General features: G+C 59.0%; 111 protein-coding genes and 1 pseudogene (2 of these 112 only partly in view). 50 read left to right on the forward strand and 62 right to left on the reverse strand.

The window, feature by feature from the left end:
• Both SLH47_RS19670 and SLH47_RS19675 read left to right on the forward strand, forming a co-directional pair.
• Positions 1–2, forward strand: a 2-nt sliver of a protein-coding gene (locus SLH47_RS19670; RefSeq protein WP_320241936.1) for a 2-hydroxychromene-2-carboxylate isomerase. Its footprint begins 595 nt before the window's first position; only 2 of the gene's 597 nt are visible here; its start codon lies off the left edge, out of view; the stop codon is cut by the window's left edge — 2 of its three bases fall inside, at positions 1–2.
• The gene (locus SLH47_RS19675) at positions 2–787 is read left to right on the forward strand and encodes an alpha/beta hydrolase (protein WP_320241938.1); all 786 of its coding nucleotides are present in this window, start codon (positions 2–4) and stop codon (positions 785–787) included. Before SLH47_RS19670 ends, SLH47_RS19675 begins: the two co-directional genes overlap by 1 nt.
• On the opposite strand, the gene SLH47_RS19680 is transcribed toward SLH47_RS19675, so the two are convergent.
• The 6 genes from SLH47_RS19680 to SLH47_RS19705 form a co-directional block, all read right to left on the reverse strand.
• Complete coding sequence (locus SLH47_RS19680; RefSeq protein WP_320241939.1) at positions 756–1,802, reverse strand: threonine aldolase family protein; 1,047 nt, start codon at positions 1,800–1,802, stop codon at positions 756–758. The two genes, SLH47_RS19675 and SLH47_RS19680, sit on opposite strands and share 32 nt — an antisense overlap.
• The gene (locus SLH47_RS19685; RefSeq protein WP_320241941.1) at positions 1,803–2,267 is read right to left on the reverse strand and encodes a YcgN family cysteine cluster protein; all 465 of its coding nucleotides are present in this window, start codon (positions 2,265–2,267) and stop codon (positions 1,803–1,805) included.
• Positions 2,260–3,198, reverse strand: a complete 939-nt coding sequence (locus SLH47_RS19690) for a bifunctional riboflavin kinase/FAD synthetase (RefSeq protein ID WP_320241942.1) — start codon at positions 3,196–3,198, stop codon at positions 2,260–2,262. Before SLH47_RS19690 ends, SLH47_RS19685 begins: the two co-directional genes overlap by 8 nt.
• Positions 3,199–3,291: 93 nt before the next feature.
• Entirely contained in the window at positions 3,292–3,735 is a 444-nt protein-coding gene (locus SLH47_RS19695) for a MaoC family dehydratase (RefSeq protein WP_320241943.1), read from the reverse strand.
• 90 nt (positions 3,736–3,825) lie between these two features.
• The gene (locus tag SLH47_RS19700; protein ID WP_320241944.1) at positions 3,826–4,701 is read right to left on the reverse strand and encodes a TIGR01459 family HAD-type hydrolase; all 876 of its coding nucleotides are present in this window, start codon (positions 4,699–4,701) and stop codon (positions 3,826–3,828) included.
• Between the two features lie 51 nt (positions 4,702–4,752).
• Positions 4,753–5,670, reverse strand: a complete 918-nt coding sequence (locus SLH47_RS19705) for a manganese-dependent inorganic pyrophosphatase (RefSeq protein WP_320241945.1) — start codon at positions 5,668–5,670, stop codon at positions 4,753–4,755.
• 543 nt (positions 5,671–6,213) lie between these two features.
• Between SLH47_RS19705 and SLH47_RS19710 the strand changes: the two genes are divergently transcribed.
• A complete protein-coding gene (locus SLH47_RS19710; protein WP_320241946.1) occupies positions 6,214–6,867 on the forward strand; it encodes a DUF2161 domain-containing phosphodiesterase in 654 nt (217 codons plus the stop codon).
• A gap of 25 nt (positions 6,868–6,892) precedes the next feature.
• On the opposite strand, the gene SLH47_RS19715 is transcribed toward SLH47_RS19710, so the two are convergent.
• The 5 genes from SLH47_RS19715 to SLH47_RS19735 form a co-directional block, all read right to left on the reverse strand.
• On the reverse strand, positions 6,893–7,885 hold the full coding sequence (locus tag SLH47_RS19715) for a TraB/GumN family protein (protein WP_320241947.1): 993 nt from the start codon (positions 7,883–7,885) through the stop codon (positions 6,893–6,895).
• A gap of 333 nt (positions 7,886–8,218) precedes the next feature.
• A complete protein-coding gene (locus SLH47_RS19720) occupies positions 8,219–8,905 on the reverse strand; it encodes a Crp/Fnr family transcriptional regulator (RefSeq protein ID WP_320241948.1) in 687 nt (228 codons plus the stop codon).
• A 219-nt stretch (positions 8,906–9,124) separates the two neighbouring features.
• Entirely contained in the window at positions 9,125–10,105 is a 981-nt protein-coding gene (locus SLH47_RS19725; protein ID WP_320241949.1) for a hypothetical protein, read from the reverse strand.
• Between the two features lie 165 nt (positions 10,106–10,270).
• Positions 10,271–11,911, reverse strand: a complete 1,641-nt coding sequence (locus SLH47_RS19730) for an FAD-binding dehydrogenase (protein ID WP_320241951.1) — start codon at positions 11,909–11,911, stop codon at positions 10,271–10,273.
• A gap of 44 nt (positions 11,912–11,955) precedes the next feature.
• Positions 11,956–13,608: an AMP-binding protein gene (locus SLH47_RS19735; protein WP_413785659.1), complete on the reverse strand. Its 1,653-nt coding sequence runs from the start codon at positions 13,606–13,608 to the stop codon at positions 11,956–11,958.
• 373 nt (positions 13,609–13,981) lie between these two features.
• On the opposite strand from SLH47_RS19735, the gene SLH47_RS19740 reads away from it, so the two are divergent.
• The 5 genes from SLH47_RS19740 (at position 13,982) to SLH47_RS19760 (ending at position 17,991) form a co-directional block, all read left to right on the forward strand.
• Complete coding sequence (locus SLH47_RS19740; protein ID WP_320241954.1) at positions 13,982–14,227, forward strand: hypothetical protein; 246 nt, start codon at positions 13,982–13,984, stop codon at positions 14,225–14,227.
• A 54-nt stretch (positions 14,228–14,281) separates the two neighbouring features.
• Complete coding sequence (locus SLH47_RS19745) at positions 14,282–14,872, forward strand: hypothetical protein (RefSeq protein ID WP_320241955.1); 591 nt, start codon at positions 14,282–14,284, stop codon at positions 14,870–14,872.
• A gap of 63 nt (positions 14,873–14,935) precedes the next feature.
• Positions 14,936–15,598 carry a response regulator transcription factor gene (locus SLH47_RS19750; RefSeq protein ID WP_320241956.1) on the forward strand — a complete coding sequence of 221 codons (663 nt, stop codon included), beginning with the start codon at positions 14,936–14,938 and terminating at the stop codon, positions 15,596–15,598.
• Positions 15,595–16,944, forward strand: a complete 1,350-nt coding sequence (locus tag SLH47_RS19755) for a HAMP domain-containing sensor histidine kinase (protein WP_320241957.1) — start codon at positions 15,595–15,597, stop codon at positions 16,942–16,944. The genes SLH47_RS19750 and SLH47_RS19755 overlap by 4 nt, the downstream gene beginning before the upstream one ends.
• 54 nt (positions 16,945–16,998) lie before the next feature.
• Entirely contained in the window at positions 16,999–17,991 is a 993-nt protein-coding gene (locus tag SLH47_RS19760) for a DUF2125 domain-containing protein (protein ID WP_320241959.1), read from the forward strand.
• On the opposite strand, the gene SLH47_RS19765 is transcribed toward SLH47_RS19760, so the two are convergent.
• The 3 genes from SLH47_RS19765 to SLH47_RS19775 are packed head-to-tail and all read right to left on the reverse strand — an operon-like array spanning position 17,988 to position 20,820.
• Positions 17,988–18,977, reverse strand: a complete 990-nt coding sequence (locus SLH47_RS19765) for a TIGR01620 family protein (protein WP_320241961.1) — start codon at positions 18,975–18,977, stop codon at positions 17,988–17,990. The genes SLH47_RS19760 and SLH47_RS19765 overlap by 4 nt on opposite strands.
• On the reverse strand, positions 18,974–19,411 hold the full coding sequence (locus SLH47_RS19770; protein WP_320241963.1) for a GNAT family N-acetyltransferase: 438 nt from the start codon (positions 19,409–19,411) through the stop codon (positions 18,974–18,976). The genes SLH47_RS19765 and SLH47_RS19770 overlap by 4 nt, the downstream gene beginning before the upstream one ends.
• The gene (locus tag SLH47_RS19775) at positions 19,408–20,820 is read right to left on the reverse strand and encodes a YcjX family protein (protein ID WP_320241965.1); all 1,413 of its coding nucleotides are present in this window, start codon (positions 20,818–20,820) and stop codon (positions 19,408–19,410) included. The genes SLH47_RS19770 and SLH47_RS19775 overlap by 4 nt, the downstream gene beginning before the upstream one ends.
• Before the next feature lie 95 nt (positions 20,821–20,915).
• Here SLH47_RS19775 and truA point away from each other — a divergent pair, with 95 nt between their 5' ends.
• The 4 genes from truA to SLH47_RS19795 all read left to right on the forward strand — a co-directional run bounded on the left by truA (position 20,916) and on the right by SLH47_RS19795 (position 29,117).
• Entirely contained in the window at positions 20,916–21,692 is a 777-nt protein-coding gene (truA, locus tag SLH47_RS19780; RefSeq protein ID WP_320241967.1) for a tRNA pseudouridine(38-40) synthase TruA, read from the forward strand.
• Between the two features lie 131 nt (positions 21,693–21,823).
• A complete protein-coding gene (locus tag SLH47_RS19785) occupies positions 21,824–23,572 on the forward strand; it encodes an autotransporter assembly complex family protein (protein ID WP_320241969.1) in 1,749 nt (582 codons plus the stop codon).
• A gap of 44 nt (positions 23,573–23,616) precedes the next feature.
• A complete protein-coding gene (locus SLH47_RS19790; RefSeq protein ID WP_320241970.1) occupies positions 23,617–27,825 on the forward strand; it encodes a translocation/assembly module TamB domain-containing protein in 4,209 nt (1,402 codons plus the stop codon).
• Positions 27,826–27,992: 167 nt separating this feature from the next.
• Complete coding sequence (locus tag SLH47_RS19795) at positions 27,993–29,117, forward strand: Hint domain-containing protein (RefSeq protein WP_320241971.1); 1,125 nt, start codon at positions 27,993–27,995, stop codon at positions 29,115–29,117.
• Between the two features lie 27 nt (positions 29,118–29,144).
• Here SLH47_RS19795 and SLH47_RS19800 read toward each other — a convergent pair whose 3' ends face one another.
• The 3 genes from SLH47_RS19800 to SLH47_RS19810 all read right to left on the reverse strand — a co-directional run bounded on the left by SLH47_RS19800 (position 29,145) and on the right by SLH47_RS19810 (position 31,528).
• Positions 29,145–29,543: a hypothetical protein gene (locus SLH47_RS19800; protein ID WP_320241973.1), complete on the reverse strand. Its 399-nt coding sequence runs from the start codon at positions 29,541–29,543 to the stop codon at positions 29,145–29,147.
• Positions 29,544–29,699: 156 nt separating this feature from the next.
• Positions 29,700–30,749, reverse strand: a complete 1,050-nt coding sequence (locus tag SLH47_RS19805) for a Gfo/Idh/MocA family oxidoreductase (RefSeq protein WP_320241976.1) — start codon at positions 30,747–30,749, stop codon at positions 29,700–29,702.
• Positions 30,746–31,528: a ThuA domain-containing protein gene (locus SLH47_RS19810; protein ID WP_320241978.1), complete on the reverse strand. Its 783-nt coding sequence runs from the start codon at positions 31,526–31,528 to the stop codon at positions 30,746–30,748. Before SLH47_RS19810 ends, SLH47_RS19805 begins: the two co-directional genes overlap by 4 nt.
• Positions 31,529–31,781: 253 nt before the next feature.
• Between SLH47_RS19810 and chlG the strand changes: the two genes are divergently transcribed.
• The 7 genes from chlG (at position 31,782) to SLH47_RS19845 (ending at position 39,212) form a co-directional block, all read left to right on the forward strand.
• Positions 31,782–32,687 (forward strand): chlorophyll synthase ChlG, encoded by a 906-nt coding sequence (gene chlG / locus SLH47_RS19815; protein WP_320241980.1) that lies wholly within the window; start codon positions 31,782–31,784, stop codon positions 32,685–32,687.
• A gap of 2 nt (positions 32,688–32,689) precedes the next feature.
• Positions 32,690–33,970: a BCD family MFS transporter gene (locus SLH47_RS19820; protein WP_320241982.1), complete on the forward strand. Its 1,281-nt coding sequence runs from the start codon at positions 32,690–32,692 to the stop codon at positions 33,968–33,970.
• 3 nt (positions 33,971–33,973) lie between these two features.
• Positions 33,974–35,155, forward strand: a complete 1,182-nt coding sequence (locus SLH47_RS19825; RefSeq protein ID WP_320241984.1) for a geranylgeranyl diphosphate reductase — start codon at positions 33,974–33,976, stop codon at positions 35,153–35,155.
• Positions 35,152–35,685 carry an isopentenyl-diphosphate Delta-isomerase gene (gene idi / locus SLH47_RS19830; protein WP_320241985.1) on the forward strand — a complete coding sequence of 178 codons (534 nt, stop codon included), beginning with the start codon at positions 35,152–35,154 and terminating at the stop codon, positions 35,683–35,685. Before SLH47_RS19825 ends, idi begins: the two co-directional genes overlap by 4 nt.
• A 60-nt stretch (positions 35,686–35,745) precedes the next feature.
• Positions 35,746–36,276, forward strand: a complete 531-nt coding sequence (locus tag SLH47_RS19835) for a gamma-glutamylcyclotransferase (RefSeq protein ID WP_320241987.1) — start codon at positions 35,746–35,748, stop codon at positions 36,274–36,276.
• Positions 36,277–36,431: 155 nt separating this feature from the next.
• Positions 36,432–37,514 carry a biopolymer transporter ExbB gene (locus tag SLH47_RS19840; protein WP_320242122.1) on the forward strand — a complete coding sequence of 361 codons (1,083 nt, stop codon included), beginning with the start codon at positions 36,432–36,434 and terminating at the stop codon, positions 37,512–37,514.
• A gap of 3 nt (positions 37,515–37,517) precedes the next feature.
• Positions 37,518–39,212 (forward strand): peptidoglycan -binding protein, encoded by a 1,695-nt coding sequence (locus SLH47_RS19845; RefSeq protein WP_320241989.1) that lies wholly within the window; start codon positions 37,518–37,520, stop codon positions 39,210–39,212.
• A 185-nt stretch (positions 39,213–39,397) separates the two neighbouring features.
• Here the strand turns inward: SLH47_RS19845 and clpA are convergent, their stop codons facing one another.
• Together clpA and gloB are read right to left on the reverse strand one after the other, a co-directional pair.
• Positions 39,398–41,725, reverse strand: a complete 2,328-nt coding sequence (gene clpA / locus SLH47_RS19850) for an ATP-dependent Clp protease ATP-binding subunit ClpA (protein ID WP_320241991.1) — start codon at positions 41,723–41,725, stop codon at positions 39,398–39,400.
• Positions 41,726–41,905: 180 nt separating this feature from the next.
• Complete coding sequence (gene gloB, locus SLH47_RS19855) at positions 41,906–42,679, reverse strand: hydroxyacylglutathione hydrolase (protein WP_320241993.1); 774 nt, start codon at positions 42,677–42,679, stop codon at positions 41,906–41,908.
• 65 nt (positions 42,680–42,744) lie between these two features.
• On the opposite strand from gloB, the gene SLH47_RS19860 reads away from it, so the two are divergent.
• Entirely contained in the window at positions 42,745–43,521 is a 777-nt protein-coding gene (locus SLH47_RS19860; protein ID WP_320241994.1) for a class I SAM-dependent methyltransferase, read from the forward strand.
• 27 nt (positions 43,522–43,548) lie between these two features.
• On the opposite strand, the gene SLH47_RS19865 is transcribed toward SLH47_RS19860, so the two are convergent.
• Positions 43,549–44,058, reverse strand: coding sequence for a CAP domain-containing protein (locus SLH47_RS19865; protein WP_320241996.1), 510 nt, complete (start codon positions 44,056–44,058; stop codon positions 43,549–43,551).
• Here SLH47_RS19865 and SLH47_RS19870 point away from each other — a divergent pair.
• The gene (locus tag SLH47_RS19870) at positions 44,057–44,218 is read left to right on the forward strand and encodes a hypothetical protein (RefSeq protein ID WP_320241997.1); all 162 of its coding nucleotides are present in this window, start codon (positions 44,057–44,059) and stop codon (positions 44,216–44,218) included. The two genes, SLH47_RS19865 and SLH47_RS19870, sit on opposite strands and share 2 nt — an antisense overlap.
• Here the strand turns inward: SLH47_RS19870 and SLH47_RS19875 are convergent.
• Positions 44,215–44,736, reverse strand: a complete 522-nt coding sequence (locus SLH47_RS19875) for a hypothetical protein (RefSeq protein ID WP_320241999.1) — start codon at positions 44,734–44,736, stop codon at positions 44,215–44,217. The two genes, SLH47_RS19870 and SLH47_RS19875, sit on opposite strands and share 4 nt — an antisense overlap.
• A gap of 175 nt (positions 44,737–44,911) precedes the next feature.
• Between SLH47_RS19875 and SLH47_RS19880 the strand changes: the two genes are divergently transcribed.
• Positions 44,912–46,336: a hypothetical protein gene (locus SLH47_RS19880; protein WP_320242000.1), complete on the forward strand. Its 1,425-nt coding sequence runs from the start codon at positions 44,912–44,914 to the stop codon at positions 46,334–46,336.
• Positions 46,337–46,377: 41 nt separating this feature from the next.
• A complete protein-coding gene (locus SLH47_RS19885) occupies positions 46,378–47,466 on the forward strand; it encodes a class I SAM-dependent RNA methyltransferase (RefSeq protein WP_320242002.1) in 1,089 nt (362 codons plus the stop codon).
• A 17-nt stretch (positions 47,467–47,483) separates the two neighbouring features.
• On the opposite strand, the gene SLH47_RS19890 is transcribed toward SLH47_RS19885, so the two are convergent.
• The 15 genes from SLH47_RS19890 to SLH47_RS19960 all read right to left on the reverse strand — a co-directional run bounded on the left by SLH47_RS19890 (position 47,484) and on the right by SLH47_RS19960 (position 60,250).
• Positions 47,484–47,957: a GNAT family N-acetyltransferase gene (locus SLH47_RS19890; RefSeq protein WP_320242003.1), complete on the reverse strand. Its 474-nt coding sequence runs from the start codon at positions 47,955–47,957 to the stop codon at positions 47,484–47,486.
• A gap of 20 nt (positions 47,958–47,977) precedes the next feature.
• Positions 47,978–49,903 (reverse strand): 1-deoxy-D-xylulose-5-phosphate synthase, encoded by a 1,926-nt coding sequence (gene dxs / locus SLH47_RS19895; protein ID WP_320242005.1) that lies wholly within the window; start codon positions 49,901–49,903, stop codon positions 47,978–47,980.
• A 180-nt stretch (positions 49,904–50,083) separates the two neighbouring features.
• Entirely contained in the window at positions 50,084–50,320 is a 237-nt protein-coding gene (gene pufX / locus SLH47_RS19900) for an RC-LH1 core complex protein PufX (protein ID WP_320242006.1), read from the reverse strand.
• An 11-nt stretch (positions 50,321–50,331) separates the two neighbouring features.
• On the reverse strand, positions 50,332–51,258 hold the full coding sequence (gene pufM, locus SLH47_RS19905) for a photosynthetic reaction center subunit M (protein ID WP_320242007.1): 927 nt from the start codon (positions 51,256–51,258) through the stop codon (positions 50,332–50,334).
• Positions 51,259–51,272: 14 nt separating this feature from the next.
• Positions 51,273–52,103, reverse strand: a complete 831-nt coding sequence (gene pufL, locus SLH47_RS19910; protein ID WP_320242009.1) for a photosynthetic reaction center subunit L — start codon at positions 52,101–52,103, stop codon at positions 51,273–51,275.
• Positions 52,104–52,232: 129 nt separating this feature from the next.
• On the reverse strand, positions 52,233–52,385 hold the full coding sequence (gene pufA / locus SLH47_RS19915; protein WP_320242011.1) for a light-harvesting antenna LH1, alpha subunit: 153 nt from the start codon (positions 52,383–52,385) through the stop codon (positions 52,233–52,235).
• A gap of 12 nt (positions 52,386–52,397) precedes the next feature.
• Positions 52,398–52,553, reverse strand: coding sequence for a light-harvesting antenna LH1, beta subunit (pufB, locus tag SLH47_RS19920; RefSeq protein WP_320242013.1), 156 nt, complete (start codon positions 52,551–52,553; stop codon positions 52,398–52,400).
• Positions 52,554–52,700: 147 nt separating this feature from the next.
• Positions 52,701–52,925, reverse strand: a complete 225-nt coding sequence (gene pufQ, locus SLH47_RS19925) for a cytochrome PufQ (RefSeq protein ID WP_320242015.1) — start codon at positions 52,923–52,925, stop codon at positions 52,701–52,703.
• Positions 52,922–54,382, reverse strand: coding sequence for a chlorophyllide a reductase subunit Z (gene bchZ / locus SLH47_RS19930; protein WP_320242017.1), 1,461 nt, complete (start codon positions 54,380–54,382; stop codon positions 52,922–52,924). The genes pufQ and bchZ overlap by 4 nt, the downstream gene beginning before the upstream one ends.
• Positions 54,383–54,455: 73 nt before the next feature.
• Positions 54,456–56,060 carry a chlorophyllide a reductase subunit Y gene (gene bchY, locus SLH47_RS19935; RefSeq protein ID WP_320242018.1) on the reverse strand — a complete coding sequence of 535 codons (1,605 nt, stop codon included), beginning with the start codon at positions 56,058–56,060 and terminating at the stop codon, positions 54,456–54,458.
• On the reverse strand, positions 56,050–56,190 hold the full coding sequence (locus SLH47_RS19940; RefSeq protein WP_320242019.1) for a hypothetical protein: 141 nt from the start codon (positions 56,188–56,190) through the stop codon (positions 56,050–56,052). Before SLH47_RS19940 ends, bchY begins: the two co-directional genes overlap by 11 nt.
• Positions 56,177–57,181, reverse strand: a complete 1,005-nt coding sequence (locus SLH47_RS19945) for a chlorophyllide a reductase iron protein subunit X (protein ID WP_320242021.1) — start codon at positions 57,179–57,181, stop codon at positions 56,177–56,179. The genes SLH47_RS19940 and SLH47_RS19945 overlap by 14 nt, the downstream gene beginning before the upstream one ends.
• Positions 57,178–58,116: a chlorophyll synthesis pathway protein BchC gene (bchC, locus tag SLH47_RS19950; RefSeq protein ID WP_320242022.1), complete on the reverse strand. Its 939-nt coding sequence runs from the start codon at positions 58,114–58,116 to the stop codon at positions 57,178–57,180. The genes SLH47_RS19945 and bchC overlap by 4 nt, the downstream gene beginning before the upstream one ends.
• 110 nt (positions 58,117–58,226) lie before the next feature.
• Positions 58,227–59,216 (reverse strand): methyltransferase, encoded by a 990-nt coding sequence (locus SLH47_RS19955; RefSeq protein ID WP_413785660.1) that lies wholly within the window; start codon positions 59,214–59,216, stop codon positions 58,227–58,229.
• Positions 59,217–59,374: 158 nt separating this feature from the next.
• Positions 59,375–60,250: a polyprenyl synthetase family protein gene (locus tag SLH47_RS19960; RefSeq protein ID WP_320242025.1), complete on the reverse strand. Its 876-nt coding sequence runs from the start codon at positions 60,248–60,250 to the stop codon at positions 59,375–59,377.
• Between the two features lie 88 nt (positions 60,251–60,338).
• Between SLH47_RS19960 and crtD the strand changes: the two genes are divergently transcribed.
• The 3 genes from crtD to SLH47_RS19975 all read left to right on the forward strand — a co-directional run bounded on the left by crtD (position 60,339) and on the right by SLH47_RS19975 (position 63,795).
• The gene (crtD, locus tag SLH47_RS19965) at positions 60,339–61,901 is read left to right on the forward strand and encodes a 1-hydroxycarotenoid 3,4-desaturase CrtD (protein ID WP_320242026.1); all 1,563 of its coding nucleotides are present in this window, start codon (positions 60,339–60,341) and stop codon (positions 61,899–61,901) included.
• Entirely contained in the window at positions 61,856–62,725 is an 870-nt protein-coding gene (crtC, locus tag SLH47_RS19970) for a carotenoid 1,2-hydratase (protein WP_320242123.1), read from the forward strand. The genes crtD and crtC overlap by 46 nt, the downstream gene beginning before the upstream one ends.
• Before the next feature lie 89 nt (positions 62,726–62,814).
• Entirely contained in the window at positions 62,815–63,795 is a 981-nt protein-coding gene (locus tag SLH47_RS19975) for an OmpA family protein (RefSeq protein WP_320242028.1), read from the forward strand.
• Between the two features lie 12 nt (positions 63,796–63,807).
• On the opposite strand, the gene SLH47_RS19980 is transcribed toward SLH47_RS19975, so the two are convergent.
• Positions 63,808–64,542 carry a hypothetical protein gene (locus SLH47_RS19980; protein ID WP_320242030.1) on the reverse strand — a complete coding sequence of 245 codons (735 nt, stop codon included), beginning with the start codon at positions 64,540–64,542 and terminating at the stop codon, positions 63,808–63,810.
• Between the two features lie 85 nt (positions 64,543–64,627).
• Between SLH47_RS19980 and SLH47_RS19985 the strand changes: the two genes are divergently transcribed.
• Positions 64,628–64,960 (forward strand): helix-turn-helix domain-containing protein, encoded by a 333-nt coding sequence (locus SLH47_RS19985; protein WP_320242032.1) that lies wholly within the window; start codon positions 64,628–64,630, stop codon positions 64,958–64,960.
• A gap of 13 nt (positions 64,961–64,973) precedes the next feature.
• On the opposite strand, the gene SLH47_RS19990 is transcribed toward SLH47_RS19985, so the two are convergent.
• The 5 genes from SLH47_RS19990 to SLH47_RS20010 form a co-directional block, all read right to left on the reverse strand.
• Positions 64,974–65,621, reverse strand: a complete 648-nt coding sequence (locus tag SLH47_RS19990; RefSeq protein WP_320242034.1) for an ATP-binding cassette domain-containing protein — start codon at positions 65,619–65,621, stop codon at positions 64,974–64,976.
• Positions 65,614–67,338, reverse strand: coding sequence for an ABC transporter permease (locus SLH47_RS19995; RefSeq protein ID WP_320242124.1), 1,725 nt, complete (start codon positions 67,336–67,338; stop codon positions 65,614–65,616). The genes SLH47_RS19990 and SLH47_RS19995 overlap by 8 nt, the downstream gene beginning before the upstream one ends.
• Before the next feature lie 48 nt (positions 67,339–67,386).
• Entirely contained in the window at positions 67,387–68,586 is a 1,200-nt protein-coding gene (locus tag SLH47_RS20000; protein WP_320242035.1) for an ABC transporter substrate-binding protein, read from the reverse strand.
• 12 nt (positions 68,587–68,598) lie between these two features.
• Positions 68,599–69,207, reverse strand: a complete 609-nt coding sequence (locus SLH47_RS20005) for a CDP-alcohol phosphatidyltransferase family protein (protein ID WP_320242037.1) — start codon at positions 69,205–69,207, stop codon at positions 68,599–68,601.
• Between the two features lie 99 nt (positions 69,208–69,306).
• Positions 69,307–71,307 carry a hydantoinase/oxoprolinase family protein gene (locus SLH47_RS20010; protein WP_320242039.1) on the reverse strand — a complete coding sequence of 667 codons (2,001 nt, stop codon included), beginning with the start codon at positions 71,305–71,307 and terminating at the stop codon, positions 69,307–69,309.
• A gap of 157 nt (positions 71,308–71,464) precedes the next feature.
• Here SLH47_RS20010 and SLH47_RS20015 point away from each other — a divergent pair, with 157 nt between their 5' ends.
• Positions 71,465–72,091, forward strand: coding sequence for a class I SAM-dependent methyltransferase (locus tag SLH47_RS20015; RefSeq protein WP_320242041.1), 627 nt, complete (start codon positions 71,465–71,467; stop codon positions 72,089–72,091).
• Here the strand turns inward: SLH47_RS20015 and SLH47_RS20020 are convergent.
• Complete coding sequence (locus SLH47_RS20020) at positions 72,063–72,467, reverse strand: GtrA family protein (RefSeq protein ID WP_320242043.1); 405 nt, start codon at positions 72,465–72,467, stop codon at positions 72,063–72,065. The genes SLH47_RS20015 and SLH47_RS20020 overlap by 29 nt on opposite strands.
• Complete coding sequence (locus SLH47_RS20025) at positions 72,464–74,257, reverse strand: hypothetical protein (RefSeq protein WP_320242046.1); 1,794 nt, start codon at positions 74,255–74,257, stop codon at positions 72,464–72,466. Before SLH47_RS20025 ends, SLH47_RS20020 begins: the two co-directional genes overlap by 4 nt.
• Before the next feature lie 205 nt (positions 74,258–74,462).
• On the opposite strand from SLH47_RS20025, the gene SLH47_RS20030 reads away from it, so the two are divergent.
• Together SLH47_RS20030 and SLH47_RS20035 are read left to right on the forward strand one after the other, a co-directional pair.
• Positions 74,463–75,620: a glycosyltransferase family 2 protein gene (locus tag SLH47_RS20030; RefSeq protein WP_320242047.1), complete on the forward strand. Its 1,158-nt coding sequence runs from the start codon at positions 74,463–74,465 to the stop codon at positions 75,618–75,620.
• A 77-nt stretch (positions 75,621–75,697) separates the two neighbouring features.
• Positions 75,698–76,468: a Stf0 family sulfotransferase gene (locus SLH47_RS20035; protein ID WP_320242048.1), complete on the forward strand. Its 771-nt coding sequence runs from the start codon at positions 75,698–75,700 to the stop codon at positions 76,466–76,468.
• Between the two features lie 111 nt (positions 76,469–76,579).
• Here SLH47_RS20035 and SLH47_RS20040 read toward each other — a convergent pair whose 3' ends face one another.
• The 4 genes from SLH47_RS20040 to SLH47_RS20055 form a co-directional block, all read right to left on the reverse strand.
• The gene (locus tag SLH47_RS20040; RefSeq protein ID WP_320242050.1) at positions 76,580–78,160 is read right to left on the reverse strand and encodes an FkbM family methyltransferase; all 1,581 of its coding nucleotides are present in this window, start codon (positions 78,158–78,160) and stop codon (positions 76,580–76,582) included.
• A 100-nt stretch (positions 78,161–78,260) separates the two neighbouring features.
• Positions 78,261–79,103 (reverse strand): pantoate--beta-alanine ligase, encoded by an 843-nt coding sequence (gene panC / locus SLH47_RS20045; RefSeq protein WP_320242052.1) that lies wholly within the window; start codon positions 79,101–79,103, stop codon positions 78,261–78,263.
• The gene (gene panB, locus SLH47_RS20050) at positions 79,100–79,924 is read right to left on the reverse strand and encodes a 3-methyl-2-oxobutanoate hydroxymethyltransferase (protein ID WP_320242054.1); all 825 of its coding nucleotides are present in this window, start codon (positions 79,922–79,924) and stop codon (positions 79,100–79,102) included. Before panB ends, panC begins: the two co-directional genes overlap by 4 nt.
• Positions 79,925–80,044: 120 nt before the next feature.
• Positions 80,045–80,485 carry a hypothetical protein gene (locus SLH47_RS20055; RefSeq protein ID WP_320242056.1) on the reverse strand — a complete coding sequence of 147 codons (441 nt, stop codon included), beginning with the start codon at positions 80,483–80,485 and terminating at the stop codon, positions 80,045–80,047.
• 128 nt (positions 80,486–80,613) lie between these two features.
• Here SLH47_RS20055 and SLH47_RS20060 point away from each other — a divergent pair, with 128 nt between their 5' ends.
• From SLH47_RS20060 to SLH47_RS20115, 12 genes and pseudogenes are all read left to right on the forward strand, one after another.
• Complete coding sequence (locus tag SLH47_RS20060) at positions 80,614–82,083, forward strand: ABC transporter substrate-binding protein (protein ID WP_320242058.1); 1,470 nt, start codon at positions 80,614–80,616, stop codon at positions 82,081–82,083.
• Between the two features lie 49 nt (positions 82,084–82,132).
• A complete protein-coding gene (locus tag SLH47_RS20065; RefSeq protein WP_320242060.1) occupies positions 82,133–83,275 on the forward strand; it encodes an N-acetyltransferase in 1,143 nt (380 codons plus the stop codon).
• Entirely contained in the window at positions 83,272–84,216 is a 945-nt protein-coding gene (locus tag SLH47_RS20070; protein WP_320242061.1) for an ABC transporter permease, read from the forward strand. Before SLH47_RS20065 ends, SLH47_RS20070 begins: the two co-directional genes overlap by 4 nt.
• Positions 84,213–85,028: an ABC transporter permease gene (locus tag SLH47_RS20075; protein WP_320242063.1), complete on the forward strand. Its 816-nt coding sequence runs from the start codon at positions 84,213–84,215 to the stop codon at positions 85,026–85,028. Before SLH47_RS20070 ends, SLH47_RS20075 begins: the two co-directional genes overlap by 4 nt.
• Complete coding sequence (locus tag SLH47_RS20080) at positions 85,025–86,629, forward strand: dipeptide ABC transporter ATP-binding protein (protein ID WP_320242064.1); 1,605 nt, start codon at positions 85,025–85,027, stop codon at positions 86,627–86,629. Before SLH47_RS20075 ends, SLH47_RS20080 begins: the two co-directional genes overlap by 4 nt.
• Positions 86,610–88,052, forward strand: coding sequence for an aldehyde dehydrogenase family protein (locus SLH47_RS20085; RefSeq protein ID WP_320242066.1), 1,443 nt, complete (start codon positions 86,610–86,612; stop codon positions 88,050–88,052). The genes SLH47_RS20080 and SLH47_RS20085 overlap by 20 nt, the downstream gene beginning before the upstream one ends.
• A gap of 4 nt (positions 88,053–88,056) precedes the next feature.
• Positions 88,057–88,794 carry an SDR family oxidoreductase gene (locus tag SLH47_RS20090; protein ID WP_320242125.1) on the forward strand — a complete coding sequence of 246 codons (738 nt, stop codon included), beginning with the start codon at positions 88,057–88,059 and terminating at the stop codon, positions 88,792–88,794.
• Positions 88,775–89,794, forward strand: a complete 1,020-nt coding sequence (locus tag SLH47_RS20095; RefSeq protein ID WP_320242071.1) for a P1 family peptidase — start codon at positions 88,775–88,777, stop codon at positions 89,792–89,794. The genes SLH47_RS20090 and SLH47_RS20095 overlap by 20 nt, the downstream gene beginning before the upstream one ends.
• Positions 89,795–89,833: 39 nt before the next feature.
• Positions 89,834–89,980, forward strand: a pseudogene (locus SLH47_RS20100) (aminoacyl-tRNA hydrolase); the annotation flags it as partial.
• A gap of 55 nt (positions 89,981–90,035) precedes the next feature.
• Positions 90,036–90,284 (forward strand): type II toxin-antitoxin system ParD family antitoxin, encoded by a 249-nt coding sequence (locus tag SLH47_RS20105; RefSeq protein WP_320242073.1) that lies wholly within the window; start codon positions 90,036–90,038, stop codon positions 90,282–90,284.
• On the forward strand, positions 90,284–90,568 hold the full coding sequence (locus tag SLH47_RS20110) for a type II toxin-antitoxin system RelE/ParE family toxin (RefSeq protein ID WP_320242076.1): 285 nt from the start codon (positions 90,284–90,286) through the stop codon (positions 90,566–90,568). Before SLH47_RS20105 ends, SLH47_RS20110 begins: the two co-directional genes overlap by 1 nt.
• Before the next feature lie 230 nt (positions 90,569–90,798).
• Positions 90,799–91,077 carry a hypothetical protein gene (locus SLH47_RS20115; RefSeq protein ID WP_320242079.1) on the forward strand — a complete coding sequence of 93 codons (279 nt, stop codon included), beginning with the start codon at positions 90,799–90,801 and terminating at the stop codon, positions 91,075–91,077.
• A gap of 1,011 nt (positions 91,078–92,088) precedes the next feature.
• Here SLH47_RS20115 and pncB read toward each other — a convergent pair.
• The gene (gene pncB / locus SLH47_RS20120; protein ID WP_320242080.1) at positions 92,089–93,381 is read right to left on the reverse strand and encodes a nicotinate phosphoribosyltransferase; all 1,293 of its coding nucleotides are present in this window, start codon (positions 93,379–93,381) and stop codon (positions 92,089–92,091) included.
• Positions 93,382–93,451: 70 nt separating this feature from the next.
• Here pncB and SLH47_RS20125 point away from each other — a divergent pair, with 70 nt between their 5' ends.
• Both SLH47_RS20125 and SLH47_RS20130 read left to right on the forward strand, forming a co-directional pair.
• Entirely contained in the window at positions 93,452–93,973 is a 522-nt protein-coding gene (locus SLH47_RS20125; protein WP_320242082.1) for a hypothetical protein, read from the forward strand.
• A 44-nt stretch (positions 93,974–94,017) separates the two neighbouring features.
• Entirely contained in the window at positions 94,018–94,824 is an 807-nt protein-coding gene (locus tag SLH47_RS20130; protein ID WP_320242084.1) for a DMT family transporter, read from the forward strand.
• Here the strand turns inward: SLH47_RS20130 and pncA are convergent.
• Genes pncA through SLH47_RS20145 form a run of 3 tightly spaced genes read right to left on the reverse strand, consistent with a single transcriptional unit; the run spans position 94,821 to position 96,756 of the window.
• Positions 94,821–95,414: a bifunctional nicotinamidase/pyrazinamidase gene (pncA, locus tag SLH47_RS20135; protein WP_320242086.1), complete on the reverse strand. Its 594-nt coding sequence runs from the start codon at positions 95,412–95,414 to the stop codon at positions 94,821–94,823. The two genes, SLH47_RS20130 and pncA, sit on opposite strands and share 4 nt — an antisense overlap.
• On the reverse strand, positions 95,411–95,944 hold the full coding sequence (locus tag SLH47_RS20140; RefSeq protein WP_320242088.1) for an AAA family ATPase: 534 nt from the start codon (positions 95,942–95,944) through the stop codon (positions 95,411–95,413). Before SLH47_RS20140 ends, pncA begins: the two co-directional genes overlap by 4 nt.
• Before the next feature lie 38 nt (positions 95,945–95,982).
• Complete coding sequence (locus tag SLH47_RS20145; RefSeq protein ID WP_320242090.1) at positions 95,983–96,756, reverse strand: metallophosphoesterase; 774 nt, start codon at positions 96,754–96,756, stop codon at positions 95,983–95,985.
• An 84-nt stretch (positions 96,757–96,840) separates the two neighbouring features.
• Between SLH47_RS20145 and SLH47_RS20150 the strand changes: the two genes are divergently transcribed.
• The 6 genes from SLH47_RS20150 (at position 96,841) to SLH47_RS20175 (ending at position 103,663) form a co-directional block, all read left to right on the forward strand.
• Complete coding sequence (locus SLH47_RS20150) at positions 96,841–98,127, forward strand: Hsp70 family protein (RefSeq protein ID WP_320242091.1); 1,287 nt, start codon at positions 96,841–96,843, stop codon at positions 98,125–98,127.
• 213 nt (positions 98,128–98,340) lie between these two features.
• On the forward strand, positions 98,341–99,246 hold the full coding sequence (locus SLH47_RS20155) for a rhodanese-related sulfurtransferase (RefSeq protein WP_320242093.1): 906 nt from the start codon (positions 98,341–98,343) through the stop codon (positions 99,244–99,246).
• 348 nt (positions 99,247–99,594) lie between these two features.
• Entirely contained in the window at positions 99,595–99,861 is a 267-nt protein-coding gene (locus tag SLH47_RS20160; RefSeq protein ID WP_320242095.1) for a hypothetical protein, read from the forward strand.
• A gap of 37 nt (positions 99,862–99,898) precedes the next feature.
• A complete protein-coding gene (locus tag SLH47_RS20165) occupies positions 99,899–101,011 on the forward strand; it encodes an AbrB family transcriptional regulator (RefSeq protein ID WP_320242096.1) in 1,113 nt (370 codons plus the stop codon).
• A 156-nt stretch (positions 101,012–101,167) separates the two neighbouring features.
• Positions 101,168–101,668 (forward strand): molybdopterin-dependent oxidoreductase, encoded by a 501-nt coding sequence (locus tag SLH47_RS20170; RefSeq protein WP_320242098.1) that lies wholly within the window; start codon positions 101,168–101,170, stop codon positions 101,666–101,668.
• Positions 101,669–101,707: 39 nt separating this feature from the next.
• Positions 101,708–103,663 (forward strand): putative bifunctional diguanylate cyclase/phosphodiesterase, encoded by a 1,956-nt coding sequence (locus SLH47_RS20175; RefSeq protein WP_320242100.1) that lies wholly within the window; start codon positions 101,708–101,710, stop codon positions 103,661–103,663.
• A 70-nt stretch (positions 103,664–103,733) separates the two neighbouring features.
• On the opposite strand, the gene gyrB is transcribed toward SLH47_RS20175, so the two are convergent.
• From gyrB to SLH47_RS20225, 10 genes are all read right to left on the reverse strand, one after another.
• Positions 103,734–106,148 (reverse strand): DNA topoisomerase (ATP-hydrolyzing) subunit B, encoded by a 2,415-nt coding sequence (gyrB, locus tag SLH47_RS20180; protein WP_320242101.1) that lies wholly within the window; start codon positions 106,146–106,148, stop codon positions 103,734–103,736.
• Between the two features lie 107 nt (positions 106,149–106,255).
• The gene (locus tag SLH47_RS20185; RefSeq protein WP_320242103.1) at positions 106,256–106,876 is read right to left on the reverse strand and encodes a LysE family translocator; all 621 of its coding nucleotides are present in this window, start codon (positions 106,874–106,876) and stop codon (positions 106,256–106,258) included.
• Positions 106,873–107,304, reverse strand: coding sequence for a VOC family protein (locus tag SLH47_RS20190; protein ID WP_320242105.1), 432 nt, complete (start codon positions 107,302–107,304; stop codon positions 106,873–106,875). Before SLH47_RS20190 ends, SLH47_RS20185 begins: the two co-directional genes overlap by 4 nt.
• Complete coding sequence (gene recF, locus SLH47_RS20195; RefSeq protein ID WP_320242110.1) at positions 107,301–108,401, reverse strand: DNA replication/repair protein RecF; 1,101 nt, start codon at positions 108,399–108,401, stop codon at positions 107,301–107,303. The genes SLH47_RS20190 and recF overlap by 4 nt, the downstream gene beginning before the upstream one ends.
• A gap of 61 nt (positions 108,402–108,462) precedes the next feature.
• On the reverse strand, positions 108,463–109,581 hold the full coding sequence (gene dnaN / locus SLH47_RS20200) for a DNA polymerase III subunit beta (protein ID WP_320242112.1): 1,119 nt from the start codon (positions 109,579–109,581) through the stop codon (positions 108,463–108,465).
• Between the two features lie 161 nt (positions 109,582–109,742).
• Positions 109,743–110,636 (reverse strand): PHB depolymerase family esterase, encoded by an 894-nt coding sequence (locus SLH47_RS20205; RefSeq protein ID WP_320242114.1) that lies wholly within the window; start codon positions 110,634–110,636, stop codon positions 109,743–109,745.
• A gap of 135 nt (positions 110,637–110,771) precedes the next feature.
• Positions 110,772–112,115 carry a chromosomal replication initiator protein DnaA gene (dnaA, locus tag SLH47_RS20210; RefSeq protein WP_320242115.1) on the reverse strand — a complete coding sequence of 448 codons (1,344 nt, stop codon included), beginning with the start codon at positions 112,113–112,115 and terminating at the stop codon, positions 110,772–110,774.
• Positions 112,116–112,707: 592 nt separating this feature from the next.
• Positions 112,708–112,971, reverse strand: coding sequence for a 30S ribosomal protein S20 (gene rpsT / locus SLH47_RS20215; RefSeq protein WP_320242116.1), 264 nt, complete (start codon positions 112,969–112,971; stop codon positions 112,708–112,710).
• 168 nt (positions 112,972–113,139) lie between these two features.
• The gene (locus SLH47_RS20220; RefSeq protein ID WP_320242117.1) at positions 113,140–114,069 is read right to left on the reverse strand and encodes a type IV pili methyl-accepting chemotaxis transducer N-terminal domain-containing protein; all 930 of its coding nucleotides are present in this window, start codon (positions 114,067–114,069) and stop codon (positions 113,140–113,142) included.
• Positions 114,070–114,123: 54 nt separating this feature from the next.
• Positions 114,124–114,158, reverse strand: partial view of a type IV pili methyl-accepting chemotaxis transducer N-terminal domain-containing protein gene (locus SLH47_RS20225; RefSeq protein WP_320242118.1) — the final stretch only. It continues 931 nt past the right edge of the window; the window shows 35 of its 966 coding nt (coding positions 932–966); its start codon lies beyond the right edge, outside the window; its stop codon occupies positions 114,124–114,126.

Raw genomic sequence — 114,158 nt, forward strand, 5'->3', positions numbered from 1 at the left:
GATGCCCGACATTTCCGGCCATGCGGTGCATGCCGTGACGGTGGGCACCGGCGCGCCGGTTATCATGGTGCATTGCGCGCTGGCGCGCCATGATCGGTTGCTGCCGCTGGCTGGGGCGATTGGCGGGCACGTCACGCTGTTCGATATGCCGGGCCACGGGAAAAGCGCGGATTGGGACGGCAAGACCGAGTATCAGGGCTTGGTCGCAGACGCGGCCGCAGCCCTGTGCGACGGCCCGACCCATCTGATCGGGCATTCATTCGGGGCAACGGCCATGTTGCGTCTGGCGGTGACGCGTCCTGATCTGGTCAGCCGCCTGACCCTGATCGAACCCGTCTATTTCGCCGCTGCAAAGCGCATGCCCGAACATAACCAGCACGCGAAGGCTTTCCGCCCTTTCGTCATGGCGATGCTGGCAGGGGACGAAGCGCGCGCGGCGGAGGTTTTCAACAGCCTGTGGGGTGCGACGCCTTGGGAGGATGTGCCTGCCCGCTTGCGCACCTATCTAATCGCACGCATTCACCTGATCGTCGCGGGTGCCGCCGCGATTGAGGAAGATGCCGATGGCATCATCTCCGCCGAAAGGCTTGGGGCGTTGGATATCCCCGTGACCCTGATCCGGGGGGCGGACAGCCAACCAGTCATTTCCGCGATCCACCAGCGGCTGGTCGGACGCATTCCACAGGCGCGCGATCACGTGGTGCCGGGCGCTGCCCACATGCTGCCGCTTACCCATACGGAAGAGGTCGCGAAGATTATCCGCGCAGCAGATCGAGAAACTGCGTAACGCCTTCTTCGGTCATCGACCAATCGGTGACCAGCCGTCCTGTCAGCAGCTCGTCCGGATCGCCTGTTTCAGGATCACCGCTCATGACATAATAGACCGCGCCGGCATCAAGCATGCGCTTATGCTCCGCACGCGGCATTTCGAAGAAGATCATGTTGGCCTGCGGTTCAAACAGCATCTGCACCGCATTGTGCCCCCGCAGACCTTCGGCAAGCTGAACACAGCGCGTATTGGCGGAATGCGCCATGTCCAACCAAAGCCCGTCCTTCAGATAGGCCTGCATCTGCGCTGACAGATAGCGGTGCTTTGACAACAGATGCCCGCCGCGCTTGCGGCGCAGCTCAAACTCCCAGGCGAGGTCGGGATCAAAGATCACGCAGGCCTCGACCCCCAGCGCACCGTTCTTCGTGCCGCCAAAGCTGACCGTATCGATACCCGCTTTCCACGTCATCTCAGCCGCAGAGCAATCAAGAGCCACCAACGCATTCGCAAATCGCGCGCCGTCAAGGTGGGTCTTCATCCCATATTCCTGTGCGACCCCTGTCAGCGCCTTGATCTCATGAAGCGTATAAAGCGTGCCCTTTTCGGTCACCTGCGTGATCGACAGCGGCCCGCGTTGTGGGCCATGTACTCCCCGGTTTTCCTCTGCCAGCACCTTGGTGCGGAGGTTGTCCGCGTCCATCTTGCCATCCGTGGTTGGCACCAGCGTCAGCTTGGCCCCGGTATAGAATTCCGGCGCGTTGCATTCATCCTCATGGATATGCGCGCAATCGCTACAAAAGATGGTCTGCCAAGGCTGCGACATCGTGCCGAGCAACACGGAATTGGCCGCCGTTCCGTTGATGATCAGGTAAACGGCAGCCTCCGGCGCCTCAAAAATCTCGCGAATTTGCCCGCGCACCTCTTCCATAATCGGATCAGCGCCATAGCCCATCGCGTAGCCTTGGTTCGCCTTGATCAGCGCATCGATGACATTCGGATGAGCGGGTCCTGCATTGTCAGAGGCAAAGAACATCTAAAGCGGCTCCTCAATAATATGATCTTCCCAATCGTCTTCATCGACCTCGAATTCAGGCACCGTCATCCCCCGCACGGACACGCCCGCGCGGTGCACGGACATGGGATCGCCCGAGATCAGCGGATGCCAGTCGTAAAGCGGTCGCCCCTGATAGATCAGCCGATAGGCGCAGGTTTGCGGCAGCCAGTACATGTTCTTTTCAATCGTTTCGGGCGTCAGGACGATGCATTCAGGCACATATTGATGCCGGTCGCGGTAATTGGTGCATAGGCAGGTATCACCGTCGAGTAACCGACACGCCACGCGGGTGAGCGCCACCGTCCCCTCTTCGTCTTCCAGCTTGTTGAGACAGCATTTCCCGCAGCCATCGCAAAGCGCCTCCCACTCCCTACGGGTCATGTTGGCCATTGGTGTGGTTTCCCAGAAACGCGGTGTCAGGTGCTTGCGGTCGATGTCAGACATGGGCGAGGATTTGGCGCGCCTGATCGCAATCGGCATCCATCTGCGTAATCAGCGCATCCAGCCCGTCAAACTTCAGCTCCGGCCGCAGGAAATCGACCAGAGCGACCGACAGGGTCGTGCCATAAAGGTCGCCCTTGAAATCAAAGAGGTATGTTTCGCAATTGGGCAGGTTCTCACCAAACATCGGGCGCACACCGATCGAGGCCGCACCATCATAAGCACCCCGATGCGGCCCATCCAGCACATCCACCTTGACCGCATAGACGCCGAATCTCGGCGGATGCAGCCCGGCAATCGACATATTGGCGGTGGGATAGCCAAGCTCCCGCCCGCGCTGATGGCCGCGAATAATCTCGCCTTCAATCCGATGCCAATGGCCGAGCATGGCCGCAGCGTCGCGCGGCTTCCCATCGGTGAGCGCCTGCCGGATCGCGGTGGAAGATACGCTGGCCGTGTCGATGGAAACGATTGGGGCGATGGTCACGCCGAAACCCATTTCCGCGCCAAAGGCCTGCAGGTCCTGCACCGTCCCCGCGCGCCCTTTGCCGAAGCAGAAATCAGCACCTACCACGACATGTTTGAGACCGAGTTGGTCTGCAATGATCGTTTGCGCGAATTCACGCGGGCTGAGACCGGCGAGAGTTTCGTTGAACGGCACCTCGTACAGTTTTTCGACCCCCAGCTTGGCAAGCCGGTTTGCCTTGGCTTCGGCATTCATCAAACGGAAGGGCTTGGGATCATTGGAAAAATAGCTGCGCGGGTGCGGCTCGAACGTCATGATCCCTAATGGCGCATGTGCCGCTGTGGCGGCTTCGCGCGTCAGGTCAATGACGGCCTGATGGCCAATATGCACCCCGTCGAAATTCCCGATAGCCGCCGCCGCGCCGCGATCAGCGGGGTCGATGAATGCGGTGTCTCGGATAATGCGCATGGCTTTGCGTAGCGAAGGACGCGAGCCCTTGCAAGCGGCGCTTGGCAGCCCTTTCGGGCTTTCGCGTGCAGAGAGCCGCCGGCGCGATAAGCGTTAGTCGAATTTCCGCGATGGCGCGAGAACGGTCGCCTCGCCAACCAGCACTTTTTTATCCTCCACGATGCAGCGTGTCTCCATCTTCACGCGCCGTTTGGCATGGTCAATATCCGTGACCTCAACCTCTGCCAGCACCATATCGCCGGGGCGCACGGGGGCGAGGAACTTCAGGTTTTGGCCCAGGTAAACCGTGCCATGGCCAGGAAGCTGTTCACCTATCACGGCACTGATCAGCCCCGCCGTCAGCATCCCATGTGCAATACGTCCACCAAAGATCGTCTCTTGCGCGTAGTCTTCATCGAGATGCACCGGATTTCGGTCGGTCGACACCTCTGCGAACAGTTGGATATCCCGATCCGTCACCACCTTGCGGAGCGACCGGACCATCCCGATCTCGATATCTTCGATGCAGATCGTTCCGCGCGGGGCATTGTCCAGCATATCTGGCTCCATCAAGTAACAAAAATTCCAGTACTAAAATGATATTGAAATTTTATTACTTCGCAACTGCAGAAAAATCAAGCGATTCTTCTACCGCAGGTGGCCCATCGCGTAGAGTGTGCTGATCTGGTGCGATTGCAGATAGCCCTCCAACGCGTCAGGGTCCGGTTGCCGGTCTGTCTTTGTCTCAGCCGCCGCGAGACCGCCCGAGATAAAGAGCGCGTCAATATCTTCCTGCTGCGCGCCCAGAATATCCGTACCGATCCCGTCACCGATGGCGATAATGCGCGGATCAGATGGGGCATTTGTTAACGCAGCGAGCCGCCGTCGCGCGAGGTCATAGATCGGCGGGTGTGGCTTGCCGAAATAGAGGCTTTCGCCACCCATCTCAGTATAGAGCTGAGCCAAGGCCCCGGCGCACCATTCACGGACATCGCCACGATCAACCACGATATCCGGGTTTGCGCACAGCAGTTTCAGGCCTTTTTGCTTTGCATAAAGGAATTCCGGGCGGTTAACGGCGACATCCGCAAGCGGATCAAATGGACCGCAGCAAACGATCCCCTCAGCCTCTTCCAGCTCGACCTTTTGGATATCCGCTGGTTTTTCAATGATCTTCAGAGGCTGGAAGAAATCATCATCCCGCGGACTTTCACCCATGAACCAGACCTTTTCACCAACGATCCCGCGATACATCGCCGCCCGCGCACTGTCACCTGATGTGGCGATGGCGTCCCATGCGTCATCAGCGACGCCCAACCCATGGATTTGCCGCGCGACGGAATCCCACGGTCGCGGCGAATTGGTCACCAGCACCACGAGCCCGCCATTTGCGCGATACTCCTGCATCGCCCTCACCGCTTCCGGCAAGGCATGCACGCCGTTATGCATGCAGCCCCAAAGATCAACGAAAGCCGCATCATAGCTGCCCGAAATCTCGGCGAAGCTCTCGATAATCTGGGTCATTTAGGAACCTGTTTGGCCAAGGGCGTGCGTAATGACGGCCCAGTTGTGGCGTCAGACTTTGAGGGCGGGAATAATCTGCTTTTTCCGGCTCATGATGCCGGGCAGAACGACGCTGTCACCGTCCACCTGGGCCGCGAATGACTTTTCGGCAACCCCTTTGACCATGTCGTTAGGGATCAGCATCGTCGCCTCTTCTTTCAGGATGTCGACAACGAAAAGCAGAACTTCGTCTACCCCGTCTTCCTTTGCGACCTTGGGCATCTCTTCCATCAAGGACGCCTTGCGGTCGAGCACGATATTCGGCGCTGTCGTCTCAAGTACCGACACGCGGAACTTCTTGCCATCGACACCGTATTCCTTGCTGTCCATGCGCAGCAGTTCAGCGTCGGAGAAAGCAGAGACGTCCGATTTCGCTTCGAACATTTCACCAGCGTATTTCTCAATCTCCACCTTCAGATCGGCAGCAAGCTTTTCGGCCAGTTCCTTGTCCATCTCTGTGGTCGTTGGAGAGCGGAAGGCAAGCGTGTCAGATAGGATGCAAGATAGCATCAGCCCTTTCACGCCTTCAGGCATATGATCCGCATGCTGACCCATCATCTGATACATGATTGTCGCGGTACAAGCCAGTGGGCGGATCGTGATGTTGATGGGGTTCTTTGTCTCAAGACCGCCAGCAAGTTTGTGGTGATCGATAATCGCCAGCACGTCGGCATTGTTGATGTTGCCGGGGAGCTCGGCCGGGTTGTTGGTGTCGACGATGACGCAGGATTGGTCGTCGCTCACATCCTCGATCACGTCGGGCAGGTCAAAGCCCCAGCGCTTGGCCACGAATTTCGCTTCGGTATTCGGTTCACCCAGCAGGGCCGCTTTCGCGTCAAACCCTGTGTGGTTCAGGAACCATTCCCAAATTAGGGGCGAACCGGTGCTGTCCGTGTCAGGGGATTTGTGGCCGAAAACAAGCGTTGTCATGAGCATTACTTTCTAATGAAGCTGGATTTGCCATGTGTATACGAGGGCGGGTTGGGGCTGTCACCCCATCGTGGCGGTTTGACCATCTGTCGATAGCTATGATATGTGGGACCCACCAAAAGGAGGAACCTGACGATGGACCAGCACGCTTAATCCGCGCCACCTGACCCCAACCCCCTTTTGAGGAGCACCCTGACAATGGACCATATGCGTAACGCCTGAGGGCGACGACTTTGGCCGTCTACGGCCCGATTTTCCATTTCATAGGAAGGTGCAAACCATGCCCCACAAAACACCAAAACCCCGCAAGCCGGGCACAAGCCTTGTATCAAAAATCAAAAATCGTCGTGCAAATCGCCCAGATCCGTTTGGGCGCGGGACAAGTGCTTTGCCCGAAGGTCTCAACCGTGCCCGCCGCGACAGCAAACGCCCGCCCCGCTTCCCGGGCCGACAGGGCGGACGATAACACCGGGCCCCGCCGCCTGCGCGGCGGGGCTTGCCCCCGCTTTGCAATTGCCATTTCTTGGCGCCAAGGGAGTTTGCATGCCGAAAGAATCCGAGCTTTACCCACCCATCAAGGCCTATCTGCAAAGGCAAGGCTATCAGGTGAAAGGTGAGGTTGGGGCGGCAGATGTGGTCGCGCGACGGGGCGATGAAGACCCGGTCATCGTCGAACTGAAGCTGGGCTTCTCACTGGCCCTGTTTCATCAGGGGATCGACCGTCTGGCCATCACCGATCACGTCTATCTCGCAATCCCCGCAGGGCGCAAAAGCAAGGCCCTGCAAGCCAATGTGAAATTGGCACGACGCGTGGGGCTGGGCGTCATGACCGTACGGCTGCGTGACGGGCATGTCGAGGTGCTGGCCGATCCGGGCGGCTATGCCCCTCGCAAGTCAAAGAAAAAGGCCGCGCGACTGCTACGCGCCTTTGATCGGCTCCAGGGGGATCCGAACGCGGGCGGGGCCACGCGCCACGGGATCGTCACCGGATACCGGCAGGACGCCCTGCGTTGTGCAAGGTTTCTTGCGGTTCACGGACCCTCCAAAGGGGCCAAGGTCAAGGCTTGGGCTGAAGTCCCTGACGCCACGCGCATTATGGCAGCCGACCATTACGGTTGGTTTCAGCGCGTCTCACGTGGTGTCTATGATCTTACCGACGCCGGACGTCAGGGTATCGCCGATTTCGGCGATGTCTAAGCCCGCGCCATCGGCCAAGCGGAAGCTACTCAATCCGCGTCAGTGTCCAGCCATCGTCCTGCAGAAACTGCAAAATACCTTCCTGGCCAATCAAATGGGCTGCCCCGACTGCAACAACCAGATCATCATGTTCAGCCACCGCGTCGGCAATTACCGGCATCCAGTTACGGTTGCGCTTGATAAGCAGCGAATCCTCGATATTCGCGAACATGTCCTTTGCCGTTTGTTCGTCCACACCGGGCACCTCGGTCATGGCAATCCGCGACATTTCCCATAAGGTCCCTACATCCTGCGCGAAGTAGCTATCGAGCATGGCGACGAACATCTGCTGCTGGATTGCCGGGCTTGAGAGGTTGACCATCAGCATATCAATCTGCTCTTCGAACGAGCTGTCTTGGAACACTTCAAAAAGCGTCGTCATCGGCTCAAGGGCCTGCATAGGAACGCCAGCTTCAATCGCCCCTTCGCTGATCATGTGATCGAGTCCCAGATCACCGGCCAGCATGTCTTGCGTCGCACAGGGCGGGATCGACAGGATCAGCGACAGGTACCAAGGTTGCATCTTTGCCGCCATGAAACCGGGAACGCCACGGTCTGTTGCGGCCTTGGCGATCAGCCCCCAGGTTTCCTCATCCAAAAGGGTCGGCAGAGTTGGCCCTTCGGTAATGAACAGAAGGTCCGGATCGCTGACGATCAGTTCCTGCAGCTCCGCCTCTTCCTTGGGCGTGGCTTCGAGCATCACGAGATCGGCTGCTGCAACTTCGGTACTGATTTGGTCATAGATGGGTTCAAGCCGGGGATCATAGATATGCATCGTGCCGATCACGGTAATCGTGTCCGCATCACGCGTCGCTGTCCACAACGTCCCTTCGCTGAAGGGCAACGCATCGGCGGCCTCGGCAAGCGCGTTGCGCTGCGTTGTATCAAGCTGATCAAGATAGCTGGCACCGACACATTGCGCTGCTGCTGGCGCGCCCAGAAAGATACACAATCCTGCGATAGCTTGACGGAAATGCATATCTGACCTCTCAAATTGATCTACATGGGATTATTAAGCAGCTACCGATTGCGATCAATCGGCGCCGGAAGAATTCCACAGCGAACGCAGGCACAGGGCAAACATGGCATGCCTCGCAAACAGGATCAAACGCGCGGTTCAGGTCCTGTCGCCTGCTGATCTTCGCATTTGGGGCGCCACAATTCCGCCTTAATTTACCCCAAGATCAGGCTAAGAATGCCCACCGATCCAGCCATCAACATTAATGTGGCTTCGGCTCCTAATATACTGACTATTTTCATTTTTTTGCTCGATACGATACCTTACCGAGCGCCTTATAGGACGAAAATGTGGCTAGGTTTTGGCCAAATCATATTCCTTTGACATTACGTCACCCAGCTCTTCCGTCAGCGTTTCAGGATCACAGATTTCAATGCGCTGACGCGAGGATTTGATCGCGCCGCGTTTGGCGAATTTGCTGATCGAGCGGCTCACCATCTCGCGATTTGCCCCGATTGAGCCCGCGATTTCGGCGTGGGTCGGCGCATTTTCGATGACGGCCCCTCTGGTCACGCCCCCATGCTCGGCTGCAAGCCGCAGCAAATAAGCACCGACACGCTGTTCGACGGTCAGCGTCGTCATCTCAAGATTCCGGAGTGTCAGGATACGGATGCGCGAGACAAGTTCGAGCGCCACACGTTCGCGGATGACCGGCACTTCATTAAAGAGCTTCAAAAAGCTTTGCCGTTTCATCACCAAGACACGCGCCTCGGTCTTGGCAACCACGGCCAAGGATCGTGGCACCCCATCAAATGCAGCTAGTTCCCCGAAGTAAGCGCCAATTCGGAAACGCGAGAAGACAATTTCACGGCCCTCACTCGTCCAGAGAACGGCAAGAAGCGCGCCGGATAGTAGGAAATAGAGATCGTTTGACGCATCATCCTGGTCGAAAATGGTTTGCCAGGGTTGCAGCGACAATTCACTCAAACCAAGGTCAAACCCTTCCAGGTCCGCCTCCGTAAGCCCAGAAAATAAAGGCAAATCATATGCAAAAAGCTGTGCGGGCGTCATGGTTTGACCCACGACCTTGGCCCGAGCTGGGGGCTTTCAATCCATGTTTTTGGATGATGACACGCAGACAGACTCATTTAGCGCACCTCCTGACGGAGTGCGACTATAGGCCACTTTACGCAGCTTCCAAGCCGGTATTTGCAAGAGCGGTTGTCTAGCCGCTGTTGCCCAGCCCGGATATGTCGTCCGCTACATCACCTCAAACGGGCAATGCCAGGGTGCGGCAACGCTGATGGCCAGCGTTGGATCAGCCTCCTTATCTGCGGTCACAGTCACCAGCGTATGGCGCGCGCGTCCGCCCGGCGCCTCGCAACGGATATCCATCAGATTGGTGTAAGCGCTGATTTCATCGCCACCGCAGGCGCGCACGCGCCGCTCAACCTCATCGTCATCACCAAGCAGATGCTTGGCCGAGAAATAGAGGTTGAGCTCCGGCGTGCCGCCAGCGGCTTTCGTGGTGTAGCTGAAACCCATTTTTTGTGTTGGCAGCTCCGGCCCTGAGGAAGCAGTTGTCATCTCGTCAATCGCCCGGGACAGCGCGTCATGAGATACCGCCGCCGGAGCCGCCAACTTGGGGAGGATGGTGCGATCTGCACCCTCGACCAACCAGTAAATCGTGATGTCTTTTGTCGTGGCATTGTAAGCCAGCATCGTTGTCTTTGCGGTCTCGCCCGCCGCTTCAAGCACCGGTTTGATAGGTGCGGGGGACATAAGGCCCAAAAGGTCGCATGCTGCAGCGGGCAATTCCGCGTAAAGGATGACCTCGCAATTGGTGCCGTCGTGACGCAGACCCAGCCGCGCACCGTAGCGCAATTGGACATCGCCTTGAGCCGCGCTGATCACGTCGCGCAACGCGGCGGAAGGCAGCTCCGCACCAAGATCCTGCATGATCCGGCAAACGGTGTTCACGCGATTAGTCGGATCGCTTGATGGATCGGCGACCTCTGTGACGAGCTCCAAACCCTGATCGTTCTTGCGAAATGTGAGCGTCACTGGCGCGCCGGTATCCGTTAGCGTGCTGGGCGCCCAATCCGCCCATCCGCCGGGATGCATCACACCGATGTCGTGCAGAATCCTTTCGAGCATTTCCCCGGCTTTGCCCTGCCGACGCAGGTACCAGCACCAATCCAGGTCATTGCGCGACGGGATGGCAGGTGAAAATGCAAACATGTAAGGCTCCTGACTGGCTACGACAGATGACTTCCCGAAACGGGTTTAAATGCGTTGCCGAGGCAGGAATGTGTGTTTTCACACATTGGCCCCAGAAATAGTGATTCCTTTTTGTTTTAAATGCTGCGGGACCGATCAAGTCGTGTCGATTGATCGCGCACGGGACTATCCCGCAGCACGCCCCGCCCGACGCCCGGAATGGATGCATCCGCCCAGAAATGTGCCCTCAAGCGCGTTGTTGCCGTGATAGCCACCGCCACCGAAACCGGCCGCCTCACCGGCCGCGTAGAGCCCATCAATTGTCTGCCCGCCGGGCGCAAAAACCCGGCCGTCAAGGTCGGTATGAATACCGCCCAAGGTCTTGCGCGTGACGACGTGCAGTTTAACAGCGATCAGCGGGCCGTTGGACGGATCAAGTATCTTGTGCGGCTTGGCCGTCCGGATCAGCTTGTCACCCAGATAATTGCGGGCCGTGCGAATGGCGGTGATCTGTGCGTCCTTGGTGAAGGGATTGTCGATTTGCGCATCGCGCGCGTCAATCTGGGCGCGCAGCTTGGCCGCGTCGATCAGATTGCCGCCAAGCTGGTTCATGCCACCGATAAGCGTGTCGAAATCATTGGCGACGACGAAGTCCTCGCCCTTCTCCTTGAACGCCTCAACTGCGGCCGTAGCGCCCTTGCCTAATCTCTCACGCAGTACACCGCGCCATGTTCCACCCGTTAGGTCGGGATTTTGCTCGGATCCTGAAAGCGCAAATTCCTTTTCGATGATCTTTTGGGTCAGCACGAACCATGTGTGGTCATAGCCGCGCCTGCAGATCTCATGCAGTGTCGACATCGTGTCGAACCCCGGCATGCACGGCGCAGGCAGCCTGTCACCCGTCGCGTCAAACCACATCGAGGACGGTCCGGGCAGAATTCGAATCCCATGTTTCGGCCAGATCGGGTCCCAGTTCTGCACGCCTTCGGTGTAATGCCACATCCGGTCAGTATTGATCAGCTCGCCACCAGAGTCCTTGAGGATGTCAAGCAACAGCCCGTCCACATGTTCGGGCACGCCCGACACCATCTTTTCCGGTAAAGGACCGGATTTCGAGGCGTCCCAATTGCGCCGGACAAGGTCGAAATTCCCACCGATCCCGCCGGAAGTGACGATCACCTGATCCGCCTTGATGTCAAAGCGGTCGACAACCTCACGGTTTGTTGCGGCACCGCGCACCGCGTCGTCGACGGCCAAGATCTCACCCGAGACACCGGCGACCTTCCCGTTTGTGATGTCAAAACCAGTCACCCGGTGGCGGAAGCCGAACGTGACCTTTCCTGTCTTCTCCGCCTCCAAGACACGCTCTTCAAATGGCTTGAGCACACCGGGGCCTGTCCCCCATGTGATATGAAAACGGGGGATCGAATTGCCGTGACCATTCGCAAAACTGCCGCCACGCTCCGCCCAGCCAACAATCGGAAACCAGCGCATCCCAAGGCTATAAAGCCATGGCCGCATTTCGCCGGCGGCGAAATCCAGATAGGCCGTGGCCCATTGCCTTGGCCAGTGATCTTCTGGCCGATCAAATTGCGCGGAGCCCAACCAATCATTGGCGGCGAGTGCATAGCTGTCCTTCACCCGCATGCGCCGCTGTTCGGGCGTGTCGATCATGAAGAGCCCACCTAGCGACCAGAATGCCTGCCCGCCGAGGTTCTGTCGCCCTTCCTGATCGAGGATCGTGACGGTCTTGCCCCGTTCGACCAGTTCATGCGCTGCCACAAGTCCCGCCAGACCGCCGCCAATAATCACCACGTCGCTTTGCATGATTTGTCCTCCCGCCGGCAGCTTTTGCCGATGCGGGGGGGTTGTCAAACGGAGGTGTCCGTTCCGTTGCGTCGCGCTTCGGCCTCGGCGCGTGCGCGCAGCTCTGCGCGAATGATCTTGCCCGTCGTGGTCAGCGGCATGTTGTCGATAAAGCGGATCACGCGCGGATATTCATATGCCGCCAGTTTCGTTTTGACATGGGCAGCGATGTCCTTGGCAAGCACGCCAGATGGGGCATGACCCTTGGTCAATTGGATATAGGCCGCCACGACAGAACCCCGGATCGCATCGGGCATCCCCACAACGCCAGCCATTTGCACGGCAGGATGGGTGATCAGACAATCCTCAATCTCCGCCGGGCCGATGCGGTAACCGCCGGAGCTGATGATATCGTCGTCGCGACCGATGAACCGGATACGCCCGGACTCTGTCTTGGCCCCTTTGTCGCCTGTCAGCAGCCACTCATCGCCAGCGATTTTGACGAATTTCTCTGCTGTCGCCTCGGGCCGGTTCCAGTAGCGCAGGAACATCACCGGGTCCGGTGCCTTGACAGCGATGCTGCCCTCTTCGTCCGTTTCGCAGAACCGGCCCGCAGTTTCATCAATCACGTCAACCACATGGCCCGGCACCGCAAAGCCCATCACGCCCGGCTCTGCCGGGGCGAGCGCCGTACAGGACGAGACGATCATGTTGCATTCCGTTTGGCCGTAGAATTCGTTGATCGTTGTGCCAAAGACCTGCTGCCCCCAGGCGATCAGCTCTTTACCCAGCGTTTCGCCCCCGCTCGCGACCGACCGCATCGGCACGGGAACGTCGGGTGTGTCCAGCCGCATGAGCTTGAGCGCCGTTGGCGGCAAGAATGCATTGCGGATGCCATGATTACGGATCAGGTCGAAGGCGGCCCATGCCGTAAACTTTTCAAACCGGCACGCGACCACCGGGACACCATGATGCAAGGCGGGCATCAGCACATCCAGCAAGCCGCCAATCCATGCCCAATCCGCCGGGGTCCAAATGCGATCACCGGGCTGAGGAAAGAAATCGTGGCTCATCTCCACGCCGGGCAAATGGCCCAGCAAGACGCGATGGGCATGCAATGCACCCTTCGGTGCGCCGGTTGTCCCGGAGGTATAGATGAGTAGCGCAGGATCGTCGGCGCGTGTGTTGACAGGTGTGAAGTCCCTGGACTGCCCAGCGCAGCGGGGGTAGAGACCTTCGCAAGTGCCGCCCTCGATCGACAGGATTGTCCGCAGCGCTGGCAACCCATTCCGCAACGCGCCGATCTTCTCCATTCCCTCTGCATTGGTGATCAGGACCTTTGCGCCAGAGTCTTGCAGCCGGTGCAAAAGCGCATCGGGACCAAAAAGCGTGAACAGCGGTAAAGCAATCCCACCCATCTTGCTGATGGCAATATGTGCCACGGCGGTTTCCACGCACTGCGGCAAGAGCACTGCAATCCGATCACCTCGCTCACAATCCTCCGACAGAACATGGGCCAGCTGGTTCGAGAAATCGCGCAAGGATCCAAAGGAGTGTTCGGTCGCCGATCCATCTGGCAAGACATCGACAATCGCTATCGCATCGGGATCGCGTTCCGCGTGCTTGTCGCAGATATCAACGCCGATGTTGTAATGCTCTGGGACGTCCCAGGAAAACCCGGCACGCGTTGCGGTGATCGTTGGCATTTGACGCAACATGGTGACCCAAAGGACCGCCGCACCACCCCATTGTCAACGCCAGCTAACACGGCGATTCGGATCAGATCGTGGTTGCTCTGAAATTAAGGGCTGCATCAAATAGGTTAACACAACCTTAACCTGTGGATTGTTGCAAAATAGCGCCACCGAAAAGAGGCTGACATCGGCCAAACGCGCTCAAAATTTAACATTTAAAATCAATATGATAAACTCAAAGTGGCAAAACTAAACAGCCCTCCAAGCACCTCAGCACGAAGATGAACCCAGGATGAATGGCATGTTATCTCTCAGTTCATACCTGTGTCGGCATAGTGTCCGTGGGGTCACTGAGTGAGCAGGTCAAAGCACCTGTTGTGTCGGTAAAGGAGTGGAAATGTTAGACGTACGCAGGTTCTTTCAAGACGATGACAGCAGCTATCTGGGCTGTCCGACCGGCACAGCTAGCACGCAATCGCCGACATCGCGAACTGACAACGCTGACACGAATGTGCATATGGTCGATTTCGCTCGCTCCGAAATCGTCAGGTCCGATGCCCGTTTCCCTCAGGTTGACGAAATACTTGACCGACTGGACAGCAATGCGCGCGCGGTGAGCGGTTCGTCGCGCTGGCCAGACTAGCAGTAATTCGCTCTGAACAGCGATCTGCCCCGCTGATCACGAGCCAATACACTCATGAGACATCGCCTGGCTGCCCTTCTCGTCGTCTGTGTCATTCCGTGTTCTGGAAATGCTGACGTACGTGAGCTGTCATCTTCAGAATTGCGCGACGCGGTCACAAACGATCGTGCGATTGCGTCATACCGTCTGATTGATGGGGTGGAAGACTATACCGGCGGTTCCGTCGTTGATGTCCGCGCGTTCGAAGTAGACGGCGCCGTTGCCTATCGGATTTTGGTCAGGAACGATGACGGCGGCTTGGGCGCGATCATGCTGGAAGGGGATAGCGGTCGCGTAATCATGCCATCGACACCGGTTGGACGCGAAGTCTCTGACCTTGCGCGCAGATTGCCACAATCATCCGCTGGGAATGAAAACAGCACCGCGCCAAATCGCAACAATCCGGGCAATGGCGGCGGCGGCAATGGCAACGGGGGCGGCGGCAACAACGGCAACGGGGGCGGCGGCAACAACGGCAACGGCGGCGGCGGCGGCAATAACGGCAACGGCGGCGGCGGCAATAACGGCAACGGCGGCAACAACGGCAACGGCGGGGGCGGCAATAACGGCAATGGCGGTGGCAATGGCAAGGGCCGCGACAGGTGATCTGCAACACGCGGGCCAAATTATCGTCAAACTTCTGCCACCAGTGACTTCTACACCCGTCCCATGCGTATCTTGCTTGCCGAAGACGAGCCCGTGCTCGCCGATCAAATCCGAAGTGTGATGAAGTCCGAAGGCCGCGTCGTTGACGTGGCCCCTAACGGAATCGAAGCACAATTTCTGGCCGAAACAGAGCCATATGACGTCATTATTCTAGATATCGGCCTGCCCGAACGGGACGGGATTACTGTCCTGAAGCATTTGCGGGCCACTGGTGTTGATACTCCGGTTATTATCCTTACGGCGCGTAACGATTGGTCAGATCGTGTTGACGGGCTGGACGCCGGTGCCGACGATTACCTGACCAAGCCCTTTCACATGCCCGAGCTTTCCGCACGTGTCCGTGCGATGATCCGGCGCAAGGCAGGTCAGACAAATCCGGTGTTCCACAAGGATGACGTGAGCTTTGACAGCCGCAATAATCAGGTCACGGTGAATGGTATTCCCAAGAACCTGACCGCGCAGGAAGTGGCGGTGCTGTCGTACCTCTTCCACAATTCCGGGCGCCTGGTGTCACGCACCGAACTCTCAGAGCATATCTACCAATTTGACGGCGACAGGGATTCCAATACGATTGCCGTATTCGTGAACCGTTTGCGCAAAAAGCTTGGCAATGACCTCATAGAAACGGTCCGAGGCCGCGGCTACGTCATCAAAGCGGCAGCATGATCTCGCTGCGCCGCCGTGCTGTTGCCGGCGGCATGTTGTGGGCCGCGGTGACAATTGTGCTGGGCCTTGCCGGGCTATGGTCCTACACGCTTTCGGCGACTAAACAGCGCTTTGCAGATCAGGTGACCAACCAGCATGTGCAGGTGCTGGTGGCCGTTGGCAATTACAGCGGCAATCCCGACGCCCTGATACGCCGCTTGAGCGATCCAGCCTATGCGCGGCCCTTTTCAGGACAGTATTGGCAAATTGAGAACGATCAGGGCCTGTTGCTGACATCTCCTTCTTTGGTGGAAACGCTGCTGCCACGCGCCGACAGAACCGGTGAAAATGTGGAGGTAAGTGAATTCACTGGCCCCAACGGCGAAAACCTGTTTGGCATCGCACAGTGGCTGACCTTGGATGACGGATCGAACTGGCATGTGCAGGTTGCGTCCAATATCGATGATCTTGATGCGAATATCGCCAATTTGCGGCGAACCCTGCTTTTTGCCTTTCTCATCATCTGCATGATCGGAGTTGTCGGTGCTCTGGTTCAGGTCACCGTCGTTCTGCAACCCCTGAATGCCCTGCGCGCTGATGTGATGAAGCGCTGGGATGACGTCGACGGGATGCAAGCCTCGGCCTATCCGGTTGAGGTCGCACCGTTGGTGACTGACATCAACACGCTGCTAAAACGCAATCAGGAAATCATTGGCCGGTCGCGCAGGCAGGCCGCTGACCTTGCACATGCGATCAAGACACCGTCTGCCATTATGCGTAATGAACTGGGCGCGTTACAGGCCAAAGGCCAGGATGTGAGTGACGCTATGACCGCCCTGGATACGCTTGATGCACAACTCAAACGCTCATTTGCGCGGATGCGGGCGGATGACACCCAGAATGCCATGCCCGTCATCACCGACGCGACCGAGACACTGACGCGGATGGTCCGCGCCTTTACCGCGCTGGCGCGGAATGCGGGGCGGACCTTATCATCAGATATCGCGCCCGGACTGCGTGTCCGGATCGACAAAAGCGACCTCGAAGAGATCACCGGCAATCTGTTGGACAATGCGGTGAAGTTCTCGAACGGGCACGTCCATCTTTCCGCGCGACGCGACGCCGACCGCATCGTGATCACCATCGAAGATGACGGGCCCGGTATCGCGGAAGAAGATAAGCCAAAGGCCACCCAAAGCGGCCAGCGCCTTGACACTGCCAAACCCGGCACGGGTCTTGGCTTGGCTATTGTCGATGATCTCGCCCAGGCCTATGGCGGTATGGTGACATTGTCCCGGTCAACCGACCATGGGGGGCTGAGTGTCATCATTTCGCTCGAAGCAGCGGGTCGAAAGGCGACCCGGTAGCGTCGCGCCCACCATCGCGCTACATCCCTCGCAGCGCGATGATGGAGGACGCGGATGGCCCGGTTGATCATCTGGACCCTGATTTTGGTGCTGCTTTACAGCGGCTACTGGTTCGGCGTGACCCGGACGCTTGATCAGGCGATCCGGGAGGGCGTGACACAAGCCCGCGCCGAGGGCTGGCAGGTTGACTTTGAAACGCTGGAGACCTCGGGTTTTCCAGGCGATTTTGACCTGCAAGGTCGCGACATAGACGTTGTGGCGGCCGGGAACGTTTGGGCATGGCAGGCACCCAATCTGCGCCTTTCCGCGCCGAGCCTGCAGCCAACCCGCCTTGCCGCCGAACTACCCAATACGCAGACACTGCGCCTTGGTGATCAGTCCTTCCAGATTGAAAGCGATGTGCTGGAACTAACGGCAGCGACGCAATTCAACATGGCGCTGCAATTTGATGCCGCACACATCACAGCGAAGGAGACACGCATTCGCGCGGATGCCGGTTGGCAGGCCAGTCTTGACAGTGCGACAGGTGCGCTCACCGCTACGCAGGATCAGGATCGCACCTATGATCTTGATGTGACTGCAAGCGGCATCACCTTCCCCATTTCCGTGGTTCAGCAAGTTGATCCAACTGGGACGCTGGCAAATGTGGTTGATCAGGTTGCGCTCGACGCCGCGATCACATTGGACAGGACGTTGGATCGCCACACATTTGCAGATCCAAACGACCAACCCGTGCCAGAACGGATCGTGCTGCACCAGTTCGACATGCGCTGGGGCGATATTGGCCTGCAGGCCACGGGGGCGTTCGACGTAGATGCGACCGGCGTGCCAGGCGGGCGCATCACTTTCCGTACCGCTGAATGGCAGACCATCATCGACTTGTGCGTGGCGATGGGCGTGATCGATCAAGGCGTCGCGCCGACATTATCCAACATGGCGCGCGGCATGGTTGATGCTGACGGCGTCTTGGTCGTGCCGATCACCTTTCGGGACGGCTTCATGTCAATGGGGCTGCTGCCGCTCGGACCCGCGCCGCGCTTTCACTAGCGCGGCGAAAACAGCCCGGTCAGCGCGTGCCGGACGAGCGTTGTGACCGAGGGGCGTTGTGTTGCGTGGAAAGGCAATGGGCGACAAACCTCAATCGCGGCAACGCCCACGCGCGCAGTCAGGGCACCATTGATCACCCCCTCACCAAATCGACGCGAGACTTTGGAGAGCATGCCACCCCCTGCCACAGACCCGATCAGATCATCGCCCACGGCTACAGCACCTGTCGCCACCAGATGGGTCAGCACCGTCCGCGTCAGGCGCCAACTGCCCAGCGTTCCCGACCGACCGCCATAGATCTCGGCCACGCGCCGGATCATCCGCAGATTGGCGGTGAGTGCCGCAAACACATCCGCGAGGGCCAAGGGGACGATCGCGGTCACGGTGGCAACCTGCCGGGCAGCGGCCTCTATTTCCCGCGCGGCGCGTGCGTCAAGTGGGGCCAGCAACGCCGTCTCGGCCCGGCCAATCAGCCCGTCTGCGTCCAAAACCTCTTCCCGCGCTTGCTTTAACTCCGCACGACCCCAGGATGCGTCCGCGCGATCCTTGTATAGCTGTTCCAGGGCAGTCACGACCGCGCGGGCCGCTTTAAGATCTTGGGTTTCCAGCGCGGCATTGGCCTGACGCTGCACCGCGTCCAGTTTGCGCAACCGGCCAAAGGCGGCCAGTTCCCGTATCGCCGCGATGATCAGGATCACCAGGATCAACCCAATCAGCACCGTCGCAATCCCACCCAACAGCGGCGACCGCGCGAGCAGTCCGGTCACATAGTCCCACGCCGCCAAGGAAACGACAAAGCCGGTCAGCGCCAGCGCTAATGACCAGAACCAACGCGCAAGCGGCGATGCACGGCGCGTGGCAAGTGCCGCGACCTTCTGCATCGCTTCGCCCTGCGCCAACTCATCCTCTTCGGGTACGGCCGGCGCCAAGGCGGGCTGTGCGGCCTCGGCATCTTCTAGATCAATAAGAACGGGACCACGGCTCATGAAGATCGGCTCCACTGGTAACGGATATCGGGCTGTCGTTCGGCATTGTCCTGGCCGCCAGTCATGAACGCGACCTTAAAGCCGTGCCGTGTGTAAAAACGACGCGCGCCGGTATTGGCCTGAAAACACCACAGTGCCAGATGTGCAACGCGGGCCTTCATCTGCGATAACAAGGCACTGCCAATGCCCTGCCCCCTTGCTGCGGACGCGAGGAATAGTTGGCTGATCTCGTCATCATCTCGCGCGATGAAACCCTGCACAGTGCCATGCTCCTCTGCCACAACAACGTCTTGCGACGCCACCACACCCCGGATGAAGGCGAGGTCCTCTTCCCGGCTATGCAGATCGGGGATGTAGGGCGTGTCAGCCCGCCAATCTCCCACGATGCGGGCAATCGGTGCGATATCCGCCTCCTTCGCAGCCCGCAGGATCACAGCCGATCCCCCAGCAAGAACTGCGCGGCCTTGTCGAGCCGGATATGCGGTGGCCCGTCACCGGGCCGCAGGGTCAGCGGGGCGGGTGCGAAATTCATGATGCTGTAATCCGCATCCAGCCACTTTTGCAATCCATTCCGCGCGGGACCCAGCAGATGCGCCGGATCATCAGGCAGCTTGCCGGGATAGAATGCCGCCTGTTTGCCGTTCTCCAAAAGCCGCCCGCGCACGACATCCAAAGGCCCGTCGCGATGATCAACGGTTTCCTCTACCGTGGTGCGCAAAGCGGCAATCGACATCGCGGCCGTCTGCGCGCCCGCGAAATCGGCGCGATCTTTCGCTTCGCGCAAAAGGGCCTGGGTAATGGCGGTCAGTTGGGCGTGCTGGCTGTGGTGCAGATGGTCGGCTTTGGTGGCTGCAAAAAGGATCTTCTCCACCCGCCGCCCCTGAAAGATGCGCGTGAGAAAGGCGTTCTTGCCGGGCCGAAATGCGCCAAGGATACGCGCCATGGCGCTGCGCAAATCGTCGAGGGTAGCAGGGCCTGCATGGATCGCGCCCAGCACATCGACGAGCACGATCTGCCGGTCGATCTTGGCGAAATGGTCGCGAAAGAAGGGGCGGATGATATTGCGCTTGTAGCTTTCAAAGCGCCGCTCAAACTCCCGCCCTAATGATCCGCGCGGCGTGCGCGTATCAGGCAAGGGCGCAAAGGTCAGCACCGGCGATCCTGCCAGATCACCGGGCAACAAGAACCGCCCCGGAGAGCAATCGGAAAAGCCCGCCGCGCGCGCTTCGCGCAGATGCGCGGTGAACCGTTCGGCCAAGACCTGCGCCTCAGGCTCATCCAGCCTGACGGTCGGATCAACGCCCGCGACGAGGGCCACGTAATCATCGCCGCCGGGCCGCCCCCGCGCGCGCTCAAGTGCCGCGACTGACCATTCGGCATAGCTTTGGTCCAACAGCCCCAGATCCAAAAGCCATTCGCCGGGATAATCGACGATATCGATATGCACCGTCCGTGGCCCGGAAAACCCCGACAGCAAGCCGCTGGGTTGTACGCGCAGCGACAAACGTAATTCGCTGATCTGGCGCGTACCGTCGGGCCAGGTCGGTTCTTTGGCCGTCAACCGGGCAAGATGACTTTCATAGTTAAAGCGCGGCACCGTATCGTCGGGCTGCGGCTGCAAGTAGGCCGTTTGGATCGCTCCATTTGCCGCCGCTTGAAGCTGCGGCATGCGTCCCCGATCCATCAGATTAGCCACGAGCGAGGTGATAAACACCGTCTTGCCCGCCCGGCTCAGCCCTGTCACACCCAACCGGATCACCGGATCGGAGAAAGGGGCCGTCAGCGTATCGCTGACACCTTCGACCGTCCGGGTAATCTGGTCGGCAATTGTTGTGATAACCAAAGATGCGCCTTTCGCCTGCTTTGCGGCAAGATAGGCGCGCCAGCGGGTGATGTGTAGGGATTGATTTCACGTCAGACGCCCCCTAATCGGATCAGATGCCCCGTTACGCTTTACTTGTCGAATACCACGGCGCCCCGTTTTCCGGCTGGCAGAGGCAGAGCCATCGCCCCTCCGTCCAGGGCGCGATTGAGCAGGCATTGGCCAAGCTGGAACCGGGCGAGCACACGATTGCGGCAGCTGGGCGAACAGATGCGGGCGTACACGCAACCGGTCAGGTGGCCCATTGCGATCTGACGCGGGATTGGGACCCGTTTCGACTGTCCGAAGCGCTCAATTACCATCTGAAGCCCGATCCAGTGGCAATCCTTGATTGTGCAATCGTGGCCGAGGATTGGCATGCCCGCTTCGATGCGGTTGAGCGGCAATACCTGTTCCGCCTGATATCCCGCCGGGCACCACTGACATCCGAGGCTGGGCAGATGTGGCGCGTCAACCACACACTTGATGCAGCCGCGATGCAGGCGGGTGCGGACCACTTGCTCGGCCAACATGATTTCACGACCTTCCGCTCCTCGATCTGTCAGGCCAAAAGCCCGGTCAAAACGCTTGATGAGTTACGGATTGAGGTGGTTTCACGCGCGGTCGGCACCGAATACAGGTTTCACGTACGGGCGCGGTCTTTCCTGCACAATCAGGTCCGCAGCTTTGTGGGCACGCTGGAAAGGGTGGGTGCCGGCGCGTGGCATCCCGATGACGTGGGCGCGGCCCTTGCCGCCAAAGACCGCGCAGCCTGCGGCCCCGTTAGCCCGCCCCAAGGTCTTTATCTAGCCACCGTTCGATACCCGACAGATCCGTTTGTCGCGGCAGGTTAAGACGCTCTGCCGGCCCAGAGAAGTGAATGGCCATCATCTTTCGCCTTGGGTAGACAGGGCAAAACAAGTGCGAGGGTGCGGTGGGATCACAAACGCCAAAACCGGCAAGGCCAGCGATCTGGATGTCGTGCATGGCCGTTCTTTTGGCAGGCTCCGCCTCTGCGCAAGACGTGCGACTGATTGCCGACAATGCCCGTGATGCGCTAAACGCGGCATCGCTTTTGCGCGCCCTGGATGACGACGCTGATCCGCAGGATTATGTGGCCGCAGCCCGCGCCGATTACCGGCGCCTGCTGACGGCGCTTTATGCCGAAGGGCGTTATGGCGGCACAATCTCAATCACGGTGAACGGTGTTGAGGCCGCAAATATCGACCCGCTTGATGCGCCCGTGACCGTGGATGAGGTTGTGATCCGCGTGGATGCGGGCCCGCGTTTCTCCTTCGGTGACGTGGTCATTGCACCCCTGCCCCCGTGCACGACGCTGCCCGCCGATCTTGGCCCGCGGCGGACTGCCCGCACGGAACGGGTCGAGGCCGCTGTCAGTGGCGGTCTGAGCGCATGGCGCGATCTTGGCTATCCAAAGGTGGAAGTGGCGGACCAGCGCGTTGTCGCGCGGCACGATGACCGCAAGCTGGATGTGAATGTCACCCTTGATACCGGTCCGCGCTTGCGGTTTGGCGAACTAAATATCAGCGGCAATGACGATGTGCGCACCGAGCGCATTGAAGAAATCGCAGGATTGCCAAAGGGAGAGGTCTATTCGCCCGAAGAGATCGCAAAGGCCGAGCAGCGCTTGCGTCGCGCTGGCGCCTTTGACAGCGTTGCCCTGCGCGAGGCTGACGAGGCCAACGCAGACGGCACGATTGATATCAATGCCCAAGTCAGAGAATCGCGGCCGCGCCGCAACGGTCTGGGGATTGAAGTATCCACGATCGACGGCTGGACCCTATCCGCATTCTGGATGCACCGGAACTGGCTGGGCGGCGCAGAACGGCTGCGCATCGATGGTGAGATTGCAGGGATCGACGGGCAAACCGGTGGTGCGGATTATCGGCTGCGCGGCACCTTCAGCCGCCCCGCGACGTTCAACCCCGATACAGATTTCTTCATCCGGTCCGAACTTGCGCGCGAGGATGAGCCGGAATTTCTGCTGGATAGTGCCTCGGTCGAGGTGGGGTTCTCGCGCCGTCTGACCGACGATCTGACGGTCAGCGCGGCACTGGGTCTTTTGACCGCGCGCGAAGAAACGGATGCAGGCACGCGCGAATACACCTTGCTGACCCTGCCACTGGACGCCACGCTGGAACGTCGCGATGAACCGACGGATGCGACCGAAGGTTATTTCCTGAACGCATCGCTCACCCCGTTTGTCAGCGTTGTAGGCGACGTTAATGGCGCGAGGTTCTTTGCCGACACGCGCGGCTATTACAGCTTTGGCGAAGAAGCGCAGGTCACGCTTGCCGCGCGGGGGCAGTTTGGCAGCGTCCTGAGCGCCGGCGTGGATGAGGCGCCAGCGGACTTCCTTTTCTATTCCGGTGGAGGCGGCACGGTTAGGGGACAACCGTACAACGACTTGGGGATTGACCGCATCGAAGATGGCGAGGTCATCACCTCGGGCGGCACGTCTTTTGCGGGCCTGCAACTCGAAGCGCGGTTTCGCGTGCGGCGCAACATCTCTCTTGTGACGTTTTACGACATTGGCCAGGTGGGTGATACGGCGCTACCCTTTGAGACAGGTGACTGGCATGCCGGAGCGGGTTTTGGTCTGCGGTATGATACCGGCATCGGCCCGATCCGGCTGGACCTTGCCACGCAGGCCAGCGGCGACGACGTGGGCGAAGATTTGCAAGTCTATGTGGGGATTGGGCAGGCATTTTGAGGGTTCTGGCGATCATATGGCTTCTCTTTTGGCCACTTCATCTGATGGCGCAAAGTCAGGAAGAGCAGGACAAAAGCTATCTGACGAGCCTGATCGAAGATAACCTCTCCGGCGTCAGCCGCGAAGTCAGCATCATCGGATTTCAGGGCGCGCTGAGTTCGCGCGCGACCATTGATGTGCTGACGGTGGCCGATACCGAAGGCGTATGGCTGACACTCGAAGACATCGTGCTCAGTTGGAACCGCGCGGCGCTTTTTCGCGGGGCCATTGATGTGCAGGAACTCAGCGCGGAACGTATCGTCGTCGCTCGCCCGCCTGTATCGGAGAATACCGGCCCGTCGCCCGAGGCACAGCCATTCTCGCTGCCTGAACTGCCGGTGAGCATATCGCTTGATGTCCTGAACATCGACCGGATCGAACTGGGTGAGGGATTTCTGGGTGAACCGATTGCGGTCAGCCTGACCGGCACGGCGCAGCTTAGCGGGGGTGAAGGCGCGGCCAACGTCACGGCTTTGCGGCTGGACGACAGGCAGGGCCGATTTGAGATCGACGGCGCCTATGTCAATGCGACGCGCAACCTTGATATCCTGCTGAACCTCGAAGAGGGGCCGGATGGCATCGCTGCGCGGATCATCGGATTGCCGGGACAACCTGCTGTTGGGCTGTCGATTGAGGGGAACGCCCCGCTCGATGATTTTGCCGCCACGCTTGCGATTGCAACAGATGGGCAGGACCGATTAACGGGCGACTTCGGCCTGACCGAGACCGACGCCGGTCGCACCATCGCGCTGGATGTGGGCGGCGACATTTCACCCCTCTTCGCGCCGGCTTATCGGGGCTTTTTTGGCACCGACGCCCAGCTTGTTGCCCGCGCATTACAGAGCAATGACGGGAGCGTTGATATCCCCGAGCTGGCACTTGATGCCGGTCGGGTGACACTGTCTGGCGCGTTGCAGATCGGCGCGCAAGGCTGGCCAGCGCTGATTGACCTGACGGGTGCCATCACGCCGGATGGAAATGCGCCGGTTCTTCTGCCGCTTTCGGGCCCGCGCACCTTCGTGGACGGGATGGACCTGACCATCGCCTACGACAACCGGGTTTCCGACGATTGGCGCGCCAATATCACAATTGACGGCTTCGACCGCCCCGGCCTTGGCATCGATCAATTGCGCCTGCAAGGCGGTGGGATCTTGCGCCCCGGTGAGGGGGCTAGGATCGGCGAGGTGACGGCAAACCTACAATATGGTGCAGACGGTCTGCGGTTAGATGATGCGGGCGCGGCAGAGGCATTTGGCAGCGCAATTACCGGTGATTTCGTCGCCTCGCGCACCGAAGGCGGTGAGACCGAGATCAGCCGCCTGACGCTGCAAGGCGCAGGCCTCGATGCAACCGCCGTCGCCACTATCGCCGGCCCGGATGCAGGCTTTCGCACCAATGCCACGCTCAACGCGCGCATAGCGGGACTGGAGCGGTTCTCGACATTGGTCGGGCAAGAGATTGGTGGCGGCGCCGAGCTCGGCATCCTCGCCAATATCACGCCGCTCGAGGGGCTGTTCAGTATCGTTGCGACGGGCCAGACCAACGACCTGCGCATCGGCATCCCAGAAGCTGACCGCGTGTTGGCAGGCACTGGCGACATCAGCGCATCCTTTGTCCGCGACACAGAGGGCACACGACTGGAGGTGTTGAACATCCGCACGGATGCCGCCACCTTGGACGCCAATGCCGAGATCACGAGCGATGGCATCACGGGGCAGATCGATGCGAATGTGGGTGAGCTTGGCCAGATCGTGCCCATGCTCACTGGCCCTGCCCGGATCGCGGGGCAGGTCGATACGTCCGAGACTGGCGAGATCACCTTTGCGCTGACCGGTGATGCAGCGGCCTCGGAGTTTACCACCAGCGGCATCGTCAGCCCAACTGAGACAGGACAGACCGTCAATCTGGACATTGATCTGAATGCACGTGATCTCAGCCGGTTTGCCGCATTGACAGGGCAGCCGCTCCAAGGCGCCGCCAATCTTGGTATCAATGGCGTAGTGCTGACGGACGTTCTGCGCTTTGATCTCAACCTCACGGGTAGGACGCGCAATATTGTCACGGGCATTGACCGGCTAGACCCCTTCCTGCGTGGCGTGACGCTGTTCAGTACCGAGGTTGCGCGCCCCACGGCAAACAGCCTACAGCTCAGCAACCTGTCGCTGCGCTCGCCTGCCTTGCAGGCAACGGGCGATGCTGCGGTCAGTCGCGATGGTGAGAACAGCGCCGATCTAGCGTTTCAGATCAACGACGCAGCTTTGCTTGATCCAACTCTGTCAGGCCCCATCCGCCTGACGCTCATCGCTTCGCCTGCCGAGAATGAGGCCACACAAGCCGCTTTGCGGCTGACGGGGCCTGAAACCGATGTCGCCTTTGACGGAACAATCGCACATCAGGATTACCGGATCGCCGGTGATCTGACCGCGCAGGTGGCCAATCTCGGCACCTATGCGCCTTTGATCGGTCAGCCCGTAGACGGTTCCATTGATCTGACCGCCAGTGGCGAGACGCTGCCCGATCTAAGCAGTTTTGACGCGCAAATCCGGCTACAGAGTACCGACCTTTCCGTCGGCAATCCCACAATTGATCCCTTGCTTGCAGGGACGGGCCGCATCAACGCGCAGCTTGGCCAATCTGACGGGATCCTTGCGGTGCGCACGCTTGAAATCTCAACGCGCGAGGTCTCCATAGTGGGTGCCCTGAATGGTGCAGCGGGTTTTGGCGAGGGGCTGTTTAACGCCAGTCTGCGCAACGTCGGGGTGCTGACGGATCAGGTTAGCGGCCCCATCCGCGCCACGGGAAGCGCATCGCTGGACGACGCGGGCAATTGGGGTGTCGATGCGACCGCTACCGGCCCCGGTGGCCTGTCCGCAAACGTCGCTGGCCAGTATCTAGCCGACGGCAACCTCGATCTGAATGTCGATGGAAGTGTCCTGCTCGCGCTGGCCAACCGCATCCTTGATCCCCGCCGATTGAGCGGTTTAGCCAATTTTGATCTTCAAGTAGTGGGGCCGCCGACGCTGGATGCGCTGCGCGGCCAGATCACCTTTAGTGATGGACGGCTGGCCGCGCCCAATCTGGGCGAAGCACTGGAAAACATCACCGGGCAGATCGGGCTAAATGCGGGAACCGCCCAGATCGACCTGCAAGCGCGTGTGGAAAGCGGCGGCGGCATCACGATCAACGGCCCCATCGCAATGGCACCGCCGAACAATGCGGACGTCACTTTGCGGCTGAACAATATGATCCTGCAGAACCGCCAACTGTATCGCAGTTCGATCGACGGGACCGTCACGCTCAACGGTCCGCTTCAAGGTGGCGCACGGGTCGTGGGCCGGCTGGAACTGGGTGAGACAAACGTCCGCGTGCCATCCTCTGCCATCAGCACCTTGGGCGAGTTGCCCGACGTGATCCATCTTGGTGCAAACAACGAAGTACGGCAAACGCTGGCACGTGCCGACGCTTTGGTCAGTGCTGACGGAAATGGTGAACAGGGCGCCCAACGACGGGCGCGCCGGGCCTATCCGCTTGATATCCGCATCGCTGCACCGGGGCGAATTTTTATCCGTGGGCGGGGTCTTGATGCAGAGCTTGGCGGCAACCTGCGGATTGGCGGAACATCCGCCAATGTGATCCCTGTAGGGCGATTTTCGCTTATTCGCGGTCGGATCGATATCCTGCAACAGCGTTTTGAACTCACTGAAGGCACCGCCACACTGGAAGGTGACTTCAATCCCTTTCTCAGATTGGTCGCCACAACCGAAACGGATAGCGGCACTGTCATCAACATCATTGTAGAGGGACCAGCAGGCGAACCTGAAGTGCGGTTTGAATCGGTGCCGGAGCTGCCGCAAGACGAAGTGTTGTCGCAGCTGATCTTTGGTCGCGATCTGTCCAGCATCAGCCCATTGCAGGCGGTCCAGCTTGCATCGGCCATCAGCACATTGGCCGGGCGCGGCGGCGGCGCGTTTGACCGCTTGCGCCGCAATGTGGGTCTTGATGATCTGGACATCACAACGGACGAGGAAGGCCAGACCGCCGTCCGCGCGGGGCGCTACATCTCGGACAATGTCTATACAGATGTCACCGTGACCAGCGAGGGCGAGACCGAAATCAACCTCAATCTCGACCTGTCACGCGACATCACGGCAAAAGGCAGCGTTGATCAGGATGGCGAGACCAGCCTGGGCATCTTCTTTGAGCGCGATTATTGATCAGTCTGTCGGTGTTTGAGCAAACACGCAACCATAGCAATGCTAGATGGCATCGCACTCTATCATGCCGTGCAAGCGTCACAATTCTTGCCCGAACCTGCCCTTTTGACTCCTTTTAAACACTGTCTGTTGCACATAAGAGAACATAAGCGCTTTGCGAGTGTGGCATGCCGTTTACAGATGTCATTGATGATTACACCAACGGGGCGACGGGGACCCTGACCACCAGCGATGGTCAAAGCGTTGGTTACACCGTCACCGCAAATGTCGATACGATTTCACGGCCTGGCACAGATCTGGGTGCACAGGTCACGGGGGATGGGTCACAGACAGTGACCGTCGATTTTGACGAAACGGTTCATGGCATGACCGTCAGCGTCAATCGCAGCACGCCGGGCGAGGTCTATTATCTGGTCGTTGACGGTGTGCAGGTCGATCTGAATCAGGCGATTGCCGACGGTACTGTCGAATTCACAATGTCAGGTGCCGCGACCCAGATCATCACGCCCGATGGGGGGATCAGCAGCACCGGAACATCATTTGATGGCAGCCTCGCCTCACTGCATTTCCAGTCACCTGTCAACACGATCACTATCTTTGGTGCGGGCGGCACCAGCGGCAACTGGGATCTGTTTGAAATCGGCATCGATTCCGAGGATTTCCGGATCGTCTGTTTTGCTGCCGATACGTTGCTGGATACGCCAATGGGACCGATGCGCATCGCTGACATCGGCCAGGGTGATCTGGTTTGCACCTACGACAATGGACCACGCCGGGTGCTGCAAACCAGCATGCGCCGGTTCACCCCCTTGCAGCTTCTGCAAGAAACCCGCTTGTTGCCGGTCCGGATCAAGGCGGGTGCGCTTGGTCATGGTTTACCCGTGGCGGACCTGATCGTATCGCGCCAGCATCGCATCCTGGTTGCCTCGCGCATCGCGGCTCGGCTTCTGGGCACGACAGAGGTTCTGATCCCGGCCATTCGTCTTGTTGGCTTGCCTGGCATCGATATTGATCGCTCCATGCAGCCGATCGCTTATCATCACATCCTTCTTGAGGAGCATGACATCGTTCTGGCAAATGGTGCCCCCGCTGAAAGCCTGTTTCTAGGCCCTGTCTCGGTTCAGGCACTGGATGATGAACAGCCGGAAATAGGCATGGATTTCGCGAAGGCGACGAACCCAAGCATGAAACCTGCCCGCCCCTTTCCCCTTGCCCGGCAAGCCAAAGGGGTAATCGCAGCCCATCGACGACATGGCCGCACCCTGCTGGAAGAGTTCGTCTGCATCGCGTGACCTGATCCGCGACAGCAAAGCTCTTTTTCAGGCGTGCCGATCACGCTTGCCGACCGTGTCACAATTCGGGGACAGTGCCGGACCAACAGCCGCATCAAACGCGCGCTTTCGCTCAAGCAGTGTGGCACGCGCGGCGAGATAGGCGCGAGTCAGAGCGATAAAGCTGACACCGAAGTCAGACCGCGCCTCGCAGTCGCGCATATCGGCCTCCAGCTGCAACAGATCCGTACGCGCCGCGGTGACGCCTGCCGTAGACCGATGTGCATGCGGAGGAAGCAGTTCGGCAGCAAGCGTTTCCATTTGCGAAAGCCGCTGGCTGTAGAGTGTACGCGATGTGGCATCCGGCGCATTGGCAGCCAGGGTCTGAACGACCACCATCTGATCGATCAAATCTGCCGGACCTGCAGGAATATAGATATCGGGCATTATGCATCCTCCACTTCTGCCGGCAGCCATCGATCCCGACACTAGGTCGATATTCTTTACAGAATATGTGTGCGCTTCAGTGCCGATGAGCATATCGGCCTAGCAAAGCGGATGCTTGGTGCGAAGTCAAAGGACCCACCGTACGGTGGTCAGACGCTAGACCACTTGATCGCGCGCGCTTTGTGTGTCTGAGACAACGGCAAGGTCAAGCACGCGCTGCAAATCAGCGCCGCGCTGGAAATCCGGCGCGACTGGCGTGCCATTTCGGATTGCCGCGATGAAACGCGTGTAATTCGTCTCAACTTCCGGTGTCGGGATATCAGCCCAGGTGCCGCTGACCAGATGATCGCCAAGGCAGGCACGCAAGGTGCTGCGCCATTGCTCAAACCGCACATCCAGCCCGCCCTTCGTACCAAAGAGCCGCAAGCGCAGGTCGTTGATATGCCCACCGGCAAAGCGGCTCGCGTGGATCACGCCGACGGCGCCGTTCTGCAATGCCAGATGCATGGCCATACTGTCATTCGCATCCAGGATGTAGTCGCCGATCTTGCCACCCTCGGCCTTGTCAAAGGTCTTCAGCCGGCAAGAGACCTTTGCAGTATCGGCACCTGCAGCAAAGGTCGCATAGTCGAGAATATGGACCCCGACATCGCCTAAAACGCCCATGGATCCATGCGCGGTCGAGAGGCGCCAGAGCCACTGATCCTCGGTCCGCCAATCGCCCCAGGACGCCTGGTTGAGCCAACTTTGCAGATAAGACGCCTCAAAATGCCGGACGTCGCCAATCTGTCCTTCGGCAACAATCGTGGCGGCCTGCATCAGCGCAGGGACATTGCGGTAGGTCAGGTTGACCATGTTCACAATGCCCGCATCCTTGGCCGCTGCCGCCATCTCCCTTGCATCTGCCGTGTTCGTCGCGAGTGGTTTTTCACACAAGACATGCTTGCCCGCAGCCAGAAACGGCATCGTGGTGCGGTGATGGATGCCATCTGGTGTCACCACGGAAACCGCGTCGAACGCGTCCCAGGCCAGCGCTTGATCGACGCTGTCGAAAGCATGTTTGATGCCGTATTTGGCGTTGAAGCTGTGCAGGTTGTCGGGGTTGGGATCAACGCTGCCAACGACACTCACACCATCCATCGCCACAAAGGCGTCGGCGTGATCATTGGCCATCGTACCGGTGCCCACGATCAGAACACGGATCATCGGAACCCCTCTTCCCCGTCCTGATGCAGGCGGGGGCCGCGCTCTTCGATGGGCTCCAAAGCTTGGTCAACCGGGACATTCGGCGCGTCCCCAACACCAATCACACGCGGCGCCGGGTTGTAAGCCCAGCGCACGGCGTTCTGCAGCACCTTCTGGACATTTGTGTCATGATAGGTCGGATAGGTCTCATGCCCCGGGCGGAAGTAAAACACGTTGCCCGCGCCACGCTTGTAGGTCAGGCCCGAGCGGAAGACCTCGCCGCCCTGAAACCAGCTGACGAACACCGTCTCAAGCGGTTCTGGCACGCCAAAGGGCTCGCCATACATCTCTTCGTGTTCCAGTTCAAAATGGTTGGGCAGGCCCGCGGCAATCGGATGGTTGCGAGAGGTGACCCAAAGCCGCTCGCGCTCCCCCGCCTCGCGCCAGGTCAGGTCGCAGGGCGTACCCATAAGCCGTTTGAAGATTTTCGCAAAATGCGCTGAATGCAATAGGATCAGCCCCATGCCTGCATGGACGTGTGCGGCGACCCTGTCAACAACCGCATCCTCCACATCGCCATGGGCCGCATGGCCCCACCAGAGCAAGACATCCGTCTTCGCCAACCGTGCGTCGGGCAGACCATGTTCGGGCTCTTGTAGCGTTGCGGTTGAGGCGTCGATGCCACCTTCCCGCAGGCAAGCGGCAATGGTGCTGTGCATGCCATCAGGATAGAGCGACGACACAATTTCATTGGTCTGCTCATGCACGTTTTCACCCCAAACTACAGCACGAATCGTCATATGGGATCCTCCATCCAAAGCGCTTTGAACGGCACGTTGCGACCATCCGCAGATGAACGCAAGAGGCGAAAGAGCACGCGGCTTCACAAACCAAAAGGTTTTGGCTGCCCTCAGTTTTGCGTCATTTTGTAGGGGCTATTTGGGCATACAGGCATTCTCGGTTCCGACCACATCTGTCAGAGCGACAACTTGGCACAGTGTCACAGTGGCTTTACACTTGCCCTCTGCCACACTGTCACACTAGACTGACAGAATGAGTGTCACGTCTGATTTACACCTGGATCAACCGACGCGCCGCTGGCCTGAACCGCGTGCGACACTTACGCTGCTCAAACCTCACACATGGTTTCCGCCGATGTGGGCGTATCTTTGCGGGGTGGTCTCTGCCGGGTTCAGCCCGGCGGGCAACTGGTTTCTGATCATTCTGGGCGTTGTGCTGGCCGGCCCGATCGTGTGCGGGATGAGCCAGGCCGCCAATGATTGGTGCGACCGGCATGTGGATGCGATCAACGAACCTGACCGTCCGATTCCTTCGGGCCGCATTCCCGGACGCTGGGGGCTTTACATCGCGCTGGCAATGACCGCGTTGGGTCTTGTTGTCGGCTATCAGCTGGGGTCATGGGGTTTTGGCGCGACCATTCTGGCCGTGATGGCCGCATGGGCCTATTCGGCAGAGCCGATCCGCGCCAAGAAATCCGGCCTTTGGGGGCCTGGCCTGTGTGGCCTTGCCTATGAGACGCTGCCATGGATCACAGGCGCCGCCGTGATCAGCGCAGGCGCACCCAGCCCACAGACGATCCTGATCGCTGTGCTTTATGGGCTTGGCGCGCATGGGATCATGACGCTGAACGATTTCAAGGCGATCGAAGGGGACCGCGCGATGGGCCTGCGGTCTCTGTCCGTCACGCTTGGTCCGGACCGCGCGGCACGCGTCGCCTGTTGGGTCATGGCGGTGCCGCAGGCACTGGTGATCGGGCTTTTGATCGTCTGGGATCATCCGCTCCATGCGCTGGGTGTGGCCGCAATGCTGGCCGTGCAAGTGGGCGCGATGCGCGTTCTGCTGCGCGATCCCGAAGGCAAGACGCCCTGGTATCAGGGCATGGGCATTCTTTTCTACATCAGCGGCATGATGATCACCGCAACAGCCTTGGGGGGCTGAAGATGACATTATCCTGGTTTCAAATCTTCCGGCTTGGCCTCGTGCAGATGGCGCTTGGCGCGATTGTGGTGCTGACAACATCGACCCTGAACCGTTTGATGGTGGTTGAGCTTTCATTACCCGCAATCCTGCCGGGCCTGCTGGTTGGTCTGCATTACGGCATCCAGCTGACCCGCCCGCATTGGGGGTTCTATTCCGACACAGGCGGCCATCGGACACGCTGGATCATCGGCGGGATGGTGGCCCTTGCCATCGGTGCATTCCTCGCCGCTTGTGGGGTTCTGGCTTTTGAGACGTCATTTGCCGTAGGTCTGACCGTATCGCTCATCGCCTATACGCTGATCGGCTTGGGCGTTGGCGCGTCTGGCACATCGCTGCTGGCGCTCCTTGCCACGACCACAGCACCGCACCGCCGCGCCGCCGCCGCAACGATCACATGGCTGATGATGATCCTGGGGATTGCAGCCACAGCGGGCATCGTGGGCCAATTCATTGACCCCTACACACCGCAACTCCTGCTGCGGATTGTGGCCATCGTCGTGACAACAGCCACTCTGGTAACCTGCCTCGCCGTATGGCGGATCGAGCGGAACCTGATCGCCATCCGCGAACCCGATCCGACCCCGTTCATGGAGGGCCTGCGCGAAGTCTGGGGCGAACGTAAAGCGCGCAACTTCACCATCTTCGTCTTCCTCTCGATGACCGCCTATTTCATGCAGGAACTGATCCTTGAGCCTTATGCAGGCCTTGTCTTTGGTTTCACACCCGGCGAGTCCACCTCCCTCTCGGGCGCCCAGAACGGCGGCGTTTTCATCGGCATGCTCGCCGTCGGGATTATGGCCACAGGTCTGAAAATCGGGTCGTTGCGCAATTGGGTTGTGGCGGGCTGTCTCGGCTCTGCCGGATCGCTGGCGCTGATCACGTTCCTTGGCCCCATGGGTGCCGGCGCGCCAATCACATATGCCGTCATGCTGCTCGGCTTCTTTAACGGCATGTTCGCGGTCGCGGCCATCGGATCGATGATGGCGCTCGCCGCCCAAGGGAAAGAGCGACGTGAAGGCACACGGATGGGTCTTTGGGGGGCCGCACAGGCGATTGCCGCCGGGTTCGGCGGCCTCATCGGTGCTGGCATGGTCGACATCCTGCGCACCAGCATGACCGACACGCAGGCCTTTGGAAGCGTCTTTATCGCAGAGGCCGCGCTTTTCATCGCCGCCGCAGCGATGGCCGCAAAAATCATGGACCGCAAAATGCCCAAAGCCACCCTCGTTCCGGGAGAGTAAGAGATGCAATATGATGTTGTTGTTGTGGGCGCAGGCCCTTCCGGAGCCACAGCCGCCGAGGACCTTGCAAGGTCCGGGCACAAGGTCGCGTTTCTCGACCGCGAGGGGCGGATCAAGCCATGTGGCGGGGCGATCCCCCCGCGGCTGATCAGCGATTTCCACATCCCCGACGATCAACTCGTGGCCAAGGTCAACACCGCCCGCATGATCTCACCTACGGGTCGGCAGGTGGATATCCCGATTGAAAACGGCTTTGTCGGCATGGTCGACCGGGAGCATTTCGACGAATTCCTGCGGGTGCGCGCGAAGGAGGCGGGCGCACATCGTTACAGCGGGACCTTCACCAAGATCGTCCGCGATGATGACGGCACGCACGTTGTTTACCGCGACAAGATCAGCGGTAATGAACTGCAACTGAACACAAAGCTCGTGATCGGGGCCGATGGCGCGCGGTCAAACGTCGCACGCGCCGAGGTGCCGGGCGGCGATACGATCCCATACGTGATCGCCTATCACGAGATTATCGAGGCACCCGCGCCCAACGCAACCTATGACCCAAAACGCTGTGACGTGGTCTATGACGGCAGGATTTCGCCGGACTTTTACGGCTGGGTCTTCCCCCATGGCTCGCAGGCGAGCGTGGGCATGGGGTCCATGGTCAAATCGGTAGATGTCAAACAGGCCACGGCTGATCTGCGCGCCGCATCAGGCCTTGCCGAATGTCCGACAATCCGCAAGGAAGGTGCCCCTATCCCTTTGAAACCATTGGACCGATGGGACAACGGCAAGGACGTTGTGCTAGCCGGGGATGCGGCAGGTGTCGTCGCCCCGTCATCTGGCGAAGGCATCTATTACGCGATGGTCGGCGGGCGGGTCGCCGCCACTGCCGCAGCGGCCACTTTGGCATCAGGGCGTGTAAAGGATTTGCAACTGGCACGGAAACTTTTCATGCGCGAACACAAGCAAGTCTTCCGGGTTTTGGGGGCCATGCAAAACGCTTACTACCGCAGCGACGAACGGCGCGAGCGGTTTGTCTCCCTGTGTCATGATGTCGACGTGCAAAAGCTGACCTTTGAGGCGTATATGAACAAAAAACTCGTAAAGGCTCGGCCCATGGCGCATCTCAAAATCGGCATAAAGAACCTGGCGCATCTGACGCGCCTTGTTTCGCCGTTGCGCACATGAGCATCATGATCCCGGCCTGGGAAAACGGCGTACTGAAACCGGTTGAAAAGCTTGAGGCGCATCAGCGCGGGCTCAAACACAAGGCTGTCAGTGTCTTTGTGATGAACAGGGGCCGCGTGCTGATCCAGCAGCGCGCGATGGGCAAGTATCACACGCCCGGTCTGTGGGCGAATACCTGCTGCACCCATCCTGAATGGGATGAGGACCCAGCCGATTGCGCAGTGCGTCGCCTGCGCGAGGAATTGGGGATCAAAGGCCTCTATCCCAGCTATCGCGATCAGATCGAATACCGCGCCGATGTCGGCGGTGGGATGATCGAACATGAAGTGGTTGAGGTTTTCGTGGCCGACGCGCCCGGCGGCGTGAAGCTCGACCCCAATCCGGATGAGGTGATGGCGACGAAATGGGTCGATTTTTATGATCTCTCTGCAGATGTCGCGCGTCATCCGGGGCAATATACGCCATGGTTGCGGATTTACCTTGAAGAGCATCAATCAGCCATCTTTGGGAACCTGATGCGCGTCGTCTGACCCCTCCCGCGTGACAAGACCGCCGCGGCTTTGTAAGACGCCGGGCGAAAGGGAATTGTCATGTCACTTTGGGTTTTCGGGTATGGGTCGCTCTTGTGGGATCCCGGCTTTACGCCTGTGCGGCAGGTCAAGGCACGCCTGCACGACTATCACCGCAGCTTTTGCATGCTCTCGATCCACCATCGCGGGTCCGAGGCCGAGCCGGGCCTTGTCCTCGCATTGGACAAGGACCCTGGCGGGCAATGCACCGGCATCGCCTTTCAGGTTGCCCAAGATGAAGAAGAAAGCGTTCTCGCCAGCTTGCGCGAACGCGAACTGATCTCATCCGCCTATTACGAAGACCACGTCAATCTGGTCTCGGATGCCGGGGAGGATATCGAAGCGCTGGCCTACATCATCAACCGCGACCATCGCCAATACTGCCAGTTCGATCTTGAGAAACAGGCCCAGATGATTGCCCATGCAGTGGGCGGGCGTGGCCCGAATACCGAGTATCTTTACAACACAACCGCCCATCTGGCCGAGATGGGCATTCGCGACGATGATATGGCCTGGCTGACAGAGCGGGTGCGTGCCCTCACAGCAACATGATGCAGACCTTAATTTATTTGGGTTTGCCGATGGGCGGCTCTATGATGCTATCGGGGCAAAGACAGAACACCATATAAGGATGCCCTCCCTTGTCGGAAAAACGGGTACGTAAGGCACAACCGCAGTTCTCACAACCGATCCGCCAGATCCTGTTCATGCTGACAGTGCTTGGGCTGGTGGGGGCCGGGCTTTATCTGGGGCAGGCCCAGATCATCGCGATCTACAACTCCAACCCCTATCTGAACGGCGTCATTCTGGCGGTGTTCGTCCTTGGGGTGTTGTCCTGCATCAATCAGGTGTTTCTGCTGATCAAATCGGTCCGCTGGATCGAACGTTTCGCGAATGAGGCAGGCGGGCATAGCTATGTCGCCGCGCCGTCACTGCTCGCGGCACTGGCCACTTTGCTACGGTCGCGCGGGGCGCGGACACAGATTTCATCCACCTCGGCGCGGTCGATCCTTGATACCGTCGGACAGCGGATCGACGAAGACCGCGAGATTACGCGCTATATCGGTAACGTTCTGATTTTCCTTGGCCTTTTGGGAACCTTTTATGGGCTCGCGACCACGGTGCCTGCGCTGGTCGAAACGATCCGCTCGCTCAATCCCGGCGATGGCGAAGATGGTGCCGACATTTTTGCACGCCTGCAATCTGGCCTTGAAAGCCAGCTTGACGGGATGGGCACCGCCTTTTCCAGCTCGCTTCTAGGTCTTGCCGGGTCGCTGATCGTGGGCTTGCTGGAGCTCTTCGCCGGTCACGGCCAGAACCGCTTCTATCGCGAGCTTGAGGAATGGCTGTCAACGATCACCCGTGTGGGCATTGACGGCGACGAAGGCACAGGCGCCGATAGTGGTGTGATGGGCGCTTTTGTTGATCAACTGGGTGAGTTGATGGACACGATCCAGATGATGATGGGTCAGACAGACGCGGATCGTGAGGATACGGATAAGCGCTTTGCGACGCTGGCTGCGGCGGTCGAACGGCTGGCGCAGGCCAATGTGACGCAAGGCAGTCAAGATCTGTTGACACGTGTGGCCGAGGGCCAGGAAGCACTGATCAAGAAACTCGACGACAGCGGGATGGACGGGATCGATGCGGAAAGCCGCATGCGCCTGCGCTCCATTGACGTGCAGCTTTTGCGCATCCTCGAAGAACTGTCCGCTGGTCGGCAAGAGACCATTGGCGATCTGCGCGGCGACATCGCCACGCTCGCCAGCGCCATTCGTGAACGGGGCTAGGCCATGGCGCTGAGCCGCAGGTCATCGAACAGGTTCCAGAACGCGATCTGGCCTGGTTTCGTGGATGCGATGACGGGGCTTCTGCTGGTCCTGATGTTCGTGTTGACGATCTTTATGGTGATCCAGTTTGTCTTACGCGAAACGATTACGGGGCAGGAAAGCGAGCTGGACCTTCTGACCAACGAAGTGGCGGCATTGACCAGCACATTAGGTCTGGAGCGTGCACGCTCTGCCGCACTTGACTTGGATCTGGACGCAGCCAACGCTCTGGCGCAACAGCAATCTGGCCGCATCGCCGCCCTGATTGCCGAGCGCGACGCGCAAGGCGCCGCACTCGCCGAGGCCCGCAGCCAGATCACGGAATTCGAGGCGCAGGTGGCTGGGTTGCTGGCCGAGCGCAGCGAAGCGTTGACCAGCATCGCAGGGTTGGAGGCTGAACAAGAACGCCTGTTGTCTGAACAAGAGGCGCTGAACCTCGCCTTGGCGCAGGCCCGCACCGAAATCGACGAAGGCACCGAGGCCGCCCGCCTTGCCGCCGCACGGCGTGAGGCGCTTGAGGCGTTGATTGCTGATCTGGAGACCGAGAACGACGCCAATACTGCGCGGATCACCGAATTGGAAGCCGGACAACTCGCCGATGCCGCTGCGGCGGAGGCTTTGCGCGAACGGCTGGCCAATGCCGATACGGAATTGACCGCGATGACGCTGAACCTTGAAGAACAACGGCAGGAGGCGGAAGAGACGCTGACACTGCTTGCTGCGGCACGGGCAGCGCAGGCGGAACTGGAAGCACTGCAAGGGACGTTGGATGCCGAAAATGACGACCTTTTGCGGCAACTGGCCGAGGCCCGGGCGGCCTTAGCGACGCAAACCGCCAACGCCAGTGCGGCCGAAGAGCAGGCCGTGCTCTTGGCACTGGCAAATGAACAACTCGCCGCGCAAGAGGCTGTGTCCGCCGAAAGCCAGCGTCAAGTTGCATTGCTGAACGCTCAGATCACAGAATTGCGCGGTCAGGTCGGCAATTTGCAGTCGCTTCTGAACCTCGCCGAAGAGTCAGACCGCGAAGCGCAGGTGCAGATTGAGACCTTGGGCGCGCAATTGAACACCGCTCTGGCTCGCGTAGCGTCCGAGGAACGTCAGCGCCGCGCACTAGAAGAGGCCGAGCGTATTCGGCTGGAAGCCGAGGCTGCGCGGCTGGAAGAAGAAGCGGAGCGTTTGGCGGCTGAGGCCGAGAACCTTTCGCGCTTTAAATCCGATTTCTTCGGACAATTGCGCGACGTGCTGGAAGGTCAGGATCGGGTGCGGATCGAAGGGGACCGCTTCATCTTCGCATCCGAGGTGCTGTTCCAACCGGGACGTGCGCAGCTTTCGCCTGCCGGTCAGGCCGAGATTGCCAATATCGCCGATATCCTGCGCAGCATCGCCAACGATATTCCACCCGGCATCGACTGGGTGATCCGCGTTGACGGTCACACCGACAACATCCCTGTCAGTGCCGGCAGCCGATACCGGGATAACTGGGAACTGAGCCAGGCGCGTGCATTGTCAGTCGTCCGCTTCATGTCGGATGACTTGGGCATTGCACCCGAGCGCCTGGCGGCGAACGGGTTTGGCGAGTACCAACCGCTCAATCCGGCGAATACGCCTGAAGCCCGCGCGCAAAACCGGCGGATTGAACTCAAGCTGACAGAACGCTGACGCAGATTTTCCGCTTCTTCCGAGTGTGCCAGGTTTTTCCAAAAAAATCTGGGCAAAATCCTTTGAAGGATTTTAGCGCTTCATCACCAAATGCAGGGTAAAGACAAATGCTCAGCGTGAACAACGACGGGCCATAAAATAGCGGCACCGGAGAGGCGCCGCTTTTTTGTCAGTTTGTCCAGTGGTCAATCAGCCGTCAGCAAAGGCGGCTTGTCACCACGATCGGTAATCTTGCCCTGCTCAGGCTCGACATATTTCAGGTCCAGTGCACCTTTCTTGACGCCAACTTTCACAATGCCACCTTTCACCAGCTTGCCAAAGAGCAGTTCCTCCGCCAGCGGCTTTTTGATGTTTTCCTGGATCACGCGGCCCAATGGACGGGCGCCCATCTTGCTATCGTAGCCTTTGTCGGCGAGCCATTCGGCAGCAGCAGGTGTCAGTTCGATATGCACGTTGCGGTCGATCAACTGCGCCTCTAGCTGAAGCACGAATTTCTCGACCACCTGCATGATGACCTCTTTCGGCAAGGCACCGAACGAGATGACCGCGTCCAGACGATTGCGGAACTCCGGTGTGAAGGTCCGTTCAATCGCGGCCGTATCCTCACCCTCGCGGCTTTCGCGACCAAAGCCCAACGCGTTCTTTGACATCTCTGCGGCACCCGCATTCGAGGTCATGATGATGATCACATTGCGGAAATCGGTTGTCCGCCCGTTATGGTCGGTCAGTTTCCCGTGATCCATGACCTGCAGCAGGATGTTATAGACATCCGGATGGGCCTTTTCCATCTCATCAAGCAGCAACACGCAATGCGGGTTCTGATCAACGCCATCAGTCAGCATGCCGCCCTGATCGAAGCCGACATAGCCCGGAGGCGCGCCAATCAGACGGCTGACCGCGTGCTTTTCCATGTATTCCGACATATCGAAGCGCAGCAGTTCAACACCCAGAGTGCTCGCCAATTGCTTCGCGACCTCTGTCTTACCCACACCGGTTGGTCCGGCGAAGAGGTAGTTGCCGATGGGCTTTTCGGGCTCACGCAGACCCGCGCGGGCCAATTTGATGGCCGATGATAGCGCCTCAATCGCGTTATCCTGGCCAAAGACGACCCGCTTGAGCGTCTTTTCGAGATCCTTCAGAACTTCAGCGTCATCCTTGCTGACATTCTTGGGCGGAATGCGGGCGATCTTGGCCACGACATTCTCAATCTCTTTGGCACCGATCGTCTTTCGGCGCTTGCTTTCGGTCACCAGATGCTGAGCCGCGCCCGCCTCATCGATCACGTCAATGGCTTTGTCTGGTAGCTTGCGGTCATTGATATAACGCGCGGACAGTTCCACAGCCGTCTTGATTGCATCAGCCGTATATTTGATGCTGTGATGCTCTTCAAAATATGGCTTCAACCCTTGCAGGATCTTGATTGCATCCGGCACCGAAGGCTCGGTCACATCGATTTTCTGGAACCGGCGCGACAATGCGCGGTCCTTCTCGAAATGCTGGCGGAACTCTTTATAGGTGGTCGAGCCCATGCAGCGCAGCTTGCCGCCCTGCAAAGCCGGTTTCAGCAGGTTGGATGCATCCATCGCACCGCCCGATGTCGCACCTGCACCGATGACCGTGTGAATCTCATCGATGAAAAGCACCGCATCTTTGTGATTTTCCATCTCGGTCATCACAGCCTTCAGGCGTTCCTCAAAGTCGCCGCGGTAGCGGGTTCCGGCCAGCAAAGCACCCATATCGAGACTGTAGATGGTCGCTGAAGACAGCACTTCGGGCGTTTCGCCATTCACGATCTTGAACGCAAGACCTTCGGCAATCGCCGTCTTGCCCACGCCGGGATCACCGACCAAGAGCGGATTGTTCTTGCGGCGGCGGCACAGAACCTGAATGCAGCGTTCCACCTCATGCGCGCGACCTATCAATGGGTCAACATCGCCCTTCGTCGCCTTGGCGTTCAGATCGACGCAGTATTTTGCAAGCGCGCTTTCCTTTTCATCGCTCTCACTGCCGACATTCACCGTCTCAGAGTCTTCGGGCGTACCAGTCACGGGGCGCGATTCCCCGAACGCTGGGTCTTTTGCCACGCCATGGGCGATGAAATTAACGGCGTCATAGCGGGTCATATCCTGTTCTTGCAGGAAATAGGCCGCGTTGCTTTCGCGTTCCGCAAAGATCGCAACCAACACATTCGCACCGGTGACTTCATTGCGGCCGGAGGATTGCACATGGATCGCCGCACGCTGAATAACGCGCTGGAAAGCGGCAGTCGGCACAGCCTCGGACCCTTCAACATCCGTGATCAGGGTCGACAGATCATCGTCGATGAACTCTTCAAGATCCTTGCGCAGTTCATCAAGATTGACCGAGCAGGCGCGCATCACACGGGCCGCATCTGGTTCATCAATCAGCGCAAGAAGCAGGTGTTCCAGTGTCGCCAGCTCATGACGACGTTCGTTTGCAAGCGCCAGGGCCCCATGAATGGACTGCTCGAGTGTTGTCGAAAATGATGGCACGTCTTGTGCTCCTTCATATCGGGGGTCAGCCTGTGATCTGCACACGCCAACCGTGGCCTCTTATCCTTAAGGTTTGGTTTTCTACACAAACCTTCAAGGACTTTTTTCCGTTTGCGCATCACAAATCGCGTGATGCCTTTCATTTCATCTGCTTTTGAACACGTTGACACGACATCGTGGTCAAAATTTGTCTTTCAAGGCGCGAACATGGGCAAAGACATCTTCGTCCGATGCATCCGCCATACCCAAAACACCCTTAAATGCAGGGTCATCCGCACGCAGAAATGGGTTTGTCAGCATCTCTTCACGCAAGGTGGAGGGTATTGTCGGTTGGCCATCCGCGCGGGCCTGAGTGATGCTTTCAATACGTGAGATAAGCTTTGGATTGTCCGCGTCAACCGACAGCGCAAAGCGTGCATTTGCCGCGGTGTATTCATGGCCGGAACAAATCTGCGTGTCTTCGGGTAGTGCGCGCAGTTTTTTCAGGCTTTGCCACATTTGCGCGGCATTCCCTTCAAACAATCGGCCGCAGCCCAGCGCCATCAGGCTGTCAGCCGTAAACGCATAGCCTGCGTCGGGCATGTGAAAGGCGATATGGCCAATCGTGTGGCCCGAGACATCGATGACATGGGTTGTCTGCCCACTGACCGTGATCGTATCGCCCTCGGCAACCTGCAAATCCAGCGGCGGCAGGCGGTGGGCATCAGCCTTGGCCCCAATCACACGCGCTCCGGGGCGCAGTGCGTCGACCGCACCGATATGGTCATGGTGGTGGTGCGTGATCAGGATATCGCTCAGCGTCCAGCCACGTTTGCGCAATGCCTCTCTGATCGGGCCTTCTTCCGGGGCGTCGATGAGGGCGGTTTCGCCCCTTGCGTCATTATGCACCAAAAAGGCGTAGTTGTCGGCAAGACAGGGCACCACGACGAGTTCGGCGGATGGGGCGTTTGCCATGGCATTTTGGCCTTTTCTGTTGATATGGTCGCGGCACAGCTTTGCCCAAGGGACCCAAAACCGCAATGCATCTTGATGTGCTTGATCTGCGAAACTTCTACTACCGCAGCGCATTGGGCCGGGCCGCACAAAAGGTGATCCGGGATGAGCTGGTGGCGCTGTGGCCCGATTGCAAGGGGCAGATGGTTGTGGGCTTTGGCTTTGCCGTTCCGCTCTTGCGGCCCTTCCTGAAAGATGCACGGCGGGTCGTCGGCCTGATGCCGGGGCCACAGGGTGTGATGCCCTGGCCGCCCGATGGACAAAATGTCAGCGTATTATGCGAAGACACGCTCTGGCCCATCGAGACGGGTCATGTCGACCGTCTGGTGCTCATGCATGGGTTAGAGACGACAGAGCACCCGTCTGCTCTGTTGGACGAGGCCTGGCGTGTGTTGGGGCCAGGTGGCCGCGCGGTCTTTATCGTGCCCAACCGGGCCGGTCTGTGGTCCCGATCAGATGCAACACCCTTTGGCTATGGGCGGCCCTATTCGCTCAGCCAGTTGGATGCGCAGTTGCGGCGACATCAGTTTGTGACAGAGCGAACCATGTCTGCGCTTTATCAGCCGCCATCGTCACGCAGGCTTTGGCGCAAATCGGCGGGATTCTTTGAAAAGGTCGGGCATAACATCCCCATGGTTGCCGCAGGCGGGGTGCTGATTGTCGAGGTGAGCAAACAGATGGCAGCGCCGACGCGCCCCGGTCTCGGCGAGGCGGTCAAGAAGCCATTGCGCGCTTTGGAAGGGATGGCAAAACCACAGCCGAAACCCGAAACGGCGCGGACCGGCGGGACTTCTGACAGCTAGCGTCCAACCGAAGTTGCGCCGCTTAGACTACCGTTCCGTTGCAAATACCAGCGCCCAATACTGGTTGGACCCCGACCCTGCCTTCGCCAATGCAAAATCCTCGAAGTTCGGATTCACATTGTTGGCCTGATGCCCGGGTGAGTTGACCCATGCATTCAACACGGCCTCTTCATTCCGTTGACCACGCGCGACGTTTTCGCCCCAGGTGATCCAATCATAGCCCTCGCGGCGAATGCGCTGCCCGGCGTTGGAACCATCACTCCCAGTATGCGTCAGACGACCCATGGCCAGCATATCATTGACATGGGCCTGTGCCGCACGGCCCAGCCGCGCATCGTATGTTAGCGGAGCCGCCCCATTCGCCGCCCGGACGCCATTGAGCATGCTTTGAAACGACCCGTCGACCGATGGCGTATCAGGGAGAGAAGGGGTAGACGGCGCGACTGAAGAGGACACATCCACCGGCGAACCACCGCCTCCGCCACTACTACAAGCCGCGAGAGCAAAGGCACAAAACGCGAAAGCGATAAAGCGCATGGAACCACTCCTTGATAAGGTTCCCGCCATTACGCCAGAAAAAATTCAGTCAACAAGACCAATGCCTTGGCAGGATACGGCGCAGCAAGAATGCGCCAATTATGGCAGCGTCATGGGCAAGCTATCGCTGATGTTGCGCAAGGCCGTTTGTACGCCTTAGTCAGGATTTACGAGCACAAGCACCCAACGTTGGTCAGAACCAGACCCGGCTTTGGCGAGCCCGAACAGTTCAAAATCCTCGAATGTCAGGTCTTCCGCTGCGCTGCCGTCGCCCTGACTTCCATTGGTTGCCCATTCATCCAAAAGAGTCGTTGTTGTGAAATCGCCTTGTGCGATGAACTGTCCAATATCCTGCCAGGTGAGCCCAAGTTCATTAAGCGTGTCCCCGATGTCCTTTTCTCCGCCCATCGGCGCCGTGGTTCCGGGCAAAAAGATGCTCAGGTAATCTTTTTCGAACATGTCGTTCGCGTGGATCTGGGCTGCCCTACCGGCAGTCGCGTCATAGTCCACCTCGGTACCTGCCATACGCATACCATTGAGCTGCGTACCGAAGTCCATGTTCATCGCCACATCGGGGGTGTCGGGTGTCAGGTCAACGCCAGAGTCAGACGAGGAATCGCCGCCACCCAAGCAGGCGGACAGGCCGAACAGCGCAACAACAGAAATGATCTTCTTCATAAGGTTCTCCCTTACCCCCGAGCAACAGAGCTAACGGCTTAAGCGCGTTTGGAAAATAAAAAGTAAAATGCGCTAAGGCTGAGGCGGTTATCCGCCGATCCATTTGCGCGTGGTTGCGGATTGGCTGGTGCTTGATCCGCGCACTTGAACTGTGCCGATTTCACGTTAAGCCACCATGGCAACGCAAAAAGGTAAGATCAGCGTGCTGAAGAAGTTTTGTCCTTGGGTCATTGGTTTCGCCGTGGTGATGGCGCTGTCGTCAGGTCAGGCGCTAGCACAAACGACCGCAGCCGAGATCCAGGCCGATGCTGAGGCGGCGTTGGTCAGCGGCGACCCGGCGCAAACCGTAATCCTGGCGAACCAGCTTTTGGAGGACAATCCCGACAGTTTCGCCGCACTCTTCCTCTTGGCGCTTGCACAATCGGATCTGGATCTGCCGCGCGAGGCTGCCGCAAGTGCATCTCGAGCCTACCGTGCGGCACCCAGCGAAGAAACACGGCTACAAACCGCGCGCCTTGCCGCAACTGCCCATTTCAGGGCGGAACAATTCGCCCGTGCCGAGTTTTGGTTCCGCCGCGCGGCCAATCACATCGCAACCGAGGAAGACGCCGAAGCCATCGTGCGCGGCTTTCAACGCGCCCGTGAGGCCAATCCGATCACCACGCAATACACCGCTTCCATCGCGCCGTCGGACAATATCAATGACGGATCGGACGCATCGCGTCTTTGTTTTGAGAATCTCGATGGCACCTGCTTTATTGAACTTGATCTGCGCGAGGACCAGCTTGCGCTCTCAGGTCTTGAATACAACGGCAGCGCAAGCATTCGGTACAGGCTAAGCCAGACGCCCCGCCAGACGACGACAATCGGTGGTCTGGTTTTCGGGCAGGGCGTCGTCTTCTCAGATGAGACCGAAACACTCCTGTCTGAGTCGGAAAGCGAAATTGTGCGTGATTTGGAGCCCAGTGATTTTTCGGCTTTTCTCGCCCAGTTTTCACTTGAGCAACAACAGACCATGTTTAGCCCGCTGGGACCAACACGGATCGCTTACAATTACGGCAGGTACTGGCGCGGTGGCGATTTGTTGGTGGATTACCACGACCTGATCCTGGGCCAGATCGTACCTTTCGAGGGCGGTCGCTCTCTCGCCTTGGAAAGCTCTGTGCGACAGCAACGCGCGCAAGCGCCTGGGCTAATCGACAGTACAATTTACGATCTGAGCGGGTCTTATCAGTGGCGTTTTGACAATCGTGATGTGACGACGTTGACGCTTGCGGGCAAGTATAACGATGCAAGTGAGGAAAGTACGTTTGTCGAATATCGGCTGCGTTCTGACTACGCCATTGGCAGGCAGATTTTCGAGACAAGCTGGTCCACGTTCGCCGAAATTGGCTATCGGTCGTTTGACGAGTTTTCCAGCACACTTGACGGACGCCGGGATCGTTTTGCCCGCGCCGGAGTGACGGCGGTTTTCGAAGAGATCTCTTATTTCGGCTTTTCACCCAGCATGACTCTATTCGCGAGCCGAACGGATTCGGATGTGTCCTTCATTGATTCCAGCAAAGTTTCCCTCAGCTTCGGGATCGCGTCGAATTTCTAGGCCGGTTGCGCCGTCCCCTTGATCCCGCTTATGCACGGCCAATGTCGGAACCTCTTGAGATCTTTCTTGTTGGCACGCCCGGGCTTGAGCATGTGCTGCAGGCCGAGGCTGTTGCAAACGGGTTTGCCGATGCAAAGGCCACTGCGGGCGGAGTGGTTCTGACCGGGGGATGGCCAGATGTGTGGCGGGCCAACCTGGCGATGCGAGGTGCCACGCGCCTGCTGGTGCGGATCGGCTCTTTCATGGCGTTTCATCTCGCACAGTTGGATAAACGGGCGCGCAAGTTTCCGTGGCACGATGTGCTGAAGCCCGATGTGCCGGTGAGGGTCGAGGTAGCGACTTCGCGCAAGTCCAAGATTTATCATGCGGGAGCCGCGACTCAGCGGATTGAAGGCGCTTTGCGGGTGGCGGGATATGAGGTCAGCCCCGATGCGCCCGTGACCATCAAGGCGCGCATTGACGACAACCACGTCACCATCAGCGTCGATACATCAGGCGAAAGCCTGCACAAGCGCGGCCACAAAGAGGCGGTCGGCAAGGCCCCGATGCGTGAAACACTGGCGAGCCTCTTTCTGCGGGAATGCGGTTATGATGGCCGCGAACCGGTGCTCGACCCGATGTGCGGGTCGGGGACCTTTGTGATCGAAGCGGCTGAGATCGCCACCGGACTGCACCCAGGCCGGTCCCGCGAATTTGCCTTCATGCATCTGGCCACGTTCGATGCAACCTGGCGTAGGGTGGGTGAAACCCACGCGCCTCCCAAGCATTTCTACGGCTCCGACCGCGACGCAGGCGCTGTCCGCATGGCGACGGAAAACGCTGCGCGAGCTGGTGTCAGCGACCTGACGACCTTCACCAATCTGAATGCCGCCGACATCCAGCGCCCGCATGGCCCGCCCGGCCTCGTGATCTGCAACCCGCCCTATGGTGGGCGGATCGGGAACCAACGGATGCTCTTTGGCGTTTATGCGGGGCTGGGCGAGGCGTTGAAGGCGCGGTTTGGCGGCTGGCACGTGGGGATCATTACGAGCGATGCGGGGCTGGCCAAAGCAACCGGGTTGCCATTGCAGAAGGGTCCAGCCGTGCCGCATGGTGGGCTGAAGGTGTGGCTGTTTCAGGCCGCTCTATAGCCAAACTCGGAAATAATTCATGCTCTTAGCGAAAGCGTCCAGTCATGGAACGTGCCCTCAACGGTCTTTCGTTGCCGGGTGAGCGTGAAGCCGTTCTTTTCGAGTACCCGCTCTGACGGCGTGTTTGCTACATCCGTTTCTGCCGTCATCGTCCTGAGCCCCGCCGCCTTCGTCAGACCGATTAACGCGCCGATGGCGGCGGTCGCGAGCCCTCTGCCCCGTCGGTCAGGAGCCACGCCGTAGCCAATCTCAACCGTACCGTCCCGACTGGGCACATCCTTGAAGCCGCAGAGGCCAACCACCTCCCCGTCATGCGTCATCATCCAGGTGCCGCGCACGCCGTTTTCGAACATCCGCGCTGTACTCGCACGCACGATCTCCAAGACTTCCCGGGCGTCCAGACCATTGGGCGGAAGGCGCAAAGCAAGGCGCGGCGCCTCACATGCGGCCAATGCCGCAAGATCATCATCGGCCGCTAGGAGTAGCTCCATTTTGTCACTTTTTCAGGACGTTACGCCACCTCGACAGGAGAGCGTTTCAGCTTCACGCCAGCCGCCTGCATCGCGGTGGCTGCGATGTCCACCGCCGTCAGCCCGGCATCGGCATACATGGCCGCAGCGCTGGCCTGATCGATGTAGCGGTCAGGCAGCGTCATCGTGCGCAGCTGGCAGCGCCCGTCGAGCAGGCCGTCATTGGCCAAGTCATGCAAGACCATCGCGCCAAAACCGCCGCGGGCGCCCTGTTCGACCGTCACCAACGCCTTGTGGTGGCGCAGCAGCTGGCGGATCAGGTCACGGTCGAGCGGTTTGGCAAAGCGGGCATCGGCGATGGTTGCAGTGATACCCTGCGCGGCCATCTCATCGGCCGCTTTGCGGCACTCTTCGAGATGCGCGCCGAAGGAGAGAAGCGCGATATCCGATCCCTCCTGGATCACGCGGCCTTTGCCGATTGTGAGGACGTCTCCACGTTCGGGCAGATCAACCCCGACACCTTCACCACGCGGATAGCGGAAGGCGATGGGGCCATCGTCATAGGCCGCAGCGGTGCGGACCATATGCATCAGTTCGGCCTCGTCCGCAGCGGCCATCACCACCATGTTGGGCAAGGCCGAGAGGTATCCGATATCAAATGCTCCGGCATGGGTGGGGCCATCCGCGCCCACCAGCCCGGCCCGGTCAATCGCGAAACGGACGGGCAGGTTTTGCAGAGCGACGTCATGCACCACCTGATCATAGCCGCGTTGAAGGAAGGTTGAATAGATCGCGCAGAATGGCTTCAGCCCGCTCGCGGCCATGCCTGCGGAGAAGGTCACCGCGTGTTGTTCGGCAATGCCCACATCGAAGACGCGGTTTTCAAACCGTGCACCCATGATGTCGACACCGGTGCCCGAGGGCATGGCGGCGGTTACGGCCACAATGCTCGGATCATGCTGCGCCTCGGTCGTCAGCGCATTGCCGAAGACCTTCGTGTAGCTTGGCGCATTGGGTTTAGATTTGGACTGTGCGCCGGTGGCCACATCAAACTTCGCCACGCCATGCCCGCAATCGGCGGCGCCCTCGGCGGGGGCGTAGCCCTTGCCCTTGGTCGTGCAGACATGGATCAGGACCGGCCCGGTTGCCCGTGTCCGCGCCGCCCGCAGTACCGGCAGAAGCTGCGCCATATCGTGCCCGTCGATGGGGCCGACATAGAAAAAGCCGAGCTCTTCAAAGAGCGTCCCCGACCCGCCAGATTGCATGCCCGTCACAAGGTTGCGCGCACGGCGTGCATGATCGCGTAAAGGGCCGGGCAAGGCGGCCTCAAACCCTTCGGCCATCTTGTGCAATTCACCCATGGGCGAGGCATAGAGGCTTGAGAGGTACTTCGACATCGCGCCGGTTGGTGGGGCAATCGACATCTCATTGTCGTTGAGGATCACAAAGAGCCGACGCCCTTCATGGCCAGCGTTGTTCAGTGCCTCATAGGCCATGCCCGCGCTGATCGACCCGTCGCCGATCACCGCAATCGCATCGCCCGTGGGCATACCCATGTCGCGGCCAATGGTGAAGCCTAATGCGGCTGAGATTGACGTGCTGGAATGGGCGGCTCCGAAAGGATCATAGTCGCTCTCAGCGCGCTTGGTGAAACCCGACAACCCGCCCTCTTGCCGCAAGGTGCGGATGCGGTCCCGCCTGCCCGTCAGCACCTTATGCGGATAGCATTGGTGGCCCACATCAAAGATCAGTTTGTCACGCGGCGTATCAAAAACCGCGTGGATTGCGACGGTCAGTTCAACCACGCCCAGGGACGACCCCAGATGCCCGCCGGTCTGCGAGACGGCGGAGATCACCTCGGCCCGCACATCATCGGCCAAACCAGCCAGCGCCTTGTCGTCGAGCCTTCGCAAATCCGCAGGGCCTGCGATGCGATCGAGGATGGGCGTTTCAGGGTGATGGGTCATGACAGCACCTTTGGAATGAAAAAGCGTCGCAAATGGGCGAACCCAGATGCGACGCTAGTCTCCTGTAGCCAACAGGAAGGGAACTGGAGCCCAGGGCTCCAAGTGACGGACCAGCCAGGGAGGGAGGTCCGACGGCGCAGGATCAGGCGCCGCGTCGCGCAGGCGCCTGATCCAATCTCATCAGGCGAAGTTGTCGAAATCGACAACTTCAATCGTCAGCGATGACCGGTTGATCGGGTCCGGCGTATCGCGGCTCTCTTCCGGCAGCGCGCGCCCGATCCAGGCCATCACGGCAATCAGGAACCAAATCGCGAGCAAGAACGCCGCGGCATAGCCCGCGCCCTTGAGCATCAAGAGCGTGATATCGGCGGTCAGGCGTGCCTTTTCACTGACGTCGAGGATGTTTTCGTTCTTCATCATCTCTCTCCTTAATCGAGCGGTGCGTAGCCGTGCTCTTGCGCCCAGACGAACCAGTTATCCACGACCGTACCTGTCAGAAGGATGCCGATCCCGCCGGTGAGCGTTGTCAGCACCGCAAACCACCAGGCCCAGCGGTGGATACCCTCCATCGTGGCGTTAAAGCCCATGGTCCAGCGCCAGAACAAAGCCGCACGCTCGGTCGCCGTTCCCCGGTCAACGATCTGTTCGATCTCACGCTCACCACCGAAGCGGCTGACGGCGAGGATTGTCGCACCATGCATCGCGAAAAGCAGGGCAGAACCATAAAGGAACGCAATGCTGAGCGCATGGAACGGGTTGTAGAAGAGGTTGCCATAGGTGATCGAGAAGAGGTTCGTCCAGTCGAGATGGCTAAAGACGCCGTAAGGCACCATCTCGGACCAGTCGCCCATCAGGATCGGGCGGAAGAGCCCCAGCACAAGGAAGAGCCAGATCGCAGATGCAAAGGCCCAAGCCACGTGCTTGCCCATGCCCAGCGCCTCGGCCCGCAGATAGGTCCGCACCCACCAAGTCAGCACCGAGATCAGTAGGAAGAACGACGCGATCATGAAGTAACCGCCATCATCCATCGGGGGCATGCCCAGACCGTAACCCGGTGACGGTGGATCAAGAGAAAGCCAGAACAGATCCCGCATGAAGATCGCCGGGTTGTAATCGGCCTGCGCCCAGAACGCCATGCCGACCATGACAAACCAGATCAGACCGGTCGCAAGCGAGATCACCCCGAACGAGCCCAGATAGATTGGACCCAGTTGCGCGTTCCCGAACCAGCCGAAAAGCTTTGAGAAGCTCGCCTTCTTGCTGCGGTCGATCCCGCTGCCGTCATATCCGGCCACGCCCATTTCCGGAGGGCCTTGGACCTGAACCTGGGTGAAGATGTTTTGATATTCAGCCATTGTTCATACCCTCCTTAAAGGTCAACCCACCAGGGCAGCTCATAGTACCAATCCCACCAGACGATCCATTCCTCGAACCAGACGGTGCCGGAAATCACGATGCAGACAGCACTCCAGAAACCTGCATTCAGCGCCAGGAACAGGCCCAGCCGGTGAATGCCCAAAGGCCCGATGGAATAGCCGATCAGATCGCGGAAATAGGTGTCTTCATGGTCAGGCGACTTGATCTCCTGCCCCTTTGGCGGGTTCACGGCGGACAGAACCAATGAGCCATGCAGGGCCAGCGCCAGACACGTTGTAAAGAAGAACGTGATCGCGACCATGTGGGCAGGGTTGTAGTGGAAGTTACCATAGGTGTAGCCCACGTTGTTCACCCAATCGAGATGGCTGAAGATGCCGTAGGGGAAGCCATGACCCCAGGCGCCCAGCAGAACGGGGCGGATCACCACCAGCGTCACATAGGCGAAAATCGCCACGCTGAAGGCAAAGGGCACATGATAGCCGATGCCGAGCTTACGACAGATCTCAACCTCGCGCATCGCCCAACTGACGAAGGCGCCGATGGCACAGATCGTGATGATCTGCCACAACCCGCCTTCCATGAGTGGTGCCGGACCCAGCCCGTATTCAAGGGGCGGCGGATCGATTGAGATCAGCCAAGGGTTCCAGGTGGGGCCTTGGCTCGCCCCGTAAAAGATCAGGATTGTCCCAAGGACAGCGAAAAAGAACGTCGTCACCCCGAAGAAGCCAACATAAAATGGCCCCACCCAGAAGTCGAACAGATCACCGCCAACCAATGTCCCGCCACGGACCCGGTATTTTCTTTCGAAGCTGAGCTGCGCCATCTTCCTACTCCATTTCCGACAGGCCCTGCATCCCCGTTCGGGTGCGCCCTGTCATCATCTTGCGTCGGTGTTTGCCACGGGCGGAAACGCGCCCGCCCGTAGCGGATTCATGTCGGCAAACGCCGGTTCCTATCCGCCAAAGGCGAGCGAGAACCAGTTTGTCGTTTCGTTGCTGAGCAGCACGAGGTGAATCATCGCTGCCAGCAGGAACAGGAAAACGCCCTGCGCCACGAAAACGCGGCGTGGGTCGAAGACCAGCCAGATTTTATAGAACTGTGCCATTCAAGCGCCCTCCTACCAGCTGAACCAAGGCAGCTTGATGTATGTGAGGAAGTGAGCGATCACGGCTACCACCGTGAACAGCCCAAAGCCGCTCATATACACCGCATGCAGCTCTTGGGCCTGCTCGTCGGTGAGACCTGTGAAGGACAGGTCAGATTTGTCAGCCATGTTTTGTCTCCAAAATTTGGGTCTGACGCCGCGCACCCCCCGCGGCCGGGTTACGACAGAAGCTCTTCCTCTGCCCCAATCCATCATCCCGGGGGGGAATGATGAACATCGGATGCCCACGGGTGGGCAAATGGTTGGCCTTCAGATTCATGCGTTGAAGATCTGTGGCGTGATGATGCGGGCCTGTGTCCAGGCCTTTGCCAAGGGGCCTTTTTCGGGCAGTTCAAACTGGCGTGCGGTCGCTAGCACCCAGGTCAGGGTGCAGAGCGGCAATGTCGCCAGAAAGATCAGCGTAAAATAGGCGTAGTATTCCCGTTTCGGCGGCGCGGACCTTCCCCTGGTCATCGGGGCATCTGTTGTAAAATCAGTCATGTGCGTCCTCCGGTGGATGATTGCAGTGTTTCGACGGTCTCAAGGACCACCCGGTCGTTGCCGGCATCGAGGGCCGCCCGTTCGGCTGCGTCCCGCAGCGTTTTGGCGGCTGAAATGCGTGTGAGGATCGGATGGGATGCCACGATCTCATCCAGTTTGGCCTGCGCATCGGCATCCCAGGGGAAATCCCGGCGCAGGGGCGTCAGTGTGGCGTCGCCCGCATCCATATCGCTGGCGAGCGGCAAGATGTGGAAGAGTGCGTCAAAGAGGCCATTGCAGACCTCTTGCAGGACATAAGTCGCCCCCGCATAGCCCATGAAGGGCGTGCCCGTGGCGCGCCGTATTGCGGCACCGGGGAAGCTTGCGGGGATAAAGACGGGCTGCGGCCCGTGGCCCGCCTGCATCTCGGCCATGTAGATCTTTTCATTGATCGAACCGAAGACGATCAGCGGACGCCTGCTGTGCATCAGGTTGCGCACTTCGTCGTTGTTGGTCTTCTTGCCGCGTGAGCGGGCGACCGCGAAGGCGCAAGGAAAGCCCAGGTCGCCTTCCAAGAAATGCCGGACGCCTCTTGCATAGGTTTCGGTCGCGACAATCGCGAACTCCGCGGTGGCATAGAAATCCTGCGTGACCGAGCGCCAGAGGTCCCAGACCGGTTTGATGGTCGAGTGTTTCTCACGTTCGATGAACGGTTCAGGGTCCAGGCCCAGCAACTCACCCAGCTTGCGCAGAAACTTTGTGGTACTGTCAATGCCGAAGGGCGCTTGCAGGTAAGGCTTTCCCAGCACTTCGCACAGGCCCCGTCCGAACTCGCGATACATGGTGATGTTGACATCCGCATTCACCAGATTGCGCATCTCGGCCACATGGGCACCCAGCGGCATGACCATATTGACCTCAGCCCCGATACCCTCAACCAGCCGCCGGATCTCGGCAAGGTCCGAGGGCATGTTGAACGCCCCATACATCGGCCCAAGGATGTTCACGCGGGGCTTTGCACCTTCCTCGCGTTTCTTCTCCGGTGGCATCCGGCCTTTGGTCATGCCGAATTCGGTGAAGATCCAGGTCATCGCGCGGTCCGCACATTCCCACTGATCCTCATCAATCGTGCGCGGCAGGAAGCGCTGGATGTTGGTACCCTGCGGCGTCACACCGCCGCCGATCATCTCGGCAATGGAGCCCGTCACGACAACGGCAGGCAAAGCCGGGTCGAGCGTGTCCCAAGCGCGTTTCATCGCATCCTCGGTCCCCTCGCCCATCTCGCTTTCGCTGAGGCCAGTGACGACAATGGGCAATTCATGCGGTGGCAGACCGTCGGTGTAGTGCAGGACGGACGTCACCGGCAGGTTCTCGCAGCCGACAGGGCCGTCTATGACAACCTGCAAGCCTTTCACTGCGCAGAAGGCATAAACAGCACCCCAATAGCCGCCAGCACGATCATGATCGGTGATCAGCATCGCGCGCCTCCCTTGGCCGAAAAGTCTTCGTGACGAAGACTTTTCCCGACTGAAGAATTTTGGCCAAAATTCTTCATATCATCCGCTCCGCCTTGGCCGCGCGCGCCATCTTGTCGAGCTTTTTCTGATGCTGCGTCCGGAAATCGGGCCGCAAGTTGGGAGCGCCTTCCCACACGCCAGCGGTATCCTCGGCACCGACGCCTTCAAAGAAGGCACGCATCGTATCCATCTTCTCTTTTCCACCGACAGCCGCATTCACGACCTGCGCCAGCGAGCCTGCACCCGCTGGCCCCATGAGTGGCCGGGCAGAAATCAGATTGGTGAAGTAAAGGGCCGGAATGCCATGTTCCTTGGCATGCTGCACCACAGGCGTCGTGCCAATCGCCAGATCCGGCTTGATGGCGTCCACGGCTGCCAGATCATCCTCCAGCGATGCGCGATAGGTCACTTTCACACCGCGCGAGGCCAGCCAGTCGGCATCGTCCTGCGACCACCGTGTTTTGGGACAGGCCGTGCCGACATAAGGCACCTCCGCCCCGCTTTCGACGAGCAGACGTGCAACAAGCAGTTCCGAGCCCTCATAGCCCGAAAGCGTGATGGTTCCCTTGATTGGCGCGGCTTTCAGCGCTTCGTTGATGGCAGGCAGGAACGCGTTCTGGGCGGCTGCAATCTGCGCGGGGGGGACGTTGAATGTCTCACCGACTTTCAAGAGCCACGCCGCCGTCCCGTTATAGCCGATCGGGGCCGAACCGATCACGGGGCGACCCGCAGCCTCAAATTCACGGATGGACGCGGTGTAGAATGGGTGGATCGCGGCCACAGCACCACAATCAAGGGCCGCGTAAAGCTCCCGCCATTCGCGGGTGGGCACGACCGGACCCGCCGCAAGGCCTAATGGGGCCAGCATCGCGCCGATCATCATCGGATCAGCGGGGAACATCTCGCCCAGAAGGGTCACAGTTGGGCGGTCGGATTTGCCACCCACCGGTGCTTGAACCGGACCTGCGGCGGCTTCCGTCCGCGCGTAGTTCAGCATCGCCCCGGCGAGTACATCCTTGGCCTCGGCATGGGTGGGCACGCCGAAGCCGGGCACGTCGATGCCGACAATCCGCACACCGTTGATCTCTTTCGGCAAAAGCCGCAGCGGCACGCCGGAGGCTGTCGGCACGCAGAGGTTCGTCACCACAATCGCGTCATAGCGATCCGGGTCGGCCATATCGTGCGCGCTTTCGCGGATATCCTCGAACAGTTTGCCCGTGACCAGCGTTTCGGAGTTGAACGGCACATACCCGACCGAGCGTCGCGCGCCGTAGAAATGCGACACGAAGGTCAGCCCATAGACACAGCAGGCGGACCCAGACAAAACCGTCGCCACCCGCTTCATGCGAAGGCCAACGCGTAAAGACCCGAAAGCCGGACACATCGATTGCGGCTGGTCATGGGGCCCTTGCGGATAGTCCTTGGCGTATTGATCCAGAATGTCGGATTTTCCCGCCACGCGCGCGGCGGCTTCCATCTTGTCGGCACCGGACACACAGCCGCCAGTCAGCGCCGTTTGTTGCGCTTGATCGGACAAATCCGCTGACATCTCATCGCGCGCGACACCCTCGATGATCTGGACATTGCCCGCATCATCATAGCCCACTTCGTAGCCTTGGGTGTCAGGCTCATGCGTCATAGCGCGCGGCCTCCGTGGCCGGTATCCGACGGATGTCATCGAGAAGGCGCTGGATCTGGTCCGGACGCGCTGCCGCCAACATCCGGCGCACGTCTTCCGGCAATGGCTTGGTCCGCTCAGGCGTCATCATAGATGACCTCCAAGCTTTCTTTCGGCTTGGCGTTCTTACCGCGCATGTCGACATCCGTGGCGGGGACGAGTTCGTAATCGGCGCCCGTATCCTTGCTGTCAAAAAGCCCCAGCAACCCGTCCTGATCAAGCGGGGCGGGACGCACAGGTGGCGCATCAGCGACCGCCGAAGCCAATCCTTCGAACAGCGCACCCCATTGCCCCTCGCGGGTGCCAACGATCTGATAGTTTGCGGACTTCTTCCTTAGGTCGTCATCTTGCGGAATTGCAGCAAGGACAGGAATGTCAACTGCCTTGGCGAAAGCCTGAGCCTCGCCTGTCCCGTCATCCTTGTTGATGACGAGTCCAGCGACCCCAACATTACCACCAAGTTTTCGGAAATATTCGACTGCCGAGCAGACATTGTTAGCAACATAAAGCGATTGCAGGTCATTTGATCCTACCAGAATAACTTTCTGTGCCATGTCACGGGCGATGGGCAGGCCAAAGCCGCCACAGACCACGTCGCCGAGGAAATCGAGCAGCACATAGTCGAAATCCCAATCGTGAAAGCCCAGTTTTTCCAGGAGCTCAAAGCCGTGGATGATCCCGCGCCCGCCGCAGCCACGGCCCACTTCTGGCCCACCAAGCTCCATCGCGAAGACGCCACCCCGTTTGAAGCAGACGTCACCGATCTGCACTTCTTCACCGGCAAGCTTCTTCTTTGAGGAGGTTTCGATGATCGTGGGGCAGGCCTTGCCGCCGAAAAGCAGGCTGGTTGTGTCCGATTTCGGATCGCAGCCGATCAGCAGCACGCGCTTGCCCATCTCGGCCATCATATGGCTGAGATTGGCAAGCGTGAAGGACTTGCCGATCCCGCCCTTGCCGTAGATCGCGATGATCTGGGTTTTGGAGGTCGGCTCGCTTTGCGGCACCTCCAGCGAAGGCTCAACCGCCGCCTCATCCCGCAAACGCTGGTCGAAATCCTTCAGGTTCGGTATTTCGTCCTTCATGCGGTTCCCCAGTCCAGTATCATTTTCAGGCAAGCCGGATCCGTGAAGGCCGTCTTGTAAGCCTCCGCAGCCGCCTTCGCGGGTTGCTGATGTGTGATCAGATCGGCCAATTCGAGCGTTCCAGCCTCGACCAGTGCCTTGGTAGCGACCATGTCGTCAGGGGCCCATTCCGCGCTGATGCGGAACCGTGCCTCTTTCATGAAAGCGGGCGGAAAGGCGAATTGCAGAGGTTCGGTGTAGAACCCGGCAAGCACAATCTCACCGCCTTTGGCGATGCGACCCACCAGATCGTTCAGCAGATCGCCACGTCCCGACGCATCATAGACGGAATTGTAATCGCGGCGCGTATCCGCCTCTGGCTTGATTACCTGATAGCCGTCAGCGCCAGCCATGCGGGTTTCATCGATCTCCCAGACCGTTGGAGCGGGTGCGCCTGCCGCTATCGTTAAACGCGCAAGCAACCGTCCCAAAACGCCGTGACCCACGATCAGGTCGGGCACCGCCTTTCCCGGCCCGGCCATCGCATGACGGGCTGTCGCCGCGAGCGCCAACAAGGCGCCTGCCGCGCCCAAGGTTCGGTCGATACGGGTTGCACGCGATGCATCGGTAACAATCGTCTGGGCTGCGGCACCGAACAAACCATGCGCGCCCTCGTAGCAGCTTGCCCCGGGGACAAAGACATGCTCGCCCACGCGAAACCCGCTTTCGGGGCCTGCCTCGACGACTTCGCCCGCAGCCTCATAGCCGGGGATCAACGGATAGCCCATGCCGGGGAAGGGCGGCATCTCTCCGGTCCAGAACAGTTTTTCCGTGCCCGTGGAAATCCCGGAATGCTGAATCGCCACAACCAGATCCGCCGCCTTCGGCGCGGTCACTCCCACCTGATCCAACGCCAAAGCGCCTGGGGCATTCAGGATAACAGCCTTGGTTTCCAACGTTTTCTCCTCAATGCTGCGAAGCCTTCAGACTCACCGCGCAACACGCTGTCCTTACGGTAGTTTAGCTTGACGTGACCCAGTGTCAATTAGTTTGGACATATAAAGTGTCAACTTTGCTTTACACCTGTGACGAGCGATGTCACAAATGGCCGGCGCGATTTTGGTGTCTGGATGTCGGTGAAACCGGCCTGACGCAGAAGCGCGGCAATCTGGTCAGCTGACCGCGCCTTTCCCGTGCGCATCGCCATGCAATAAAGCGCGTAATAGGCATCCCCTGCGCGCTGCGGCTGATCCCCACCAGTCATCGGTTCGGACACAAGAAGCGATCCGCCAACCGGCAAAGCCTCATAGACGGATCGCAAAAGCGCGCTGACCGTTTCATCCGAGTGATCATAAAGAACACGCACGAGGCTGATCAGGTCGGCCCCCTGCGGCAGCGGGTCATCGCGAAATGATCCTGGCGCGATCATCACACGCTCGGACAGCCCAAGATCGGCAAAACGTGCCTGCGCCCCAGGCGCGACAGCAGGCAGATCGAACAACGTCATGTGTAGATTGGGATAGGCCTGCCCGACTGCCGCAAGAAACGCACCAGAACCGCCACCGACATCCATGATGTGGCGCACACCGTTCAGCGAAACAGTGGCGAGGGTGTCTTCGGCAACCAGGACCTGACTATCCGCCATCAACTGTGAGTAGGTGCTCGCCACTTTCGGATCGGTCGCGCCCGAAGCCCCGAAAACGTAAGGCCAGAACTCGGCCAGTTCCGTCTCAACCTCGCCCCGGAAAAAAGCCACCGGGTCGGCCAGATCGAGGTAGAGCACGTCATGGTGCGAGATCATGCCCGACAACCCCGGTACTCCGGCAAGGGCAGCACCACGGATCGTTAGCGCATAAAGCCCCGATTTGCGCCGCTTCAAGAGGCCCAAAGCCACAGCCGCAGACAGAAGCACATGCATCCGGTCCAGCGGAACCTCTGCCTCGGTCGCCAGTGCATCTGTCGTCATCTCGTTGCGCAAAAGCATCTGCGGAATGTCGAATTCCACAAGCGCCTGCAGGATCTGGCTGTGACAAAAGCCTGCGACCAGATCAAACATCGCCTCGCCTTCCGACCGGACCAAGCGTCGGGTCAAAGGGAACCGGGCGGCCCATTTCTGAAATCCGCGGGATGCAACAAGGCGTGTCAGGCGCGATGCGGCGCGAGGGCGTCGGGGGACGCGGGCCACCTGCGCCCCATGAAGTTCGAGATTAACCACTACTCGCCCGGCACAGTACGCCGGGAACGCGCGCCGTCCGGCACAAGCTTGTCGGCATAGGCGCGCACCATTTGCGCCAGAGCCGCCTCGCCTGGACATGCGGGGATCGAGGCGATGGCACCGCTGAGGATATCGTCAAAGCGGCTGACCGCCCCTGCAACGCCCAAAGCCGCGACCGCATTTGGCCGGCCATGCAAATCGTCCTGCCCCGCAGGCTTGCCCAAGGTCGCCTCATCGCACAGCGCGTCGCGTAGATCGTCGGCCACTTGAAACGCCTCACCAATGCGGGCGCCAAGTTCCCCCCAAGGTTCGGCATCCTGTCCGGCTGCGACGGCGCCCATCTGGGTCGCCGCGATGAACAATGCGCCGGTCTTGGCCTGATGATAGGCCGAGAGGTCGATCTGATCCTCGCTCTCCCAACCCTGGCCCGCGCAAATCCCAAAGGGCATGCCCGTGCGCGTGCCAAGGATATCGATCAGCGCCAAGGCCCGGTCAGCCGGGGCCGTACGCGCCAGAAGCTGGAACGCCATGATGATCAGGCTGTCACCTGTCAGCACCGCCAGTGGCTCGGAGAACGCCAGATGCAGCGCGGGTTTGCCCCGCCGCATGGCTGCATCATCGAAACATGGCAGATCATCGTGGACGAGGCTTGCGCAATGGATCACCTCAAGTGCCACTGCCGCCGTATTCGTCAGTTCCGGATGATCGTCGCCGCAGGCCATGGCCACCGACGTCAGGATCGTTGGCCTGATCCGCGCACCACCAGGGGTCACGGCATATTCCAGCGCTGCGGCCAGCTTGGACGGGGCGATACCACCTTGGCCAGAGGCAATGGCAGCGGCCATCGTCGTTTCGATCCGCTCTGCAATCTTCATTCGCGTATCCCCTTTGGACTTCATACTGTCCATTTTAGTTTACATGTGTCAATGTAAATCAAATGGGACAAGAGAGTCACAAAACGCAATGACTGTGCGCAAGGCCAAAGTGGTGGTGATTGGCGCTGGCATTGGCGGATTGGCATCCGCCCTGCGGTTGAGCCATCAGGGATGCGATGTCACGGTTTGCGACATGCATGGCGCCCCCGGCGGCAAGATGCGCACCATGCCCTCTGCCGCAGGGCCGGTGGATGCGGGGCCTACCGTGTTCACCATGCGCCACGTTTTCGAGAGGCTTTTTGCCGATGTGGGTGAGGCGCTGGATGAGCACATGACGCTGAAACCCCTTACCACATTGGCGCGGCACTATTGGGATGACGGGGCAACGCTGGATTTAGTCGCTGATGCGGACCAGAGCCTTCAGAACGTGACTCGCGCCTTTGGCGCAAAGGCCGGCCGCGAATTCGCGGCTTTCTCGTCGCGGGCGCAGCGTCTTTTTGACGGGTTCGACCGGCCCATGATGCAGACCGCCACACCGCGGCAAGGGGCGGTAACCGCTGCAGTTCTGCGGCAACCACGCCTGATCGCCGATATGGCGCTCCATCGCAGCCTCGCGAGTCTTCTGAAAACGACATTCTCCAACCCGCATCTCGCACAGCTCTTCGGACGCTACGCTACCTATGTGGGTGGATCGCCCTATCAATCGCCAGCGATTCTCTCGTTGATCTGGCAGGCAGAAGCGCGCGGCGTTTGGTCAGTCGAGGGTGGGATCCACCGGCTTGCCACCTGTCTAGAGGCGCTGTCCAAGTCGCGCGGAGCCATTTTCCACTACGGCACCAAGGTCAGCCGGATCACCCAGCAAGGCGGCAAAGTGACAGGTGTTGAGACGGCGCAAGGCCACTTGCCCGCCGACATCGTCCTCTTCAACGGCGATCCGCGTGCCCTCGTAACCGGTCTTTTGGGAGAGCCTGCGCAAAAGGCGGTCAAAGAAGCCCACATCACTCCGCGCAGCCTTTCGGCCTACGTACACGCTTTCGCGGCTAAACCACAGGGTATGGCACTCGCCCACCACACGGTCTTTTTCGGCCACGACCCGGAGGCGGAATTTGACGCCCTCGCGAAGGGCCAAATGCCCAACGACGCCACGCTTTACCTTTGCGCGCAGGATCATGGCAGCGTCGCAGTGGACGCGCTGCAAAGGTTTGAGACCATCATGAACGGCCCGCCGATCCCGCGCGACCCCAGCAAGGAAACAGCCCCATGTCAGACACAGATTTTCGACCGGTTCCGGCAATTCGGGCTGACCTTCAGCCCCACGCCCGGACCCGAAACGCTGACGACACCGCACGGCTTCGACGCGCTGTTTCCGGCGAGCCAAGGATCCCTTTACGGGCGCAGCCCGCATGGGCTGATGGCAGCCTTCAAACGGCCGACGGCGCGCACGAAGATACCGGGGCTGTATCTTTGCGGGGGCGGGGCGCATCCGGGGGCGGGGGTGCCGATGGCGACACTCTCCGGCCAGCACGCAGCCGCGGCGATCATGACGGACCTTGCTTCCACCTCGATGTCCCGCCAAACGGCTATGCCTGGTGGTATGTCGACGGGATCAGCGAATGCGGCCGCAAAGCCGTCTCTGTCATCGGGTTCATAGGGTCGGTCTTTTCGCCCTGGTATGCGTGGTCGGGGCGCAAGGACCCGGCCAATCACTGCTGCATCAACGTGGCCACCTATGGGCCGGGTGGCCGGTTCACCATGACCGATCGCGGACGCGCCGCGCTTAACACGACGCCCGACACGTTTCAGGTCGGGCCATCTGCGATGCATTGGACCGGTAAAGAACTGATCATCGACATCAATGAGATCAGCAGCCCACCTCTGATCAGTCGGGTGCGTGGGCAGATCACCGTTAAGCCTGACGCCATGACCAGCGTTGAACTGCCCCTGACACCCGATGGCACCCATATCTGGCGCCCCTTTGCGCCATCCTCTGACATCAAGGTCGATCTGGAGGCCAAGGGCTGGCAATGGTCCGGCCATGGTTACTTCGACGCCAATTTCGGCACCCGCGCGCTGGAACAGGATTTCAGCTTTTGGACATGGGGCCGTTATCCAACGAGGACCGGTGCGACATGTATCTATGATGCGGTCCGTCGCGATGGCACAACACTGGACATCGCGATTGCGTTCGATGGCAATGGCGATGCACAGATCGTCGAGGCCCCGCCGCGCACGCGGTTTCGGCGGTCGCTCTGGCAGGTGATGCGCGAAACACGCGCCGACCCTGGCACAAAGCCGAAACAGGTGCTGAACATGCTCGACGCGCCATTCTATTCCCGTTCTGCCGTGCAGACCCAGCTCGACGGAGAGATCGTGACGGGTGTGCATGAAGCGCTCGACCTGAACCGCTTCCGTTCGCCGTTATTGAAACCGATGCTCGCTGTCCGGGTGCCCCGACGGGCGGGTTGGCGCTTCTAGAGCGGTCGTGCGGCAGAAACTCTGGCGGTAATTCCAGAGCCTGCTAACGTTTCGATATTATTCGTTTGTCATTGCCACAGGATGATATCATGCACCGATTGCGCCTAATTGTTCTGAAGACTCTCCTCATCACCCTCTTCCTACCCAACGGTCTCGCGGCGCAGGAGCCGACTGTTGTGCAGCCTTTCGAGGGCAGCGAAATCTCGGCCCAATACGCCGCAGATTTTGACCAGATCACAATCCTGATCGACGATGATATGGAGGACGAGACGTATTCCCGGCAATCGATCGAGGGCATCACGCGCGCGACGCTGGTGAACGGGCCGCGTGACAAATCAGTGTTAGAGATTTCGCGCAGCTTTGAAAATGCGTTGCAGGGGGCTGGCTTTGAACTTCTGTTCGCGCGCCCGCTTCAGGCGACACCTTATCCTGATGCTGGGTCAGGATCGCGCTTTTGGGTCCGCGATCTGAAGGACGTAAACGGGAACCGAACATTTGCTCCGATCGGAGATGCGAACAATGTCGGCACGATCCTGAACTATCTGCAGAGTGCATCCGGCTATTACTTGTCTGCCCGGCGCGAAACGCCGACTGAGGAGACGTATTTCGCACTGACGATCTCGGCTGATCGGAACTACTACAGAATGGAAGAAGTCACGCGGGCGATCATGGCTGATGACACCGTGACGATCAGCGAACTGGGTGTCACATCAGACATGGACGCCGAAGGCAAGGCGATCCTTTATGGTGTCCAATTCGACGTGGGCAGTGCTGTGCTGCGCCCCTCATCCACCCCATCCATCGAAATCATAGCCAATGTGCTGCGCGAACGCCCCGGCAACTTCTATGTCGTCGGCCATACCAGCGATACCGGATCGTTCGACCTGAACATGCAACTCTCCCAAGAGCGGGCCGTCGCGATTATCACGGCCCTTGGGCAGGACTACGGAATCGACACGGCGCGCCTCCAAGCCATTGGCGTCGGGCCAGCAGCACCGCTTGCCTCGAACAAGAACGAGGCCGGACGTCAACTCAATCGGCGCGTCGAACTGGTTGAACGGCTTGAGTAATGACAGCTGGCGCTACTGAGGCACCGGCACAGGCCGCCCAACAAGCCTGCGGATCAGTTGAACATGCAGAATGATCGAAATGGGGACGATCAGCAGTGGCACCAGCGGGAACGGGTAATACCCGACAATCACCGTCGGCAGATCAAAGGACGTCGTCTGAAAAGGACCGGGTGCGGAGTTGATTGCCTTGTAGAGCACCAGCAGCAAATCCCCGATGCCTACGATACACCATGCGAATCCGATGGCCCAAAACCGCGCCGTATCTCGCCAAAGCAAGTAGCCAACAATGGGTGCCGTAACGCCGACAAAGATGTCGCCCCACCCGGTCGACAAGGCAAAATAACCTGACAGCAGCCCATCCGCATAAAGCATCAAGAACACCAGTCCAATGATACGATAAACCTGAATTGTCGCCAGCCAGTGCAATGGGATGGCTTGCAGCACAGCAGTCGCGTGGCGACTGACAGATAGTAGGACGATGCCCAACACCGTGCCGCCCAGCACCAACACACCAAGGAGCGGAAAGGTCTGCTCGACCCGCGGGACAAGGATGTTGGTGTAGGCAATCGCCTGCGCAGCCGCAGCCCACGAAAGAAGGTATCCGCCGATCATAAATGCAAAACGCCGCTTCTCTTCTCTGCCCAACTGTGCTGACGCAGTTCCAAAGGTCAGCATCATTGCAAGCCCGCCCGAGACAAACATCAATGTGCTGATCACAAGTAAAATCGCATAGTCCGGTACTTGCATTATATACCTCTTATGTAGTCAATACATTTTCTGTAGTCAGTTTGACTTCTGTTGTCAAACGTCTGTTGGGCGGGTACCAACCGGCATGGAGATCAACATGCGCCCCAACTGCCCCGTGGCTCGCAGCGCGGATATCATTGCAGACCGGTGGACCCTGCTGATCCTGCGCAACCTGAGCCTTGACGGGCCACAGCGGTTCCAGGATTTCGCCAAGGCGCTCGACGGCATCAGCCCGACAACTTTGTCGGCCCGTCTGAAGTCACTGCAGGAACATGGGCTGATTGCACGCGAGGTGATTGATACGCACCCCCCGCGCACACTTTACTCCCTTACCGATCTCGGTCTGAACATCAGGCCGGTGCTGAAGGCGCTTCATCAATTCGGCAGTGCCCTGCCCGCAAAACCGGAAGACCGATAGCGACCGACATAGACTAAGCTGGCTTTTCAGAGCCAAGCGTGATCACTGCTCCACCCGCCGCCCGGGCATCTTCGGCATCATGTGTCACCATCAGAACAGGCAACTCACGGGCGCGCGCGCGGTCAAACACCATGTCGCGCACCTGCGCGCGCCGTTCGGCATCAAGCCGCGAAAACGGCTCATCCAGCAAAAGCCCGCAAGGTTCTGACAGAAGCATGCGCATCAACGCAATCCGTGCCTTTTGCCCACCGGAAAGCGTGGCCGGATCGCGGTCGGCAAATCCACTTAGGCCGACCTCGGTCAAGGCCTCCTCGACCTTCGTCTTCCTGGCAGCGGTCGAACCGCCAGGTTGCAGGCCAAAGGCCAGATTGGCCCCAACAGATAAATGCGGGAAAAGCAGATCATCCTGAAAGAGGATCCCAACCCGGCGCTGATGCGGGGCGGCGTAGGTGACGTTATGCCCGTCCAGCCAGACCTCTCCTTCCGCCTCAAAATCCGGTGCGAGTGTGCCGGTGATGAATGCAAGAAGCGTTGATTTCCCCACACCTGACGGCCCCATGATCGTCAGGACCTCACCGGGCGCGACATCGTGGTGGACCGATAGCAAAGGTGCTCCGTCCTTCGAGATTGTCACGTGGCGCAAAGACAAACCTTTATCCATGCCGCAGCCCTTGTCTGTTGCGCCAGACCAGCGCAGGGATCAGCAATGCGAGGGCGAACGGTACAAGCGCTGCGCCCGTCTGCATCAGGCCATAAACCGCAATCGCGCGGCGATCGCCGCCAGAGGCGAGTGCCACTGCTTCGGTCGTCAGCGTCGCCACGCGCCCACCACCGATAAGCAGCGTCGCCAGATATTGCCCCACCGAGACCGCCAATCCCACGGCCAGCGCCGTCAGGATGGGCCGCAACAGCATTGGCAAACGGACGCGCCACAAAACACCATTCGGGCTGGCGCGTAAAGCCGCGGCAATCGTACCTATCCGCGTATCCCAGGCGCGATAAGGGTCGGCGAGCGATAGAAAAACATAAGGCAATACAAAGACGAGATGCGCCAGGATCACCGGTAATCGCCCAGCGTCGGCGCCGATATTCAGCATCAACGTCTGCAGGCCCGGCAGAAATGCCGTCTGCGGGATCAGGAGTGGCAAATACAAAAGCCACACGGCCCGCCTGCTGAAGGTCAACCCGTAGCGATATTCAGCCTCAAGACAACCGATGGTCAGGATCAAGGCAACCGAGGCCGCGACAATCGCGATCAGCGCTGTTTCAATCATCGCCTCTTGCGTGCCGGGGCCAAAGCGCATCCAGTTGCGCCATGTGAACTGGTCGGGCAGCGCGTCGGGAAAGCCCCAGAACCCGGCAAAAGACCAGATCGCGAGCACGCCGAGACCGAGCAAGACGGCAAGGGCGCAAGCCGCCCCGCTCAGCAAGGCAAGGCGCGCCACCAGCGGGTCAAACCGCCCGCGCGCGCCGCTGGCGATCCAGCGACGGCCCAAGCGCGCCACGACCCACTCCCCGACGCGCCAAAAAGCCAAGGCTCCCACGACCAATGCAAGCTGGACCAGGGCACCGGCGGCGCCTTCAAGCCGCATGGCCAGGTCTGGGTCGGACATCCATTTGACGATTTGCACAGATAGGGGCGGCGGTGTGTTCGGCCCCAGAATGACCGCGACATCCACAACCGACATTGCATAGGCGAGCACCACGTAGACGGGCGGACGTATCTGGGCATAGACGCGAGGAAAGACCGTTTTCAGCCAGCCCGTCACCCGGCCATATCCCAAGGCCTGCGCAACCGTGACGCTACGCCGTGCGTCGGCCTGACCCAACGCGGCCAACGTGATCAGAAGCAGAAACGGCACTTCTTTGACAATCAGGCCCGCCGTCATGGTCAGACCCCAATTGTCCTGAACAATCAGCCAGTCCGGTGGCCGTTCCCAGCCTGTCAACCCAGGCGACAGCAGGCGTGATAGCCAGCCAGATGGCGCGATCAGGAAGGCAAGGCCAAAGGCCGCTGCCGCATGCGGCAAGGATAAAAGCGGAGACAAAAGCCTCTCAAGCAGGCGAAAAGCGCGGGTGCCCGACCAGCCTGCGGTAACCAACATGACGATGGCCAGCGAGATCGAGGTGGCGAGCAACCCTGTCGTGACCGATAACAGCATCGCGCGCGGCAGGCCCGGCCATGCAACAAGGTCACGAAACGGATCGAGCGAGGCGCCGATCTGCCCTGCGGCGGGCAAATGGCCAAAGGCAGGCAAAAGCGTTCCCCAAAGCCCGGCAAAGACTGGCCCGAGCATGGCCAGTAGTGTCAGCGCGGGCAGCAATAACAGAAAGCGCCGTGACCGGATATGCCCCAGCCAACCTGCATCGCCTGCCATATGCAGGCGATGCGGCATTTGGCGAGGGTCGCTCAGGAAGAACACGTGCTACTGCGCGACGCCATAGCGGTTCATCCAGTCATCGGCGATGCGTGTCATCCAGCTGGGATGCGGCTCGGCCTGAACGGTACCAAGCTCAGCCGGTGACAGTGTCGCGATCCCAAGATCCAGCGCATCGAAGAGCGCGCGATCATCGGCTGAGAGCGCGTCCATATCCAGAACCGTGCCGTAGCCCAGAATATTCGGGTCCTGCGCGCGGGCCTGTGCCTCGGGCGACATCAGGAAATTGGCCACCACCATCGCACCGGCTTTTGACCCTGAATTGTAGGGGATCGCCACAAACGATGCATTGCCGATGGTGCCTTTATCCAACACGAAAGTCCGCACCGTGTCAGGCAGTTGGTTATTAGCGATGGCCGCCGTCGCCTCGCCGGGGCTGAAGGACACAGCCAGATCAACCTCGCCATCGGCGATGAGCTGCAATTGTGCAGGACCCGTCGCTGGATAGGCACGACCCGCGCGCCATAAAGTCGGTGTCAGTGCATCAAGAAACGTCCAAAGAGGCTCTGTCACCGCATCATAGTTTTCATCTGTTGCCGGTGTTGCGAGTGCCGATGGATCATCCATCAGATCGACCAGCGCCTGTTTTAAGAAGGTGGTTCCCAGAAAATCCGGTGGTTGCGGATAAGTGAAGCGGCCGGGATTGGCGGCGGACCACTCCAGGATCGCATTCATGTCGCCCAAAGGCGCTGGAATGTCAGCGGTGTCATGGATGAACACAACCTGCGCCATGGCCCATGGGCTCTCGAACCCTTCGGTGGGCACGGTAAAGTCTGTCTGGACGGTCTTGCCCTCAACATCCACAAAGGCCCAGTTCGGCAATTGTTCAGCATAAGGACCAAAGAGCAGATCGGCCTCTTTCATCGCAGCAAAGTTTGCGCCGTTGATCCAGATCATGTCGACGGCACCGTCATCGTCTTCGCCCGCCTGCTTTTCGGACAGAACGCGGGTGACGGCATCTGCCGTATCGGTCAGCTTCACGTGTTCCAATGTGACGCCATAGTCCTCCATCACGCGCTGGCCGACCCAGGCAATGAAGTCATTGGTCGTGGTCGACCCGCCCCAGGCGTTCCAGAACACCGTCTGGCCTTCGGCTTCGGCTGTGACGGCATCCCAGTCTGCAGGGTTGATATCCGCCAGGGCTGGCACCGGCGCCAGCAAGGCAGCCAAAAGGGCTAGATGTTTCATAAGTGTCGTCCTTTACGTCGTGTAGATTTGCTTGGCGGCGTAGATCCGCAATGTGGCGGTGGCAAAGCACAAGGTGCCAAACACCCATGCCAGCGGCGAGAAATACTCAGGCACAAGGCACAGGATGACGAAGAAGATGATCGTCTCTGTCCCCTCAAGAATGCCGTTGGAGTAATAGAGCGATTTCTGGCCCTGCGCGTCGGTCTTGTGCCCATGCTTTTCGGCGAGGATCGCGTAGCCCAGAAAGCTGGTGCCGTTGAAATAGAACGACGCCAACAGAAACGCGCCAGCCGCGCCGTTGGCGGCGGGATCATACAAGACGAAGGCCATCGGTATGGCCCCGTAGAACAAAAAGTCGACTGCGATGTCGAGATAACCACCAAAATCGGTTTTGCGTGTGGCGCGCGCGACGGCGCCGTCCAGCCCATCGGCCAAGCGACTTGCCAGAAGTGGTAGCAGCGCCCAACCCGGCGCACCAAGGCCAATCAGAAGCGCAGAGAACAACCCTAGCGCGAGTCCAATCAAGGTGACACCATCCGCCGTAAAGCCCCGCGCAGCAAGGCCCCGCCCGATCTGGTTCAGGGGCGGATCGATGATCTGACGTGCGTGGCGGTCAAGCATAGAAGGCGCATTCCAAAGACTGGCACCTTGTCGCTGATGCGCTGCGTTGACGCAATCAGGCTGACAAGAAAGTGACAAACGCAGCCTGGATTGACACATTCAGGCGACAGCGATGCGAGGGCGGCCACTGGCAACAACCTCAAGCGTTGCCTCGATAAAAATGCGTTGGCCGTCCACCATGATCTCGTTGATGTCGCGGGTCACATCAATGCGTATCTCTTCCACACCGGCGCTGCTTGCCGCGTTCTTTACCTGCAGGGTCAGCGCGGTTTGCAAGGCATCTATCGCCTTGTCGCGGTCATCATACGTCTGCGGCGCATCCAGATGCACCAGATAGCGCCCAGCGCCTGCCGCCGTGACAGTGCCCTTGGCGCGCATTTGTACCTGCCCCACGACAGCTCCGATCGCGTTGGCCACTTCTGCATGATCGGGAATGATCATGCGCGTGCCCAATCGTTGCCCAACCGCATTGTAGTAAGTGGTTGCGGATGCTCCGAGACCGACAACGGGCACACCAAGCGATACGTGCATTTGAACAAGGCCCGCATGCCGATCCAGTCCGGCTTTTATTGCTGGATGCTGGACCAAGGTCGTGGGATCAGGCCAAACCCTATCATCGTCGGCAAAGGCCGCAGCAAGCAGGCAATCCACCGTCTGCGCCGTCAGTTGAGCGACAATTATGTCCGCCAGCTCTTGCGCATCCGCAACCAAACGCTCGCCATTGCCACGGCGTTTGCGCGCAAGAAGCGTGAGCGCTTTTTCGGCAGCTATGCGGTCCCAAGTATCGAGATGTCCCAGCACATGCGCGGCATCCGAGGGCGTGACACCCGCCATCATGACAAAGCCGCGGCCGATCAGTCGCGCGAGCGCTGGCTGTTCCATCCGCGACTGAACCGCCTGGCCCAGCCGCCGCGGGCCGTCTGAAAGGCGGTTTACAATAGCGCTTTCGCGCGCATCCAGCGCCTCCGAAATATCGTGCCACATCGGTATAACGAATTGCCCGCCATCCGGAGCCGGGATATCCAACGCCAGCGCCCGGTCGAGCGCGCGGTGCACAAGATCTGGAAAAGCGCTTGCGGCCAATGCGATGGGCATGCATCGTCTTGGACCTAGCGTCAGCGCACTTGCGCCCCCTTCATTCAGGTGGACTTCGCTATCGCCGCCAAGTCCCGTCGTGCGCATCGCAACCGCCTCAACCATGGTGCGAAAAGGCCCGACACGGGCACCCTCGGGGTCAATCTTCGGGCGCCCATCGCGCAACAGACACACATCCGTTGTTGTTCCGCCAATGTCGCTGACAAGCGCCTCTTTTTCGCCGGTAAGCCATGCCGCCCCAGCGACCGAGGCTGCGGGTCCGCTCAGGATCGTCTCAATCGGTTTCTCGCGCGCTACTTCCGCTGAGATCAGGGCGCCGTCACCACGGACAACCATCAGCCGTGCATTAATGTCGCTTGCGGCCAAATGCGCCTCCGTCGCCGAGATCAGATTGTCGATTAGGCTGATCAGACGCGCATTCAAAACGGCTGTCAGCGCCCGTTTGGGCCCACCCAAGGCCGCCGACAATTCGTGGGAGCAGGTCACGGGTTTGCCGGTTCTGGCGCGGATTACATCCCGCGCCGCGATCTCATGTGCAGGATTGCGGGTTGCAAAGTGTGAAGCGACAGCGAAAGCCGTCACGCCCGGGTCAAGCTCGTCCAAAGCACTTTCCAAGGCGTGAAGATCAATTGGCTCGCATGCGGCACCCGCATGATCATGACCACCGGCAAGGACAATCACCGGATCACCGCGTAGCGCCTCGGTCAGACCAGCGCGGCCCAGTTCGGCGGCGTCAAACCCGATGAAGATCAGCGCGATCCGGCCACCCTGCCCCTCAACAAGCGCGTTCGTCGCCAACGTTGTGGACAATGACACAAGGGCGATCTGATCTGCTGTAACGTCGGCCCCGGCTATTGCAGCATCGATGGCTGCGCCAATCCCCGGCGCCAGATCAGGACGGGTCGTCAGTGCCTTGGCCTTAGCGATGACCTTATCGGTCACCTCATCGAGAATGACAGCATCGGTATAGGTCCCGCCCGTATCGACGCCCAAGAGAAATGCCATGCCGTTTACCCGTCAAAACCGCGATCACCGCAGCTAAGAGGGCAGCACCCGGTAAATGCAACGTCAATTCACCACTTTTCGGCCAAAAACGCGGCGCAATGCGATGTCACCCTTTACCTTGATTGCCACCTATCCCAATGTCCGGACGTCACGCGCTATGGAAAAGTCACTGATGCTGAAAAAGACCCTTGGCCAGGCTCATGAAAAGCTTGTCTTCAACCGACGCGTCCGCGTGCTTGTGGAACAGATCGGAGCGTTGCTGCCAGCCAATGCGCAGATGCTGGATGTAGGCACAGGCGACGGGCAGATCGCAAAGATGATCGGCGAGATGCAGGAAGGCACAGATGTGCAGGGCATCGACATCATGCTGCGCGAGACGACGCATATTCCCGTGACGCTATTCGACGGCACCAAAATCCCCATGGATGACAATAGCGTTGATGTGGTGACATTCGTCGACGTTCTGCATCACACTGACGACCCGCAGATCCTGATCAGCGAAGCGTCACGCGTGGCCCGCAGGGCGGTGATCATCAAGGACCATCTGAGCGAGAACAAGCTGGATCATCTGACCTTGCGCGTGATGGACTGGGTCGGTAACGCGCCGCACGGTGTGGTCTTGCCGTACAATTATGCGCCGCGCAAAGACTGGGATCGCTGGTTTGCCACGGCCGGGCTCGAAACAGATCACTTTGCGACCGACGTCCCGCTTTACCCGGCCCCGGCCAAGTGGGTGTTTGGCCGCAAGCTACACTTCATCGCGCGCCTGACGCCGACGGCCTGAAGATGATGTAGCGGCAGATCAGAAAGCTGATGACCGCGGCACTTCCCGCTGTGACAAGAAAGATCGCGGTATCGATCCAGAAGTTCTTGGTCACGAAACGGCTCGTGATCGTCGAGACGACTGCAAGACTGGCCACTTGTGTGGCCGCGTATATGAGCATCGCAAATCGGCCGGTCTGATCCGCGCGGAAGGCCACGTTCTTTTGCGCCCAAAAGGCCAGTGGGATGCAGATCAGGTAGACCAGAACGCTCGTCAGCAATGGCGGCGCATCGGCAAAGCGGATCAACCCCGCTGTTACCAGCGCATAGCCTAAGCTGAAACTGCCCCCCACAGCCAGAAAGCGCAGAAAGGCCGTGACTTGGGGGGCGATTGTCATTCAGACACCACTTCAAGCAAGACCTGATTGTCGTCGTCCAACGAAACCGGACGCAGCCAATCGACCACTTCGCCGGCTGCAAGGGCACTGACGAATTCGCCAGAATAGGTCGTGTTGGCGCAAAGCAGAAAGTGCGTGGCGCCACTTTCCGCCAAATGCGCGCGCAAGTCCTCTTCTTCCATACCGAAAGGAACCACGGCGTTAGAGAGGGCATCCGCGCTCGTGTGATACCCACCTGAAAGGACATCATGGTGCGTCAGCCAAAGGATATGCGGGGCGAGGTTGAAGTGCGGCAGGATCACGCCCTTTGGCACGGCGTTCAGAGAACTCACAGAGGCATAGCTGCGGCAATCGCCAACACCCGGTGCTTCGCCCCGTCCTTCGGGAAGAAGTGGCTCAAGCGCTTGTGTCACGGTGCCCGGAGAAATGAGGAGCGTGGCAAATACGAGACCCAACAGGGCGGAAGTCGCATCGCGCTGTTCAAAGTACGCGCGAAACAACCGGGCCAGAATGAAGCCAACGAGTATCGGTATGATCGCACCGGCCATTGTGATCGCACGCATCTGATAAAGCGCCATGAGGATGCCAACCACACAAAGAAGACCCAGTCCCGCAAGGGCCTGGAATTGCTGATCGGCGAATGAGATACGCCTGGTCGTCAGGTCGTCGATCACGAAATAGGCGACAGCTGCAACCGCCAGCGCTACCGGCAGGATCATCGGCGCTGCGTCGGCTGGGTGCTGCATAGTAAACACCCATAGCGGCAGGGCCTCGCCCACACCTCTGCTGATGAAATCCTGCAATTCTTGCGGCAGATCGCCGTATGGCCCGGTCAGACAGGTGAAAAGCATGGGCCAGGCAAAGAAGATTCCGCCGACACTCAGTGCGACGGTGATCAGCAGATGCAAGGCCGGGCGTCTGACGCCCCGTAAAAACAAGAGCGGTAAGGTGCTTGCAATTGCGGCCGTCCAGATCACCGACAGAACCATGGGGCTCAGCCGGTCACACATCGGCAACATGCGAGTCTGAGGCGCCGACTGCCCCAACCAGAACAGGACACTGCCAAACGCAAGTGCTGCGCAAAATGCCAGTAATGCAGTGCGCGGCGCTGGCGACGCCGAAAGCAAGCCGCGTGCGAAAAACAAAACGCCAACGGCGACAACAAAAATGAGCGACTCCAGACCCACTGCCAGTGAAAACGCCGCAGCCACGCCCCCGATGAGACCAGCAGCGACAGGTCGATCCGGCCACACTGCGCTAAGCGCCATGACCACCATCATCAACATCTGGACATTGTGGTGATCAAGGTTTCCGGGACCCGCATGCCAGTTGCTGGTGACCGGCCACAGCACAAGGCTGAGAACCGCAAAGCAGGCCGCATATGTGCCAAACAGGCGTCTCGTTCCAGCAACAACGACCGTCAATGCGATCAGTTGGATCAAAACTGGCCAGATCATGGCCCCCAAAATCTCGGCCACTGGCATCGGCACGATGTAAGACAGCGGCAGGATCACTGCGGCAATGCTTGCATCAACGTATCGCGACCAATGCAACGGCATCCCGTCAGGCGGCAGAACGCGATATTGCACCACATCAAACCAGCCCTGGCCTGCGATCAGATCACGCACCATCACGAGCCGCATGACATCGTCGTTGCCCTGCTTTGCAAAGTTCTCCCACATGTCGAAACTTGCAAAAATGGCTTGCCCAATTATCAGCAGTACCGCCGCGACGACGGTGGCGCGCAATGGTGCTTCGCGGATCAGGTGTTGCGCACGTGAAAGAAGCATCGCTCGACAAAAACCCCCATGGCAGGCAACTGGCCTCTCGCAGGCAGCGCTATAGTGCAACAACGACGGAATTGAGGCGTGGGTATGGCCAACAAAGATGTTGCACAACGAACACTGGATAACCTATCCGCACCTTACCCGAGCCTGAATTACGCCCCAATCCGTGTCTAATACGCGCTGTGTGAACCAGATTGAACCTGTAGAAATGACCGAACTGACAATCCTGATGCCCTGCCTGAACGAGGCAGAGACGCTTGAGACATGTATCGTGAAGGCAAATGACTACCTCAAGCGCTCAGGCGTTGATGGTGAGGTGCTGATCGCGGATAATGGTTCAACCGATGGCAGCCAGGACATTGCCAAGGGGCTTGGCGCCCGTGTCATTGATGTGCCGGTCAAGGGGTATGGTGCTGCTTTGGGCGCCGGGATCAAGGCCGCCAAGGGGCGCTTTGTCATCATGGGTGACAGCGACGATTCTTATGATTTCTCGAACCTTGATCCGTTTGTGAAAGAGCTGCGCGATGGTGCCGATCTGGTCATGGGCAATCGTTTCAAAGGGGGCATCGAAAAAGACGCGATGCCGCCCCTGCACCGCTATCTGGGGAACCCCGTTCTTTCGGCTGTTGGGCGCATCTTCTATCACACACCCGTGGGTGATTTTCACTGCGGGCTGCGCGGCTTTTCGCGCGAGGCTATCCTGGGGCTGCACCTGAATACACCGGGCATGGAATTCGCCTCTGAAATGGTGATCCGCGCCACGCTATTTGATCTTGATATCCGCGAAGTACCCACGACGCTGAAACCAGACGGACGCTCGCGACCGCCCCATCTGCGCAGTTGGCGCGATGGCTGGCTGCATCTGAAGCTCTTGCTGACATTTGCACCCTACTGGCTGTTTTACTATCCGGGACTGGTGATGTTCTGGGTCGGGTTGGTCAGCTTCCTCGCACTCATGCTGGGTCCCGTAGTGGTTGGTGGTATCACGTTCGATGTAGCGACCATGATCCTTGCTGGCGCGTTGCTGCTGACCGGGTTTCAGATGGTTTGCTTCTACGTCCTCTCGCGGATCTTTGCAGTGCGGTTCAACCTTTTGCCCACATCGCGCCGGTTCGAACGTCTGCGGTCCAAAATCACGGTCGACAATGCCTGTATTCTGGGCGGTATCCTGCTCTTGATCGCCATGATCGCGACCCTTTCGGGTGTCTTCAGTTGGGGCGCCACTGGCTTTGGCGATCTTGATGCGCGTGAGATTGTACGCCCAACGACGCTGGCCGTTGTCTGCGCCTCGCTCGGTGTACAGAGTATCACAACCGGTTTCCTTGCCTCCATGCTGCAACAGGAAATCCGGCCTAATCCGAAGTAGGCGGACACTCATCGCGGCCAATGCAGAAAGTGTCATAAACCTCAGCTAGTTGGCTCATATTCAAATGAGGTCAGCCGATGCAGCGCAAAGTCCCCAAATGCTACGTCATCTGCACGACACCGCGCAGCGGCAGCACGATGTTGTGCAAATTGTTGGAAGCGACAAAGATCGCGGGCCGACCGGGTTCGCTATTCCACGAGCCGTCCATCGACGCTTGGCTCGAGTACTACGGGTTTGACAGCGGGAACTTTTTGTCAAGAGAGGCGACCCTCAACGCCATCTTAGACGCCGCAATGAAGCGCGGCAAAGCAGGGTCCGATATCTTCGGCCTGCGCTTGCAACAGCGGAGCTTTCCGTTTTTGGCGGAGCAATTGGCGTTCCTTTTCCCCAGGCAAGAAACCGATTTGGAGCGGCTTGAAGCGGCCTTTGGACCTGCACTCTTTATCTATCTGCATCGTGAAGACCGGCTTGGTCAGGCGATATCGCGCCTGCGCGCCGAACAGACGGGTCTGTGGCACAAAAGGGCCGATGGCACGGATCTTGAAAGGCAAGCGGCCCGGCGCGAAGACCGATACGATCCGGATGCGATCCACGCCCATTTAAACGAAATAGCCGAGCAGAATGAGGCCTGGCAAAGATGGTTTGCAGAGCAGTCCATCAAAACTCTCACAATTACTTACGAGGCGCTGTCACAGTATCCGCAAAGCACTTTGGCGGCGATACTAGAGGCACTTGGCTTGGACGCTTCGGTCGCCATGAGGACACCAGTGCAAACCTCCAAACTCGCGGACCGAACAAACGAAGACTGGCGCGCGCGCTTCATGTTTGAGGCGAAACCATCGCGTTAGGCGTGTGACGAACGCGCCCATGCCCGTATCCGAATATGGGCTCTGACGACGCGATGATACAGTTCTGCATCCGCCATCTGACAGCTCTTACCGCTTACTCGACAGAAGGCATTACTCAAAAGACTTTGAGCGGAGCAAAAAGGTACCGCGCGTCAAAAAACAAGCGAGGATCTTAAACCGTCGGTCAGTGAGAAAATTCAGAACCTCCGGCACAGTGTTTTCTCCGCCCCTTTCCGCACCCGCATCAATGGCGATGTATTCGACCTTCTTCAGGGTGTTTTCCGCACCGCGCAGAACCTCCGGCTCCATCCCCTCGGCTTCAACTTTCAGAAGCTTGATTTTGGCTAAACCGGAGATCGGCTCAAAGTCGTCAAGCCGAACCTTATCGACGCTAATGACACCGCTATGCTTGTCGGGTTTGAACAGGCTTGAGTCTGCAGATTCTGTGTTCAGAAAGAATTCGGCTGTCCCATTGGAGTCGCTTAGCGCGACGTCGTAGCATTCACCGATGACGTTTTCGCGCAAGGCAGCATATGCGCTTGGATCAGGTTCAAAGGCGTAGTAGGATCCGCCCTTGTCGTTGCACCACATTCCAATCTCACCAATATTGGCGCCTACATCGATGACAACATCATCTTTGGTGATGAGATCTCGCGGCAAACGATAATCGCTCACAAGCTGCTTGCGACGTCGGAAGATGCCGCGCCTGTACAAAGACAGCCGCGCCCTGTCAGAGACGAACACCTGCTTTCCTGTTTGACGATCTTGCGCGAAGAAGAGCCGCCTTTCTTCATCAAAGCCAAAGATGCACTTGTGCGTTGGCTGAGGTATGTTCTGACTTTGAGGATCCTGTGTCACGGCAGGTTCTCCTGTTTTTGTCTGAGCGGTGGTGGAAAATGCATTGCTTGCAGCAGGACCTTTAACCGTCTGGTATGGCGGCTTCTCAAGCCTACCATGAGGCCATTTGTGAAATTCCGAGTTCTTGATGTTTTCGGAAACAATATTCACCTTCTTGGGTGGGATCGCCGTCAGCGCCGCGGGCAATGAAAGTTGATCGCGCCTCGAATATCGCAAGACATGCGCATGCCACTTCTCCATTGCCTCAATGCAATGCGAGTCATTATGGCGGCGCGCCAATAGTCCACCCCAAACCGGCCTCTGGTGCAGCACCTCGGAATAGTATTCTTCATAGAATGCTACATGCTCATCAAGCACATGCTGGTGTTCGAGATTGTACTTCAAGGCAGCGCTAAACTCTCCGGCGACGCTTTCTCTGAACGAATGGAAGAGACCGCCGAAGACAATATTGTCATTGGGAACTAGCTTTTCCCAAATCTGGTGCGGGTCCTGCCTCAATAATACTGTGCTATCGATGTAAAGCGACTTGTCATGTTGCTTTAACCAACGATGCGGGCGAATTTTCTGTTCACGCGAACTGCGAAAGGGATCAGCTTCCAGAAATGGTGTGACGGACACACATGTCCAACCATTCGGCGTTTTGATTTTCTGATCCGTGAAACAAATATAGTCTACATTTTGGAACGGCGTGACAGGCGGCAGTTCGTAACCCCATCCAAGGACGTTTGTGTAGACTGCTAGCCGTTCGTTCACTTGCCGCTCTAACTGGCGCAGATAATGCGCTTTGGTATGCTCTTTCACTTTGTCTCTGCAAAGCACTCCGACATCTGCCATGAACCGGTCGGGCGCTACGGCTGGACAACACTGCTACGCCTATCTTGCGTCGATACCCGCGGTCAATTTGTAAACAGCAACGCCGCTTTAGCGTTCGCGATCAAACTGCGATGTTGTCGATCAGTCGCACCCCGGCCAGCCATGCTGCCGCAAAAAGGCGTGCGCCGGGTTTGGTCTGATCCAAAAGCTGCAAATACTCGCCATCACGCAGTTCGAGATAATCGATATCGCTGAAGCCAGCATGCAGGATGCGGGCCTTTGCGTCAGGACTAAGGGTTGCCATCGTCGCCCCACTCAGTAACGCATCACGCATCTCTTCCATCACCTCGGCCAGGACCGGCGCCTTGATCCGCGACCGGTCCGATAGCAGAAGGTTGCGCGACGACATCGCCAGCCCATCCTCTTCCCGGATCGTGGGACATCCGATGACTTCGATGGGGATATCCAGATCGGCCGCCAACCTGCGAACGACCTGCAGTTGCTGATAGTCTTTCTCGCCAAAGAAAGCGAAATCGGCAGCGGTTTGCAGGAACAGCTTTGGCACAACGGTTGCCACGCCGTCGAAATGACCCGGCCGCGTCGCACCGCAAAGCATGTCGGTCAGCCCCACTACCGTCACCGTTGTCGCGAAGCCATCTGGATAGATCTGGTCCGGGTCCGGGACGTAGATCAGATCAACGCCGATGCTTTCCAGTTTGCGTGCGTCGTCCTCTTCGGTTCTTGGGTAGCTGTCCAGATCGTCAGGATTATTGAACTGTTTGGGGTTGACAAAGATCGTCACGATCACGCGGTCACAACGCTCCCGCGCGGCATGCGCGAGCGACAAATGCCCGTGATGCAGCGCGCCCATCGTCGGCACCACCCCAATCGTCTCGCCCGCCTTGCGCCAAAGCGCCGTCTGCGCCCGCAGCCCGGCCAAGGTCCGTTCGATGGGCGCGATCACTTCGGCGCCTCATCGCCGAAAACATGCTCTGCCGCCGGAAATTCGCGCGCCCGGACGTCTGCCGCATAAGCCGCGATTGCCGCGGCCCCATCATCACCCAGATGCGCATAGCGTTTCACGAATTTCGCCTTAAACGCGGTGAAAAGGCCCAACATGTCATCCACGACCAAGATCTGCCCGTCGCATTTCGCACTCGCCCCGATGCCAATCGTGGGGATCGGCACTCGCGCGGTGATCTCATCGGCCAAACTCTCCGGCACCTTTTCAAGCACCACGGCAAAAGCACCGGCGGTTGAGACTGCCTCTGCATCGGCCAAAGCCGCGTCCCGCGCCTCCCCACGCCCTTGCACCTTGTAGCCGCCCAGCGTGTTGATCGATTGCGGAGTCAGCCCGATATGCGCCATAACCGGAATGCCGCGCGCGACGAGAAAGGCGATGGTCTCCGCCATCTCGACCCCGCCTTCCAGCTTGACGGCCCCGGCCCCCGTCTCGGCCATCAGGCGGGCGGCATTGCGGAACGCCTGCTCGCGACTTTCCTCATACGACCCGAAGGGCATGTCGATGACCATCATGGCTGACGTCAACCCCCGCGCCACCGCCTGCCCATGCAGGATCATCATCTCCATCGTCACTCCCAGGGTAGATGGGAGGCCATGTAACACCATGCCGACACTGTCGCCCACCAGCACAAAGTCGCAATGTTCATCCATCATTTGCGCCATGGGCGTGGTGTAAGCCGTCAGGCTGACCAGCGGCGTACCGCCTTTGGCCGCACGTATATCATCTGGCAAGGGTGCGCGTTTCCTGGCAGTGGCGCTCATACTGGGTCTCTTCTCTGGCTGCTGAGGGGAGATAGCAGGGTAGAAGAGAGGTGGAAAGCGGGACCGAGCGTCGGTTTAACGCATGAGCAGCCAAAGAAATGCAAACGCGCGCCGAGGACGTCAAGTGTCGTAGTTGCACGTGTCCCATGGGCCATAAAACATCAATGTATGACCCGGTAGCGCATCGATGAGTTGTTCCCCTTGGAACTCCTCATGTTCATCTTCGCGGACCACCAAACCAAATGTTTCGCCAAAAAATGCTGTAGAAAAAGGTCGAACCCAAATTTGCTCGACCGTCTCAGCGTCAATCTTACGTCTTAAACGTGCCAACGCATCTCCGAGGCCACCATCCTTATTTGGCTCCCGAAGACCCAAATCAACAACATCAGCCGAGATGAAATGCCCATCCTTATCGAATAGGTATGCTGCAACAAAATCACGCGTAGTGTTCCCGTCGGAAGTAAGTTGCTGCGTGATCCAGTAGCCGTTGCCTTGCTTCGTTTTGCCAACGTCTCTGAGGTGGTAGTCGTCTGGGACCAAAGGGAATTTCAGATCGTGCATTTTTGACACCTCACATTTGCCAGTGAATAGCGCAATGCAAAATTGTTTGACTAGTATGCGTACCTTCGATCCCTCTTGATTTACCCTGACCTTGCGTCAACACTCCCGTCCAACAACAGGGGGATCACATGCACCATATCACGCGCCTCGCAGCCGCTTTCAGCCTGACTGCCACGACAGCTCTGGCTCAGGACAGTATCACCGTAGCCATCCAGCTTGAGCCGCCAAACCTTGACCCGACTGGCGGTGCGGCGCAGGCGATTGACAGCGTGCTTTATGCCAATGTGTTCGAGGGGCTAACGCGATTTGATGCGGATGGGTCGATCATCCGGGGGCTCGCGCAAAGCTGGGAGATTTCCGAGGACGGAACGGTTTATACCTTCAACCTCGCCGCGGGGGTGACGTTTCATGATGGCACTACGATGGATGCGGAGGATGTGAAATTCAGCCTCGACCGCGCCCGAGCCGAGGATAGCACAAATGCGCAAAAGGGGCTTTTTGCCGGGATCACGGATGTGACCGTGGTAGAACCGCTGGTGGTGCAGGTGACGCTGGATCAGCCCAACGGGAACTTCCTTTTCAATATGGCTTGGGGCGATGCGGTGATCGTAGCCCCCGAAAGTATCGAAAACATCGCCTCCAATCCCATTGGCACCGGTCCCTTCACCTTCACCGATTGGGTGCAGGGCGACCGGATCGAACTGACGCGCAATGATGATTATTGGGGGCCCGCCCCCGCGTTGGAAAGCGCCACGTTCCATTTCATCAGCGATCCAACCGCCGCCTTTGCCGCCGTGATGGCCGAGGATGTAGACGCCTTTGTCGGCTTCCCCGCCCCTGAAAACCTGCCTCAGTTCGAGGCCGATCCGCGCTTTCAGGTGCTCGTCGGCAATACCGAGGGCGAGACGATCCTGTCCACAAACAACAAGATGCCGCCGTTTGATAATGTGCTGGTCCGACAGGCCGTCGCCCATGCCATCGACCGACAGGCGATCATCGACGGGGCGATGTTCGGGCTAGGCACCCCCATCGGCACCCATTTCGCGCCACATCACCCCAATTATGTCGATCTGCTCGCCAATTCGCCCCATGACCCGGAACGGGCACGCGAATTGCTGGCGGAGGCCGGGTTTGCCGATGGCTTTACCACAACACTGAAACTGCCCCCGCCCTCTTATGCCCGTCGCGGCGGTGAGATCATTGCGGCGCAACTCCGCGACGTGGGGATCGAGACAGAGATCACGAACCTCGAATGGGCGCAATGGATCGAAGAGGTCTTTACCAACAAGGATTTCGGCCTCTCTATCGTCAGCCACACTGAACCGATGGATATCGGCATCTACGCGAACCCGGACTACTATTTTCAATACGACAATCCGGAGTTCCAGGCCCTTATGGAAGACCTGAACGCCACTACTGATCCGGCGGGCCGCAGCGAACTCCTGGCCAAGGCGCAGACGATCATCTCAGAGGATTACGTGAACGGCTTCCTCTTCGAATTGGCCGTCGCGACGGTCGCGAAGGCCGGACTGCAGGGGCTGTGGGTCAACCAACCCACGGCGGCGGTTGATCTGACGGGGGTCTCTTGGGCCGAATAGAGCCGCTGCCCGGCGATTACTACCTTCATGATGTTCAAGTCGGTCATTCATGCTGATCCGTGCTGAAAAACCAGACGACTGCCGGGCCATTCATGACCTTACGCAGGCAGCCTTCGCGCCGCAACCCTTTGCGGATGGCTTCGAAGGCCCGCTGATCGATATGCTGCGCGATGCGGGCGACCTGACTCTGTCGCTCGTCGCCGACGAAGACGGGATCATCGGCCATGTCGCATTTTCGCCCGCGCAGATCACGGATGCGGAGGGCGCTTGGTATGCGCTCGGGCCCATCTCGGTTCGGACCGATAGGCACCGGCAGGGTATCGGACGCATGCTGGTCGAAACCGGTCTTACGATCCTGGCCGAACGTGGCGCGGCGGGGTGTGTCCTGACCGGCAACCCGACCATTTATGAACGCCTGGGTTTTACCAGTGATGGCAATCTACATCATCACGGGACCGAAGACCGTTATGTCCTTTGGCGGGTCCTGAATGGCATGCGACCTAAAGGCTTCGTCACCTTCGCGCCCGCATTTGACCCCGCCAATCACGTCTATGTCGCCCCCGATGTCGCAGACGTTCTGGCCCTTCATCCAGATGTGAAATCCCCAGCATTCCGCAAGCTGACCATCCGCGAGCAACTGGACCGGCAGGCAAAGACACTGCTCAAGGCGCATAAGAACTGCGATGCGCGAGCGCGCATGCATCTGCAGTCCTGGTGGCCCAAGGCGCAAGGACGCACGCTTGAACAGATTTTCGACGGTACATTCACACTATATGACGCTCGCACGACGATGGCTCGCGAATATGGCTATGCCGCCGCATGGGACGATGTTGCCGACGCGGTGGCCGACCCGACATTCGAAGCGGCGCTCGACGCACTGCTGGATGGCAATCTGGTTGCACTGTTCCGATTGATGCAAGACGCGCCGGACCTGATCCGACAACGCTCCTCTTACGGCCACCGAGCGACGTTCCTACATTATCTTGGCAGCAACGGCGTTGAATCACATCGGCAGGTGGTGCCCATCAACGCCGCCTATATGGCCCAGCGGCTGATGGCAGCGGGTGCCGACCCGAATGCGACGATGCAAGTCTACGGAGGGCCACAAACGCCGCTCGCATTGGCCTGCACCAGCGCCCATCCGATTGCCGCTGGCATTGCCGATGCGCTCAACGTGGCGCTGCGCCCATGATCCGCTATGTGCTGGGCCGTCTGACATCGCTGATCATCAGCCTTTTTGTCGCCTCCATCGTCATTTTCGGCGTGATTGAGGTGATACCCGGCGACCCTGCCGCCTTCATGCTTGGCGTCAACGCGCGGCCCGATACAATCGCGGCTTTGCGGGCGGAGATGGGGCTCGATCAGCCTTTGGTCCTGCGCTACTTCGAGTGGGTCACGGGCCTGCTGCAGGGCGATTTCGGGCAATCATGGACCTACAAGACCCCGGTATCGGAGCTGATCGCCGACCGTATCTGGGTCTCGCTACCGCTGGCGATCTACGCCTTGATCCTCTCCACACTCATTGCCTTTCCGGCGGGGATTTACGCGGCCAGCCGCCGGGGCGGGCCGGGCGACATCACGATCATGGGGGCCACCCAACTGGGCGTTGCGATCCCGAATTTCTGGTTCGCGATGATCCTCGTGCTGATCTTCGCGATCAACCTGCGCTGGTTCTCGGCGGGAGGGTTTCAGGGATGGGAAGACCCGTTGCAAGCGCTCAAAGCCCTGACGCTCCCCGCCATCGCCCTTGCCCTGCCGCAGGCCGCCATCCTTGCCCGTGTGATGCGATCCTCACTCCTCGACATGCTGGGCGAAGACTTCATCCGCACCGCCCGCGCGAAGGGCCTTTCGGCCCGCCAAGCGCTTTGGCGGCACGCCGTCCGCAACGCGCTGATCCCGGTGCTGACGATCATCGGCCTGCAATTTTCCTTCCTGCTCGCAGGAGGGATCATTATCGAACAAGTGTTCTTTCTGCCCGGGCTGGGGCGGCTGATCTTCCAATCCATCAGCGCGCGCGACCTGATTGTCGTGGAAAGCGTTGTCATGCTCCTGGTCTTCACAGTGATCGTGGTCAATTTCCTCGTCGATCTGGCCTATGCCGCCGTCGACCCGCGGCTGAGAACCAAGGCATGAGCCGCAACCTGATCATCGGCGCGGTCATGAGCGTGTTTTTCGTGGGGCTCGCGGTTTTGTCCTTCCTTTGGACACCTTACGATATCGAAACGCTCGATATCCCGAACCGCCTGCTGACGCCGTCTTGGGAAAACCTGCTCGGCACCGATCATTTCGGGCGCGATATCCTGTCGATGATCATGATGGGCGCGCGGACATCGATCGCTGTCGCGCTGGTCGCGGTTGGGATCGGGATGGGGCTCGGCGTCCCGTTGGGGCTTCTCGCCGCCGCCCTTAAGGGATCGCTCTTGGACGAAGTGATCATGCGCGGCAATGACCTTGTCTTTGCCTTCCCGTCGCTGGTGATCGCTATTCTGATCACTGCAGTGTTCGGCGCCTCCGCCGTCAACGCCATTATCGCCATCGGCATCTTCAACATCCCTGTCTTTGCCCGGCTCGCACGCGGGGCGGCGCTGCCGCTGTGGGAGCGTGATTTCATCCTCGCCGCCCGCGTCTGCGGCAAATCGGCGACCCGCATCTCGGCCGAGCATATCCTGCCCAACATCACCAACCTGATGATCGTGCAGGGGACGATCCAGTTTTCCTTGGGCATTCTGGCGGAGGCGGCTTTGTCCTATATCGGCCTTGGCGCGCAGCCTCCCACCGCAAGCTGGGGGCGGATGCTGGCCGACGCGCAAACGCTCGTCAGCATCGCGCCGCACACTGCGCTTGTGCCCGGCTTCGCGATCCTGCTGATGGTTCTGGGGCTGAACCTGCTGGGCGACGGGCTGCGCGACTTGCTCGACCCAAGGATCAGGGTCGCGCGGGTATGAGCATTCTCGACATCCGCAACCTGTCCCTGCGCATCGGCGCGACCGATATCCTGCACCATGTGAACCTCGCCGTGCAACATGGCGAGATCGTCGCGATCACCGGCGAAAGTGGCTCTGGCAAGTCGATGACCGCGCTCTCCGTCATGGGGCTCTTGCCGCGCGGGGCCAAACCACAGGGCCAAATCATCCTTAACGGCACTGATATTCTGCAAACATCCGAACCCGATCTTTGCCAGATGCGCGGCAACACGATGGGCATGGTGTTTCAGGAGCCGATGACCGCCCTCAACCCGGTGCAGACCATCGGCGATCAGGTGGCTGAAACAATCCTGATCCACGAGAAAACGTCCAAAGCCACAGCCCATGCCCGCGCTGCCGAAATGCTCGAACGCGTCGGGCTAAAGGTAGCCCCAACCCGCTATCCGCACGAGCTTTCCGGCGGCCAACGCCAGCGTGTTGTCATCGCCATGGCCATCGCTTTGCGCCCGAAACTGCTGATCGCGGATGAGCCTACGACTGCGCTCGATGTCACAACGCAGGCGCGCATCCTGATCCTGCTGCAGGACCTCGTCCGCGACTTCGACATGGGCCTTTTGTTGATCACCCATGACCTCGCGGTCGTCGCAGATATCGCCGACCATATCGTCGTCATGCAAAAGGGCCGCGTGGTGGAGGCCGGGCCGACGCCGAAACTATTGAGCGAAATGCAAGATCCCTACACGAAGGCACTGTTCGAGGCCTCAACCCATCAGGTGGACCTGCCGGGCAAGACGGATGTTCGTACAGGTTCTGTACAGCTTCTCAATGCAAAACATATCGTCCGGGAGTACCCTCTGCCGCGCCGAACACTCTTCGGCCCTCGCCCCGCTTTCCGGGCGCTCAACGACATCACTTTCCATATCGATCATGGCGAACGGGTTGGTCTTGTCGGCGAAAGCGGCTGCGGAAAATCCACGCTGACCCGCGCCATTCTGGGGCTGGAAGACGTGCAAGGCGGAGAGATCAGGCTGGAGGGTGAACCAGTCTTTACCGACCATCCCAACCTCGCCGTGCGGCGCAAGATGCAGGTAGTTTTTCAGGACCCGTACGGCAGTTTCAACCCACGCCACCGGGTGGACCGGCTGATCACAGAGCCGTTTCATCTACTTGAAAATCCACCGGTCGGGGCGGCGCGCGAGGCTGCGATTTCCAAAGCCTTACAAGATGTTGGCCTATCGCCAGAGGATGCAGGTAAATATATCCACGAGTTTTCCGGCGGACAGCGTCAGCGCCTGGCCATTGCCCGCGCGCTCATCATCGAACCCGAACTCATCATCTTTGATGAGGCTGTCTCTGCCCTTGATGTCTCGGTCCGCGCACAAGTTCTCGACCTGATCGCTGATCTGTGCCGGAAACGCCCGCTCGCCTATCTCTTTATCAGCCATGATCTCTCTGTCGTACGGTCAGTCACGGATCGGGTGATGGTGATGCAGGCGGGCAGGATCGTGGAGCAAGGCGAGACCGAGGCGGTCTTCACCGACCCGCAGCACCCCTACACCCAAGCCCTGATCGCCGCCGCGCCCCAATTGCCGGAGTTGCCCCATGCCATTGAAACCGTTTGATATTCCACAGGCACATCACCTGATCGGAGGGGCTTGGATTCGTGGCAAGGCCACGATCCAAGTCACGGACCCGTCGGTTGGCGCACCTCTCACTACCATCGCTCGTGGCAACGCAGAGGATATTGATGCCGCCGTCATCGCTGCGCAGGCGGCGCGCGAAGGGGAGTGGGGCCGTATGGCCGCGCTGGAGCGCGGGCGCATCCTGACGCGGATCGGCCAGATGGTTCTGGAGCAGGTCGAAACGCTGGCCAAGCTCGAGGCGCGGGATGTCGGCAAACCGCTGAAACAGGCGCGTGCAGATGCTGTGGCGCTGGCTCGCTATATGGAGTTTTACGGGGGTGCGGCGGATAAAATCCATGGCGAAACAATCCCTTATCTGGATGGCTATACCGTCTACACCCTGCGCGAGCCGCATGGGGTGACGGGCCATATCATTCCGTGGAATTACCCGATGCAGATCATCGGGCGGTCCGTGGGTGCCGCACTTGCCATGGGCAATGCCTGCGTGTTGAAGCCGGCAGAGGATGCCTGCCTGACGGCGCTCGCCTTTGCGCAAATCGCGATGGAGGCGGGGCTGCCAGCAGGTGCGCTCAGCGTTGTCACTGGCCTTGGTTCCGAGGCCGGGGCGGCATTGGCCGCTCATCCCGGTGTCCAGCATATATCATTCACAGGCTCGGTCCGCACCGGTGAGGCGATCCAGGCCGCAGCCGCCACAAACGTGATCCCCGTCACGCTGGAGCTTGGCGGGAAATCCCCGCAGATCGTCTTTGATGACGCCGATCTGGATCGCGCTCTGCCCTTCCTGATCAACGCAGGCATCCAGAATGCGGGGCAGACCTGCTCGGCCTCCAGCCGCATTCTGGTGCAGCGCAGGATCTATGATGAGGTGAGGGACCGGATGGCCGCGGCCTATGGCGAACTCAAGGTCGGCCCCGCGATGGAGGATCTGGATGTTGGCCCGTTGATCTCAGCCAAGCAGAAGGAGATCGTGACCGGGTTTCTCGAGAAAGGGGCCGATCTGACCATCGCCGCGCAAGGACAAATTGTGACCGACGCCGCAGGCCACTACGTCCCGCCCACCCTTTTCGCCAATGTCCCGCCGGATCACATCCTTGCGCAGGACGAGATCTTTGACCCGGTTCAAGCGATCATTCCCTTCGAAGACGAAGCAGAGGCGATACGCATTGCCAATGGCACCGATTATGGGCTTGTGGCAGCCATCTGGACCCGGGATGGCGGACGGCAGATGCGGCTGGCAAAGGCGCTGAAATCGGGGCAGGTCTTTATCAACAATTACGGTGCGGGCGGCGGGGTTGAGCTGCCCTTTGGCGGGGTCGGCAAATCGGGGCATGGCCGCGAAAAGGGGTTTGAGGCGCTTTACGGCTTCTCTACGCTCAAGACGGTGGCTGCATGGCATGGGTGAAGGGATGAGGCTAAAGGGTAAAACAGCGGTCATAACGGGCGCCGGGTCAGGTTTTGGCGCGGGCATCGCGCGGAAGTTTGCCGCCGAGGGCGCGCAGGTTTTTTCAGCAGATATCAACGGCGCAGCAGCACAGGCTGTCGCGGATGAGATTGGTGGGGTGGCCATCATCTGCGACATAGCTGATGGCGCATCGGTCTCAGCAATGGCGGCGGATGTGCTGAAGCACGGACCACTCGACATATTGGTGAACAATGCAGGTGTGACGCATCGGCCCAGCGCGCTAGAGGATGTGAGTGAGGCCGATTTCGACCGGGTCTATAACGTAAACATGAAGTCGGTCTATCTGACCGCACGCGCCTTTGTCCCGCATTTCAAAGAGCGGGAAACAGGCGCCATCCTGAACATCGCTTCAACCGCAGGGGTCTCGCCCCGGCCGCGGCTGAACTGGTACAACGCCTCAAAAGGCTGGATGATCACTGCCACGAAAGCGATGGCAATCGAGCTCGCGCCCCATGGCGTTCGGGTCAATGCACTCAATCCGGTCGCTGGTGAGACGCCGCTCCTGAAGTCGTTCATGGGCGAGGACACGCCGGAGATACGGGCAAAGTTTCTGGCGACAATCCCGCTGGGTCGGTTTTCAACACCGGAGGATATGGCGAACGCTGCCTGCTTCCTGTGTTCAGACGAAGCGAGCATGATCACAGGCGTCGCGATGGAGGTGGATGGTGGCCGTTGTATCTAAAGGACCCCGCAATTTGATTACCGACGTCGCGGGGCTGAAGGTCGGCAATGCGCAGAACGACAGCCTGAAGTCCGGCACAACAGTACTGACTGCCCAGACGCCGTTCACGGCCAGTGTCCATGTCATGGGTGGCGCGCCGGGGACACGCGAAACTGATTTGCTCGCGCCTGACAAGACTGTCACGGATATCGACGCGCTGGTCCTGTCAGGCGGTTCGGCCTTCGGGTTGGATGCCTGCTCCGGCGTCATGGACGGGCTGCGCGCGCAAGGGCGCGGCTACGCTGTGGGCGCGATGCATGTCCCAATTGTGCCGGGGGCGATCCTGTTCGACTTGATCAACGGGGGCGACAAGGATTGGGACGAGAACCCTTACAGGGCGCTGGGGCGCGCCGCGCTGGATGCGGCGGCCGAGGACTTCGCACTCGGCTCCGTCGGAGCGGGCACAGGTGCGATGGCCGCGATGCAGAAGGGTGGACTCGGATCAGCTTCAATGGTGCTCGCGAACGGTACAACGGTCGGCGCATTGGTTGCTGTAAACTCTTTGGGCAGCGTGACGACACCAGGTGACCGGCATTTCTGGGCCGCCGCGTTTGAGATGGACGGTGAGTTTGGCGGCCTTGGTCCCGACCCCGCATCCGGGCTGGTGGCGCCCGAACCCAGCCGCAAGGAAAAAGCGATGATGCTGTACGCAACCGCGCAGGCCAATACGACAATTGCGATTGTCGCGACCGATGCCCCGCTTAGCAAAACGCAATGCCACAGGCTCGCCGTGACAGCGCATGACGGCCTGGCCCGCTCCATTGTGCCGGCGCATACCCCGCTTGACGGCGATCTTGTGTTCGGCGTCTCAACCGGATCAGGCACGCTGGCAGATCATCACACGCTCCGAGAGATTTGCGCCGCCGCCGCCATCTGCCTCAGCCGCGCCGTGTGCCGTGGCATCTATGAAGCAACACCCGCAAAGGGTGACATCATCGAGACGTATCGCGCCATGAACTGATGCGCCAAGCCGACTGGTTCATGTCACCAATCGTCTTGCGCAGAGCTGATCCACAAAGCCTGCGAGCGGCCCAAGCGGCGGGTGCCGACACGGCCTACCAAAGGATCAATCCGCCGCAGGCTCGCGGAGAAGAAAGCGCGCGGGGAGGTGAAGGCGTTGCGGGGGAGGGTGGATGGTCAGGATTGACCGAACCCGCCACTTGATCCATGCTGTACCCATCTTTGGTACATGAGGATCGACCATGCCACGCAACACGTCTGTTTCCCTTGGCGATCACTTTACGGGTTTCATCGACGCGAAGGTGAAAGAGGGGCGCTATAGCTCTGCCAGCGACGTGGTGCGCGCGGGGCTGCGACTGTTGGAAGAGGAAGAGGCAAAGCTGGAGCGGCTACGCGCGGAGATCGATAAGGGGCTTGCGTCTGGGCCGGGTGAACCTTGGGACCTTGATGCGTTCCTAGCCGAAAGGCATGCCGCCCGCGACGCGCATTGATGCAGCTTATCATTTTGCCCGCCGCACGGCGGGACCTCGCAGATATCTGGGAGTACACGGCGGAGACATGGGGCACCGCACAAGCGGACGCCTATGTGACACAGCTTTCCGATGTCTTTGCGCGGCTCCTTGACGGGACAATCGTATCGCAAACCGCCGACGACATCCGGCGCGGGGTACGCCGTGTGCCGGTCGGCAAGCATATGGTGTTCTTTCGGGTGGTCGGTGAAACAACGGAAGTCTTGCGGGTCCTACATCAGCGGATGGATGTTGGCGCATTGTAGTCCAGCGGTGCAGGCTCGCGGAGAATAAAGCGCGCGGGGAGGATCGAGAATTAACCCACTGTTGAGCTGTGTCAATTTGTAAGCGGTAGGCAGACTACACATTTCCCGCCCGTCAAAACTGAGTCCTGAACGCAACGTTTAGATCGTCGTCAACAAATTGTTGGCAAGTGTGTGGTGGACACTAGACACCTAACAACTATGTTGATGCCACATAGCTCGAGGATTGACGCATGAAAATCGCAGACGAATTGTTGAGCGACGTTGAGGCTCTGATTGCTGAACAACTTGGTGACGGGCTACAAGCAGATGTGAAAATCGAAAGAATAGATGTATCTGAATCGCAGCTACAGATCCATATCTTCGTATCGATTGAAACCGAGGCAAAGCCTTCAGAAATCGCTGATAGATACTTTGGACTAACAGGCAGAGTAAGGGATGCGCTTGGTGACTCGTGGCGAGACTTCTTCCCTGTAATTACGCCAAACATTGGCCATCATGTGAATGCCTGACGGTCGCCTTGCGGATGGAATGCTGAAAACCGCAAGGCGTCTGGTCCCTGCAAACGCCAAAAGACTGTCGCAGTCCAATCTACGTCGGGCAATAAGCACAAGTTACTACGCTGTTTTTCATGCACTAGCAAAGCTTTGTGCGGACAGCCTTGTCGGCGCTACAAAGTCTCGCAGACCAAACAAAGCTTGGGTCGAAGTCTATCGGGGACTGGACCATGGAACATCTAGACAGGCATGCGATAGGGCAAAGAAGGTTGCATTCCCAGATGAGCTGAAAGACTTTGCCGATGCGTACTTACAGCTACAAGCTGCACGGCATGAAGCTGACTATGACCCAATGGTTAGGCCGAACAAGGAAAGAGCACTCTTCTATATCCGTCTAGCTGAGCGCAGCATTGCAGCGCTAAACTCTGTGCCTTCAACAGACAAGAAGGCTTTCGCAACATGGGTTTTGATAACTAGCAAGGGCGCAGAAACGTCAAGGCGACGATTCTTGGAGGGCAATTATCCAAATATCGGCAATTGAGTGAGCCGCTAAGTAAACCATGAAGTATATCTACAAAACACAACTGCTAGACTTTTGAATCTGCAGGAAGGTAATATGTAGTGGGGCTCCCGATTCGAGACGCATCATATGGATGATGCAATTCGGCATCGAGGGCGGTGGGCCCGACCCACCTGTCTTGCCAAAAGGAGATTTCCGATGGCTAAAGGTACCTTCAAGGTCGGACGAAGCGCCAAAACAGGTCGTTTCGTACCGGTCAAAAAGGCTCAACAGCAGAAAAACACTCATGTTGTTGAGACAATCAAAAAGCCTAAGTAATTGGGTTTCAGGGCGGTTTTTCTTTGCGGGGAAGTCGCCCTGTTTGATTGAACATTACCGCTAACACATTAATAAATCAACAAATTTCCGCACTTAAGGTGCCTGATGACGCTAACCAAAAAGTTGGATTCTTTCAAAGGCTTAGGTCCGCTGCTTGTCGTTTTATGTGCTCAGAGTGAAGAAATCACTCAAACCACAACCTCCATCTCCACCTGCTCCCCAACCCCGAATACCCGTTTGTAGCGGGTGATCTCTTCCTCCGGCCCCATGGCCTTGTTGGGGTTGTCGCTCAGTTTGACGGTGGGTTTGCCGTTTGCGGCGATGGCTTTGCAGACGAGGGAGAAGGGGGCGAGGGCGTCGTTCTCTGTCAGCCCTTTGAAGTCGTTGGTCAGCATCGTGCCCCAGCCGAAGGACACGCGGACGCGGCCGGCGAATTGGGCCTGAAGTTCGATGATCTTGTCCACGTCGAGACCGTCGGAGAAGATGACGAGCTTTTCACGCGGGTCTTCCCCCCGCGACTTCCACCAGTTGATCGCCGTTTCCGCCCCGGTGGCCGGGTCGCCGCTGTCGACCCTGATCCCCGTCCAGCGGGCCAGCCAGTCGGGCGCGCGGTCGAGGAAGCCCTTCGTCCCGTAGGTGTCGGGCAGGATGATGCGCAGGTTGCCGTCATGCTCCTCATGCCAGTCGGCGAGCACATCATAGGGGGCCTGGGCGAGGGCCTCGTCGGTCTCGGCGAGGGCCGCATAGACCATGGGGAGTTCATGGGCGTTGGTGCCAATCGCCTCCATATCCCGGTTCTTGGCGATCAGGCAGTTGGAGGTGCCGACGAAGCGGTCGCCCAGCCCTTCGGTCATGGCCTGCACGCACCAGTCCTGCCAGAGGAAGGAATGCCGCCGCCGCGTACCGAAATCGGCGAGGCGCAGGTCGGGGATATCGCGCAGCTGTTCGACCTTTTGCCAGAGCTTGGTCATGGCGCGGGCATAGAGGACCTGGAGTTCGAACCGGCCCATAGTGCCGAGGACGGCGCGGCCACGCAGTTCCATCAGCACGGCGAGGGCGGGGATTTCCCAGAGCATGACCTCAGGCCAGGAGCCTTCGAAGGTGAGTTCATATTGCCCGTCGCGTTTTTCGAGGTGGTAGGGGGGGAGTTTGAGGTTCTCGAACCATTCCATGAAGGCGGGGGTGAACATCTGGCGCTTGCCGTAAAAGGTGTTGCCACGGAGCCATGTGCTTTCGCCGCGGGTCAGGGAGAGGGAGCGGATATGGTCGAGCTGCTCGCGCAGTTCGCCTTCGTCCACGAGGTCGGCGAGGCGGATGGATTTGGTGCGGTTGATGAGGGAGAAGGTAACCTGCGTGTCGGGCTTGTTGCGGAAGACCGACTGGCACATCAGGAGCTTGTAGAAATCGGTGTCGATCAGGGACCGGACGATCGGGTCGATCTTCCATTTGTGGTTCCAGACCCGCGTGGCGATGTCGACCATGTGCTGTTCCCCCTCTTGGCTCTCCGTGTTAGATCAAGCGGGCGCGGGGGTGGCAAGGGGGCCAATGGGAATGGTTTTGCGTTATGATTTCGACATGGTCGCGGTCACGCCAGAAGGGCTGCCGGACCAGTTTGGGGATCTGGCGGTCACTGGCATGGCCACCGAAAAACGAGCGATGTTTCGCGATGCGAAGGTTGTTGCGGCGCTAGAGCAGGCCGACGAAGCGGTGCGCACCTTCTTCCTCGACAGCGGGTTTGCCCTACAGGTCTATGATAGCGGCGCACCGCCGGGTCTTTACCCGGCGCGGGATGAGACGGCGCGTGTACATGTGATCGAGAAACTCACCGCCAATCTGGGCAACCACGATCTGGCAGGGGTGAATTGGGGCGGCTTTGATTTTCAGGGCTTTCTGGCATCGCTGGATGCAGCCAAGCCGTTGGAGGACGAGACGCTACTCGCTCCCCCGGTCACACCTGTCGCTCAGGCTTTGCGGGCGAGGCCAAAGAACCAGACCCGTCGCGGCATTGCCTTGCTCGGCTTGGGAGTGGGGCTGCTCTTGCTCCTGTATGTGGCCTTAGAATTCCTAGGGTGACGAACAGCTTTGCGCCATCTGTTGTCGGTGCGGTCGTGCTGGCAATGTTTCTGATTGTCGGGGGCGACGCTGCGGCAACCGTACTCACCGGGGCGGGATTTCCGCAGGTCTTTGTCGCCTGGACGCGTTTTGCTCTTGCAGCCGTGCTACTGGCGCCTTTTTGCGCATTGCAATGGGCCGAGATGCAGTTGCTTTTGGACTGGCGTCTTCTTCTTCGCGCAGGCCTGATTGTCGGCGGGATCGTCTGTATACTCACGGCATTGAAGACCGAGCCACTCGCAAACGTCTTTGGCGGGTTCTTTGTGGGGCCGGTCGTGTCCTATTTTCTGTCTGCGGCGGTGCTGGGCGAGCGGATTACGCGGCTGCGTACTATCCTGTTGCTGGTCAGCTTTGCCGGGGTACTGTTGGTGGTCCGCCCCGGTTTTGGGATGACCACCGGCATGGGCTTTGCCGTTCTGGCGGGGTGCTTTTACGGGGCCTATCTCGTGGCGACCCGTTGGTTGGCGCCCGCCTTTCGGCCCCGATTTCTACTGCTGTCGCAGCTGATCATCGGAGCGATCATTCTGGCGCCTTTTGCATTCTTACCCATACCGGCACTGACACCGCAGGCCCTCGGCTTGATCACACTCTCCGCGCTTGGCTCAGCGGGTGGTAACTTCTTGCTGGTCATGGTCAACCGGACGACGCCAGCGGCGGTGATTGCCCCGCTGATCTATAGCCAACTTCTAGCAGCGATGGTGATCGGGTGGCTTGTCTTTGGCCAATGGCCGGATCAGTTGAGCCTTGCTGGGCTGGTCGTGATCATGATTGCGGGGGTTTCGTCGGTCTGGTTTGCGGGACGCGGGCGTTAAGCGAGCACCACACCAGCCTCACCCATGGCCGTTCGGGCGGCCAGAAGCGAGCCGTCAAAATCTATGGCGCGGCAAAGGTTGGTATTGACCGTGACGGTAAAACCAAGTCGCGCCGCATCCACGGCGGAATAATTCACGCAGAAATCAGTTGCGAGTCCGACGAGCGTGACACTTTCGATGCCACGGGTGCGCAGATAACCCTCAAGCCCGGTCGGAGTAGTTTTGTCATTTTCAAAGAACGCAGAATAGCTGTCGATAGCCGGGTTGTAGCCTTTGCGGATGATCAGATCTGCCCGGTCCGTATTGAGATCAGCATGGAATGCCGCCCCTTGCGTACCTTGAATACAGTGATCGGGCCATAGCACCTGCGGGCCATACGGCATCTCCGTCATGCTCATCGGGGCCGCATCATGGCTCGACGCGAAAGAGGAATGGCCAGCCGGATGCCAGTCTTGTGTCAGGATCACGGCGTCATACTTGTCCATTTCAGCATTGATCCCGGGGACGATCTCATCGCCGCCAGCCACGGCCAGCGCGCCGCCGGGGCAGAAATCATTTTGCACGTCGATGACAAGAAGTGCGTGGGTCATCGTAAAGCCTCCGCTTTTCCAGGTAGGTTAGCAATGAATGCAGCGACCTGCGAGCGGGTTTGTAGATGATGGACCGTCAGATGACCGGGATTGGCCGCAATCGCGGCAAGTTTCGCCCGCGCGGTGTGCCTTGTGCGCCAGATGAAACGCCAGAACTCTAGCGTTTCCTTGTTGAACCTTTCCGGGCACCCGTCCGGCAAATCGGGCCGGCTCTGCCCATAGCCTTGGAGCGTGCGCCGAAAGACTCGCCATTGTCGCAAGACCACAGGCAGATCAAGCCAGACGAACGTATCCGCCCGCGCGACGCGCTCGGCATAGGTCCGCGAATGCCCGCCTTCGAAGATCCATTCATCCTGCATATGCACCGCGTGGCACATGGTGGACTTTTCATCAGTGGAGCGCTCAACCCATCCCGATTTCCAATGGATTTGATCCATGTGAAAGACAGGAAGGCCCGTCAGCTCACCCAAAATCCGGGCAAGCGTGCTTTTGCCGGAACCCGGCCCACCGCAGATCATGACCCTTTGCATAGGCGCCTCTTACGAGCGGTGGCCATGAATGAAAAGCGTCAGCGCTCAATCCCTGTTTCGTATTCGCAAAAATCGGTGTGCTGCAGGGTGACATTCCCATTCTCAATATAGAGCACGCCGTAATGCGGCGCCTCTTTCGCCGGAACGAAACCACTCCAATCCCAAGGCGGTTGCGGTGGGGGTGCCTGGAACGACAACGCCCGTAGTGTTGCGAAAGGGATGCCCCGGATCGTGCCGCATGTGGGCCTGTGAACGTGACCGATGAAAAGGTGGTCAACACCATTGGCAATCAGGTCAAGAAAGGCATCGCCGTCTGCCAGCTTGATCTCATCCTGCGGCGACAAATGCAGGTCCATCGGCGGATGGTGCATGAAGACATATGTCGGCATGTCGCCTAGATGGGCGGCCAGCCATTCCTGCCGTGCTGCGCAAAACTGACCGGCATGCGACCCGACCATATGCGTATCAAGGCAAAGGATCGTCGCGTCAGGTGTATCCACCTTATACTGGATGAACTCGTCCATGGTGTTTTCGGGCAAGGTCAAATGCGCGCGAAACCCGGCCCTGTCGTCGTTATTACCGACGAGCGGATAGACGGGAATTTTGCTCTCGGCGAGATATGTCGCGAGCAACCGGTAATCGCCTTCGATATCATCGCCGACCAGATCACCCGTCAGCACCATGAAATCCGCATCGGCGTGGTGTGCGTTCATATGCGCAATAGCGGCCTTCAGTCGGGTACGCGGGTTTAGGTCGTCTACCAGCCCTTCATTCTGAAAGTGCGGATCGGTCATCCAGATGATTTTCGTCATGCGCGCCTCCTTTCTTTGATGCTGACGCGCCAAAGGTGCCTGATCAAGTCCGGGACAGGCTTGCATGTGCCCCCGCTTGCGCATATGACGCGCGTCTTTCGCAAATCGTCGGAGCGCGTGATGGCCATTCTAGGGATCGATTTTGGCACCTCGAACACTGCGGCAGGGGTGATGGTTGATGGCCACGCGCATCTCATTTCGGTTGAGCCGGGGCGCACCACTTTACCAACGTCCGTTTTCTTCGACTATGATCGCAAGGTCACGACGTATGGGTCCGAGGCGAATGCAGCCTTGATTGACGGACGCGAGGGGCGGTTCATGCGCGCGCTCAAATCTGTTCTGGGGACACCACTGATGCGCGAGAAGCGCCAGATCGCGTATGAACGGCTGACGCTGATCGAAGTTGTCGCCCGCTTCTTGCGCATGTTGCGCCACCGGGCAGAGGCCGAAACCGGCGAAACCTACGATATCGCCTTGTCCGGACGCCCAGTGCGTTTCCATTCCGGCGATGCCGCTCGTAATGCGCAGGCCGAAGTGGATCTGCGCGAGGCTTACATGATTGCCGGATACCGCGACGTGGCCTTCATGTACGAACCCGAAGCTGCGGCACTTGCGAGCGGTCCGCTGGAGCGGGACACGCTGGGCCTGATTGTGGATATCGGCGGCGGTACATCTGACTTTTCCATCTTTGCGCGCGAGGGCGACCAGACCCGGATCATCGCAAGCCATGGCGTGCGTGTCGGGGGCACCGATTTTGACCGTGCCATTTCCATCGCATCCGTGATGCCACTTTTGGGTCGCGGTGCGCCCGTGCGCAACGAACTGGGCGATGGGCAGCATATCGCCCCCAACGCAATTTATAATGATCTGGCAACATGGCAGAAAATCCCCTTTGTCTACACGCCTGAAAACCGGCGCATGGCAGCGGATTACGCAAAGCTGGGTATCAACCCGGACCTGTTCGCACGGTTGCAGACCGTGCTACAGATGGAGTTGGGCCACGACATCGCCTTTGCGGTTGAAGACGGCAAAATCAGGCTCAATGCACCAGATATCGCACAAACCAGCATCGATCTCGATCTGATCACACCCGCGCTTGCCGCTGATCTGACGAAAGACGCGATGGCGGCTATCCTGAAAGACCACGCCGCCGAAATCCGAAGCTGCGCCGCCGAGACCTTGGCGATGGCTGACATCTCACCAGAGCGCATCGGCAAGATCGTGTTCGTCGGCGGCTCTAGCCTGCTGGAGGTCGTGGCCAGTACGATGGTTGCGATGTTCCCGCATGCGGAACTGGAACAGGCAGAGGCCTTTACGGCCGTCGCTGACGGTCTGGCCATCGCCGCCGCGAAAGGCAACGTTCTAAACTAACCCCGCTTTCGCGGTCATGATCACAAGGCCGAGGGCGACATAGGCAATGGAAAATCCGATCAGCAATCCGTTGGGTGTTGGACGTTTGCGCATCAATCCGCTCCTGAAAAAGTTGCGTGACACTGATTGAACGCGCGTAAACACCATTTCCGTCGCGGCTTGTAAAAAGACCAACCCTTGCAGAAAGGCATTGCCGGGCGTAACTGACGCGGCATGTATGTTGTCGCCGCCCTCTACCACTTTACGCGTTTTGATGCGCCCCCCGCCTTGCAAGCACCGCTTCTTGCGGTTTGCAAGCAAAGCGGGGTGAACGGCACACTTTTGCTTGCGCATGAAGGGATCAACGGCACGATTGCGGGGGATCGTGGGGGTATTGATGCTGTGCTCGCCCATATTCGGGGGCTTCCCGGTTGCGCAGATCTGGAATGGAAAGAAAGTACCGCGACAACCCCACCTTTTCACCGCATGAAGGTGCGCCTGAAAAAGGAAATCGTGACGATGGGCCAGCCAGATGTGGACCCCGTTGCGCGCGTTGGCCATTATGTGGCGCCTGCCGACTGGAACGATTTGATCAGCGCGCCCGATGTAGCGGTGATTGACACGCGCAATGATTACGAGGTCGCGATCGGCACATTTGAAGGTGCCATCGACCCAGAGACGAAAAGCTTTGGTGAGTTTCCTGCATGGTGGGAAGAGAACAAGCACCGCTTTCACAACAAGCGGATTGCGATGTTCTGCACCGGTGGTATCCGGTGTGAGAAATCGACGAATTACCTTCTGGGTCAAGGGGTTGAGGATGTTTACCATCTCAAAGGCGGCATCCTGAAGTACCTCGAAGAGGTGCCCGAAGCCGAAAGCAAATGGGACGGGTCGTGCTTTGTCTTCGATGCCCGCGTCAGTGTCGAACACGGCCTGAAAGAAGGGCCGCATATCCTGTGTCATGCCTGCCGCCGCCCGTTGCAGCCCGATGATCGCAACCACCCGGCTTACGAGGCAGGCGTGTCTTGTCATCATTGCGTGGACGAGACATCAGAAGCGGATAAAGACCGATTCAGAGAGCGGCAGAAACAGATCGCCCTCGCCAAGGATCGCGGCACGCATCATATAGGCGGTCTTTAGGGTCAATCGCGGCGATTTTGCCACTTTCGGCTGCCGCTACGGAAAGCTGTTTGCATTTTTTCCCGCACACTGTATGAGTGTGCGTGTCGGACCACATCAAAGAGGGAGGGTTACGATGACTTACAATCCTGATCTATCCCTGTTCTGGTGTCTTCCGGCTGGCGCACGTGCGGCAATGACGCATGTCGATCAGTTGATCTGATACTCGCCACTGGTCGTTATCGGCCATCTTCCAAACCCTTAAGAACCAACGTTTGATCGTCTTGCATGCGGCCTCGTGCGGCCTGCTCATCCATCAAACCATTTTCATCATGAAAGGCCGCAGTATGTCTGCGGAAATGGAACAAAATGAATGCGTTACCACTCAAGAACCCGCAACCTCTGACCGAGGTCGTCGATGATCTGGTCGCGAATTTCGGCCTGCGACGTGTCATCCTGGCTGTCGCGGCAAGGTTGTTTCGCAAGCAGCATCCGCCTGACATTCAGGCCCAGTCGTCGCAAAGCAAGCGGCGAAATGTTGATCTGCTGTCGAACCATCTGCGACAGGATCTGGGGCTGCCGCCTCAGACACATCAACAGGTGCGCATAGACCCGATCATGCTGCACCGGCACTAGCGTGCGCTTTCAACGGGCATCACATGCGCGATGCCCGTTGACCATCGACACGCCGCACCCCATGGTCCGCGCATGTTGGACGCATGCTGAAGTGATGGACGCGCAATCTGACTATCCCCGGATGCTCTTGGCGCTGACCATCGGGCTGGTCTCAGGCATTGGCGCCTATGCGGTCGGCCTGCCCTTGCCATGGATGCTGGGGCCGATGATCGGCAACACATGTGCCGCAATGCTGCGCATGCCGGTACGTGCCCCCGCCGGTCTGCGCCCCTTTGTCATTCCGGTGATCGGTGTCATGCTGGGCTCTGGCGTCACGGCAGAGGTGTTCGACCTTTTGGGCAGTTGGGTTCTGACGCTCGTGTTGCTGCCCGTCTTCCTTGCCTGCGCCGCCGGTCTGTCATTTCTCGTCTACCGTCGGATTGGCAAATACGATGCTGTCTCGGCCTACTACGCCGCGATGCCCGGCGGGCTGAATGAGATGATGCTCTTGGGTGCCGAGGCGGGCGGCGATGAACGCCGGATCGCGCTGGCCCATGCCGCGCGCATCCTGATCGTGATCACCTTTGTCGCCTTATTCTTCGGGCTTGTCCTTGGAGTCTCAAGTAATGGCACAGGTGCAAGCAATTGGGTCGCACTTAATGCGATCGGTATTTCCGATTACATCATATTGGGCGGATGTGTGGCCCTTGGGGCGTGGGGTGGCAAACGCTTGCGCCTGCCCGCCGCACCGGTCTTCGGACCGCTCTTGTTAAGCGGTGCCACCCATATTCTGGGCTGGGTCACCGTGGCACCACCGACGATTTTTATCATCGCCGCGCAGATCAGCATTGGCACAATTATCGGCACCCGCTTTGTGGGTGCCACCCTGGCCGAGATCCGGCGCGACCTATTGCTGGCGACTTTGTCATCGCTTGCGATGCTTTGCGTGGCCGTCGGATTTGCGGAGTTCATCGCATTGCAAAGCGGCATTCCGTTAAGCCAAGCGTTCCTCGCCTACTCGCCGGGAGGCTTGGCCGAGATGTCACTGCTTGCCTTGGCGCTTGATCAGGATGTCACTTACGTCTCAATCATGCACGTGATCCGGATCACACTTGTCATCGCAGCCGCACCTCTTGTCTTTGCGGTTTTGTTGCAAAACTCCGGAAAGTAAAAGCCTCCTCCGACAAGCCCTGTGCGACATCGAAAAGCGTTTACCAAGATCGTCGAATTCCGGTAGTTCCAGGCTGGCCTCATAGGCAGCACATACGTTGATTTAACCCTTGTTGCCTTATGCATTTACATGACTTTCAGTAACTGGAGACATGTCATGCAAAAGCTGCTTGCTGTAATTGCCGCATTCATCACCGCGACCAATGCCTGGGCAGAGGCGTTGGAACCCGTCGAACTGACACCCATCAACCATATACCGGCGGAGCTGGTCATTGCTGGGCCCGACGGGCAAGAGACACGCTATAGCCCCGCGACACTCGAGGAACTGACGACCTACAGGTTGCGAACAACGACGCCATGGCGCTCCGATCCCGCGGAATTTGACGGCATCCTCTTGTCGGACTTGCTGCGCGCCAACGGCCTTGAAGAAGTTGCCGAAATTCGTGTGACGGCCGAGAACGATTACGCGACCGTGATCCCGCGGGCGGTATGGGAAGACGTGCCCGTTCTTATCGCAACGCGTGTTGACGGACAGCCCCACTCTCGGCGGGAACGCGGGCCAATCCAATTCGTAATCCCGATGGAAGCATATTCATCATCGACTGTCGCGAAAGAGTCGCATCTGGTTTGGATGGCGGCACGCATTGAGCCGCGATAAGCATTCTTGATCGAACCCGCCGCAATCAGAACAAGCGTCATGGATCGCATCAGCGCCGCATTTCTGCGGCGGGGTGTGGTCTTTGGTTGTGTGATCGCCATTGTGGGCACATGCCTGTTTGCCGGCTATTATGTGCAGGCGACGGTCAATCAGTTGCAACTCACCCATCGGTCGTTCAACGACCGTCAGTTGCGCAATGGCTATGTGGCATTGAGCGATGTGCAAAGGCTCGTTCTGATCATGCAAAACGCCAATGGTCAGCGCCGCATGACGCCAGAGGCCGCTGAGGATTTTAGGGTCGCCGCTGACTTTCTTTATGTTCGGACGGATACATTTCAGCGCGTCCAGATCACCGGCGGGGCTATGGAAACGGCAAATGATGCGATTGCCGCATTACGCCACATTCAGGCATTGGCCGATGATGCGATTGCGACCAATTTTGATGATTTGCCTTATCTTTCGGAGGAACTGACCAGGCGCGCGCAATCGGCGCGGCAAGCATTGGTACGATACCTTGATGAGATGCGGCAACTGCAGGACCAATTGCTGGCGCGCCAATCCAAGGCGGTTGCCAATCAACGCACTGTCATTTGGGTCACGTTGTTTGGCCTGTCGGTGCTCGGCATTGCGGCAACAATGCTTCTGCGCTGGGAAGTCATTGCAAAACGCGCGCGGCAAGCAGCCGAGGCACGCGTCAATCACCTGGCCTTTTTCGATCCGCTGACCGGTCTGCCAAACAGGGTTCAGTTCCAGGACAGGTTGTCTAGTGCTTTGGCCAAAGGACGCAAAACAGGCCTGTTGTTGATTGATCTTGATGGCTTCAAATATGTGAACGACACGCATGGCCACGCAGCAGGTGACGCGATCTTGTGCCATGTCGCCTCAGCGATTCAATCTGCATCGGCACTGCAAAGCGGATTGGCGGCGCGTTTGGGCGGCGATGAATTCGCAATCATCTTGCCCAGCGACGATCTGCAATTGCTTAAGAAAGTATCGGAAGACGTAATTGATGCGATTAGAACTCCGGTCTTTCACGATGGCGAAAAGCTGCAGGTTGCGGCGAGCATCGGCATCGCGACAGATATGGAAAGTGACAGCGACGCGCTTATGCGGGCGGCGGATTTTGCGCTTTATGCGTCGAAGTCAGACGGCAAAGGCCGATACACGATTTATGACGGGACGCTGGCGCGCCAGTTCCTTGAGCGGCGTCAGATGATCGAAGACCTGCCCGCGGCAATCACCAATGGTGACCTGGACTTCTTTCTCCAACCCAAGGTGAACCTGCAGACCGGGCAGGTTTTCGGATTTGAGGCGCTTGCCCGTTGGCGGCGTAATGGCGTGATTGTTCCGCCCAAAGAGTTCATTTCCGTGGCCGAAGAGAGCAGCCAAATCTCTGACATCGATTGCAGACTTTTGCGCGATGCAACGCAGCATCTGGCCCGATTCAACGCCGAGAACGGCACTGCATTCTCGATCAGCATAAACTTCTCAACCATCCACTTTAGTTCAACCAAGCTGGTGCAGATCGTCAGCGACGCCTTGAATTCATCGCGCCTGCCGCCAGAATTGCTCACCATTGAAATAACCGAGACCGCGGAAATGCATGATTGGGCCCGTGCAAAAAAGACCATTGAGGCGATCAATCAAATGGGCGTGCGCGTCTCAATCGACGATTTTGGCACCGGTTTTTCCTCGCTGGCCTATTTGCGGAGAACCTTCGCAGATGAGGTAAAGATCGATCGATCGCTCGTGACCGACATCGTGACATCTGACCCATCACGCTTTTTGCTGGACGCCGTGCTCGACATAGCGCGCAACCTGGAGCTTGATGTTATCGTTGAGGGGATCGAGACACGCGCTCAGGTCGATCTGATCCGGGCCATGGGCGCAAAATATGCCCAGGGCTTCTACTTCGGACGGCCCATGCCATCGGATGAAGCTTTGGCCGCAGCGCTGGCGCGTAACGCCGGGCCAAGCGAAAGCATCGCATCCTAGCACCGACCGCCGGCCTTGTAAAAAACACGGCGCTGGTGCGGTAGGTTGCAGAAGGAAGAACGACTCTGCCTCAGAAATCGAGGTTTTCCACGCTCAGCGCGTTTTCCTGAATGAACTCGCGCCTTGGCTCAACCACGTCACCCATCAGCTTGGTAAAGAGGTCATCCGCCTCGGCGACATCTTCAACTTTCACCTGCAAAAGCGTGCGTGCATCCGGGTCCAGCGTGGTTTCCCACAATTGATCGGGGTTCATTTCGCCCAAACCTTTATAACGTTGCAGCGAGAGACCCTTTTCGCCCTCCTCCAGGATCGCCTTCAGCAGATCAAGTGGACCGTGGATAATCTGGCTACGCTCTTTGCGGATCAACGTGGCAGGCAGGTTGTAAACCTCTTGCAAGCTCTGGGTGAACGACCCAGTGCGTCGCGCTTCGCCGGACCGCAGCATGGGGCCGTCAAGTGTGCGTACCTCTTCCACGCCGCGCAAAATACGCGCGAGCCGAATGCCCTTGTCCTGCGTGATCCGGCCCTGCCAGCCGCGCTCCCATTCCAACGCAATCAGGTCGAGCCGTCGTGCCACCGTATCGGCCACACCCTGCAGATTGGCGTCAACTGCACCCGGCACAAACGCGCCCGCAATTGCAGCCTGTTCAAGGATATGCCGGGGATAGTGGGTCGGGAAGGCGTCAAGCACGCGCTTGAGCTGCCGCGCCTCATCCACCACGCGGCGCAGATCGGCCCCGGCGATTTCCTCACCATTGCCCTGCCGCAGCATGGCACCTTCGATACCCTGTTCGATCAGGTACTCATCCATCGCTGCCTGATCCTTGAGATACACCTCGGACTTGCCGCGCGTGACTTTGTAAAGCGGCGGCTGCGCGATGTAGAGGTAACCGCCTTCGATCAGTTCCGGCATCTGGCGGAAGAAGAAGGTAAGAAGCAGCGTGCGGATATGCGCGCCGTCCACATCGGCATCGGTCATGATAACAACCTTGTGGTAGCGCAGCTTGTCGATGTTGAACTCATCCCGACCAATCCCGGTGCCGAGTGCCATAACGAGATTGCCAACCTCCTGACTGCTTAGCATGCGGTCAAACCGCGCCCGTTCGACATTCAGAATCTTCCCGCGCAAGGGTAGAATAGCTTGGGTCTTGCGGTCGCGGCCTGTCTGGGCGGACCCCCCCGCGCTATCCCCCTCGACAAGGAAAACCTCCGTCTTGGATGGGTCCTTTTCCGAGCAATCCTTGAGCTTCGATGCGTTGAAGTTCACATCCATCGCCGATTTGCGCCGGATTTCACGCGCTTTACGGGCAGCCTCGCGCGCTGCTGCGGCCTCAACGATTTTCGTGATGATCGACTTGGCCTCGGCCGGGTTCTCTTCGAACCATTCGTTCAGCTTCTCGTTCATCAGGCTTTCGACGGCGGGGCGCACCTCGGAACTGACCAGCTTGTCCTTGGTCTGGCTTGAGAACTTCGGATCGGGCACCTTCACCGACAGTACGCAGGTCAGCCCTTCACGTGCATCGTCGCCGGTCAGCGCGACTTTCTCTTTCTTCGCGATCCCGCTTTCTGCAGCATATTTGCTGATCGCGCGGGTCAGCGCCCCGCGAAAGCCCGCCATATGCGTACCCCCATCCCGCTGTGGGATGTTGTTGGTGAAGGGTAGCACCATCTCGTTGTAGCTGTCGTTCCACCACATCGCGACCTCGACGCCGATCTCATCACGTTCGCCCGCCACATAGATTGGAGCGTCCATCAGCGGTGTCTTGGACCGGTCGAGATATTTGACAAATTCCTTGACCCCGCCCTCATAGAACAGATCGACCTTGAGCGGTTCCGCCGGACGCAAGTCTTCAAGGATGATCCGCACGCCAGAGTTCAAAAAGGCCAATTCACGCAGGCGCTTTTCGAGCGTGTGAAAGTCGTAGTCGCGGTTGCTGAACGTGTCGGTCGAGGCGAGGAACGTCACCTCGGTTCCGTTACGACCACCGGCATCACCTTCAACACGCAGATGTTCGGTCGTAAATCCACCTTCGAACCGGGCGTAGTGTTCTTTGCCATCGCGCCAGATGCGCAATTCGAGATAATCCGACAGCGCATTCACAACGGACACGCCGACGCCGTGCAGACCACCGGAGACCTTGTAAGAGTTACTGTCGAACTTCCCGCCGGCATGCAGCTGGGTCATGATGACCTCTGCCGCTGAAACGCCCTCTTCGGCATGGATATCCACCGGGATTCCGCGCCCATTATCCCCGACAGTCACGGACCCGTCAGCGTTGATTTTGACATAGACATGGTCCGCATGACCGGCCAGCGCCTCATCAATTCCGTTGTCGACGACCTCGTAGACCATATGGTGCAGACCAGAGCCGTCATCGGTATCGCCGATATACATGCCGGGGCGCTTACGCACCGCCTCTAAACCTTTGAGAACCTTGATAGAATCCGCGCCGTACTCTTCCGGATTATTATTGTCGTCGGCCATGGGGTAGTTCCTGTATTTTTACCCCCAAAATATATGCTTTTCTGCGGTCTTTGTCACGCAAATGACACAAGATTTTGTGTTGCAAGACAGCGCGTTTTGACGGCGTTCTAACCAACCGCGATAACGGCCCCGACGCCGATCAATAGCCACCCCGCCGTCAGGTTCATGCGCCTTACCGCTTTAGGGGATTTCAGCAAGCCTCGAACCCTATCCACCGAGACTGCAAGGATCAGGTTACCACCAAGAGGCACTACAAAACTAAGCGTGCAGATCGCCACCATATCGGTCGCTGTAACCCGGCTGAGGTCAAAAAAACCTGGCAGGATCCCCATATAGAACAACGCCGCTTTCGGGTTGCCAATGATCACGGCAAGACCAGCGACGAACCCCGCCCACATGCCCGGCCGGGTGAGACGCGTATTGGTACTCAGCGCGTGATCGGCATGCCGGATCAGCATGAACCCCATGACGACAAAGACGATCACCGCCACACATTGCAGGACGGTCATGAAGCCTGCAAATGCAGAGACAAGCCAGGTGACGCCCAGCACCGCGACAAGCGGCCAGACGATATCGCCGATTGCGACACCCATTGCTAAGGGCCATGCCGCCTGAAACCCGCCCGATAGCGACCGCGCAAGCAATGCGACCCAGACCGGCCCCGGCGTCATGAAAAGAATGACCAGTGCCCCAGCATAAAGGAGCATATCGGCTGTGGTGATCGTCATTCGGGCGGCAGGGTCAAACTGCCATCCTCGTTCAGCGGCCAGAACGGGTTATGCGCCACTTCCCAGACATGGCCATCCGGATCGGCATAATAGCCTGAATAGCCACCCCAGAAGACCTTTTGCGGCTCTTTCAAGACTGCAGCACCTGCTTCAATCGCGGTTTTGTAAGCCGCGTCAACTTCGGCTTCTGTGTTAAAGTTCTGCGCAAGCGTCATCGCACCAACCCCGAGCTGCGCATCTGGCCGCCCTTGATCCTTGGCCAATGAGCCCAGCCCGAAGAAACCCAGCGCCATGCCGTTGATCTGATAGAAGACAACCTGACCCTCCACTTCGCGCGTGGGCGTCCAGCCCAGTGCGGCATAGAAAGTCTTGGCACGTTCCAGATCGGCTACGCCGAGGGTTATGAGCGTCACGCGTTGTGGTGTCATGTGGCAACCTTTCGAATAAGGGTGGAATGGCCATCGGTTTCCGTCACTTCAATATGCTGGGCGCGGTCACCAAGCTCCGCAAAAAGCTCTTGTCCAGTGCCGGTCATGAAGGCCTGCGCGCCGAGGTCGCAGATTTCGTCATAAAGCGCTGCACGACGATTTGCATCAAGATGGGCGGCAACCTCATCCAAGAGCAGGATGGGCGGTGCGCCGAAATCAGCGGCAAGTGCGCGACCATTTGCAAGGATGAGGCTGATCAACAGTGCCTTCTGCTCGCCCGTAGAACAGTCTTTCGCCTCCACGCCCTTGTCAGCAAAGACAGCCTCAAGATCAGCACGGTGCGGCCCGATCAGCGTGCGTCCAGCAGCCATGTCGCGCCCGCGATTGTCCGCTAGAGCGGTCTGCAGATCGTCAGGGATCGGGTCCGGGCTGGTCAGCGCAAGAGTGGCGGTCGGAAACGCCGTTGCCGCCGCCTCTTGAGCGGTCGTCAGCTCGGCAATAGCGCGCCGCCGGTTGGCTTGGATCATAATGGCAGCCTCGGCCATCTGTAACTCGATGGCCGTATACCAATGCGGGTCGCGGACCATATCCTTGAGCAGTCGGTTACGCTCGCGCATCGCCTTTTCATAAGTCAGCACAGCTTCCGCATGACCCGGCTCAAAGCTCAACGTCGCGCGGTCAAGAAATCGTCTGCGCCCCTCGGCGCCCTCGATCCAGAGCCGGTCCATTGACGGAACCAACCACAAGATGCGGCCAATCCTGCCAAGGGCGGTTTGCGGGGCGCTCTTGCCGTCGATACGCAGCTGGCGCGGGCCACCTGCTTCGGCCCATGTTTCGATCTCATGCGTCTGGCCAAGCGATAGCAGATGCGCGGTGATCTTCCAGCCCAGCGCCTCTGGACGGCGCGTCAAATCGTCGGCGCCCGCCCGCCGCAGACCGCGTCCTGGTGACAGCAGGGAGACAGCCTCAAGCAAATTGGTCTTGCCCGCGCCGTTGGGGCCAAAAATCGCAATGGGCTGCGCGCTGACGTCAAGCTCCACGCGCTTGTGCGACCGAAAATGCGACAGCGTCAGCTGAGTCAGCGCCAGCGTTTTCATGGGCGCTGATAAGGATTTTCCAAAATCCTGCATCCAAAAATTTTGAAAATTTTTGGCCCCGTCACACGCGCATCGGCATGACGACATAGACCGCACTTGTGTCATTGCCTTCACGCATCAGCGTCGGATCACCTGAGGAGTTGAACATGAAGACAGCGTTTTCCCTATCCACCTGACTTGCAATTTCCAGCAGGTATTTCGCGTTGAACCCGATCTCCAATCGCTCGTCGCCATAGGCGACTGCCAGTTCCTCTTCCGCAGCACCGCTGTCGGGGGCGTTGACCGACAAGACCAGCTTATCCTCGTCAAGCTGCAGTTTCACGGCACGCGATCGCTCGGACGAAACCGTTGCGACGCGATCAACGGCTTTGGCAAACTCGCTCGCATCCACCTCCAGCTTGCGGCTATTTCCTTGCGGGATGACGCGTGTGTAATCGGGGAAGGTTCCGTCGATCACTTTGGATGTCAGCGTGATATCGGGTGTGGCAAAGCGCACCTTGGTCTCGGACACCGATACGGCAATCTGCATATCGTCATCATCCAGCAATTTGCGCAACTCGCCAACTGTCTTGCGGGGTACGATCACACCGGCCATCTCTGCCGCACCTTGGGGCAGGTCGGCGTCAATCCGCGCCAGGCGGTGGCCATCTGTCGCGACACAGCGCAATACCTTGCCGCCATCCCCATCAGCCACATGCATGTAGACGCCGTTGAGATAGTATCGCGTTTCCTCGGTCGAGATCGCGAATTTCGACTTGTCGAAGAGCCGCCGCAGGATCGGCGCGGAAGCGGAGAAGTTTGCGGCATATTCGGACGATGCCATGATCGGAAAGTCTTCTTTCGGCAGCGTGGCCAGCGAAAAGTTTGACCGCCCAGCTTCGATCGTCAGGCGGCCCGACGCGCCATCTTCGGTCAGGGTCACCAAAGCGCCGTCTGGCAGTTTGCGCACAATCTCGTTGAGCGTCACCGCAGCGACTGTCGTGGCTCCCGACCGTTCCACCTTGGCCGGAGCTTTGTCGACCACTTCGATGTCCAGATCAGTCGCGCGGAAATGGACCTCATCGCCTTCCGCTTCAATCAGGACGTTGGCGAGGATAGGGATCGTGTTACGCCGTTCGACAACCGATTGGGCCTGCGCGACCGCCTTTAGAAGTACCGCGCGCTCAATGCTGAATTTCATGTCCCCAATCTCCGCATATCTTGGTGGCCGTGCCTGCCGGGACGCAAAATCTACTGCATTTCCGCGCTGGCTCAAGCGTTTTCTCGACTGTCCGTCAGGGGCGCGGCAGGGTCAAGCCCCGGCCACGCGCAAACCCTTTGTGCGGTGTATTTGGGGCGCAGTCAGCGGAAGATGCTGAGAAAAGCAAGCCATGCATGAACGATCGGATAGCGCCATCGCGGATAGCCCAGAAAGAAGCGGAGCATCTCGCGCGACGCATTGGGGCCAAGCGGGTCGGCGTAGCTCCCGCCGCTTTGCCCACCAGACCAGGCATGGCCCAAATCCGCGATCTGCCAGTATTCAGCGGGGGCATGATCACCCTTTGGACGGATGACAAAACGTCTGCCAGACCGCTGTCGGATACGAAAGCGCCTGCCGCGACCCTGGGCCTGAGCGAAGGCGATCCGGTCACCATTTGCAGAAGCCACCACATCATCGTCATCGCCATGAAAGACAATTGTGCGGGTTGGCCCCGGCCCCTTGTCCCCAGCATCGCCCGTTTCCATCGCGTGCATCGCGCCAGTTATCGTCGTTGCAGCCCCGGTTGGTACGCCGGAATGCACACCAATTGCGCCGATCTGTTGCGGGAATGCGCGGCCCAGAATGGCGGCCATACTGCCACCTGCCGAAAGGCCCGCGACAAAGACACGCGAGGGGGCGATGTCATGTTCTGTGGCCAGTTCATCGCGCACTTTCATGATTAACCCGGCCTCGCCCGCAGTGCCCTGATTACGCGGATCGAACCAGTTCCAACAGCGCAGTGGATTGGCCGTCAGGTTCTGCTGCGGCAGGCACAGCAGATATCCATGCAATGCCGCGAACCGCGCCATTTCCGTAGCGTGGGCAAATTCCGCAGCCGTTTGGCGGCAGCCATGCAAAAGGACGATCAGCGCGGGTTTGCGTGCGAGCCAAACCGGTGTGTAAAGTAGATAATCAAGATGGCGCTGCGCATTCTCGATCTTGCCTTCTGACCAGAGGCCCGTCTCCGCCTGCCGCTTGGCCCGGAAGGGAGCCATGATGTTAATCAGATGAGGATGCATAGCGGGCCAGCCATCTTTATTGCAAACAGCCTCCCTCTCGCTGATCGCAACACAGATTTTGGCACCGGTCCAGCGGGAAACTTTCAGCGAGCAAAGATGCGCCCAGTTGGGCTATTCCTCAAGCGCGCGGCGCAGCAGTTCCAGGTCGTCAGCGATCTGGCTGTCAAGCGCCTTGAGTTCTTCGATCTTGCGCACGCCGTGCATAACGGTCGTATGATCCCGCCCGCCAAAGCGCCGCCCGATCTCAGGTAAGGAGCGGTTGGTCATATGCTTGGCCAGATACATGGCCATTTGCCGTGGCCGCGCATAGTTGCGAACGCGCTTTGGGCCGATCATGTCCGACAGGCGGATATTGTAGTGCTCAGACACTTTGCGCTGGATCTCTTCCACTGTGACCTTGCGGTCTGATGCCTTTAGCACGTCAGAGAGGCAATCCTGCGTCAGTTCCAGCGTGATTTCCCGCCCTACAAGTGACGCAAACGCAAAAAGGCGCGTCAGCGCCCCTTCTAGCACACGGACATTTGTCGTGATGCGATGGGCGAGGAATTCCAGGACGCCATCGGCGATTTTGAGTTCGGGATATTGCGCCGCATAATACTCGACCTTCGACTGCAACACGCCCAAGCGCAGTTCGTAGTCGGTCGGGTGCAAATCCACGACCAAGCCGCATTGCAGACGCGATTTAATCCGCTCTTCCAGATCCTTGATCTCACCCGGCGCCCGATCAGCGGAAATGATGATCTGCTTCTGCCCGTCAACAAGGGCGTTGAAGGTGTGAAAGAACTCTTCCTGCGTGCTGTCCTTGCCTGCGATGAACTGCACGTCATCGACCATCAAGACGTCAACCGAGCGGAAGATTTGCTTGAAATCCATCATCTTGCGTTCGCGCAAGGCGGTGATGAACCGATACATGAATTGCTCGGCCGACAGATAAAGCACGTTCAAGTCAGGGGAGCGCTGTTTCAACTCATGAGCAATCGCATGCATCAGGTGCGTCTTACCCAAGCCAACGCCACCGTAAAGGAACAGGGGGTTAAACGTGACGGGTCCACCTTCGGCCACTCGGCGGGCGGCGGCGTGGGCCAGTTCATTGGGTTTGCCGACGATAAACGTGTCAAATGTAAAACGGGCATCCAACGGCGATCCTGCAATCTCGTCCACCTCAGTGGGCTTGGCCACAGGTTTAGGTGCGGCTTTCGCGACAGACCGCGCTTGCTTGAGGACGTTGAACTGCAACCGCTGTACGTCCTGCCCCTGCTTTTTCATCTGGTAAATGATCTGATCACCGAAATTCTGCGACACATAATTGCCCATAAAGGGGGTCGGGACATGAAAGGTTGCAACACCACCTGACAGGTCATCAAACTCAAGCGGTTCGATCCAGCTTGAAAAGGAATTTGCCCCCAACGCGCCTTTGAGCCCCCGCAACACCTCTGCCCAGATATCGTTCGTCATCTTGTTCCTTTGTCCCACACTCTTATGGCGCATTCGCAAACAACGCACACCGGTTACACGCGACCAGGAATAGCTCCGGGCAAAGACGACCTGCCGCTCGGACTGTCCCTTCCGAACGTCGGGCCTTGTGCCAATACCATAGGCCAAGGCGTCGCACCGCACATGACAGGCGCAGCACGTCCGCCCAATGGCAGTTGGTGGAACATAAACGACGCCGATCTTTGGAGAGCACTCTCCAAAAACGCGCAGACGCAAAATGACCTGGTGTGATAGCTTTTGCTATTTACCCCGACGCCACCTTTGCATGAAGCTCAACAGTCTGTTTTGATCCGACATTGCGCCATGACCGGCGCCAAATCAGACGATGACTGTCAATCCTCTTCATGTTCCCCCCGGAACGATGTGAATCGCATGGCTAAGCTAGCAAGGCGTCTGGGACCGCTTCAATACAACAACGCGCTTGACTCAATGATTGTGCCAAAAGAATCTGTGGGCCCCTTGAAATGACTGAGAAACCTGATTGCCGGTGCAACACGGCCACAAAAAAAGCACGCCTTGCGAGGCGTGCTTGTGTTGCCAAAATGGTCCGAATTCAGCCGACCGCTTTGACCCGTGCAGCCAGACGGGACATTTTCCGTGCGGCTGTATTCTTGTGATAAACGCCTTTGGTGACGCCGCGCATCAGCTCTGGCTGAGCGGCCTTCAGAGCCGCTTGCGCGGCGTCCTTGTCGCCTGATGCAATCGCTTCTTCAACGGCACGCAGGTAGGTACGAATGCGTGAACGACGCATCTTATTGACGGCGAAGCGGGCTTCGTTCTGACGTGCCCGCTTTTTCGCCTGGGGTGAGTTTGCCATGTATCGGTTCCCTTGATTGGGTCAAATTGAATGTGGTCGCGCAAGATGCCCAATCCGGGTTTCTAAACCGGCTGTCCGGCCAGAGCGGGCCTCACGCGCATGTACAAGCGGGGCTGTTAGAGTGCGCGTGGGACAGAGTCAACAATGGAATATGGCAACGTCGCGTTGTCAGTAGACCCTTTTTGAATAGATCGCATAAAGATGCGCAACGTCGTTCATCGTGTACATCTTGTCTGCAAGGATCTCGTACAGCGTTTCAGCATTATCGGGTGCCAGCGCCCCGGTTTCCATGATTGTCACCAGATGCCCTGAAATGACATCGAAGTCAGACGACATGTATTCCAGCTTGGCCGCGATCTCTGGCGTTGGCGGGGGCTGAATGCCGAGCTCAGGTGCGCCGTTCTGCATCGCAGCCATGCCGAATTTGAACTGTCCCGCGGCCGTGTTTAGAAGGTCGATATATGTCTCATCAGCGGCACCAGACCAGACAAGGCACCCAAGGAACGATATGCGCTGCGACAACATGCTTTGACGCCCGGCCACCTCAAGCAGCAAGGCATCTGAATAGAGAAGTTCGACAGGATTGGCGTATTCGCCTTCAAGCTCGCTGAGCAAATAGTAGGTCTGGTCCAGCATGTCTGAAGCGGTTGAATAAAGCACTTCAACCGCGGATTCGTCGGCCGGGTTGGCAAGCACCTGCTCTCCAGCTTCTTTGAGTGGCGCCCAAGACACTTTGACTTCTTCGATCAGGCGTCTTGTCTTCGCCCGCTGTTCCCCGCCGATGATGCCGAAATCGGGATTACCGTTCAGCAGTGCGTCGGCCATCACGTCAAAATTGTCCAACCCCTCGCGCAGCAGCTTGGCGCTCATCTCAGGCGCCACACCATTGTGCAGATGGCAAACTGCGGCAGGTACTTCTTGCGAGATAGTCCGCAACGCGTCGCCCGCCTCGATCCGGATCGCAGCACCGGTATCTTCAACGAAGCCGATTTGCTGAAATCTTGCGAGCAGCGATGTTGCACCTTCTGCCAGAACCGCACCGGGTGCAGCAAGAAAAGCCGTTGCAACGATGGTGCGCAGGGCAGTTTTATTGAACATTTCGTACCTCTTTGAAAAGACGGGGTTGGGGCCCGCAAACACTTGACTTTGGGTTCAGTAAACGCGCTTGGAATAGTCCTGGTACAACT

This window comes from Cognatiyoonia sp. IB215182, assembly GCF_033963905.1.
In the GTDB taxonomy this organism is placed as follows: Bacteria; Pseudomonadota; Alphaproteobacteria; order Rhodobacterales; family Rhodobacteraceae; genus Yoonia.

Excerpts from the sequence above, each read along its gene's own strand:
- SLH47_RS19675 (WP_320241938.1), top strand. The coding sequence starts at position 2 with ATGCCCGACATTTCCGGCCATGCGGTGCATGCCGTGACGGTGGGCACC.
- SLH47_RS19680 (WP_320241939.1), bottom strand. The coding sequence starts at position 1,802 with ATGTTCTTTGCCTCTGACAATGCAGGACCCGCTCATCCGAATGTCATC.
- SLH47_RS19685 (WP_320241941.1), bottom strand. The coding sequence starts at position 2,267 with ATGTCTGACATCGACCGCAAGCACCTGACACCGCGTTTCTGGGAAACC.
- SLH47_RS19690 (WP_320241942.1), bottom strand. The coding sequence starts at position 3,198 with ATGCGCATTATCCGAGACACCGCATTCATCGACCCCGCTGATCGCGGC.
- SLH47_RS19695 (WP_320241943.1), bottom strand. The coding sequence starts at position 3,735 with ATGCTGGACAATGCCCCGCGCGGAACGATCTGCATCGAAGATATCGAG.
- SLH47_RS19700 (WP_320241944.1), bottom strand. The coding sequence starts at position 4,701 with ATGACCCAGATTATCGAGAGCTTCGCCGAGATTTCGGGCAGCTATGAT.
- SLH47_RS19705 (WP_320241945.1), bottom strand. The coding sequence starts at position 5,670 with ATGACAACGCTTGTTTTCGGCCACAAATCCCCTGACACGGACAGCACC.
- SLH47_RS19710 (WP_320241946.1), top strand. The coding sequence starts at position 6,214 with ATGCCGAAAGAATCCGAGCTTTACCCACCCATCAAGGCCTATCTGCAA.
- SLH47_RS19715 (WP_320241947.1), bottom strand. The coding sequence starts at position 7,885 with ATGCATTTCCGTCAAGCTATCGCAGGATTGTGTATCTTTCTGGGCGCG.
- SLH47_RS19725 (WP_320241949.1), bottom strand. The coding sequence starts at position 10,105 with ATGTTTGCATTTTCACCTGCCATCCCGTCGCGCAATGACCTGGATTGG.
- SLH47_RS19730 (WP_320241951.1), bottom strand. The coding sequence starts at position 11,911 with ATGCAAAGCGACGTGGTGATTATTGGCGGCGGTCTGGCGGGACTTGTG.
- SLH47_RS19735 (WP_413785659.1), bottom strand. The coding sequence starts at position 13,608 with ATGTTGCGTCAAATGCCAACGATCACCGCAACGCGTGCCGGGTTTTCC.
- SLH47_RS19740 (WP_320241954.1), top strand. The coding sequence starts at position 13,982 with ATGTTAGACGTACGCAGGTTCTTTCAAGACGATGACAGCAGCTATCTG.
- SLH47_RS19745 (WP_320241955.1), top strand. The coding sequence starts at position 14,282 with ATGAGACATCGCCTGGCTGCCCTTCTCGTCGTCTGTGTCATTCCGTGT.
- SLH47_RS19750 (WP_320241956.1), top strand. The coding sequence starts at position 14,936 with ATGCGTATCTTGCTTGCCGAAGACGAGCCCGTGCTCGCCGATCAAATC.
- SLH47_RS19755 (WP_320241957.1), top strand. The coding sequence starts at position 15,595 with ATGATCTCGCTGCGCCGCCGTGCTGTTGCCGGCGGCATGTTGTGGGCC.
- SLH47_RS19760 (WP_320241959.1), top strand. The coding sequence starts at position 16,999 with ATGGCCCGGTTGATCATCTGGACCCTGATTTTGGTGCTGCTTTACAGC.
- SLH47_RS19765 (WP_320241961.1), bottom strand. The coding sequence starts at position 18,977 with ATGAGCCGTGGTCCCGTTCTTATTGATCTAGAAGATGCCGAGGCCGCA.
- truA (WP_320241967.1), top strand. The coding sequence starts at position 20,916 with ATGCCCCGTTACGCTTTACTTGTCGAATACCACGGCGCCCCGTTTTCC.
- SLH47_RS19785 (WP_320241969.1), top strand. The coding sequence starts at position 21,824 with ATGGCCGTTCTTTTGGCAGGCTCCGCCTCTGCGCAAGACGTGCGACTG.
- SLH47_RS19790 (WP_320241970.1), top strand. The coding sequence starts at position 23,617 with ATGGCGCAAAGTCAGGAAGAGCAGGACAAAAGCTATCTGACGAGCCTG.
- SLH47_RS19795 (WP_320241971.1), top strand. The coding sequence starts at position 27,993 with ATGCCGTTTACAGATGTCATTGATGATTACACCAACGGGGCGACGGGG.
- SLH47_RS19800 (WP_320241973.1), bottom strand. The coding sequence starts at position 29,543 with ATGCCCGATATCTATATTCCTGCAGGTCCGGCAGATTTGATCGATCAG.
- SLH47_RS19805 (WP_320241976.1), bottom strand. The coding sequence starts at position 30,749 with ATGATCCGTGTTCTGATCGTGGGCACCGGTACGATGGCCAATGATCAC.
- SLH47_RS19810 (WP_320241978.1), bottom strand. The coding sequence starts at position 31,528 with ATGACGATTCGTGCTGTAGTTTGGGGTGAAAACGTGCATGAGCAGACC.
- chlG (WP_320241980.1), top strand. The coding sequence starts at position 31,782 with ATGAGTGTCACGTCTGATTTACACCTGGATCAACCGACGCGCCGCTGG.
- SLH47_RS19820 (WP_320241982.1), top strand. The coding sequence starts at position 32,690 with ATGACATTATCCTGGTTTCAAATCTTCCGGCTTGGCCTCGTGCAGATG.
- SLH47_RS19825 (WP_320241984.1), top strand. The coding sequence starts at position 33,974 with ATGCAATATGATGTTGTTGTTGTGGGCGCAGGCCCTTCCGGAGCCACA.
- idi (WP_320241985.1), top strand. The coding sequence starts at position 35,152 with ATGAGCATCATGATCCCGGCCTGGGAAAACGGCGTACTGAAACCGGTT.
- SLH47_RS19835 (WP_320241987.1), top strand. The coding sequence starts at position 35,746 with ATGTCACTTTGGGTTTTCGGGTATGGGTCGCTCTTGTGGGATCCCGGC.
- SLH47_RS19840 (WP_320242122.1), top strand. The coding sequence starts at position 36,432 with ATGCTGACAGTGCTTGGGCTGGTGGGGGCCGGGCTTTATCTGGGGCAG.
- SLH47_RS19845 (WP_320241989.1), top strand. The coding sequence starts at position 37,518 with ATGGCGCTGAGCCGCAGGTCATCGAACAGGTTCCAGAACGCGATCTGG.
- gloB (WP_320241993.1), bottom strand. The coding sequence starts at position 42,679 with ATGGCAAACGCCCCATCCGCCGAACTCGTCGTGGTGCCCTGTCTTGCC.
- SLH47_RS19860 (WP_320241994.1), top strand. The coding sequence starts at position 42,745 with ATGCATCTTGATGTGCTTGATCTGCGAAACTTCTACTACCGCAGCGCA.
- SLH47_RS19870 (WP_320241997.1), top strand. The coding sequence starts at position 44,057 with ATGGAACCACTCCTTGATAAGGTTCCCGCCATTACGCCAGAAAAAATT.
- SLH47_RS19865 (WP_320241996.1), bottom strand. The coding sequence starts at position 44,058 with ATGCGCTTTATCGCTTTCGCGTTTTGTGCCTTTGCTCTCGCGGCTTGT.
- SLH47_RS19875 (WP_320241999.1), bottom strand. The coding sequence starts at position 44,736 with ATGAAGAAGATCATTTCTGTTGTTGCGCTGTTCGGCCTGTCCGCCTGC.
- SLH47_RS19880 (WP_320242000.1), top strand. The coding sequence starts at position 44,912 with ATGGCAACGCAAAAAGGTAAGATCAGCGTGCTGAAGAAGTTTTGTCCT.
- SLH47_RS19885 (WP_320242002.1), top strand. The coding sequence starts at position 46,378 with ATGTCGGAACCTCTTGAGATCTTTCTTGTTGGCACGCCCGGGCTTGAG.
- SLH47_RS19890 (WP_320242003.1), bottom strand. The coding sequence starts at position 47,957 with ATGGAGCTACTCCTAGCGGCCGATGATGATCTTGCGGCATTGGCCGCA.
- dxs (WP_320242005.1), bottom strand. The coding sequence starts at position 49,903 with ATGACCCATCACCCTGAAACGCCCATCCTCGATCGCATCGCAGGCCCT.
- pufX (WP_320242006.1), bottom strand. The coding sequence starts at position 50,320 with ATGAAGAACGAAAACATCCTCGACGTCAGTGAAAAGGCACGCCTGACC.
- pufM (WP_320242007.1), bottom strand. The coding sequence starts at position 51,258 with ATGGCTGAATATCAAAACATCTTCACCCAGGTTCAGGTCCAAGGCCCT.
- pufL (WP_320242009.1), bottom strand. The coding sequence starts at position 52,103 with ATGGCGCAGCTCAGCTTCGAAAGAAAATACCGGGTCCGTGGCGGGACA.
- pufA (WP_320242011.1), bottom strand. The coding sequence starts at position 52,385 with ATGGCACAGTTCTATAAAATCTGGCTGGTCTTCGACCCACGCCGCGTT.
- pufB (WP_320242013.1), bottom strand. The coding sequence starts at position 52,553 with ATGGCTGACAAATCTGACCTGTCCTTCACAGGTCTCACCGACGAGCAG.
- pufQ (WP_320242015.1), bottom strand. The coding sequence starts at position 52,925 with ATGACTGATTTTACAACAGATGCCCCGATGACCAGGGGAAGGTCCGCG.
- bchZ (WP_320242017.1), bottom strand. The coding sequence starts at position 54,382 with ATGCTGATCACCGATCATGATCGTGCTGGCGGCTATTGGGGTGCTGTT.
- bchY (WP_320242018.1), bottom strand. The coding sequence starts at position 56,060 with ATGACGCATGAGCCTGACACCCAAGGCTACGAAGTGGGCTATGATGAT.
- SLH47_RS19940 (WP_320242019.1), bottom strand. The coding sequence starts at position 56,190 with ATGATGACGCCTGAGCGGACCAAGCCATTGCCGGAAGACGTGCGCCGG.
- SLH47_RS19945 (WP_320242021.1), bottom strand. The coding sequence starts at position 57,181 with ATGAAGGACGAAATACCGAACCTGAAGGATTTCGACCAGCGTTTGCGG.
- SLH47_RS19955 (WP_413785660.1), bottom strand. The coding sequence starts at position 59,216 with ATGTTTGATCTGGTCGCAGGCTTTTGTCACAGCCAGATCCTGCAGGCG.
- SLH47_RS19960 (WP_320242025.1), bottom strand. The coding sequence starts at position 60,250 with ATGAAGATTGCAGAGCGGATCGAAACGACGATGGCCGCTGCCATTGCC.
- crtD (WP_320242026.1), top strand. The coding sequence starts at position 60,339 with ATGACTGTGCGCAAGGCCAAAGTGGTGGTGATTGGCGCTGGCATTGGC.
- SLH47_RS19975 (WP_320242028.1), top strand. The coding sequence starts at position 62,815 with ATGCACCGATTGCGCCTAATTGTTCTGAAGACTCTCCTCATCACCCTC.
- SLH47_RS19980 (WP_320242030.1), bottom strand. The coding sequence starts at position 64,542 with ATGCAAGTACCGGACTATGCGATTTTACTTGTGATCAGCACATTGATG.
- SLH47_RS19985 (WP_320242032.1), top strand. The coding sequence starts at position 64,628 with ATGGAGATCAACATGCGCCCCAACTGCCCCGTGGCTCGCAGCGCGGAT.
- SLH47_RS19990 (WP_320242034.1), bottom strand. The coding sequence starts at position 65,621 with ATGGATAAAGGTTTGTCTTTGCGCCACGTGACAATCTCGAAGGACGGA.
- SLH47_RS19995 (WP_320242124.1), bottom strand. The coding sequence starts at position 67,338 with ATGGCAGGCGATGCAGGTTGGCTGGGGCATATCCGGTCACGGCGCTTT.
- SLH47_RS20000 (WP_320242035.1), bottom strand. The coding sequence starts at position 68,586 with ATGAAACATCTAGCCCTTTTGGCTGCCTTGCTGGCGCCGGTGCCAGCC.
- SLH47_RS20005 (WP_320242037.1), bottom strand. The coding sequence starts at position 69,207 with ATGCTTGACCGCCACGCACGTCAGATCATCGATCCGCCCCTGAACCAG.
- SLH47_RS20010 (WP_320242039.1), bottom strand. The coding sequence starts at position 71,307 with ATGGCATTTCTCTTGGGCGTCGATACGGGCGGGACCTATACCGATGCT.
- SLH47_RS20015 (WP_320242041.1), top strand. The coding sequence starts at position 71,465 with ATGGAAAAGTCACTGATGCTGAAAAAGACCCTTGGCCAGGCTCATGAA.
- SLH47_RS20020 (WP_320242043.1), bottom strand. The coding sequence starts at position 72,467 with ATGACAATCGCCCCCCAAGTCACGGCCTTTCTGCGCTTTCTGGCTGTG.
- SLH47_RS20025 (WP_320242046.1), bottom strand. The coding sequence starts at position 74,257 with ATGCTTCTTTCACGTGCGCAACACCTGATCCGCGAAGCACCATTGCGC.
- SLH47_RS20030 (WP_320242047.1), top strand. The coding sequence starts at position 74,463 with ATGACCGAACTGACAATCCTGATGCCCTGCCTGAACGAGGCAGAGACG.
- SLH47_RS20035 (WP_320242048.1), top strand. The coding sequence starts at position 75,698 with ATGCAGCGCAAAGTCCCCAAATGCTACGTCATCTGCACGACACCGCGC.
- SLH47_RS20040 (WP_320242050.1), bottom strand. The coding sequence starts at position 78,160 with ATGGCAGATGTCGGAGTGCTTTGCAGAGACAAAGTGAAAGAGCATACC.
- panB (WP_320242054.1), bottom strand. The coding sequence starts at position 79,924 with ATGAGCGCCACTGCCAGGAAACGCGCACCCTTGCCAGATGATATACGT.
- SLH47_RS20055 (WP_320242056.1), bottom strand. The coding sequence starts at position 80,485 with ATGCACGATCTGAAATTCCCTTTGGTCCCAGACGACTACCACCTCAGA.
- SLH47_RS20060 (WP_320242058.1), top strand. The coding sequence starts at position 80,614 with ATGCACCATATCACGCGCCTCGCAGCCGCTTTCAGCCTGACTGCCACG.
- SLH47_RS20065 (WP_320242060.1), top strand. The coding sequence starts at position 82,133 with ATGCTGATCCGTGCTGAAAAACCAGACGACTGCCGGGCCATTCATGAC.
- SLH47_RS20070 (WP_320242061.1), top strand. The coding sequence starts at position 83,272 with ATGATCCGCTATGTGCTGGGCCGTCTGACATCGCTGATCATCAGCCTT.
- SLH47_RS20075 (WP_320242063.1), top strand. The coding sequence starts at position 84,213 with ATGAGCCGCAACCTGATCATCGGCGCGGTCATGAGCGTGTTTTTCGTG.
- SLH47_RS20080 (WP_320242064.1), top strand. The coding sequence starts at position 85,025 with ATGAGCATTCTCGACATCCGCAACCTGTCCCTGCGCATCGGCGCGACC.
- SLH47_RS20085 (WP_320242066.1), top strand. The coding sequence starts at position 86,610 with ATGCCATTGAAACCGTTTGATATTCCACAGGCACATCACCTGATCGGA.
- SLH47_RS20090 (WP_320242125.1), top strand. The coding sequence starts at position 88,057 with ATGAGGCTAAAGGGTAAAACAGCGGTCATAACGGGCGCCGGGTCAGGT.
- SLH47_RS20095 (WP_320242071.1), top strand. The coding sequence starts at position 88,775 with ATGGTGGCCGTTGTATCTAAAGGACCCCGCAATTTGATTACCGACGTC.
- SLH47_RS20105 (WP_320242073.1), top strand. The coding sequence starts at position 90,036 with ATGCCACGCAACACGTCTGTTTCCCTTGGCGATCACTTTACGGGTTTC.
- SLH47_RS20110 (WP_320242076.1), top strand. The coding sequence starts at position 90,284 with ATGCAGCTTATCATTTTGCCCGCCGCACGGCGGGACCTCGCAGATATC.
- SLH47_RS20115 (WP_320242079.1), top strand. The coding sequence starts at position 90,799 with ATGAAAATCGCAGACGAATTGTTGAGCGACGTTGAGGCTCTGATTGCT.
- pncB (WP_320242080.1), bottom strand. The coding sequence starts at position 93,381 with ATGGTCGACATCGCCACGCGGGTCTGGAACCACAAATGGAAGATCGAC.
- SLH47_RS20125 (WP_320242082.1), top strand. The coding sequence starts at position 93,452 with ATGGTTTTGCGTTATGATTTCGACATGGTCGCGGTCACGCCAGAAGGG.
- SLH47_RS20130 (WP_320242084.1), top strand. The coding sequence starts at position 94,018 with ATGTTTCTGATTGTCGGGGGCGACGCTGCGGCAACCGTACTCACCGGG.
- pncA (WP_320242086.1), bottom strand. The coding sequence starts at position 95,414 with ATGACCCACGCACTTCTTGTCATCGACGTGCAAAATGATTTCTGCCCC.
- SLH47_RS20140 (WP_320242088.1), bottom strand. The coding sequence starts at position 95,944 with ATGCAAAGGGTCATGATCTGCGGTGGGCCGGGTTCCGGCAAAAGCACG.
- SLH47_RS20145 (WP_320242090.1), bottom strand. The coding sequence starts at position 96,756 with ATGACGAAAATCATCTGGATGACCGATCCGCACTTTCAGAATGAAGGG.
- SLH47_RS20150 (WP_320242091.1), top strand. The coding sequence starts at position 96,841 with ATGACGCGCGTCTTTCGCAAATCGTCGGAGCGCGTGATGGCCATTCTA.
- SLH47_RS20155 (WP_320242093.1), top strand. The coding sequence starts at position 98,341 with ATGTATGTTGTCGCCGCCCTCTACCACTTTACGCGTTTTGATGCGCCC.
- SLH47_RS20160 (WP_320242095.1), top strand. The coding sequence starts at position 99,595 with ATGAATGCGTTACCACTCAAGAACCCGCAACCTCTGACCGAGGTCGTC.
- SLH47_RS20170 (WP_320242098.1), top strand. The coding sequence starts at position 101,168 with ATGCAAAAGCTGCTTGCTGTAATTGCCGCATTCATCACCGCGACCAAT.
- SLH47_RS20175 (WP_320242100.1), top strand. The coding sequence starts at position 101,708 with ATGGATCGCATCAGCGCCGCATTTCTGCGGCGGGGTGTGGTCTTTGGT.
- gyrB (WP_320242101.1), bottom strand. The coding sequence starts at position 106,148 with ATGGCCGACGACAATAATAATCCGGAAGAGTACGGCGCGGATTCTATC.
- SLH47_RS20185 (WP_320242103.1), bottom strand. The coding sequence starts at position 106,876 with ATGACGATCACCACAGCCGATATGCTCCTTTATGCTGGGGCACTGGTC.
- SLH47_RS20190 (WP_320242105.1), bottom strand. The coding sequence starts at position 107,304 with ATGACACCACAACGCGTGACGCTCATAACCCTCGGCGTAGCCGATCTG.
- recF (WP_320242110.1), bottom strand. The coding sequence starts at position 108,401 with ATGAAAACGCTGGCGCTGACTCAGCTGACGCTGTCGCATTTTCGGTCG.
- dnaN (WP_320242112.1), bottom strand. The coding sequence starts at position 109,581 with ATGAAATTCAGCATTGAGCGCGCGGTACTTCTAAAGGCGGTCGCGCAG.
- SLH47_RS20205 (WP_320242114.1), bottom strand. The coding sequence starts at position 110,636 with ATGGCTCCCTTCCGGGCCAAGCGGCAGGCGGAGACGGGCCTCTGGTCA.
- dnaA (WP_320242115.1), bottom strand. The coding sequence starts at position 112,115 with ATGACGAACGATATCTGGGCAGAGGTGTTGCGGGGGCTCAAAGGCGCG.
- rpsT (WP_320242116.1), bottom strand. The coding sequence starts at position 112,971 with ATGGCAAACTCACCCCAGGCGAAAAAGCGGGCACGTCAGAACGAAGCC.
- SLH47_RS20220 (WP_320242117.1), bottom strand. The coding sequence starts at position 114,069 with ATGTTCAATAAAACTGCCCTGCGCACCATCGTTGCAACGGCTTTTCTT.